This window comes from Noviherbaspirillum humi (assembly GCF_900188095.1).
GTDB lineage: Bacteria > Pseudomonadota > Gammaproteobacteria > Burkholderiales > Burkholderiaceae_D > Noviherbaspirillum > Noviherbaspirillum humi.
This window is the reverse complement of sequence record NZ_FZOT01000004.1, coordinates 168106-281532: the sequence shown is the minus strand read 5'-3', so window position 1 is coordinate 281532 and position 113427 is coordinate 168106. Positions and strand designations below refer to the sequence as shown.

General features: G+C 63.7%; 104 protein-coding genes, 3 tRNA genes and 1 pseudogene (2 of these 108 cut by a window edge). 57 read left to right on the top strand and 51 right to left on the bottom strand.

Annotation, left to right across the window (positions count from 1 at the left end; all coding sequences use genetic code 11):
- A protein-coding gene (locus CHB88_RS09675) for a flavin-containing monooxygenase (RefSeq protein ID WP_089399105.1) crosses the window boundary here: on the bottom strand, nt 1-391 show its beginning. Its footprint begins 1193 nt before the window's first position; the window shows 391 of its 1584 coding nt (coding positions 1-391); the start codon lies at nt 389-391; its stop codon lies off the left edge, out of view.
- Nucleotides 392-444: 53 nt separating this feature from the next.
- A complete protein-coding gene (locus CHB88_RS09670; protein WP_089399104.1) occupies nt 445-2229 on the bottom strand; it encodes an OPT family oligopeptide transporter in 1785 nt (594 codons plus the stop codon).
- Between the two features lie 216 nt (nt 2230-2445).
- On the opposite strand from CHB88_RS09670, the gene CHB88_RS09665 reads away from it, so the two are divergent.
- Nucleotides 2446-2946, top strand: a complete 501-nt coding sequence (locus CHB88_RS09665; RefSeq protein ID WP_176442394.1) for a hemerythrin domain-containing protein — start codon at nt 2446-2448, stop codon at nt 2944-2946.
- Nucleotides 2947-3008: 62 nt separating this feature from the next.
- On the opposite strand, the gene CHB88_RS09660 is transcribed toward CHB88_RS09665, so the two are convergent.
- Entirely contained in the window at nt 3009-3875 is an 867-nt protein-coding gene (locus CHB88_RS09660) for an alpha/beta fold hydrolase (RefSeq protein ID WP_089399103.1), read from the bottom strand.
- A gap of 111 nt (nt 3876-3986) precedes the next feature.
- Here CHB88_RS09660 and CHB88_RS09655 point away from each other — a divergent pair, with 111 nt between their 5' ends.
- The 5 genes from CHB88_RS09655 (at nt 3987) to CHB88_RS09635 (ending at nt 8909) form a co-directional block, all read left to right on the top strand.
- The gene (locus CHB88_RS09655; RefSeq protein ID WP_089399102.1) at nt 3987-4502 is read left to right on the top strand and encodes a DNA alkylation repair protein; all 516 of its coding nucleotides are present in this window, start codon (nt 3987-3989) and stop codon (nt 4500-4502) included.
- Nucleotides 4503-4669: 167 nt separating this feature from the next.
- Nucleotides 4670-5716 (top strand): aromatic ring-hydroxylating dioxygenase subunit alpha, encoded by a 1047-nt coding sequence (locus tag CHB88_RS09650; RefSeq protein ID WP_089399101.1) that lies wholly within the window; start codon nt 4670-4672, stop codon nt 5714-5716.
- A gap of 87 nt (nt 5717-5803) precedes the next feature.
- Complete coding sequence (locus CHB88_RS09645) at nt 5804-6820, top strand: Bug family tripartite tricarboxylate transporter substrate binding protein (protein ID WP_089399100.1); 1017 nt, start codon at nt 5804-5806, stop codon at nt 6818-6820.
- Nucleotides 6821-6855: 35 nt separating this feature from the next.
- Complete coding sequence (locus CHB88_RS09640; protein ID WP_089399099.1) at nt 6856-7923, top strand: amidohydrolase family protein; 1068 nt, start codon at nt 6856-6858, stop codon at nt 7921-7923.
- A gap of 38 nt (nt 7924-7961) precedes the next feature.
- On the top strand, nt 7962-8909 hold the full coding sequence (locus tag CHB88_RS09635; RefSeq protein ID WP_089399098.1) for a dioxygenase family protein: 948 nt from the start codon (nt 7962-7964) through the stop codon (nt 8907-8909).
- An 18-nt stretch (nt 8910-8927) separates the two neighbouring features.
- Here the strand turns inward: CHB88_RS09635 and CHB88_RS09630 are convergent, their stop codons facing one another.
- The gene (locus CHB88_RS09630; protein WP_089399097.1) at nt 8928-9473 is read right to left on the bottom strand and encodes a MarR family winged helix-turn-helix transcriptional regulator; all 546 of its coding nucleotides are present in this window, start codon (nt 9471-9473) and stop codon (nt 8928-8930) included.
- A 346-nt stretch (nt 9474-9819) separates the two neighbouring features.
- Between CHB88_RS09630 and hpaH the strand changes: the two genes are divergently transcribed.
- The 3 genes from hpaH to CHB88_RS09615 all read left to right on the top strand — a co-directional run bounded on the left by hpaH (nt 9820) and on the right by CHB88_RS09615 (nt 12704).
- Entirely contained in the window at nt 9820-10602 is a 783-nt protein-coding gene (gene hpaH / locus CHB88_RS09625) for a 2-oxo-hept-4-ene-1,7-dioate hydratase (protein ID WP_089399096.1), read from the top strand.
- Nucleotides 10603-10631: 29 nt separating this feature from the next.
- Nucleotides 10632-11393 (top strand): aldolase/citrate lyase family protein, encoded by a 762-nt coding sequence (locus CHB88_RS09620; RefSeq protein WP_089399095.1) that lies wholly within the window; start codon nt 10632-10634, stop codon nt 11391-11393.
- A 123-nt stretch (nt 11394-11516) separates the two neighbouring features.
- Nucleotides 11517-12704 (top strand): ABC transporter substrate-binding protein, encoded by a 1188-nt coding sequence (locus CHB88_RS09615; protein WP_089399094.1) that lies wholly within the window; start codon nt 11517-11519, stop codon nt 12702-12704.
- A gap of 289 nt (nt 12705-12993) precedes the next feature.
- Here the strand turns inward: CHB88_RS09615 and CHB88_RS09610 are convergent, their stop codons facing one another.
- Nucleotides 12994-13398, bottom strand: coding sequence for a nuclear transport factor 2 family protein (locus tag CHB88_RS09610; protein WP_089399093.1), 405 nt, complete (start codon nt 13396-13398; stop codon nt 12994-12996).
- A gap of 428 nt (nt 13399-13826) precedes the next feature.
- Between CHB88_RS09610 and CHB88_RS09605 the strand changes: the two genes are divergently transcribed.
- The 3 genes from CHB88_RS09605 (at nt 13827) to CHB88_RS09595 (ending at nt 17381) form a co-directional block, all read left to right on the top strand.
- Complete coding sequence (locus tag CHB88_RS09605; protein WP_089399092.1) at nt 13827-15518, top strand: S8 family serine peptidase; 1692 nt, start codon at nt 13827-13829, stop codon at nt 15516-15518.
- A gap of 12 nt (nt 15519-15530) precedes the next feature.
- Nucleotides 15531-16067: a hypothetical protein gene (locus CHB88_RS09600; RefSeq protein WP_089399091.1), complete on the top strand. Its 537-nt coding sequence runs from the start codon at nt 15531-15533 to the stop codon at nt 16065-16067.
- 234 nt (nt 16068-16301) lie between these two features.
- Complete coding sequence (locus CHB88_RS09595) at nt 16302-17381, top strand: hypothetical protein (RefSeq protein ID WP_176442393.1); 1080 nt, start codon at nt 16302-16304, stop codon at nt 17379-17381.
- 40 nt (nt 17382-17421) lie between these two features.
- On the opposite strand, the gene CHB88_RS09590 is transcribed toward CHB88_RS09595, so the two are convergent.
- A complete protein-coding gene (locus CHB88_RS09590; protein ID WP_089399089.1) occupies nt 17422-17721 on the bottom strand; it encodes a hypothetical protein in 300 nt (99 codons plus the stop codon).
- Between the two features lie 438 nt (nt 17722-18159).
- On the opposite strand from CHB88_RS09590, the gene CHB88_RS09585 reads away from it, so the two are divergent.
- On the top strand, nt 18160-18405 hold the full coding sequence (locus CHB88_RS09585) for a hypothetical protein (protein WP_143131200.1): 246 nt from the start codon (nt 18160-18162) through the stop codon (nt 18403-18405).
- 29 nt (nt 18406-18434) lie between these two features.
- Here the strand turns inward: CHB88_RS09585 and CHB88_RS09580 are convergent, their stop codons facing one another.
- Nucleotides 18435-18692: a hypothetical protein gene (locus tag CHB88_RS09580; RefSeq protein ID WP_089399087.1), complete on the bottom strand. Its 258-nt coding sequence runs from the start codon at nt 18690-18692 to the stop codon at nt 18435-18437.
- A 221-nt stretch (nt 18693-18913) separates the two neighbouring features.
- Nucleotides 18914-19369 (bottom strand): methyltransferase family protein, encoded by a 456-nt coding sequence (locus CHB88_RS09575; protein WP_089399086.1) that lies wholly within the window; start codon nt 19367-19369, stop codon nt 18914-18916.
- A 205-nt stretch (nt 19370-19574) separates the two neighbouring features.
- On the opposite strand from CHB88_RS09575, the gene CHB88_RS09570 reads away from it, so the two are divergent.
- Both CHB88_RS09570 and CHB88_RS09565 read left to right on the top strand, forming a co-directional pair.
- Entirely contained in the window at nt 19575-19754 is a 180-nt protein-coding gene (locus CHB88_RS09570; protein ID WP_143131199.1) for a hypothetical protein, read from the top strand.
- Between the two features lie 213 nt (nt 19755-19967).
- Nucleotides 19968-20171 (top strand): cold-shock protein, encoded by a 204-nt coding sequence (locus CHB88_RS09565; protein ID WP_089399084.1) that lies wholly within the window; start codon nt 19968-19970, stop codon nt 20169-20171.
- 188 nt (nt 20172-20359) lie between these two features.
- Here CHB88_RS09565 and CHB88_RS09560 read toward each other — a convergent pair whose 3' ends face one another.
- Complete coding sequence (locus CHB88_RS09560; RefSeq protein ID WP_143131198.1) at nt 20360-20878, bottom strand: hypothetical protein; 519 nt, start codon at nt 20876-20878, stop codon at nt 20360-20362.
- A gap of 93 nt (nt 20879-20971) precedes the next feature.
- Here CHB88_RS09560 and CHB88_RS24375 point away from each other — a divergent pair, with 93 nt between their 5' ends.
- Nucleotides 20972-21151, top strand: a complete 180-nt coding sequence (locus CHB88_RS24375) for a hypothetical protein (RefSeq protein ID WP_143131197.1) — start codon at nt 20972-20974, stop codon at nt 21149-21151.
- A gap of 20 nt (nt 21152-21171) precedes the next feature.
- Complete coding sequence (locus CHB88_RS25845) at nt 21172-21300, top strand: hypothetical protein (protein WP_281255005.1); 129 nt, start codon at nt 21172-21174, stop codon at nt 21298-21300.
- Here the strand turns inward: CHB88_RS25845 and CHB88_RS09555 are convergent.
- The gene (locus CHB88_RS09555) at nt 21297-23183 is read right to left on the bottom strand and encodes an ATP-binding cassette domain-containing protein (RefSeq protein WP_089399082.1); all 1887 of its coding nucleotides are present in this window, start codon (nt 23181-23183) and stop codon (nt 21297-21299) included. The two genes, CHB88_RS25845 and CHB88_RS09555, sit on opposite strands and share 4 nt — an antisense overlap.
- A gap of 547 nt (nt 23184-23730) precedes the next feature.
- Here CHB88_RS09555 and CHB88_RS09550 point away from each other — a divergent pair.
- The 3 genes from CHB88_RS09550 to CHB88_RS09540 all read left to right on the top strand — a co-directional run bounded on the left by CHB88_RS09550 (nt 23731) and on the right by CHB88_RS09540 (nt 24730).
- A complete protein-coding gene (locus CHB88_RS09550; protein ID WP_089399081.1) occupies nt 23731-24009 on the top strand; it encodes a hypothetical protein in 279 nt (92 codons plus the stop codon).
- Between the two features lie 52 nt (nt 24010-24061).
- The gene (locus tag CHB88_RS09545; protein WP_245844805.1) at nt 24062-24376 is read left to right on the top strand and encodes a hypothetical protein; all 315 of its coding nucleotides are present in this window, start codon (nt 24062-24064) and stop codon (nt 24374-24376) included.
- 72 nt (nt 24377-24448) lie between these two features.
- Nucleotides 24449-24730: a hypothetical protein gene (locus tag CHB88_RS09540; protein WP_089399165.1), complete on the top strand. Its 282-nt coding sequence runs from the start codon at nt 24449-24451 to the stop codon at nt 24728-24730.
- 59 nt (nt 24731-24789) lie between these two features.
- Here the strand turns inward: CHB88_RS09540 and CHB88_RS09535 are convergent, their stop codons facing one another.
- Both CHB88_RS09535 and CHB88_RS25125 read right to left on the bottom strand, forming a co-directional pair.
- Nucleotides 24790-25245, bottom strand: a complete 456-nt coding sequence (locus CHB88_RS09535) for a hypothetical protein (RefSeq protein ID WP_089399080.1) — start codon at nt 25243-25245, stop codon at nt 24790-24792.
- Nucleotides 25246-25359: 114 nt separating this feature from the next.
- Nucleotides 25360-25506, bottom strand: a complete 147-nt coding sequence (locus CHB88_RS25125) for a hypothetical protein (RefSeq protein WP_176442392.1) — start codon at nt 25504-25506, stop codon at nt 25360-25362.
- Between the two features lie 548 nt (nt 25507-26054).
- Between CHB88_RS25125 and ssuE the strand changes: the two genes are divergently transcribed.
- The 6 genes from ssuE (at nt 26055) to CHB88_RS09505 (ending at nt 30896) form a co-directional block, all read left to right on the top strand.
- A complete protein-coding gene (gene ssuE, locus CHB88_RS09530) occupies nt 26055-26645 on the top strand; it encodes an NADPH-dependent FMN reductase (protein WP_089399079.1) in 591 nt (196 codons plus the stop codon).
- 109 nt (nt 26646-26754) lie between these two features.
- Complete coding sequence (locus CHB88_RS09525; RefSeq protein WP_089399078.1) at nt 26755-27750, top strand: sulfonate ABC transporter substrate-binding protein; 996 nt, start codon at nt 26755-26757, stop codon at nt 27748-27750.
- A gap of 23 nt (nt 27751-27773) precedes the next feature.
- A complete protein-coding gene (gene ssuD / locus CHB88_RS09520) occupies nt 27774-28919 on the top strand; it encodes an FMNH2-dependent alkanesulfonate monooxygenase (protein ID WP_176442405.1) in 1146 nt (381 codons plus the stop codon).
- An 8-nt stretch (nt 28920-28927) separates the two neighbouring features.
- The gene (gene ssuC, locus CHB88_RS09515) at nt 28928-29758 is read left to right on the top strand and encodes an aliphatic sulfonate ABC transporter permease SsuC (protein WP_089399076.1); all 831 of its coding nucleotides are present in this window, start codon (nt 28928-28930) and stop codon (nt 29756-29758) included.
- Between the two features lie 13 nt (nt 29759-29771).
- Nucleotides 29772-30614 carry an ATP-binding cassette domain-containing protein gene (locus CHB88_RS09510; RefSeq protein ID WP_089399075.1) on the top strand — a complete coding sequence of 281 codons (843 nt, stop codon included), beginning with the start codon at nt 29772-29774 and terminating at the stop codon, nt 30612-30614.
- Nucleotides 30615-30680: 66 nt separating this feature from the next.
- Nucleotides 30681-30896 (top strand): TOBE domain-containing protein, encoded by a 216-nt coding sequence (locus CHB88_RS09505; RefSeq protein ID WP_089399074.1) that lies wholly within the window; start codon nt 30681-30683, stop codon nt 30894-30896.
- A gap of 170 nt (nt 30897-31066) precedes the next feature.
- On the opposite strand, the gene CHB88_RS09500 is transcribed toward CHB88_RS09505, so the two are convergent.
- Nucleotides 31067-31780, bottom strand: a complete 714-nt coding sequence (locus CHB88_RS09500) for a GNAT family N-acetyltransferase (RefSeq protein WP_089399073.1) — start codon at nt 31778-31780, stop codon at nt 31067-31069.
- A 122-nt stretch (nt 31781-31902) separates the two neighbouring features.
- Here CHB88_RS09500 and CHB88_RS09495 point away from each other — a divergent pair, with 122 nt between their 5' ends.
- The 5 genes from CHB88_RS09495 (at nt 31903) to CHB88_RS09475 (ending at nt 37859) form a co-directional block, all read left to right on the top strand.
- Nucleotides 31903-33552, top strand: a complete 1650-nt coding sequence (locus CHB88_RS09495; RefSeq protein WP_089399072.1) for an FAD-dependent oxidoreductase — start codon at nt 31903-31905, stop codon at nt 33550-33552.
- On the top strand, nt 33549-33878 hold the full coding sequence (locus tag CHB88_RS09490; RefSeq protein ID WP_089399071.1) for a 4Fe-4S dicluster domain-containing protein: 330 nt from the start codon (nt 33549-33551) through the stop codon (nt 33876-33878). The genes CHB88_RS09495 and CHB88_RS09490 overlap by 4 nt, the downstream gene beginning before the upstream one ends.
- Complete coding sequence (locus tag CHB88_RS09485; protein ID WP_089399070.1) at nt 33878-34897, top strand: ABC transporter substrate-binding protein; 1020 nt, start codon at nt 33878-33880, stop codon at nt 34895-34897. Before CHB88_RS09490 ends, CHB88_RS09485 begins: the two co-directional genes overlap by 1 nt.
- A gap of 45 nt (nt 34898-34942) precedes the next feature.
- On the top strand, nt 34943-35137 hold the full coding sequence (locus tag CHB88_RS09480; protein ID WP_089399069.1) for a hypothetical protein: 195 nt from the start codon (nt 34943-34945) through the stop codon (nt 35135-35137).
- Between the two features lie 214 nt (nt 35138-35351).
- Nucleotides 35352-37859 (top strand): sensor domain-containing protein, encoded by a 2508-nt coding sequence (locus tag CHB88_RS09475; protein ID WP_143131196.1) that lies wholly within the window; start codon nt 35352-35354, stop codon nt 37857-37859.
- 67 nt (nt 37860-37926) lie between these two features.
- On the opposite strand, the gene CHB88_RS09470 is transcribed toward CHB88_RS09475, so the two are convergent.
- From CHB88_RS09470 to CHB88_RS09455, 4 genes and pseudogenes are all read right to left on the bottom strand, one after another.
- Entirely contained in the window at nt 37927-39303 is a 1377-nt protein-coding gene (locus CHB88_RS09470) for an alpha/beta hydrolase (RefSeq protein ID WP_143131195.1), read from the bottom strand.
- Between the two features lie 508 nt (nt 39304-39811).
- Nucleotides 39812-41265, bottom strand: a pseudogene (locus CHB88_RS09465) (ISNCY family transposase).
- 292 nt (nt 41266-41557) lie between these two features.
- Nucleotides 41558-42883, bottom strand: coding sequence for an NAD(P)/FAD-dependent oxidoreductase (locus CHB88_RS09460; RefSeq protein ID WP_089399066.1), 1326 nt, complete (start codon nt 42881-42883; stop codon nt 41558-41560).
- Between the two features lie 157 nt (nt 42884-43040).
- Entirely contained in the window at nt 43041-43994 is a 954-nt protein-coding gene (locus CHB88_RS09455) for an AAA family ATPase (RefSeq protein WP_089399065.1), read from the bottom strand.
- 590 nt (nt 43995-44584) lie between these two features.
- Here CHB88_RS09455 and CHB88_RS09450 point away from each other — a divergent pair.
- From CHB88_RS09450 to CHB88_RS09440, 3 genes are all read left to right on the top strand, one after another.
- Nucleotides 44585-46528 carry a serine protein kinase gene (locus CHB88_RS09450; RefSeq protein ID WP_089399064.1) on the top strand — a complete coding sequence of 648 codons (1944 nt, stop codon included), beginning with the start codon at nt 44585-44587 and terminating at the stop codon, nt 46526-46528.
- Nucleotides 46529-46590: 62 nt separating this feature from the next.
- Complete coding sequence (locus CHB88_RS09445) at nt 46591-47730, top strand: DUF444 family protein (protein ID WP_176442391.1); 1140 nt, start codon at nt 46591-46593, stop codon at nt 47728-47730.
- A gap of 14 nt (nt 47731-47744) precedes the next feature.
- Nucleotides 47745-49124, top strand: a complete 1380-nt coding sequence (locus tag CHB88_RS09440) for a SpoVR family protein (protein ID WP_089399063.1) — start codon at nt 47745-47747, stop codon at nt 49122-49124.
- Between the two features lie 126 nt (nt 49125-49250).
- Here CHB88_RS09440 and CHB88_RS25840 read toward each other — a convergent pair whose 3' ends face one another.
- Together CHB88_RS25840 and serA are read right to left on the bottom strand one after the other, a co-directional pair.
- Nucleotides 49251-49379, bottom strand: coding sequence for a hypothetical protein (locus CHB88_RS25840; protein ID WP_281255004.1), 129 nt, complete (start codon nt 49377-49379; stop codon nt 49251-49253).
- Nucleotides 49380-49569: 190 nt separating this feature from the next.
- Nucleotides 49570-50769 (bottom strand): phosphoglycerate dehydrogenase, encoded by a 1200-nt coding sequence (serA, locus tag CHB88_RS09435; RefSeq protein WP_089399062.1) that lies wholly within the window; start codon nt 50767-50769, stop codon nt 49570-49572.
- Nucleotides 50770-50893: 124 nt separating this feature from the next.
- Between serA and CHB88_RS09430 the strand changes: the two genes are divergently transcribed.
- Entirely contained in the window at nt 50894-51676 is a 783-nt protein-coding gene (locus CHB88_RS09430) for a ferredoxin--NADP reductase (protein WP_089399061.1), read from the top strand.
- A gap of 261 nt (nt 51677-51937) precedes the next feature.
- Here CHB88_RS09430 and CHB88_RS09425 read toward each other — a convergent pair whose 3' ends face one another.
- The 10 genes from CHB88_RS09425 to CHB88_RS09380 form a co-directional block, all read right to left on the bottom strand.
- Nucleotides 51938-54022, bottom strand: coding sequence for a 3-hydroxyacyl-CoA dehydrogenase NAD-binding domain-containing protein (locus CHB88_RS09425; protein WP_089399060.1), 2085 nt, complete (start codon nt 54020-54022; stop codon nt 51938-51940).
- Nucleotides 54023-54242: 220 nt separating this feature from the next.
- Nucleotides 54243-54944, bottom strand: a complete 702-nt coding sequence (locus tag CHB88_RS09420) for an ABC transporter ATP-binding protein (protein ID WP_089399059.1) — start codon at nt 54942-54944, stop codon at nt 54243-54245.
- Entirely contained in the window at nt 54944-55705 is a 762-nt protein-coding gene (locus CHB88_RS09415; protein ID WP_089399058.1) for an ABC transporter ATP-binding protein, read from the bottom strand. The genes CHB88_RS09420 and CHB88_RS09415 overlap by 1 nt, the downstream gene beginning before the upstream one ends.
- Nucleotides 55702-57039: a branched-chain amino acid ABC transporter permease gene (locus CHB88_RS09410; RefSeq protein WP_089399057.1), complete on the bottom strand. Its 1338-nt coding sequence runs from the start codon at nt 57037-57039 to the stop codon at nt 55702-55704. Before CHB88_RS09410 ends, CHB88_RS09415 begins: the two co-directional genes overlap by 4 nt.
- A 2-nt stretch (nt 57040-57041) precedes the next feature.
- Nucleotides 57042-57989, bottom strand: a complete 948-nt coding sequence (locus CHB88_RS09405) for a branched-chain amino acid ABC transporter permease (RefSeq protein WP_089399056.1) — start codon at nt 57987-57989, stop codon at nt 57042-57044.
- 94 nt (nt 57990-58083) lie between these two features.
- Nucleotides 58084-59337 (bottom strand): branched-chain amino acid ABC transporter substrate-binding protein, encoded by a 1254-nt coding sequence (locus tag CHB88_RS09400; RefSeq protein ID WP_089399055.1) that lies wholly within the window; start codon nt 59335-59337, stop codon nt 58084-58086.
- 149 nt (nt 59338-59486) lie between these two features.
- The gene (locus tag CHB88_RS09395; protein ID WP_089399054.1) at nt 59487-60737 is read right to left on the bottom strand and encodes a branched-chain amino acid ABC transporter substrate-binding protein; all 1251 of its coding nucleotides are present in this window, start codon (nt 60735-60737) and stop codon (nt 59487-59489) included.
- Between the two features lie 72 nt (nt 60738-60809).
- On the bottom strand, nt 60810-62462 hold the full coding sequence (locus CHB88_RS09390; RefSeq protein WP_089399163.1) for a 3-(methylthio)propionyl-CoA ligase: 1653 nt from the start codon (nt 62460-62462) through the stop codon (nt 60810-60812).
- Nucleotides 62463-62564: 102 nt separating this feature from the next.
- Nucleotides 62565-63158 (bottom strand): HD domain-containing protein, encoded by a 594-nt coding sequence (locus CHB88_RS09385; RefSeq protein ID WP_089399053.1) that lies wholly within the window; start codon nt 63156-63158, stop codon nt 62565-62567.
- A 38-nt stretch (nt 63159-63196) separates the two neighbouring features.
- Complete coding sequence (locus CHB88_RS09380) at nt 63197-63973, bottom strand: class II aldolase/adducin family protein (RefSeq protein ID WP_176442390.1); 777 nt, start codon at nt 63971-63973, stop codon at nt 63197-63199.
- Nucleotides 63974-64101: 128 nt separating this feature from the next.
- On the opposite strand from CHB88_RS09380, the gene CHB88_RS09375 reads away from it, so the two are divergent.
- From CHB88_RS09375 to CHB88_RS09335, 9 genes are all read left to right on the top strand, one after another.
- Entirely contained in the window at nt 64102-64827 is a 726-nt protein-coding gene (locus tag CHB88_RS09375) for a Crp/Fnr family transcriptional regulator (protein ID WP_089399052.1), read from the top strand.
- Between the two features lie 216 nt (nt 64828-65043).
- A complete protein-coding gene (locus CHB88_RS09370; RefSeq protein ID WP_089399051.1) occupies nt 65044-66549 on the top strand; it encodes a protein adenylyltransferase SelO in 1506 nt (501 codons plus the stop codon).
- On the top strand, nt 66546-66950 hold the full coding sequence (gene msrB / locus CHB88_RS09365) for a peptide-methionine (R)-S-oxide reductase MsrB (protein ID WP_089399050.1): 405 nt from the start codon (nt 66546-66548) through the stop codon (nt 66948-66950). Before CHB88_RS09370 ends, msrB begins: the two co-directional genes overlap by 4 nt.
- Before the next feature lie 6 nt (nt 66951-66956).
- Entirely contained in the window at nt 66957-67580 is a 624-nt protein-coding gene (locus CHB88_RS09360) for a septation protein A (RefSeq protein ID WP_089399049.1), read from the top strand.
- Entirely contained in the window at nt 67577-67873 is a 297-nt protein-coding gene (locus CHB88_RS09355) for a BolA family protein (RefSeq protein ID WP_089399048.1), read from the top strand. Before CHB88_RS09360 ends, CHB88_RS09355 begins: the two co-directional genes overlap by 4 nt.
- 31 nt (nt 67874-67904) lie before the next feature.
- Entirely contained in the window at nt 67905-68681 is a 777-nt protein-coding gene (locus CHB88_RS09350; RefSeq protein WP_089399047.1) for a peptidylprolyl isomerase, read from the top strand.
- A 274-nt stretch (nt 68682-68955) separates the two neighbouring features.
- A complete protein-coding gene (locus tag CHB88_RS09345; protein ID WP_089399046.1) occupies nt 68956-69615 on the top strand; it encodes a DUF1345 domain-containing protein in 660 nt (219 codons plus the stop codon).
- Between the two features lies 1 nt (nt 69616).
- Nucleotides 69617-70375, top strand: a complete 759-nt coding sequence (locus CHB88_RS09340; protein WP_089399045.1) for a hypothetical protein — start codon at nt 69617-69619, stop codon at nt 70373-70375.
- A 281-nt stretch (nt 70376-70656) separates the two neighbouring features.
- Nucleotides 70657-72012 carry a hypothetical protein gene (locus CHB88_RS09335; protein ID WP_143131194.1) on the top strand — a complete coding sequence of 452 codons (1356 nt, stop codon included), beginning with the start codon at nt 70657-70659 and terminating at the stop codon, nt 72010-72012.
- Nucleotides 72013-72348: 336 nt separating this feature from the next.
- On the opposite strand, the gene purL is transcribed toward CHB88_RS09335, so the two are convergent.
- Nucleotides 72349-76365: a phosphoribosylformylglycinamidine synthase gene (gene purL / locus CHB88_RS09330; protein WP_089399161.1), complete on the bottom strand. Its 4017-nt coding sequence runs from the start codon at nt 76363-76365 to the stop codon at nt 72349-72351.
- 189 nt (nt 76366-76554) lie between these two features.
- A complete protein-coding gene (locus tag CHB88_RS09325) occupies nt 76555-78306 on the bottom strand; it encodes an ArnT family glycosyltransferase (RefSeq protein WP_089399043.1) in 1752 nt (583 codons plus the stop codon).
- A gap of 53 nt (nt 78307-78359) precedes the next feature.
- Between CHB88_RS09325 and CHB88_RS09320 the strand changes: the two genes are divergently transcribed.
- The 5 genes from CHB88_RS09320 to CHB88_RS09300 all read left to right on the top strand — a co-directional run bounded on the left by CHB88_RS09320 (nt 78360) and on the right by CHB88_RS09300 (nt 84612).
- Nucleotides 78360-79679, top strand: coding sequence for an amidase (locus CHB88_RS09320; protein ID WP_089399042.1), 1320 nt, complete (start codon nt 78360-78362; stop codon nt 79677-79679).
- A gap of 3 nt (nt 79680-79682) precedes the next feature.
- Nucleotides 79683-80387, top strand: a complete 705-nt coding sequence (locus CHB88_RS09315) for a ParB-like protein (protein WP_089399041.1) — start codon at nt 79683-79685, stop codon at nt 80385-80387.
- Between the two features lie 228 nt (nt 80388-80615).
- Nucleotides 80616-81875 (top strand): D-amino acid dehydrogenase, encoded by a 1260-nt coding sequence (locus CHB88_RS09310; protein WP_089399040.1) that lies wholly within the window; start codon nt 80616-80618, stop codon nt 81873-81875.
- Nucleotides 81862-82968, top strand: a complete 1107-nt coding sequence (locus CHB88_RS09305; RefSeq protein ID WP_089399039.1) for an NAD(P)/FAD-dependent oxidoreductase — start codon at nt 81862-81864, stop codon at nt 82966-82968. Before CHB88_RS09310 ends, CHB88_RS09305 begins: the two co-directional genes overlap by 14 nt.
- 168 nt (nt 82969-83136) lie before the next feature.
- The gene (locus CHB88_RS09300; RefSeq protein ID WP_245844862.1) at nt 83137-84612 is read left to right on the top strand and encodes an NAD(P)H-hydrate dehydratase; all 1476 of its coding nucleotides are present in this window, start codon (nt 83137-83139) and stop codon (nt 84610-84612) included.
- Nucleotides 84613-84637: 25 nt separating this feature from the next.
- Here the strand turns inward: CHB88_RS09300 and CHB88_RS09295 are convergent, their stop codons facing one another.
- A complete protein-coding gene (locus CHB88_RS09295; protein ID WP_089399037.1) occupies nt 84638-85324 on the bottom strand; it encodes an ABC transporter ATP-binding protein in 687 nt (228 codons plus the stop codon).
- A gap of 52 nt (nt 85325-85376) precedes the next feature.
- On the opposite strand from CHB88_RS09295, the gene CHB88_RS09290 reads away from it, so the two are divergent.
- Nucleotides 85377-86003, top strand: a complete 627-nt coding sequence (locus tag CHB88_RS09290; protein ID WP_089399160.1) for an arylesterase — start codon at nt 85377-85379, stop codon at nt 86001-86003.
- A 146-nt stretch (nt 86004-86149) separates the two neighbouring features.
- On the opposite strand, the gene CHB88_RS09285 is transcribed toward CHB88_RS09290, so the two are convergent.
- From CHB88_RS09285 to CHB88_RS09235, 11 genes are all read right to left on the bottom strand, one after another.
- Complete coding sequence (locus CHB88_RS09285; protein WP_089399036.1) at nt 86150-88078, bottom strand: SurA N-terminal domain-containing protein; 1929 nt, start codon at nt 88076-88078, stop codon at nt 86150-86152.
- A gap of 87 nt (nt 88079-88165) precedes the next feature.
- Nucleotides 88166-88242 (bottom strand) — tRNA-Asp (locus CHB88_RS09280).
- A 27-nt stretch (nt 88243-88269) separates the two neighbouring features.
- Nucleotides 88270-88345: transfer RNA gene (locus CHB88_RS09275), tRNA-Val, on the bottom strand.
- 93 nt (nt 88346-88438) lie between these two features.
- Nucleotides 88439-88711: an HU family DNA-binding protein gene (locus tag CHB88_RS09270; RefSeq protein ID WP_089399035.1), complete on the bottom strand. Its 273-nt coding sequence runs from the start codon at nt 88709-88711 to the stop codon at nt 88439-88441.
- A 229-nt stretch (nt 88712-88940) separates the two neighbouring features.
- Nucleotides 88941-91349 carry an endopeptidase La gene (lon, locus tag CHB88_RS09265; protein WP_089399034.1) on the bottom strand — a complete coding sequence of 803 codons (2409 nt, stop codon included), beginning with the start codon at nt 91347-91349 and terminating at the stop codon, nt 88941-88943.
- A gap of 239 nt (nt 91350-91588) precedes the next feature.
- A complete protein-coding gene (clpX, locus tag CHB88_RS09260; RefSeq protein ID WP_089399033.1) occupies nt 91589-92857 on the bottom strand; it encodes an ATP-dependent Clp protease ATP-binding subunit ClpX in 1269 nt (422 codons plus the stop codon).
- Between the two features lie 186 nt (nt 92858-93043).
- A complete protein-coding gene (clpP, locus tag CHB88_RS09255) occupies nt 93044-93670 on the bottom strand; it encodes an ATP-dependent Clp endopeptidase proteolytic subunit ClpP (RefSeq protein WP_089399032.1) in 627 nt (208 codons plus the stop codon).
- 30 nt (nt 93671-93700) lie between these two features.
- A complete protein-coding gene (gene tig / locus CHB88_RS09250) occupies nt 93701-95050 on the bottom strand; it encodes a trigger factor (protein WP_089399031.1) in 1350 nt (449 codons plus the stop codon).
- Nucleotides 95051-95079: 29 nt separating this feature from the next.
- Nucleotides 95080-95166 (bottom strand) — tRNA-Leu (locus CHB88_RS09245).
- 177 nt (nt 95167-95343) lie between these two features.
- The gene (locus CHB88_RS09240; RefSeq protein ID WP_089399030.1) at nt 95344-98439 is read right to left on the bottom strand and encodes an efflux RND transporter permease subunit; all 3096 of its coding nucleotides are present in this window, start codon (nt 98437-98439) and stop codon (nt 95344-95346) included.
- A complete protein-coding gene (locus CHB88_RS09235) occupies nt 98436-99584 on the bottom strand; it encodes an efflux RND transporter periplasmic adaptor subunit (RefSeq protein ID WP_245844861.1) in 1149 nt (382 codons plus the stop codon). Before CHB88_RS09235 ends, CHB88_RS09240 begins: the two co-directional genes overlap by 4 nt.
- A gap of 150 nt (nt 99585-99734) precedes the next feature.
- Between CHB88_RS09235 and hpnC the strand changes: the two genes are divergently transcribed.
- The 3 genes from hpnC to hpnE are packed head-to-tail and all read left to right on the top strand — an operon-like array spanning nt 99735 to nt 102761.
- Complete coding sequence (hpnC, locus tag CHB88_RS09230) at nt 99735-100565, top strand: squalene synthase HpnC (protein ID WP_089399028.1); 831 nt, start codon at nt 99735-99737, stop codon at nt 100563-100565.
- 30 nt (nt 100566-100595) lie between these two features.
- Nucleotides 100596-101429, top strand: coding sequence for a presqualene diphosphate synthase HpnD (hpnD, locus tag CHB88_RS09225; protein WP_089399027.1), 834 nt, complete (start codon nt 100596-100598; stop codon nt 101427-101429).
- Nucleotides 101430-101432: 3 nt separating this feature from the next.
- Nucleotides 101433-102761: a hydroxysqualene dehydroxylase HpnE gene (gene hpnE / locus CHB88_RS09220; RefSeq protein ID WP_245844860.1), complete on the top strand. Its 1329-nt coding sequence runs from the start codon at nt 101433-101435 to the stop codon at nt 102759-102761.
- Here hpnE and radA read toward each other — a convergent pair.
- The gene (gene radA / locus CHB88_RS09215; protein WP_089399026.1) at nt 102758-104128 is read right to left on the bottom strand and encodes a DNA repair protein RadA; all 1371 of its coding nucleotides are present in this window, start codon (nt 104126-104128) and stop codon (nt 102758-102760) included. The two genes, hpnE and radA, sit on opposite strands and share 4 nt — an antisense overlap.
- Nucleotides 104129-104198: 70 nt before the next feature.
- Entirely contained in the window at nt 104199-105290 is a 1092-nt protein-coding gene (gene alr / locus CHB88_RS09210; RefSeq protein WP_089399025.1) for an alanine racemase, read from the bottom strand.
- Nucleotides 105291-105447: 157 nt separating this feature from the next.
- On the opposite strand from alr, the gene lplT reads away from it, so the two are divergent.
- Nucleotides 105448-106710, top strand: a complete 1263-nt coding sequence (lplT, locus tag CHB88_RS09205; protein WP_089399024.1) for a lysophospholipid transporter LplT — start codon at nt 105448-105450, stop codon at nt 106708-106710.
- Nucleotides 106711-106731: 21 nt separating this feature from the next.
- On the opposite strand, the gene CHB88_RS09200 is transcribed toward lplT, so the two are convergent.
- The 4 genes from CHB88_RS09200 to tsaB are packed head-to-tail and all read right to left on the bottom strand — an operon-like array spanning nt 106732 to nt 109634.
- Nucleotides 106732-107706 (bottom strand): DUF1853 family protein, encoded by a 975-nt coding sequence (locus tag CHB88_RS09200; protein ID WP_089399023.1) that lies wholly within the window; start codon nt 107704-107706, stop codon nt 106732-106734.
- A complete protein-coding gene (locus CHB88_RS09195; RefSeq protein WP_089399022.1) occupies nt 107690-108466 on the bottom strand; it encodes a uracil-DNA glycosylase in 777 nt (258 codons plus the stop codon). The genes CHB88_RS09200 and CHB88_RS09195 overlap by 17 nt, the downstream gene beginning before the upstream one ends.
- On the bottom strand, nt 108463-108891 hold the full coding sequence (rimI, locus tag CHB88_RS09190; RefSeq protein ID WP_089399158.1) for a ribosomal protein S18-alanine N-acetyltransferase: 429 nt from the start codon (nt 108889-108891) through the stop codon (nt 108463-108465). The genes CHB88_RS09195 and rimI overlap by 4 nt, the downstream gene beginning before the upstream one ends.
- A 53-nt stretch (nt 108892-108944) precedes the next feature.
- Nucleotides 108945-109634, bottom strand: coding sequence for a tRNA (adenosine(37)-N6)-threonylcarbamoyltransferase complex dimerization subunit type 1 TsaB (gene tsaB, locus CHB88_RS09185; RefSeq protein ID WP_089399021.1), 690 nt, complete (start codon nt 109632-109634; stop codon nt 108945-108947).
- 151 nt (nt 109635-109785) lie between these two features.
- On the opposite strand from tsaB, the gene CHB88_RS09180 reads away from it, so the two are divergent.
- A complete protein-coding gene (locus CHB88_RS09180) occupies nt 109786-110184 on the top strand; it encodes a thioredoxin family protein (RefSeq protein ID WP_342745499.1) in 399 nt (132 codons plus the stop codon).
- A gap of 96 nt (nt 110185-110280) precedes the next feature.
- On the opposite strand, the gene CHB88_RS09175 is transcribed toward CHB88_RS09180, so the two are convergent.
- Both CHB88_RS09175 and CHB88_RS09170 read right to left on the bottom strand, forming a co-directional pair.
- Nucleotides 110281-111042 carry a sulfite exporter TauE/SafE family protein gene (locus CHB88_RS09175; RefSeq protein WP_089399019.1) on the bottom strand — a complete coding sequence of 254 codons (762 nt, stop codon included), beginning with the start codon at nt 111040-111042 and terminating at the stop codon, nt 110281-110283.
- Between the two features lie 15 nt (nt 111043-111057).
- Entirely contained in the window at nt 111058-111738 is a 681-nt protein-coding gene (locus tag CHB88_RS09170) for a haloacid dehalogenase type II (protein ID WP_089399018.1), read from the bottom strand.
- Between the two features lie 123 nt (nt 111739-111861).
- Between CHB88_RS09170 and CHB88_RS09165 the strand changes: the two genes are divergently transcribed.
- Together CHB88_RS09165 and CHB88_RS09160 are read left to right on the top strand one after the other, a co-directional pair.
- Nucleotides 111862-112767, top strand: a complete 906-nt coding sequence (locus tag CHB88_RS09165) for a LysR family transcriptional regulator (RefSeq protein WP_089399017.1) — start codon at nt 111862-111864, stop codon at nt 112765-112767.
- 292 nt (nt 112768-113059) lie between these two features.
- A protein-coding gene (locus tag CHB88_RS09160) for an L-lactate permease (protein WP_089399016.1) crosses the window boundary here: on the top strand, nt 113060-113427 show its 5' portion. 1297 nt of this gene lie beyond the right edge of the window; 368 of the gene's 1665 nt are visible here — the first part of the coding sequence; its start codon is at nt 113060-113062; the stop codon falls past the right edge of the window.

The window sequence follows — 113427 nt, the reverse complement described above, 5'->3', positions numbered from 1 at the left end:
CGGCCTCGGCGACGCGATGTCTGAAGCGTATCTTCGACCGGATGCCGTAGGCCTGCGCCGCATCCGCGATGTACTCCCGGATCAGGGCCCCGTCGGCGATGGCGCGGGAGTCGCGCCAGGCCCGGAAGCGGTATCCCAGGGTGTACATGTCGGAGTCGGAGCGCACGCCAGGATAGCGGAACAGGTCCCAGGTGCCGCCGATGGCATCGCGGGCTTCCAGGATCAAAAAGCGCTTGTGCGGCAATTTGGCTTGCAGATGGTAGGCGGCGCAGATGCCGGACAGGCCGGCGCCGACGATGACGACGTCGAAGTGCTCGATCGAACTGCGCACCGGCGCCGGGTTGGCGGCAGCGGCGCCGCGCGGGTCGCGTTGCTCGTTTCCCGTATCCATGACTGGACCTGTCTCCTCGTGTCTTTTTGCCTATCCTAACCGATAAGCCTTGCTCATGCGCCTCCGCGGGCGAGTTGCCAGATGGATGCGCCGATGCCGGTCATGCTCTCGCCAGCGACAAGGCCGGCGGCGAGGGTGACGGCATAGCGCTCCGTCAGGCCGGGCCAGCGCAGGCCGCACAGCCAGGTCACGATGGCGCCGAGCGCCATCATGAGCGATACCGACGCCGGCAGAATGAACGCCAGGCCGAGCGCGGCCGGGCTCGGCAGCAGTCGGGCGCGTGTTGACGGCAGCGCCGACTCAAGCAGGCCGAACAGCACGCCGGCGATGCCGCCCGCCAGGATGGCCAGGCGAATGTCCGCCGACAGCGAATCCAGGCCGAGCGCCAGCGTCTGCGCCACCGCCTTCCATGTGGCGGCGGCCGGGGCCGGCCATTGCTCGCTCAACAGCATTGCCTGTGGATCGGGGATCAATGCCCGGTAGACCAGCACGCCGACGATGCTGCCGACGGCGATGCCGAGGCATTGCGCCACGACTTGCTTGGCCGGCGTGGCGCCGATCAGCATGCCGACCTTGAAGTCGTTCATCAGGTCGGTGCACTGGCCGGCCGCGCCGCCGGCGGTATTGGCGCTCATCAGGTTGATCGCCACCTGGCCGGGTGCCACCACGCCGAAGCTGAGCTGCGAAAGCTGGCCGATGGCGCCGATGGGCGGGATGCCGGTGGCGCCGACCACCCGCGCCGCCACCGCCGCCAGGCACAGCGCCAGCGGAATGGTGAGCAGAGCCATGACGACGTCTATGCCGAACAGCGTCGCCTGCAGCGTCACCACCAGCGCGATGGAAAGCAGCAGCCCGATGGCAGGCGCCGGCTGCGGCCGGGGCAGGCGGAATGCGCGTCCGGCGTTACCGGATGCCCCATTGCCTTTCGTCTGGCGCAGCAGCCGCAGCGATAGTGACGACAAGGTGGCGCAGGCCATCAGGCTGACGCCCGGCCACAGCAGCCAGTTGACCAGGAGGGAGAACTGCGGTCCGGCGGCGTCTGCCGGTAGCGTCACGAGATGCCGCGCCAGCAGCCAGGGCGCAATGCCGCCCCAGGCCAGCGCCGCGCCGATCAGCAGCGACAGGCCGACGCGCAGCCCGATGATGCCGCCGAAGCCGAACAGCAGCAGCGACGGATCGAAGGTAAAGGTGAGCCGTTCCCAATGGGCATTCGGCGCCCAGCGCGGGAAGGCGGCAATGAAGGTGTCGGCCGCCTTCACCGACGCCGAAAACAGGCCGGCACCGAACAGCACCGACAGCCGCCGCGCAGATTCGGCGCCATGGCTGTAGACGTGGGTGAGGGTCTCCAGCGTGGCCATGCCCTCGGGAAAGGTGAGCCCGCTGTCGTTGATCAGCGATGGTCGCAGGTACCAGGCGATCCAGATGCCGAGAAAACTCACCGAAAACACCCAGGCCATCATCGGCAAGGGATCGAGCTGGTTGCCGGTCAGCAGGGTGTAGGCGGGAATGGGCGCAACCAGACCGCCCGAGATGATGGAAGCGGCCGCCGAGGCCACCGTCTGGTTGATGTTGCTTTCATGGAGCGTCCATTCCGGCCCATTCCACAGGCGGCGCGCCATGCCCTGCCAGAAGCTGAAGCCGATCAGCAGCGCGATGATGGCCATGTTGAACGACCAGCCGATCTTCAGGCCGGCATATACATTGGAAGGGGTGAGCAGGACGCCGAGCAGCATGCCGGTCAGCGTCGCGCGCAGGCTCAGCTCGCGTTCGATGACCGGTCCCGTCCTGCGATGGCTTACCGCGGCTTCTCCGTGGCCAATCTTCTCCTGCTGGAACATTGCCGTGCGCCTCCTCGTTCTGGTTGCCTGCGATCACGGAGGCGCGCGCCTCGTCTCCAGGTAGTGACCTCGAAAGCGCCGCCAAGCTCCCGGCAAGCCAGCCTTGCCGGGTTTGAACTCATGCCCCGGCCGCCCATCGAACATACCCGTCGCCGCCGTTCGCCCCTTGCGCGTAACGGCGGCCAGATGATCACCCCTCAGGATTGGAGCGAAACAATGGATGCCAACATGCATGAAAACCGCGGCGCATTTCCGGTGGACCGTCCGGTGGAAGCGCTGCTGCGCGACCACAACATGGTCCGCAAGCTGGTCGAGACTTATCGTAATTCCCAGAGCCTGGAAGTGAAGCAGGAAGCCGCGCCGCAGATCCTGATGCTGCTCGACATGCACTCCAAGCTGGAGGAAACCGTGTTTTATCCGGCGGTGCGCAAGCTCGATCCTTCCCTCATCGGCCACTTCGAGGAAGAGCACCACAAGGCGGACGATCTGGTTCAATCGCTGCAGAGCATGACGATGGACGACCCGCAGGCGGAGCAGATGTTTCAGCAGTTGATCGACATGACGATGCACCACATTCAGGAAGAGGAGAACGACTTCTTTCCGAAGCTGGAGCAGGCGAACCTCGACATGACGGAAATCGGCCTTCAGATGCAGGCGTTCGAAGCGAACCTGGTGCACATGCAGGCCAAGGCCAGCGACCAGAGCATGCGGCGCTGAATCAGCGCCACGATGGCGCCGGCGCGGCAGGATGCGCGCCGTGATTCTCGAGCAGCGGCACGTCAGTTACGCCGGAGGAAGGCAAGCAGATACCGGTTCACTTCCTCCGGCGCCTCGTTCTGCACCCAGTGCCCGGCGTCCGGTATGCGGTGTACCGTCAGCCGCGGGGCGAAGCGCTCGGTGCCGTCGATCAGGAAGCTGCCCAGCGCCGGGTCGCGCTCGCCCCAGATGATGGCCGTTGGCGCCGTCACGCGCGCCGAGGCCGCCAGGGCCATGCCGTCGGATCGGACATTCTCGCGGTAGTAATCGATAGCCGCCTTGAGCGCGCCGGGCCGGGACAGGCCGGCCACGTAGCGATCGATGTCCGCGCGCTGGAAAGCGCCCCGGCGCGCCGGCATGAGGCGGAACATTTCCCGCACGATGCGGAAATCGCCAGCCGCCAGCAGTTTCTCCGGCAGCAGCGGCAGCTGGAACAGGCCGACGTAGAGGCTGCGCAGCAACTGCGAGCTGCGCCAGACTTTTTCCCGATACACCTGCAGGTGGGGCGCGTTCAGGATGATCAGCTTGTCGAGCAGGGCAGGGTAGAGGCCGGCGAAGGTCCAGGCGATGATGCCGCCCCAGTCGTGGCCGACGATGGCGGCGCGTGCATGCCCGGTGGCGGCCACCGCGGCGGCAACGTCGTCCGCCAGGCGGCGCAGGTGGTAATCCGCTTGATGCGACGAGACCTCGGAAGGCGGATAGCCACGCAGGTTGAGCGCCCAGGCTGAAAAGCCGGCGGCCGCGATCGGGCCGGTCTGGTGGCGCCAGGAATGCGCGTTTTCCGGGAAGCCGTGCAGTAGGATCACCGGAGGGCCTTCGCCGGCAACCTCTGCCACCAGCGTCAGCCGACCGGACCGGATGGATTGCCGGCGCGCGAGCGGTGGCCTCATTGCCTTCTCCCGTCAACCGGAACGCGCCGGCTTTCCCGGCGGATGGAAAGGAACCATTTCCAACCGGATGCCCCTCCAAGCTTCATTACCGCTTTGCCGTATGGATCCATCATGTTTCCCCGTTTCATCCGCGCCGCTGCGTTCGCCGGCCTGGCCTGTGCCGGCATCCAGGCAAGCGGCGCCGATCAGCTTCCCGTGGTGCCGGTCGACACCGAAATCCGCGTGCGGCAATTCCTCGAGGCCTTCATCAATCCCGATCAGACCCCGGAACAGCAGGCGACGTTCTTCCGCGAGGACGTCCAATACTACGGATTGGGCAAGCCGGGGCGCAGGGAAATCGTGCGCGACATCCGGCACTACGCGAAGCGCTGGCCGGATCGCAGCTATCGGCTCGCCGACATCGAATTCATCCGACCCGATCCGGGAACGGATGATGTCTTCGTCAGCTATGTGGTCGATTTCCAGGTGGCCAGCCCGGAGAGGAGCATCGGCGGGCGGGCGCTTTACGGCGCGGTGATCACCGACCTGCATACCGACCCGCGCATCACCCTCATCATGGAAAAGGTGCCGCGGCGGCGCAGCGACCTGTCCGCCGGCACGGCGGCGCCAGCGACTTCCGGCAAATGATCCGCCCGAGCGGCTTTCCGCGCGGCATGACTTTCCACACAATTGCGCGGCCGGGTTGACAAGCGGGCCAGCGCCACTTAAATTAAGCACACTGATGCTTAGCATGCTAATCGTGACAAGGCGCCGGCAAGAGCGCTCACGACGAATTTCGATAAAGGAGACAAGCAGTGGATTCCCAGACATGGCCCAAGAACGCCTGGTATGTCGCGGCGTTTTCGCATGAAGTGCAAGGCAAGCTGCTCGCCCGCAAATTCCTCGGCAAGTCGGTGGTGATGTACCGCCGTACCGATGATTCGGTGGTGGCGCTGGAGGATCGCTGCGCCCACCGCCTGCTGCCGCTGTCCTTCGGCTTCGTCGAGAACGACAACGTCACCTGCGGCTACCACGGCATGACCTTCGATGCGAGCGGCAAGTGCGTGCGCATCCCGGGTCAGGACAAGATTCCGGCCAGCGCCTGCGTGCGTTCCTTCCCGCTGGTAGAGAAGGACAGGCTGGTATGGATCTGGATGGGCGACGCCAGCCAGGCCGACCCGGCGCTGATCCCCGACATGGGGCGCCTCGATCATCCGGAGTGGATCCCGGCCCAGGGCTATCATCACCTGAAGGCGGATTACCGCCTGCTCAACGACAACCTGCTCGACCTGTCGCACGTCGCCTTCGTGCATGGCCGCACCATCGGCAATGCCGCGGTCGCGAATTCGCCCATCACCGTCAGCCAGAACTGCAACGTGGTGAGCGTGCACCGCGACGTGATCGGCGCGCTGGCGCCGCCTTTCTTCGAATACCTCGGCAAGTTCACCAAGCCCATCCACCGCTGGCATACCGTCAATTATCATCCGCCCTCGATCTGCATGATCGAGGTGGGCTGCAAGCCGCTCGACGGCGAGGACGGCGTGGGCAAGATCGAAGGCGTGGTGTTCCACATGGCGACGCCCGAGACCGAAACCACCACCCATTATTTCTGGGCCTTCATCCGCCACTTCCGCCAGCAGGATCCGGCGCTGACCGAATACATCCGCCAGGCCATCACCGCCACCCACGGCGAGGACAAGGTGGTGCTGGAACTGCAGCAGACGGCGCTGACCGAGACCGAGCGCGACAATCCGGCCGTGGTGGCGATCGCCGTCGATGCCGGGCCGATCCGCGGCCGGCGCCTGCTGGAACAGATGATCGGCGCCGAGCGGCAGCAGAAGGAAACGGCGCTCGGCGCCTGAGGCAAGACGGACATCGGGCCGGCGCAGACCGGCGATGCACTTCGGTTAACGGCCGCCATCAGGGCGCGCCGATTGGAGGAGACGCGGATGAACGACAATTTCCAGAAGCCGGCGTCGCGCCGGCGCTTCCTGCTGGCCATGGCCGCATGCGCGGCGCCCGGCGCCGTGCTGGCCCAGGCCAATGGCAATGCCAATGCCAATGTGGGCGGCACCCTCGCCGGGCCGGTGCGCATGCTGGTTCCCTTCACGCCGGGCACTACGCCGGACAATGTGGCGCGACTCATCGGGCCGCGCCTCGCCAGGCGCCTCGGCCAGCCGGTGGTGGTGGACAACCGGCCCGGCGCCTCCGGCATCATCGGCATGGAAGCGACCGCCAAGGCCCCGCCGGACGGCCAGACGGTGATGGTCACCACCAACACCACCTTGACCCTGCCGTATTTCTACAAGAAGGTGCCGTTCGACGTCATCCAGAGCTTCCAGCCGCTGGCGATGATCGGCTCCAACAATTTCGCCCTGGTGGCCCATCCCTCGCTGCCCACCGGCAGCCTGCAGGAACTGGTCGGCTACCTGAAGGCCCATCCCGGCGAAGTCAACTATGCCTCGCCGGGCATGGGCACGCTGCACCATTTGGCGATGGAGAAGATCATCGCCAGCACCGGCGTCAAGATGAGCCATGTGCCTTACAAGGGCACCGCCGGCGCCATGACCGATCTCATCGGCGGCCATGTGAAGCTGATGATCATGCCGCTGCAGCTTGCCATGCCCCAGCAGATCGAGGGCAAGCTCAAGATCATCGGCGCCACTCGGGCCCAGCCCGATCCCTTGTATCCGAAAGTGGTGCCGCTGCAGGAAGCGGGCGTGCCGAACTTCGATGAAGACGCCTGGGTCGCCGTATGGGGGCCGAAGGGCATGGCGCCGGCCATGGTGGCGCTCTACAACGCCGCCATCCGCGAAGCGCTGGAAGACCCGGAAGTGAAGGCCGGCATGGTGCAGCAGGGCCTCACCCTGCGCCCGAGCACGCCGGAGGAATTGCGCCGCACCGCCGTCGCCGAATACGAGAAATGGGGCAGGGTGGTGCGGGAAGCGAAGATTCAGGCCGAATGACAGCAGCCAAGGACAAACCAAGGAAAGAAGAGACAATGAGCCAAGCCGATACCACAGCCGCAGCCCGACCCGCCAAGGTGGATTACAAGCGCATCGCCACCGAGGAAGCCTTCGCGCCGCCCGATCTGTTCGACATGTACCGCAAGCTGCTCGACGACGGCTTCGACGATCCCGGCTTCCGCAGCCTGTGGGGCTTTCACCTGAGCAGCGCCGCGCCGCGGGTTCAGCACATCATGAAATACAACCAGGACCTGGGCGAACTGCGCCTGCGCCACATGGACGAGGCCGGCATCGACATGCAGGTTTTGTCCCTGACCTCGCCCGGCGTGCAAGTGTTCGACGCGGCGACGGCGGTGTCCTACGCCCAATACGCCAACGACTATCTGGCGGAGGCGGTGCGCCGCCATCCGACCCGCTTCGCCGGCCTTACCGCCATCGCGCCGCAGGACCCTCAGGCGGCGGCGAAGGAGATCGAGCGCGGCGCCACCCGGCTCGGCATGAAGGGCATCATCGTCAACTCCCATACCAAGGGCGAGTATCTGTCCGACCAGAAGTACTGGGACATCTTCGCCGCCGCGGAAGCGCACGACATGCCGATCTACCTGCATCCGAGCAGCCCGCCGGCCAAGATGATCGAGCCGTTCATGGAAGTGGGTCTGGACGGGGCGGTGTACGGCTTCGGCGTCGAGACCGGCCTGAGCGCGCTGCGCATCATGACCTCCGGCGCGCTCGACCGCTTCCCCAAGGTGCAGATCATCCTCGGCCACATGGGCGAGGCGCTGCCGTACTGGGCTTACCGCCTGGACTACATGCACCGCGTCACCGTGGCGGCCAACCGCTACGACAACCTGAAGCCGACCAAGCGCAAGCCGAGCGAATACCTGAAGGAAAACTTCTACGTCACCAACAGCGGCGTGGCGTGGGAGCCGGCGATCAAGTTCGCGCAGGACTTCATGGGCGTGGACAGGGTGATGTACGCCATGGATTATCCCTACCAGCATGTGCTGGAGGAAGTCGTTACACTCGACAACATGGACATGAGCGCGGACGTCAAGAAGCGCTTCTTCCAGACCAATGCCGAACGCGTGTTCAAGCTGGCCTGAACGCTCGGCGCGAGCCATCGACCCATTTGAGGAAAAGCGTGATCATCGAAAACCAGCAGCAAGTGACCCAGGCGGTGCTCGAGGAACTGAGCCGGGCGGACAACCCGCGCTTTCGCGAGATCATGTCGGCGGCGGTGCGCCACCTGCATGACTTCGCGCGCGAGGCGCGGCTGACCGAGGTCGAGTTCCAGCAGGCCTGCGCCGTCATCGCCAGGCTCGGCCAGATGACCACCAAGTCGCACAATGAAGTCGTGCTCTGCGCGGGGTCTCTCGGCATGTCGGCCCTGGTCTGCCTGCTCAACAACGGCGACAGGGGCCAGACCGAAACCACCGCCAACCTGATGGGACCGTTCTGGCGCATGGAATCGCCGCGCACCGAGAATGGCGGGAGCATCGTGCGCTCGCCCACGCCCGGCGAGCCGATCTTCGTCGATGCCTGGGTGCGCGACCAAGCCGGGCGCCCGGTGGCGGGGGCCGAAGTGGATGTCTGGCATACCTCGGCCGAAGGCTTCTACGAGAACCAGGACCCGGAGCAGGCGGACATGAACCTGCGCGGCAAGTTCACCACCGACGCGCGCGGCCACATCGCCTTCCGCAGCGTCAAGCCGGCCGGGTATCCGATCCCGATTTCCGGCCCGGTGGGCGACCTGCTGCGCGCCCAGGGACGCCACAACATGCGCCCGGCCCACATCCATTTCATGATCTACAAGCCGGGCTACAAGACCCAGTTCTCGCAGGTGTATTCGAACGACGATCCGAACCTGGAGACCGACGTGCAGTTCGGCGTCACCCGCGCCCTGGTCGGCCAGTATGTGCTGCACGATGGCGAGCCGGCGCCCGATCCCCAGGTGCAGGGCCGCTGGTACTCGCTGCAGCACCATTTCGTGATCGAGCCCGGCGAAGCCCGGCTGCCGAATCCGCCCATCACCGGCAAGGCCGCCGGCGACCGGCCGGCGCTGGCCATCCTGGAGCGGACCGAGCGCTGACGCGGGGCAGACCGGATGTCACTCGTCCTTGCGGCGCGGCCCCGGTTTCCTGGCGACGGTGCCGGCGGTGCGCAGCGGCGCCCGGCTGCGCTCGTTGTTCGAGTCGACGAACTTGTGCATCAGGTTGATCAGCGCATCGCGCTCCTGGGGCTGGAAATCCCTGAACAGCTCCCCATGCATGCGGCGCACGCCTTCCACCAGCGAGGCGAGCAGGGCCTTGCCTTCATCGGTCAGGTACAGCTGCTTCTGGCGCCGGTTGGCCGGATCGACATGGCGCACGATCAGCTTCTTCGCCTCCAGGCGCTCGGCGGTGGTGGCGGTGGTGACGGTGTCGAGCGCCACCAGGCCCGCGAGGGTTTTCTGGTCGATGCCGGGCCGCTCGTACAGCATGCGCAGCAGGGCGTACTGGATGGGCGTGACGGCATCGCCGACGACGTCGTAAAACACCGAGACGGCGATCTGCTGGGCGCGGCGGAAGAGGTGGCCGGGCTGCGCGTACAAGTCCATGAACACGGATTCGAGTCCGGCCAATGGGAGATGTTCGGTATCGCGGGTCTTGGGCATGGTTGGGGATGTCGGTGGGGTAGCGGGGCAGGCGTTTTCTGCGATGGTTTTTCTGGCGATGTCCCGTGCCTGCCGGTCGAAGGGAAGTTGGATCGATTCTATCAGCAGCGTATCGGAAAAAACGAGATCTCCGTGATAGAGTACCCGACAGACCAAAAACAGAATCGAACCACCGGCAATGCCGGTTCGCGGAGACAGCATGTCCGGCCATCACGACCCCACCGCCCGTATCGCAAGCGCGTACGCCCCGTACGCGTTCACTCTGATCCACTGATCATCACGGCGCCTGGCGCGGCCCCGATCGCGTTTGGCGCCAGCCATTCAACCACACCGGAAGAGACCAACCATGATTTCTGAAAAAGAGCGCCAGCAGGCCGCCGATGCCCTGCTCGAAGCCGAGAAAAGCCGCAAGCCGATCCGCCAGGTGAGCCAGACCTGGCCGGCGATGGAGATCGAAGACGCCTATGCCATTCAGCAGCTGTGGGCCGAGAGCCGCGTGCGCAACGGCGCCCGCGTCGTCGGCCACAAGATAGGCCTGACCTCGCGCGCGATGCAGATGGCTTCCAAGATGACAGAGCCGGATTACGGCGTGCTGCTGGACGACATGCTGTATGCCGACGGCGCCAGCATTCCCGCGTCGCGCTTCCATGCGCCGCGGCTGGAGGTGGAACTGGCCTTCGTGCTCGGCAAGGACGTGGGCGGCAGGAACGTGACGCTGTTCGACGTGCTGGATGCCACCGCGTACGTGACGCCGGCGCTGGAGATCATCGATTACCGCACCGAGGTGCCGCGCGCCATCTGCGACACCATCGCCGACAATGCCGCCGCTGCCGCCATGGTGACCGGCGGCCGCGTGGTGCGGCCGATGGACGTGGACCTGCGCTGGATCGGCGCCACGCTTTCGAAGAACGGCGTGATCGAGGAGTCGGGCGTGTCGGCCGCCGTCATGGGCCATCCGGCCATGGGCATCGTCTGGCTGGCCAACAAGCTGGCGCGGCACGACATTACCCTCAAGGCGGGGCATATCGTTCTTGGCGGCTCCTTCACCCGGCCGACCTCGGTGCAGGCCGGCGACACCATCCATGCCGACTTCGGGCCGCTCGGCTCGATCGGCGTTTCCTTCACCTGACGCATCCGATACGCAAGCGAAAAACGACGATGGAATTGCCCAAGAACGGTTTCAAGCAGGCGCTGCAGGAAGGCCGGCAGCAGGTCGGCCTGTGGTGCACCCTGTCCCATCCCTACGGCCTGGAGCTGCTGGCCGGCTCCGGCTTCGACTGGCTGCTGATCGATACCGAGCATTCGCCGAGCGACCTGGCCAACGTGCTGGCGCAGCTGCAGGCGGTCGCCCCATATCCGGTGGCGCCGGTGGTGCGTCCCGCCTGGAACGACCCGGTGGTGATCAAGCGCTATCTCGATATCGGCGCGCAGACGCTGCTGATTCCCTATGTGCAGAACGCCGACGAGGCGCGCCAGGCGGTGCGCAGCGTGCGCTATGCGCCGGGCGGCATGCGCGGCGTTTCAGCGCTGACCCGCGCCAGCCGCTTCGGCCGCATCCCCGACTATGCCAAGGCCTGCGAACGCGAACTTTGCCTGCTGGTGCAGGTGGAAACGGTGGCCGCGGTGGATCGCATCGAGGAGATCGCCGAAGTCGAAGGGGTCGATGGCATCTTCATCGGGCCAGGCGACCTCGCGGCCGACATGGGCTTCGTCGGCGAGCAGGGCAACCCCGCCGTGAAGGCCAAGGTGGAAGAAGCGATCGCGCGCATTACCAAATGCGGCAAGCCGGCCGGCATCCTCACCGGCGATGAAGCCTTCGCCAAGCGCTGCATTGAACTCGGCACCTTGTTCACTGCGGTCGGCGTCGATGCCGGCATTCTCGCCAGGCAATCCATGGAACTGCGCAAGCGCTTCGATTAGCAAGGACGAACGAGGTGGAACAGGAAACGAACGGGAAGGCCACGGCCCGATAGCAGGAAGTTGCCGGGGCGGATTCGAAAGCAGCAAGACTTACGCGCCATCAACCTATAACAGGAGACACGCATGGAAAAAACGGTAAATGCTCAGCGACGCAACCTCATTCTCGGCGGCGCGGCCCTGGCCGCAACCGCCGGGCTGCCAAGGATCGCCCTGGCGGCCGACCCGATCAAGGTTGGCCTCATCGTGCCGATGTCGGGTCCCTTCGCTTCCACCGGCAAGGAAATCTGGGCGGCGGTCAAGCTGTACCAGCAGCTGCAGGGCGACACGGTGGCCGGCCGCAAGGTGGAAGTCATCCTGAAGGACGACGGCGGGGTGAACCCCGAGATCACCAAGCGCCAGGCCCAGGAGCTGGTTTCGCGCGACAAGGTGCAGGTGCTGGCCGGCTTCGGCCTCACGCCGCTCGCCTTCGCCGCCGCGCCGGTGGCGACCCAGGCCAAGACGCCGATGATCGTGATGGCCGCCGGCACCTCGGTCATCCCGCAGCGCTCGCCCTACATCGTGCGCACTGCCTTCACCCTGCCGCAGGCGACCGCGCCGATGGCGACTTGGGCGGCCCGCAACAAGATCCGGTCGGTGGTCACGCTGGTGGCGGATTTCGGGCCGGGCATCGACGCCGAGAAGACTTTCACCAAGTTCTTCACCGAGGCGGGCGGCAAGATCGTCGAGAACCTGCGGGTTCCGGTGCGCAATCCGGACTACTCCCCGTTCCTGCAGCGGGTGAAGGATGCCAAGCCGGAAGCGGTGTTCGTGTTCGTGCCTTCCGGCGAGGGCGCCGCGCTGATGAAGCAGTACAACGAGCGCGGACTGGCAGCCGCCGGCATCAAGATGATCGGCACCGGCGACGTGATGGATGACGAACTGCTGCCGGCCATGGGGCAGGCCGCCGTCGGCGTGATCAGTTCCCATCATTATTCCGCCGCCCATTCCTCCCCCGAGAACAAGGCTTATGTAGAAGCCTTCGCCAAGGCCAATCCCGACATGCGACCGAACTTCATGTCGGCCGGCGGCTATGACGGCATGCATCTGCTGTACGAAGCGCTGAAGAAGACCAATGGCGATGCCGACGGCGACAAGCTGCTGGCGGCGATGAAGGGCATGTCGTGGACCAGCATACGCGGCCCGGTGACGATCGATCCGAACACCCGCGACATCATCCAGGACATCTACATCCGCGAGGCGCGCATGGTGAACGGCCAGGTCTACAACGTCGAGATCGACAAGATCGAACAGGTGCGGGACCCGGGCGTATAAGGATGGTTCGGTAAAAAAAAGGACCCGCAGGGCATTGGAGGATCTGCGGGTCCAGGGCCGATCCATCAGGAGATCGGAGGAGACAGTTCCACTTTACTGCATCGCAGCAAAATAGCAATGCCGTAGAAATACGGTATGTCTGCGACCCTTGCCGCGATAAAGGATTGAAGCAGGATTGAAGCGGGTCATGACCTCAAAAAAGGCTTTCGCCGCCCCGGCAAGGGGTCGGATGCTGGCGCGGAGCCCCTTTGCGCTCGAACGAAACCCGTGTTTGAACCCGTGACGCGCTCTAGCCGAGCACCAGCGCCTCTGCCATGCCTTCGCGCCGGATATGCGCCACCAATTCGGTGGGATCGTAAATGAAGGTCACCTTCTGAAACTTGCGCTCGGCGTCGTCGATCTCGAAGATCGTCATTCCATCCAGTACGATGGTGTGGCCGCCGCTCAAAACCCAGGTATAGGTGAACTGGAGGGCGATGGAGCGGGTCTTCGTCATCCCGTCGAAGACGTTTTCCAGCCTAGCGATGGCGTAGCGGCCATGGGCGAACAGCCGTTCGTGAAACGGGATGACGCCCATGGTGCCGGAGAGCGGCGCCTTGATGAGGGCATCCGGCTTGAACAATGCGGCGATGGCCGGCAAATCCCTGAGATTGAGCGCCTCCTGGTACTTCCTGCACATCTCGTAAGCGTACATTGCCTGCCTTCATCCCTCTTTGTCTCCCAGGCATTATCCCCAGGGGCGGCGTCGACATACTTGATGCGGATCAATACATTCCCCGGCTGCCGGTTCGGCTTCCCGTTCCGTCAGCCTCCTCGTTTCCGCCTTCCTGCAGCAACCGCTGAGTCGGGCAAGCGCGCCGTCGCACCGGGGCACGAGCGGATTGCCGCCGCCGCGCCTTTCTGCCCAAGCTCAGACCGGTTTATCCATGACAGGCGCCCGCCCGCTCGAACCATAAAAAGCCTTGATCCATTCTGCAGTCCAGGAATCAACATCGTTTAGCCAGATCAAAGCCGGGGCCGAATCTTCTGTTAGCGCCGCCTGCAGCGCCTAGGATTTTTTCATTGTCCGCCGCCGGCGCTCGCCGGCGATGTCCGGCCGAATTCAAACCAAGGAGGAAGAACATGACGATACGCCGCGTCCCTCGCGCCGCATGGATTCCATGGATTCTGTTGCTGGCTTCGTGCGGTGGCGGCGGTGGCGGCAGCGGCGATACCAGCACCTCGTCACGGGCGGTCTCCTCCAGCGTCGCTGGCACGGCCGGGCCGGTGGTGCGCGCGCCCGGTGATGCCGGACCCGATCCCCTGTTTCCCCTGCAATGGTATTTGAAGAACACCGGCCAGCGCGGGGCGAACAATTATGTCGCCACCGCCGGCGAGGACATCAATGTCGAGCCGGTCTGGGCCGCATGCGCCGATGCGGCGACCTGCCGCGGCGAGGGCATTGCCATCGCCGTGGTGGACAGCGGGCTGGAGATTGCCCACAAGGACTTGCAGGCCAACATGTCCACCACGCTGAACCACCGCGTCTATGCACGCGGTGCGGCACCGGTCAACGGCGACCCGACACCGCCGCGCGGCAGCGGCAGCGAACCGAGCCTGGCGCACGGGACCATGGTGGCCGGCATCATCGCGGCGCGCGACGCCAATGGCATAGGCGGGCTCGGCGTGGCCCCGCGGGCCTCGCTGGTGGCCTACCGGCTGGCCGGGGTGGGCGCTTCCGCCGCCGATGCCGCCGAAGCCATGGCCTACCAGGCGCCGGCGATTGCCGTTTCCAACAACAGCTACGGCCCGCTGGACGACACCGGGCAGGCGGTCGGCGCGCCGACGCTGTGGCAGACGGCGGTGAACGAGGGCCTCGCCACCGGCCGCGGCGGCCGCGGCACGATCTATGTCTGGGCCAACGGCAACGGCGGGGAAACGGTGGACCTCTCCACCTACGACGGCAAGGCCAGCTACCGCGGCGTGATCGCGGTCGGCGCGGTGGATGCGCAGGGCAAGCGGGTCTCCTATTCGGAGCGCGGCGCCAACATGTGGGTCAGCGCGCCGGCGGGCCGGTTCTGTTCGCGCGACCTGACCATCGTCACCACAGACCTGAGCGGCGACCGCGGCGAGAATGCCGGCGGCGCGGCGAACGACCTGGCGGACGGCGACTTCACCCAATGCATGAACGGCACCTCGGCCGCCGCGCCGGTGGTCTCCGGCGTGGTGGCGCTGATGCTGCAGGCCAACCCCGCGCTGAGCTGGCGCGACGTGCGGGCCATCCTGGCCAATACCGCCCGCCAGAACGATCCCGCCAACGCCGGCTGGAAAAAGAACGCGGCCGGCCATGCCATCAACGATGCCTACGGCTTCGGCGTCGTGAATGCCGCTGCCGCCGTCACGGCGGCGCGCGGCTGGACCAGCCTGCCGCCGCAACTGCCTCCGGTGAGCGTGACGCAGCCAGTGAACCGACCCATCCCGGACAACAATACCGCCGGCATCGTCAGCGACATTCCGGTGGCCGGCAGCGGCATCCGCAGCATCGAGTGGGTGGATGTCAGCGTCAGCGCCGGCGACCATCCGTATTCCGCCGATCTCGAAATCGTGCTGACGGCACCGAGCGGCACCCAGAGCATCCTGGCGGAAACCCATGTCTGCTTCACCGAATATCCGACCCAGGCCCGCTCCTGCGCGCCCTACGACAACTGGCGCTTCGGCATTGCGCGCCACCTCGACGAGCCGGCCGACGGCGTCTGGCGCCTCGAAGTCCGGGACAAGGCCACCGGCGATGTCGGCACCTTCCAGTCGTGGCAGCTCACGATTTACGGTCATTGAAAGGGAAAGTCCATGATCAAGCATGTGCTGACCGCGGTGATCGCCGGCCTGCTCGCCGGATGCACCGCCTTCGCCCAGGAGAAGAACGGCAACAACGCCTATGTTTGGTACGAGAATGGTGTGCCGAAGAAGGCCTGGGTGGACCCGGAGGTGGTGGCCGAATTCGGGGACCGCGAAGAAAGCGTGTCCAGGCCGTACGCCAAGTACGACGGCGTGCGCATCTGGAAGAAGGAAGACCAGGCCGTCACCCGCGCCAAATCGGAAGGGCGGGTATCCCCGGTGCTGCGCGACAGCCCGGATGGCCCGATGCGGGCGCTGCCGGGCAATGTCGTCGTGCAGCTCGACCCGAAGTGGAGCGACGCCGACGTCAATGCCTGGCTGGCGCAGAACCGCCTGACCGAAGTGCGCCGGCTCGCCTTCGGCAAGAACATCCTCATCGTCGGCGCGCCGCCGGGTTTGGCGGCCCTCGATCTCGCCAACCGCCTGCAGCAATCCGGCACCGTGGTGTTCTCCGAGCCGGAATGGTGGATGCCGGTCCGGCAGCGCTGATTTCCGCGGCGGTTCCATGCCGCCGGGTGGCGGAAAAGTCACGGGCTCGATGGATTTGACAAATCTCATCCGGCGTCCGATAGCCCTGTTTTACAGTTGAACCACAAGAAGAGCATAAACAGGGAGCCGGATGACGGCGCATGGCGGGCGCGGGGCTGCGGCAGCCTCGAGCCATGCCATTGCCGGTAGAGACAAGGGCACACCATGAAGGGCAGGGGGCGCAGTCATCATGGCATGGCCGCACGCATGGGATGGGGCATCGTCGCGGCGCTGGCCTTGCCGCTGCTGCCGTCCTGCGGCGGAAGCGGTGACAGCGCAGCGGCCAGCCAAGCGGCGGTGCAGCCGGCGCGAACGCCTGCCGGCTGGCAAATCACCGACCTGGGCACGCTGAACGGGGCCGAGCTCGCCCTGGCAGCGTTCAACGATGCCGGCGACGTCGTCGGTTCGGTCCAGTTGCCGGGCGGCGTCACCCACGCCTTCCTGTACAAGAACGGCAGGACCACCGACCTCGGCACGCTCGGCGGCAGCTACAGCGCCGCCACAGGCGTGAACCGCGCGGGCCACATCTTCGGCAACAGCGCCGGCACGGATGGAGCGCGCCAGGCCTTCATCCTGAAGGAGCGGAACATGGAGCCGGTCGCGCTGCCGTTTCCGGTAGCGCTCAGTGTCGCGCGCGGCATCAATGATGACGGCGACCTGCTCATCGAATATGTGAAGCGCCCGAACGACGATCCGGAACGACGCTGCACCTCCATCCCCGGCTGCGTGCTCATCATCCGTCAGAATGAGACCATCGACCTCGGCAATACCTTCTACCAGGCGGTGGCGATGAACAACGCCGGACAGGTGGTCGGCACCCAATTCTCCCGCAATCAAAAGACCCTGATCTGGAACAAGGGCGCGGTGACCGACATCGGTCTCCTGCCCGGCCCGGCGGCGCCGTTTTCCACGGTGCCGCTGGCCATGAACAACAAGGGTGAGGTGGTCGGCTACAGCAGCAGCCCGCCGCGGCCCTACCTGTACAGCCAGGGCGCGATTGCCGACGCCGCCGCCAGGCTGGGGGCCGACATCGCCAGCCTGAACGGCATCAACGATGGCGGCGGACTGATCGGCGCCTACCGCAGCGGCGAAGGCGACAGCGCCTTCCTGTACAGAGATGGCAAGCTGATCGACCTGAATGGCCTGGCGGAAGTGAAGCAGGCCGGATGGAGCCGGCTGTCCGCCACCGCGATCAACAATGCGGGCCAGGTCATCGGCTACGGCATCAACCGGGACGGCATGCGCCGGGCCTTTCTCCTCACCCCGCCGAAGTAGGCCGGGCCTGGATCCGGCCTTGATCACATTCCGGCCTTGATCACATGCCTAGCACCAGCTGGCCGGCATGCGGCCGCTCCGCATCGTCGAGGTAGCGGCTGAAGGCGCGCTGGATGAGCGGGTCGCCGATATGCGCAAGCGCTGCGTCGACCGACTGGAAAATGGCGACCGGCCGGTCCATGCTGGTCAGCACGAAGGAGGCGCACTCCCGGCCTTCCTTGCCGACGGTCAGGCTGATTCTGCCCACGGCGTAGCAGGAGTGGATGTCCTTCAGAAAATCTCTCAAGCAGCTGAGCTTGGCAAGCTCCATGGCAAGCGATGCGTCGCCTTCCGATTTCATGCTTTCCCCGACAATGATGAGCGCCGCAGTCGCCGATCAGCCTGCTTCGTGGACGGGTCGCCTTGGCCGATCGGTGGCACTGGTGCGCGTATAGGTTTCGTTCGAAGCGCCAATATACATAGCCGACCAGCCTTCAAACATCCCACGGACATGGCATACCTGCCGGCGCCTTCACGACAGACGAGTTGTCGACGATGCCTTCCCTTGCCGGAGAGTCGAATTCCTTCCCACGCTTATGGCTTTTGGCCCTTCGATGCACGTTTTACGATACTTCTGCCAGCACGCCGATTGCGCGAGCACCGGCCGATGCGGGAGTGCTGACGGCGCTGGCCGGCGGCGACTCGGGTGACAGCGTGTTGGGCATCCCACCATTCGAGTTAAGGATCTTTACGATGAACGTCAACCGTTTGCGATACCGCCGGGCGTGAAGGAGGACAGGTGATTGCGATAAATGCCGATAGTCAAGCCAGATTGAAACATCTGGAAACGCTGATCGACTCGCTTTCCATGAACATACTGGAACAGGTTTCGGCCATCGAGGAAGCGCGTGCGACAGGGCGTTCGGCGCAACGCCATGAGCGCTTGCTGGCCGTGACGCTCGAGACGCTGAGATACATCGAGCAGCAATCCGACATGCTGAAGATTTATATTGCTGCGATCGAGAAGGCGAGCCGTCTTGATTAGCCGTCAACCTTCGTTGGTCAGCGGCCGGCTCAGCCGCGCTTGCCGACCGCTTTGCTTCGAAGCGCTTGCGCATCGGCCAACGCCAGCTTGAGGCGCGACAGCGCGTGCATCAGCGCAAATCCCATCACCGGCAGCAGCAGGCCCACGCCTGCCGCCGGTGCCAGCTGGATGGGCTCAGGCCAAAGCATCGCGTCGGCGCACATCGCCAGGGCCGGCACGCCGAGGAGGAAAATCACCAGCCACAAGGCGGATTCGAGGAAAAAATTGAGTCGCAGAAGGGCGGTCATGCTGAAGTCGTGGCTGAATCGGGGGAACGCTTGCCGGGCGCCTGCTCGGGCATGCTGCGGAAGGAAGATCAAGCGCTCGCTGCAAGGATTGAGTGAAATCAATGCTAGCACAAGGTGCCGGCCGCAACGCTGCCAATCAAGCGAGCGCAGAAGCTCATGCAACAGCCGTCACCGCCGTGCGTCGTCGTCGCCGAACGGTTTGAAAAACGGTCCTTGTCGATTCAATAAACCCAGGGCAGCAGCTTGCGGGTCTTTTCCCTGTACGCCGCATAGCCGCTGTACTGGCGCTCCAGCCATCGCTCCTCGGCGCGGGCCTTGAAATCGAAGAAAATCAGCAGCAACGCCGAACACGCCAGGCGCAGCCAATTTTCCGAGGCCAGTGCATAACCGAAGGTGCATAGCAGGACGCCCGCATAGATGGGATGGCGCACGAAGCGGTAGGGGCCGGTCGTCACCAGTTCGCCTTCCGGAAGCGGGCGCGGAAACGGCGTGAATGTCTTCCCGAGCCGGATCACGCTCCACAGGAAGATCACCGCGCCGCCGATTGCGATGAGCCCGCCGGCAATCCGGAAGATGGTGCCGCCTGGCCAGTCCGGCCAGAGGCGGGGGCAGAACAGATAGATGGCGAGCAGAAGCATCTGCACCGCGACCCACGCCTCACCGCGTTTTCCCGACATGCCAGCTGCCTTTCTCTGTGCGTAATCCGTGTGCGGGTAATCCGCTACGCAATCAGTGTAGCGAAATGGCGAGAACTGTTAAGCCGGCGCTCTCACAACGCCTGAGTTACTGGAGCCGTCAAGCCACTAGGCAAGCGCTTCCGCTTCCCCTATGCTGGCACCAGAAACCTGTGAGTTGACATCTGCGGCACACGCCTTACGCACCATGAGAATCCCGTTTCTTCCCCTGGCCAATTCGAAACAACCTGGCGGCAGCCTCATTAAAGGCGCGCTCAAGGCGGGATTCGGCGTCGGTTTGCTGGTGTTGGTGCTCGGGTCGCTGCCCACCTGGGCGTGGCCGCTGCTTCCCCTGGCCGCCTACCTCTGGGACTGGAGCGATGTCTGACTGGCGACAGCCACCCTGCTCGTTGCATATTCGCAACAATGCTTTCTGATAAAAATTAAAGCTCTTGCCTAGCCAAGCCAGTACCATTAATTTTTACTTGCTTAACTTTCAGCGATAACCGCGCTGCCAGTTAAGCCGACTTGGAGGTGGTCACCATTACGAATGGAGTTCTCTTCAGGTTCATACTTCTTAATTAAATTGGAGAGACACGCAATGGCATCCGGTATCGTCAAGTGGTTCAACGACGCAAAAGGTTTCGGCTTCATTACGCCCGATGAAGGCGGCGAAGACTTGTTCGCTCATTTTTCGGCGATTCAGGGCAAGGGCTTCAAATCCCTCAAGGAAGGCCAGCGCGTCACTTTCGAAGTGACCACCGGCCCGAAGGGCAAGCAGGCCACCAACATCCTTCCCCAGTAAGGCTGGTTCCGGTCTCCGGATAGGCGTCTGTCCGGAAAGGAGGGACGACAGGGATGCGTACGCCCTCGCGTGCGCGAAAGCCGCCTCAAGCAGAAGCGCAGACCGCGCGCATGCATGCATGCGGGCGGTCTGCGCGTTCTTTCCATCCGTGCCGCCGGCCAAGCGGCCGGAATCGCGGCTGCGGTCGCCTAGATGTCGTACTGGTCCAGTAGCGCCATCGGCGAAGGCTGGCTGCGCTTGGCGCTGGTAATGGTGATGGCGTCGTGCGTCGGCTTGCCGCCACGCTGCTCGGCCGCCCGAATCTGCTGCCGGATATAGCGCGACAGCGAAATCCGCTTGTGCGAGCGGGTCAGGCCGATGCTGCTGCGGCACTGCAGGCCATCTTCGAACACGATGCGAACGTCGCAGCGTGCTTCGCCTTCTTCCGGCGCCTCGGGCGCCCAGGCTTCCAGCACCGAATTGGCCGCGGCGATCGTCGAAACGCGCGCCCGGGCAAAGAAGCCATCCATGCGTTCGATCAAAATCCGCGCGATATCGATCTTGTCGGCGACGGCTGCCGTCATCTGAGCTCCTTCAAGGTTTAACGCTTTCATCATGGGAGGGAATGCGCTTTGGCGGCGCGCATCGCTAACGAAAAAAGCCCGCATGCCGATGCGGCGCGGGCAAATCCAATCGAGAATTGGAGGAGACGGGGTGATGGTATCCAAACAAGCGGACGCAGTCTGCTTTATTGATCGCATAACAGATATTCACCAAAGCAAGATCTCGCCTGGCGAGTGCCTCGCTTGGGCGGAGTCTGCTTGGCGCTGATGGCGGCCCGCGCCATGCCGGCATTACTCGAGCACCCCTCCCGGCCGCGCCGAAACGGCGACAACGCCCGGATTCAGCATACCGCACCGATCAGCGCAAGCCCTTCCGCCGCTGCGCTTGCCGACCATCAAGGAAATGCCATCAAGCGCGGCTACATTGCAGGAACATGAAGCAAAAACAAGGGGACCCCATGCAATTCATGACGCTGCTCGACTTGGCCGACGACTGGATCTTCCCGACGCTCATCCTGTTCTTCTTCATCGTCTGCGTGCGCGATGCCTACCAGATGACGCGGATCAGCCAGGACCCGCACGATTAAGCCGCGCTGAATTCACCATCCGACGCTTCGACGCCGCTGCCCAAGCCATGCGCCGGCGGGCGGGGAAAATCGCCGTGGCGCCGCATCATCTCCCGGAATGCCGGCTGCCGGGCCGCCAATTCCTCCACCGTTCCGGCGTCCTGGACTTCCCCGTTTGCCATCAGCACGATGGTGTTGAAATGGCGCAGAAGGTTCATGCGGTGCACCGATGAGACGATGCAGGCTTCTGGGAAGGCGGCGCCGATGCGCACGAGCACGTTCTCCTCGGTGACGGGATCGAGCGCGCTGGTGGGTTCATCCAGGAACAGGATGGAGGCGCCGCTTGCCGACAGCAGGCCGCGCGCCAGGCAAAGGCGCTGCCGCTGGCCGCCCGACAGATTGCAACCGCGTTCTCCCAGCTGCGTATCCAGGTCCAGGCCCATGTCGGCCATGACCGCATCGAAGGCGCTGGCATGCAGCGCGCCGGCGATGTCGCCGTCCGCATGCTCGCCGGAGAGCGATGCGTTCTCGCGTATCGTGCCTTCGAATACATCTGCCTCCTGCGGAACAAGGCTGGCAAGACTGCCCAGATGCCGGGTGTCCGGGAAGACCTCGCCATCCACCTCGATGACCGCATGGCGCGGATCATACAGCCCGGCCAGCACCCGCATCAGGGTGCTCTTGCCGGCGCCGCTCGGTCCTACCAGCGCCACCCGGTCGCCGCGCCGCAAAGCGAGGCTGACATGCCTCAGGCCGGCCGAAGCGGAGGCAGCGGATGTCGGCACCGCATCGGCGCTCCCCGTCGAGCGGGCGGGATGCTCGTAGCACAGGCCGGTGATCCGGATGCGCTGCCAGCGCGAGGGAAGGGCGGCGCCGCAGGGTGGCCGGTCTGCCGCGCGCCAGATCGCGTCGGCGCTGGCGAGGTCGGTTCTGGACCGCGCCACCGTCTGGAACTTGTCGGCCAGGGCCAGCACCACGCTCCGCGCCTGCTGCGCATACTGGTGCACCATGAACACGCCGCCGATGAGAATCGCGCCGTCGATCCGGCTGAGCCAGACCGCGGCCGCCACCAGCCCCCAGGTCAGCGCAATGCTGGCGAGATCGGCGATGCACCACTTCGCCTCCACCAGGGTGATGCTGCGCCTTGCCGGCACGAAGACTTCCTCGAGGCGTTCGCCGCTTTTTTGCCGGGTGCTGTCATGCAGGCGCAGCGTCATGATGGTGCCGACATTGCCGAGGAAGTCGAGCAGCTTGGACTGGAACCGGCGCTCGGCCGCGTTCTCTTCCGAGGCCAGGCGCATCAGGGCGATGTCGAAGCGCGTCATCATGAAGCCGATCAGCGCATAGCCGGCCAGCGCGATCAAGCCCAGCGACGGGGAGAACAGCATCAGCGCCCCGGCGGCGCCGATGAAGTGCACCACCGCCTTGATGTAGTGGAACTGGTTTTGGGTGAAGCTGTGCAGGGCAAGCGATGCCTGGCTGATGCGCTGCTGCACCTCGCCGGAATGGTGCCGGTCATGCCAGGCGAGCGGCAGCCGCATCAGCTTGGCATACAGCGCGTCGGTGAAGTTGCGGCGCACGTGGAGCGCAACGGTGCGTTCGCCGACCCGGCCCGGACCATGCAAGGCCCAGGCGAGCACGGCGGCGGCGATGATCGCCGCGCCGTAATACGCAGCGGTCGACAGCGCCTGCGCGCCATGCTGCTGCAGTTCATCCAGCGCGCGGGCACCGAGCCAGGGCGACACCAGTTCCAGCAGGGCCGCGCCGATCAGCATCACCCAGGACAGGCCCAGCCTGAAGCGCGCGCCATGGGCGTGCCGCCACATGTTGACATACAGGCCACCGGACGGCAGGGCAGCCGGGGGTGGTGAGGAAACGGCGGTAGAGGAAAACTGCGCAGGCATGAGGTTCGGCGGATCGGCGTCGGAAGGCGGACTCCAACATCCTGGAAAGTCCACCATAGCCGTGTTTATGGAAGGCAATACTAGCATGCCGATTTGCCTATCCCTAAGCGGTGAAACGCCCGTGTTGCGTTAAACCCTCGCCTGGCGGGCGAAGCGTTATCGGTTCAACACACCCCTTGTCCGGCTGACAAAGGCTAAGGGGATCGCGCTTTCTCTTCGCGCGGCGCTCCGCCGGAAATGACGGCCGTCGGGGATGGAATCAATGAAACCACGGTCACCAGTCCGCCTGCCTGGCGCGCGGCTTCGAGGCGACGGCATCGAGCCAACCATCTCGCTGCCGGCGTTCGGCCGGACCCAACAGCGGCTTTCGATCGAAGCGATGCCGGTCTTGTCCGTCTTGCATTCCATCCGCGCCATTTCTTCATGTTTTCAATGACTTGGATGTCTTTGGGCGCGGCAGGCGAGGGCTGGCACGGTCCTCGCGATATAGGGCTCGAGTGCGACAGATTTCACTCACCACACCAACCAGCCATCCAGGAGAATCGACATGAAAGCCATCATCATCCAAGACCTGCGCATCGAAACCGACCTCGACGGCGAAGCCTTGCGCGCCGTGCGCGGCGGCACCTATGCCTTCCGCATGCCGGCCTGGTCCGCCCCCAGCTTCGATCTGCACCTGTCCGACACCAAGTTCGACGCTTCCCAGCAGCTGCAGCAAAGCCAGGGCACCCTGGTCAACAACGGCAACAACGTCGCCTTTGCCTCCGGCATCACGGCCAACGTCACGCCGACCCAGAACGGCAGCAACAACATCAACTTCCATTGATCCACCCGCCACACCTTTAATCCCATTCACGAATCAGCCCAGGAGAACCATCATGAAAACCCTCATCCTCAAAGACCTGCCCGTTGCCACCACCGAACTCGGCGCCGACGCCCTGTCCGCCGTCGTCGGCGGCTGCGGCTGGAGCATGCCTTCCTGCCTGCCGGCCATGCCGTCCTACTGCGCCCCGTCCTACGGCGGCCCGAGCGTGTCGCTGGACAAGTCGGCCACCACCTTCAACGCCAGCCAGCAGCTCGGTCAGCAGCAGAACACCGTGGTCAACAACGGCAACAACGCCGCCTTCGTCTGCGGCACCACCGCCAACGTCGCCCCCAGCCAGTGCGGCCACAACAACATCAACTTCGGCTGATGAAACGCAGGCGGGGCGCATGCCGCTCCGCCTCGCATGGCCATCACTAATCACCGATTCAAGGAGAACGACATGACGCAATTGATGATCAAGGATATCCCGGCGGCCCGGGAGATGGAGCGCGGCGCGCTGGCGGCAGTACGCGGCGGCTATGCAGTGCCGGCGGCGCTGGGCGCGCTCGGCGGGCTGGGCAAGGTGGCGGATGTGAACATCAACATCAGCCAGAACATCCAGCAGCTGCAGAACGTGCAGGTGAATGCGCTGAACAACGTCGGCGTGATCGGCGCCGGCTTCGTGATGCCGAAGCTGGACGTCAGCCCCTCGCAGTGGGCCAATGCCGGCATCGCGCTATAAGTCGGACGCCGGCTCGCTCGAGGAGCCGGATCAGCCATCCAAGAAGATTGGCGGAACGCTCAGACCGGGATGCTCTGCTCGCTGCTTGCCGGCTCTTCCGTTTCAGGCACGTCGGCGCCATCGGCGCTGGCCAGCATGTCACGCACCCGCTTCAGCCACAGGCCCTTGTCCGACAGTCCGCCGTTTTCGGCTGCGCCTAACGCTTCGCGGCTGCCGAACAGGCGGCCTGCTTCTTCGAGCGAAAGATCCAGCGCGCCAGCCATCGGCAGCGCAGGCCCATGCGATGGCGATGCTTCGTCCTGGAACAGGATGGCGCCGTCATCGTCGGACAGGCGCAGACCACGCGAAATGAAATCCGGATGCTGGGCCAGCCAGCCTTCCGGCGAGCAGATGGTTCCCTCGGCGAGCGAGGGGCCGCGCCGGCTCACCGGCGGGCCGAACCGGATGGCGTCTTCGGGAATGCCATCGATGATGGCATAAGCGTCGCGCAGCAATGCTTGGGTTGCTTCGTTCATCGTTCTTCTCCCTGTTGTTGGAGAGTTGACGATATCGCAATCGCGGCCCGACTTCAATTGCCGGAAGCGAGATTGCTGAATTGGCCGGCCCCTGTCACCGCGCGGGGAGGGAAATCAGCAGCGGCCTTTCTTGGCCTGGCCCGGCGGGCAGTGAACCGGGCCGCCGTCCTGAACGACCACGCGGGTAACCGGCACGTCCGGAACGACGACGCAGCCAGCGAGGATAAACACGGAAAGCAGGGAAATCGAAATGAGCTTCATTGTTGAGGTGATGAGATTAGGATCTTGGTGGATTCGAGTGCCCGGAATGAACTGGGCGGTCGCATGTTACCTTAAGGAAATCTTTTCCTGTTTGCTTTCCCTCAATCTCGTCAATTAAATTGTGACGCTTCGTAACCGTACTTGGCGCGCGCCTCCAGGTACTTCTTCACCGCTGTCGCCATCTAACTTCGCACGATTCTTTACCTGCCTTAAATCAGATTGCCGGCCCCCTGCGCGGCTAGCAAAGACGGCCATCACTTCCCCTGGAAGCACGGCGACACGGCACGGAACCGGTCCGTATCGCTGCGCCGCGGACGCACGACTATCCGGCCTCACCCCTCCATTCGCGATTTGCCGCATATCCAAATCCGTTCCCGTTTTAAGGCGGAATGTGCATTAGCAAGCGCAAATTGATTCGTTCCCGGCGACATGGATCGTGCTTAAAGTGGCAAGCCATCGGTCCCGTCCTGATGCAAGCAGCCAATCGGCGCTTAGCCAGGGGGGGAGCCCATGTACAGCCCGAGTCACCTTCTTGCATTGGAACCGCCATGTCCATTCTTCTCATCGCCGGCAGCCCCTCATGGGCGTCGCGCTCCAGCCGCCTGCTCGCCCATCTCGGCACCGGGCTGGCTGAACTCGGCCATCGCATCGCGTCGGTGGAGGTTATCCGCCTGCCGGCCGAGGCGCTGCTGCATGCCCACTTCAAGCATCCTGAGATCCTGGCGGCTGGCGCACTGGTGGAGCAGGCACGGGCGGTGATCGTCGCCACGCCGGTGTACAAGGCAGCCTACAGCGGCGTGCTGAAGGCTTTTCTCGACCTGCTGCCGCAAGACGGCTTGCGCGGCAAGCTGGCGCTGCCGCTGGCCACCGGCGGCAGCCAGTCGCACATGCTGGCGCTCGACTATGCGTTGCGGCCGGTGCTGGCCGCGCTCGGCGCCCGGCACGTGCTGCCCAGCATTTATGCCACCGAGGACCAGGTGCGCTGGAGCGATGACGACGGCTTGACGCTCGACGCCGGCATTGCCCGCCGCCTCGACGAGGCCATCGATGCGCTCGATGCCGGCCTGCGCGCATCGGCTGGCCATCAAGCGGGGACAGCTTCCTTCGTCCCGTTCGCCGACATCCGATGTAGCGTCTAACGCCTCTTCCCTGCAACGTCGCTTGCTTTTTCAACCGCCTCCCGACACGCGGCGGACGGGCGACGCCATGCCGAAAATTTCGCTTTTAACCCAACGAACAAGGAAAAACATGAGCCTCATCGACCCTCAGCGCCGCGCCAGGCGGCGCACCCTCGGCCTGCTCGCCGCCACGGCCGCCGGCGCGATCGCAACGCCGTTCGGCGCCCTGGCCCAGGCCAGGGGCCAGCTGCGCATCGGCTATCAGAAATACGGCACCCTGACGCTGCTCAAGGCGCGCGGCACGCTGGACAAGCGCCTCGCGGCCCAGGGCGTGGAGGTGAAGTGGACCGAATTTCCGGCCGGTCCGGTGCTGCTCGAAGGGCTGAACGTCGGCAGCATCGACTTCGGCACCGTCGGCGAAGCGCCGCCCATCTTCGCGCAGGCCGCCGGCGCCAATCTGGTCTACGTCGCGAATGAACCGGCGGCCCCGCTGTCGGAAGCGATCGTCGTGCCGAAGGATTCGGCCCTGCGCCGCGTCGCCGACCTGAAAGGCAGGAAGGTGGCGCTGAACAAGGGCTCCAACGTCCACTACCTGCTGGTGCGGGCGCTGGAGCAAGCCGGCTTGAAGTACGGCGACATCCAGACGGTGTACCTGCCGCCGGCCGATGCCCGCGCCGCCTTCGAGCGCGGCAGCGTGGATGCCTGGGTGATCTGGGACCCGTTCCTCGCCGCCGCTGAAAAGCAGCTGGGGGCCCGCATCCTGGCGGACGGACGCGGCCTGGTGAGCAACCACCAGTTCTTCCTCGCCTCGCGCCCCTATGCCGAGCGCAATCCGGCGATCCTGAAAGTCATCCAGGAAGAGTTGCAGCAGGTGGACGACTGGGCCAAGGGCAATGTTCGCGAAGCCGCCGCCATCCTGGCGACCCAGATCGGACTGGAGACACCCGTCGTGGAGCTCGCCGCCAGCCGCTACAGCTACGGCATCGCCCCGGTCAGCGAGGCTGTCATCGCCGAGCAGCAGAAGATCGCCGATGCCTTTGCCAATCTCAAGCTGATCCCGAAACCGATCCGCGTGCGCGACGCGGTGTGGAACCCGGTGGCGGCGACCGCCCGGATAGGCGGCTGAACAGGAAAGGAAAAACCATGACCCTGAACGTATTCTGGTTCCTGCCGACGCATGGCGACAGCCGCTATCTCGGCACCACCCGCGGCGTGCGCGCCGTGACCCACGACTATCTGCAGCAAGTCGCCGTGGCCGCCGATACCAGCGGCTACGACGGCGTGCTGATCCCGACCGGGCGCTCCTGCGAAGATCCCTGGGTGGTCGCCTCCAGCCTGATCGGCGCCACCAGGCGGCTCAAGTTCCTGGTGGCGATCCGTCCCGGCTTGAGCACGCCGGGGCTGGCGGTGCGAACCGCCGCCACCTTCGACCGTCTTTCCGGCGGGCGCCTGCTGGTCAATGTCGTCACCGGCGGCGACCAGGCCGAACTGGAAGCCGATGGCCTGTTCGCCGACCATGCGACCCGCTATGAGATCTCCGACGAATTCCTGCGCATCTGGCGCGCAGCGCTGGCCGGAGAGGGCGGCGAGGCCGGCTTTGACTTCGAAGGGAAGCACCTGAAGGTAAAGGGTGCGAAGACGCTTTACCCGCCGGTGCAGAAACCCCATCCGCCGCTTTATTTCGGCGGATCCTCGCCGGCGGCGCATGAGCTGGCGGCGGAACAGGTGGATGTCTATCTCACCTGGGGCGAGCCGCCGGCCGCGGTCGCCGAGAAGATCGCCGACATTCGGGCGCGCGCCGCGCGCCACGGCCGGACGGTGCGCTTCGGCATCCGGCTGCACGTGATCGTGCGCGAGACCAGTGAAGCCGCCTGGGCGGCGGCGGAAGACTTGATCAGCCATCTCGACGACGAGGTGATCGCCCGGGCCCAGACCGCCTTCGCCAAGATGGATTCGGAAGGGCAGCGGCGCATGGCCGCGCTGCATGGCGGACGCCGCGACAAGCTGGAAGTGTCGCCGAACCTGTGGGCAGGCGTCGGCTTGGTGCGCGGCGGCGCCGGCACCGCGCTGGTGGGCGACCCGGAAACCGTGGCGGCGCGCATGAAGGAGTATGCCGACCTCGGCATCGAAACCTTCATCCTGTCCGGTTATCCGCATCTGGAAGAAGCCTATCGCTTCGCCGAACTGGTCTTTCCGTTGATCGGCAAGGGCAGGCAGGAGCCGCAGACCGCGCTGACCGGCCCCTTCGGCGAAGTGGTCGGCAACGGCTTCCTGCCCAAGGTCGCGCAGAGCTAGGAGCGGACATGCACATCACCACCACCGATATCGAAGCGCTGGCGCCTGCCGAGGCACGGCTCGACCGCTTCCGGTTGCTGCGGCGCCTGTTCTCCCGATTGACGCCCTGGATCGTGCCCTGCGCGCTGCTGCTCGGTTGGCAGGCAGCCGCGCAGATCGGCTGGCTGTCCAGCCGTATCCTGCCGGAGCCGCTCGCCGTGATCCAGTCGGCCTGGACCCTGGCGCTCTCCGGCGAACTGTGGCAGCACGTGCGCACCAGCGCATGGCGCGCGCTGTCCGCCTTCGCCGTGGGCGGCGGCCTCGGCCTGCTGCTCGGATTGCTGACCGGTTCCTTCCGCCAGGCCGAAACCCTGCTCGACACCACGATCCAGATGATCCGCAACATCCCGGCGCTGGCGCTGATCCCGCTGGTCATCCTCTGGTTCGGCATCGATGAAGCGGCCAAGCTGTTCCTGGTATCGGTCGGGGTGTTCTTTCCGATCTACCTCAATACCTTCCACGGCATCCGCTCGGTGGACCAGGGGTTGATCGAAATGGCGAAGAGCTATGGCTTGTCGGGCTGGCCGCTGTACCGGGATGTCATCCTGCCGGGCGCGCTGCCGTCCATCCTGGTCGGCGTGCGCTTCGCGCTCGGCCTGGTCTGGGTGCTGCTGATCGTATCGGAAACCATCTCGGCGCAGTCCGGCATCGGCTACATGACGATGAATGCCCGCGAATTCCTCCAGACCGACGTGGTGCTGGTCGGCATCCTGCTTTATGCGCTGCTGGGCAAGCTGGCGGACGTGCTGGCGCGCGCGCTCGAGCGGGCCGCGCTGCGCTGGCATCCAAGCTATCAATGAAAGGATCATTCGCATGACAACGACACTTTCCCGCCAAGCGGCGGCTCTGCAGGCGGTGCCTGCTCCGCCGGCGCGCGGGGTGCAGGTGGACCTGCGCGGCGTGCACAAGGCGTTTGGCGGCCGCGCGGTGCTGCAGGAGGTGGACCTTCGCATCGCGCCCGGCGAGTTCGTCGCCATCGTGGGCCGCAGCGGTTGCGGCAAAAGCACGCTGCTGCGCCTCGTCGCCGGATTGGAGAAAAGCGAGCGCGGCGCCATCCGTTTCACCGACGGGAGCGGCGGCAGCCGGCAGCCGCAGACGCGCATCATGTTTCAGGACTCGCGCCTGCTGCCCTGGAAGCGCGTGATCGACAACGTGTCTCTCGGCTTGCCGCGCTCCTCTGCGGCGCAGGAGGCATTGCATCAGGTGGGTCTGGCGGAACGCGCCCATGAATGGCCGGCTGTGCTGTCCGGCGGCCAGCGGCAGCGGGTGGCGCTGGCGCGCGCCCTGGTGCATGAACCGGATCTGCTGCTGCTGGACGAACCGCTCGGCGCCCTCGATGCATTGACCCGCATCGACATGCAGCAGCTCATCGAGCGTTTGTGGAAGCAGCGCGGCTTCACCGCGATCCTCGTCACGCATGACGTGCAGGAAGCGGTCGCGCTGGCGGATCGGGTGGTGCTGATCGAAGACGGCCGCATCACGCTCGACGAGCGCATCGCCTTGCCGCGGCCGCGCGCCCGCGGCGATGCTGCCTTCGCCAGGCTGGAGGAAAGCATTCTTTCGCGGGTGCTGCGCCAGCCGGCGCGGCATCCCGACAGTTCGCCCGGCGACGAACGCTGGCGAAAAAGCGTCGGCCAGGTCGCCTGGGCGATCTGATCCACCCCATTTCTCAACTCCGACCTGACACCCCTTTGATTTGAAACACCTTTGAAAGGATTTGCAATGACGATTCAAGCCATCAACGTGCGCAACCAGTTCCGCGGCAAGGTCAAGGCCATCATCGACGGACCCGTCGTGTCTGAAGTCGATGTCGAAACCCCCGCCGGCATCGTCACTTCGGTCATCACCACACGCTCCGTGCGCGACCTCGGTCTCGCACCCGGCGTCGAAGTGGTGGCCCTGGTGAAGGCAACCGAAGTTTCCATCGCCAAGCTCTGATGACTGCCAGCCGGCCTGACGCATGACGCCGGGCCGGCTGGCAAGCGATTCCTTCCCTCCTCATTGCGGCACACGCCGCGAACAAGCGATACCCGCAGGCATATGTAGATAAGTGCCTGCTGCCGAATGCGCTGTCCGCAGATGCATGCTTCGGCCCGCCACTGGATTCACTATCCGCATCGGCACGGCTTGGCGCCGGGATAAGTCTGCACGCCAAGCTTCTTCTGCATCACGATCATCGCGCCATGTGCCGCCGGACATTCCCCGACCGCCGAGAAGCCCTGTCGAGCGAAGAAACCCTGCGCGCTGAGGGTGCTGTGGACATGCAGCGTCCGTGGCCGCGAGGATGCCACCTGGCCGCACAGGCGCTGAAGCAGAAGCGCTCCCAACCCCTTGCGCTGCATCGCCGGCGCCACATACAGCAAGGCGAGCTTGCCCGGGCGCGCCAGCATCCCGATGCCGGCCATCTCGCCATCCAGCGTCGCCACAAGGGCGCGATGCGCCGGCCAGGCGAACCAGCTGCGCACCTGGTCGGGTGTGATCGGCTCCAGCCAACGTGAGAGGACCATGGCATCGGCGCCATGGTCCGCCCGGCAGCCGGCGATGATGGATTCATGGATCAACCGGCATGCGGCCTGCGCATCGGATTCCAATGCGCGTTTCAGCGTGGGGGACATGGGCATGGGGCAAGCAACATCGAGAAGTTGGACAACGGGGCCGAAGCCGGCCTTTCTGCATCGATAGCGTAAGACCCCGCCGCAGCGGCAGGAACGAATAAATCCGTTTATCCATATGCGAAACACGGTGTTCACAGGCCGTCGCTGCGAAGCCGCCACGCTCTTGCCGGCGCCCGGTTTGCACTGGCTGAAAAAGCGAATATCCATAGTAATAATCGTTCGTTCCCAGGCGCGCCGCGCAGCGCTAGCATCGATTCAGAGCATCCGTTTCGCTTTGCCTGCACAGGCTGAATCGGATCACGCCGTTTTTACTGAACGAACGAGGACATATGGAAAGCGAAAAGAACAAGGGTGAATGGGTTTCGGATGGCGCGACATCGAACAGCCATCACGTCGATGTGCTCGTGATCGGCGGCGGTCCGGCCGGCGCGTGGGCCGCCATCAGCGCAGCGGCGCGCGGCGCCAGCGTTTTGCTGGCCGACAAGGGTTTTTGCGGCACCTCCGGCGCCACCGCGCCTTCCGGCACCGGCGTCTGGCATGTGCCGCGCGACAAGGCATTGCGCGAGCAGGCCAAGGCGAGCCGCCTGCAACTGGGCGGCCATCTCGCGGAGGATGCCTGGATGGACCGCGTGCTCGAGCAAACCTGGCTCAATGTCGAGCGCCTGACGGAGTGGGGCTATCCGTTTCCCACCGACGCACAGGGGCAGCTGCGCCGGACGTCGCTGCAGGGCCCGGAGTACATGCGCCTGATGCGCAAGAAGGTGAAGGAGGCCGGCGTTCGCATCCTCGACCACAGCCCGGCGCTGGAGCTGCTCGTGGACGAGCAGGGCGCAGTATGCGGCGCCATCGGCGCCGACCGGCAGCGCGGCGAGAGCTGGGCCGCCCGCGCCGGCGCGGTCGTCATCGCCACCGGCGGCTGCGCTTTCCTCAGCCGGGCGCTCGGCTGCAACGTGCTGACAGGCGACGGCTTGCTGATGGCGGCCGAAGTCGGCGCCGAGTTTTCCGGCATGGAGTTTTCCAGCGCCTATGGCCTCAGCCCGGCCTTCTCCTCGGTGACGAAGTCGCTGTTCTACAACTGGGCGAGCTTCTATCGCGCCGATGGATCGGCGATCGAAGGCGCGGGCTCCGCGCGCGGGCGCGGCGTCATCGCAAGGACGCTCGAGACGGAACCGGTGTACGCCTGCCTCGATCGCGCCGACGCGGATATCCGGCGCTGGATGCAGACCGCGCAGCCGAACTTCTTCCTGCCATTCCAGCGCGCCGGCATTGACCCGTTCACGCAGCGCTTCCCGGTCACCCTGCGCCTGGAAGGCACGGTGCGCGGCACCGGCGGGCTGAACCTGGTCGACGACTCCTGCGCCACCACGGTGCCCGGCCTCTATGCCGCCGGCGACGCCGCCACCCGCGAACTGATCTGCGGCGGGTTCACCGGGGGCGGCAGCCACAATGCCGCCTGGGCGCTGTCCTCCGGTTTCTGGGCCGGCGCCGGCGCGGCGGACCATGCGCGCTCAGCGAGGTCATCGGCGCGGCGTGCCGCCCGCCGCGCCGGCGGCGTGGCGATCAGGGGCAAAGGTAGTGCGCAGCTCGACAGCGCCGCCCTGGTCAGGACGGTGCAGAACGAAGTCTTTCCCTATGCCTTCAACTGGACCCGGTCCGCCGATACGCTGCAGGCGTCGCTGGCGCGCCTGGATGCCGCCTGGCGGGAGGCGAGGGCGACTGCGCCCGCCGCATCGGTCAACGAGAGGGTGCGGGCGCGGGAAGCCACGGCGATGCTGGCCACGGCGCGATGGATGTATCGCAGCGCCTTGCAGCGGACGGAGACGCGCGGCATGCATCGCCGGCGCGATCACGCTTTGAGCGATCCGGCGCAGCGCCACCGGCTGATCAGCGGCGGCCTGGATGAAGTCTGGACCCGCACGCAAGCGGTGGCCTCCGGCTCGCCGCTCGCGCCGGCGCGGCTGGAAGGAGTGGCGGCATGATCGAGATCGTCAGCGCCGACCGCTGCACCGGATGCAATATCTGCGTTCGCGTCTGCCCCACCAACGTCTTCGAGGCGGTGGCGAACGCCGCCCCGCGCATCGCGCGTCAGTCGGATTGCCAGACGTGCTTCATGTGCGAGCTGTATTGTCCGGAAGACGCCCTGTTCGTCGCCGCCGAGGCCGACGGCCCGAGCGATATGACGGAGGCGGCGCCGGCCACCCAGGCGCTGCTGGGCAGCTACCGCAGCGCGATCGGCTGGAAGCGCGGCCAGCGTCCCACCGCCGGCCTCGATGGCAGTTTTGAACTTCTCGAGCGAGTTCACTGATGGCGACTTACCCGAAGCGTTTCATCCCCGGCACGGCAGCATCGCCGGCATCTCCCGCGCGCCGGCGCCTGCTGGGCGCGGCGCTGTCCGCCAGCGCCGTCCTGGCGGCCCCCGGCATCGCGCTTGGCCAACGCGCCGAAAAGGCAACGCTGCGGCTCGGCTATATCGGGCCGTCCCGGCAACCCGCCCTGGCGACCGGCTGGGCATTGAGGCAGGGCATCCTGCAGAAGGAACTGGCGCCGCTCGGCTTCGATGCCGTCACGACCCATGCGTTTGCGAACGGGCCGGACCTGAACGAGGCTTTCCTGTCCGGGGCGCTCGACGTCGGCATTTACGGCGACACGCCAGCCATCGTGGCGTACTCGCGCGGCTTGAACGGCCGCCTGATCGGCTTCGAGAACGTCGGCATGAATGCCTGGCTGCTGGCGCCGAAGGAGGGCGTGTCATCGGTGGCGGAACTGGCGGGGAAGGTGGTGGCGGTGCCGCTGGGGTCCTACATGCATCGCTATCTGCTGGGCACGCTGAAGGAGGCTGGCCTGGGCAGGAAGGTCAACATCGTCTACATGCTGCCGCGCGACGCGGAACCGGCGCTGGCGCGCGGCGCGATCGCGGCGTTCGCGGCGCCCATCGATACCGGCCCGCTGCTGGCGTCGCGCGGCTATCGCATCATCGACGAAGCGTCGCGCCATCCGGCGCTTCTCGGTACCTCGGTCATCGTCGCTTCGGAAAAGCTGCTGGCCAAGGCCCCGGGTGTACGGGATGCCTGGAGCCTTGCGCGGCAGGCTGCGCTTGCCGAGATGCGCAGCGATCCGGAGCGCTACTATGCCTTCCATGCCGAGGTGTCGGGCTTTCCGGTACCGATCGTCAAAGCTTCGCATGCCTTCAGCCAGATGCCGGAGGAACCTTACCCGCCCCGCGCGCTCGGCCTGCTCAACGAGACCAGGAAATTCCTCCTTGCCGAAAACCTGATGCGCAGGGATGTCGACCTGGGGCTCTGGAGCGGAAAAGGGGCTACCTAGCGCAAAGGCGGGTTCCGGCCTGCCGGAACGCCGCGGAGAAATCGCATGAACATCCTGTTGACCCCGCAATTCCATCGGCCGATCGCTAGGTCGGGCGATCGCCTGATCTGGGTGGCGTGCCCGCGGCCGCCCACCGTGGTGGCCGCCAAGGCCGCGCATTACCGCGCATGGCAGGCGGAAGAGCGCGAGCGCCTTCAGGCCGCCGGGGAAGCGGTCCTGCTCGTGCCGATCAGCCACTGATCTTGATGTCGCCTCATTTGGCGGGGCAGTGCAGACAGAAGATGCCCGTCATGCGCGCTCTTTACTCCGGAGAGATCGCTGCCGTTCTGCTGCGAAAAGAAAAGACACGAAATTTTTAAAATGATAAATTGCCCGACTTGGCTATTCGTGAATTCAAGTGGGGCAAGAAGTGCAATCCGGAACAGATGCAGGCCTCTCGAGCGCCGCACGCCAGTTGGCGAAAAAACAAGAACAGCTCAACCTGGTGTTTGACAATGTGGCGGATGTCATCTTTGTTCTGGACGTCGTCGATGACGCGAATTTCATATTTTCCGCGGTCAACCGGCGCTTCCTCGAGACCACCGGCTTGTCGCAGGAAGCCATTCTCGGGAAAAGCGTCTATGAAGTCATTCCGCCGCCGGCCCATGCGCTGGTGACCGGCAAATATCTCGAAGCCATCCGCGGACGCAAGACCGTATCCTGGGAAGAAACGTCCGACTATCCGGCCGGGACCAAGATCGGCCGGGTAAGCGTCTCCCCGATTTTCGACGGCAACGGGCGCTGCACGCAGCTGATCGGCACCGTGCATGACATCACGCAGTACCGCCGCATGCACGACCAGCTGCTCAAGGTCGAGGAACGCTGGCGCCTCGCGCTCGAGGGGTCCGGCGCCGGCGTGTGGGATTGGGACATCAAGGCCGATACGGTCAATCATTCCCAGCAGTGGAAGAAATTGCTCGGCCTCGATGACGAGGAGATCGGCCTGGGCCTGGGAGAATGGAAGGACCGGCTCCATCCCGACGATCAGCCGCGCGTCTGGGCGGAGACTCAGGAGGCATTCGCCCGGCGTCGCACCGCGATCCAGTCCGAGCACCGTCTGCTGCATCACCAGGGGTATTGGATCTGGGTGAGCGGCCACGGCATGATCACCTACGACGCGCAGGGCAATCCGGAGCGCATGATCGGCACGATCGTCGACATCACCCTGCAGAAGGAAGCGGAGCGGGCGATGCAGCTGGCGAGCATCGTTTACCGGCAAAGCAGCGAGGCAATGGCCATCACCAACGAGGCGGGTGTCGTGCTGACCGTCAACGATGCGTTCGCGCGCAGCCGCAAGCTCAACGCGGATGCGATCGTGGGCAGGCCGCTGATCGAATTCTTCGATGAGGAGCACGGTTCGGATGCCCATGAAAAGATCCAGCAAAGCCTGAGCCGCGAAGGGCACTGGCACGGCGAACTGTGGCACCGCGACCCGCAGCGCGGCGAGGTCGCCGAACTGTGCACCATCGATACCATACGCAATGCCGACGGTTCGGCCTTCAGCAGGATATATCTGTTTCTCGACATCACGGAACGAAAGCGCTCGGAGCAGGTGATCTGGCGGCAGGCCAACTTCGATGCCCTGACCGATCTGCCCAACCGCAACATGCTCGGCGATCGGCTGGTGCAGCTGATCGAGGCGGCAGGCGCGCGCGGCACGGCGGTGTCCCTGATGCTGATCGACCTCGATCGGTTCAAGGAAGTCAACGACGGCCTCGGCCATTCGGTCGGCGACCAGTTGCTGGTCCAGGCAACCCAGCGCCTGCGGTCGGCAGTGCGCGCCATCGATCTCACCGCCCGCCTCGGCGGCGATGAATTCGCCGTGGTCTTGAGCGACGGCAACGACAGCCGCACGGTGGAACGGATGGCTGAAGCCATCAACGATGCGCTTTCCATTCCTTATGATGTGGAAGGCAACCGCATCCACGTGTCCGGCAGTATTGGCATCGCCCAATATCCCGGCGACGCCAGCAGCGCGGAGGAATTGATCAAGCACGCCGACCAGGCGATGTACGCCGCCAAGTCGCTGGGCGGGAACCGCCATTGCCATTTCCTTCCGACCATGGAAGAGCGCATCGTGGCCCGGCGCCGCATGGTCAACGATCTGCATGCCGCGCTGTCCTCCGATCAGTTCTTCCTGAATTACCAGCCGATCGTCAACCTCAAGGACGGCACGGTTTCCAAGGTGGAGGCGCTGCTGCGGTGGAAGCATCCGGAACAGGGGCTGATCAGTCCGGCCCACTTCATCCCGCTGGCGGAAGACATCGGCGTCATCGGTCCGATCAGCAACTGGGTCGCCCGTGAAGCCATCAGCAGGTTCGCGCCGCGCTGCCGCGCCGAGCCGCAGCAATTCGAGGTCGCGATCAATGTCTCCCCGGTGCAGTTTCGCCGCGGAACCCGGGCGATCGGAACTCTGCTCGAAACCATCGAGGAGTTCGGCATACCCTATTCGTCGATCGTGGTGGAATTGACCGAGGGCATGCTGCTGAACCTCGACGACACGATGAAGAAGAAATTCGCGATGCTGCAGGAAAAGGGCGTCAAGCTGGCGCTCGACGATTTCGGCACCGGGTACTCGTCGCTGTCCTACATCACCAAGCTGCGCTTCGATTACCTGAAGATCGACCGGCTGTTCGTGCATGAACTCGGCACCGACCCGACCCGGCTCGCTCTGTGCGAAACGATGGTCTGGATGGCGCACAAGCTCGGCATGAAGGTGGTTGCCGAGGGCATCGAGAACGAGGTGCAGAGCCGGATCCTGACGGATCTCGGAGCCGACTTCGGCCAAGGCTTCCTGTTCGCCAGACCTATGTCATTCGACGACGCCAGCCAGCATATCGATGCCACCAACAAGAAGGCCGAGTGCAGGGCATCGCCCATCGCGCTGGCCGGTCAGCGCACAGCGAGCCGGTTCAGAACCTAGCTCGCCGGCTCCGCGCAAACGGGTGGCGGGTCGGCAGAAGTAGGGCGCCTGGCCGGGATCAAAACGATCAGCATGAGGGCAGAAGTCTGCGCACAAGCGCCACTTCGGGCGCATCATCCCGCCCGAACTCATTTTTCGTGAACGCGCATCCATACCGTGGCTGCGCGACGACGGCGGGAGACGCGACATCATCGCCCGCCGGCTTCGCGCCATGCTGCTCCCAGTTCACCAGCGCATCGAACGCTTCGACCAGTTCCGCCACCGTGAAGTCGCAGTGGCCGGGGGAGCGGATGCTGCGCTGTACCAGCCACCCGGCGCTGCCATTGTCGATGGCGCGCTGCCGGTAAATCTGCTGCATTCTGAAGGGCACGAACAGGTCGCCGAGCGTATGCAAGGACACCACCGGCACATCGAACTGCCCATTGACCTTGGGAATCCAGCGCAAGCCGTCGGTGCGCCGCCGGTTGGCATCCGGCGCGGCCGTGACGCGCAGGATCTGGCCGTTCATCGCCAGCTCCTCGGGAGAAAGCGACGGGTCGGCATCGAGCTGATAGACAAGGCCGGTGGTGTCCGAGGCGTTTCGGTTCAGGATCCCGCCTGCCGTGCCGTCGCTGCCAAACCATTCCCAGAGATGGTCCTGGACCGGCTCGAGGCCGAAACTGTCTTCGGCAATCGGCCTGGCGCCACCGGACAACTGCACCAGGGCAGCCCGCAACTTGCGGCCCGCCTCGGTCGGCTGCAGGGGGTAGACATTCCACAGCCGGTCCTTGAGTGCGCCCTCGATCGCGGCGAAATTGGATACCGGGTAGGCCGCCGCCGGCGCGCCGCCCAGGTATTGGGCCGCCATCTGATAGGCGGTGAAATACGAAAGCAGTTCCGTGTCCCCGACGACGCCGCATAGGCTCAGCGCGCCGTGGTAGCGGTATTTGTTGACCGCGGTTTCCTGCGTTTCACGTTCCACGGCCGCTGCGGCGACATGCCCGCCCATCGATCCGCCAACGATATAGGTGCGATTCGGCGCCGCAAGCGCGCGCCCATGGCCGGCCGCGATGGCAGTAAAGGCGGCGGCCAGGGCGTTGGTATCCTCGATGCCGGCGCGCACGTCGTAGTTGTTGCGGCTGAACGAGGACGCTGCCCAGGCATATCCCCGTTCGATGAGATGGCGGCGGATGGGCGGGTCGTTGACGACGAGCCTGGGATCTGCTTCCGCAAAGCCATGCGCATACATGACCAGCCTGCCGTTCCAGTTCTTCGGCACCTCGATCCGATAACCGGCACCGTTCAATATCCCGGTCCAGCGGTCGGTCTCTACGGATGAGCCCGGCAAGGACGAAAAGGGCAGCGCGGCTTCATCCACGGTAAATACGCGGCTGTCCTGGGCTCTGGCTTCTTCCTGCGGGGCTGGCTCGGCTTTTGCGGGTTCCGCGGCGAATGCCGCCGGCATGAATGCGGCGCCAAGCCAGGCCGGCAAGGCGGGGGCGAACAGTCCCGCTGATAAAGAGACGCAGAGTATGCTGAGAAATGGTAACGATCTGGAACGAAACATGGTTGGCAGGCAGCGCGCATGCGCGTGGACGGGGCGGATCAGAAGCGCAGGTCGGAGGGCTTGAAGGAAAGCATGGGTCGGCATCGGGCCCTAAGCGAATACGGTTAACCAGAGAGCACAGGCGGCATTAAGTTCACTACGACGCTGAAAGGCTGCCGTGCCGTGATCCGAGAAGGTTTCGGTGCAAGCAAGCCTTCAATATCGGTTTTCGATTCCGTTGGCAAAAGGAGTTTTCAGCCATTGCTGCATAAGGCTTGCCATGCGAAATCAAGCCCCGACAAACTAGACTGAAGCCGATAAGTTCTTGGAACCCCAATGAGAGGTTTGATGGGAAGAAAACGGATATCCGAAAATGGCTAGATATGGACCCTTTTGAATGGCTGCTGCGCTCATGTCGGTGCAAAGTTCAAATGTCCGCTGTGCTGCCAAGTTGAAATGTCCGGTCTTTTGCTGGACGAGGTTGTTTTTTTGGAGGCTTTCCAGAGGGTGCAACTTGGGCCACGGCTTGAGCGACATCCTCACTGCTGAGCTGCCGTTGCGTCTTCTTTCCAGGCATGGCCTGCTTCGGCACCGTTGGCACGCCCCGATTGGTACGTGATGGAAAGGTCTGCCCCCGTCGACTGTCACGCTGCTGCTGCACCAGTTGCGCAATCTGTAGTACATGTCCCAGCCTCTTGTTTTCCACGATGGCTGCCTGATCAATGTCCGGCAGGCGGTCATAAGCGACGCAGAGGAGGGCGCGACCGTCATGCCGCGGCTCGATTCTTCCATCCGGGTATTCATACACAGCGATGTATTTGCCAATGAGCCGGCGATTGGCTGCAATGTCGGCCAGCAGGTATAAGGTATGGTCGTACTGCAGGGTGAGCGCATGCGATACCTTGCGCTGCTCACGATACGTAAAAATTAACTCCAATTCCTCGTCCTGCCTGACTGCCCGATGTACATCCGCGTCGCTTCTGGGCGGCTTGGCAAACCGCCGGTTGTAGTCGGCTATGAACTGTGGCGCGAAGGCATTGGCATCTTCCATCGTCGAAATGCCTTGCAGCCGCAATTCCTTGACCAGGCGGTCCTGCAGTGTCAAGTTGGCCCGCTCCACACGTCCTTTGGCCTGGCTGCTGTTGGCGCAGATACTTTGAATATTGAGCTCATACAACGCTCGTCCGAATTGCATATAGCCTACGCCAGCCTGGGCCTGCTTGCGGGTGACACGAAACACGCTGTACTGGTCGCTGTAGAACGCCTGCGGCTTGCCGTGCAGTTCGATATACCGCCGCGTGGCTTCAAAGTAGCTGAGGTTGACTCCGTATGGGTGAAGTGCAGATGCATCAGCCGGCTAGTGGCGTCGTCGATAAACACCAGCAAAGTGCAAGCCGCAGCACGGTCTTCGAACCACCGATGGTCGCTGCCGTCGATTTGGATCAGCTCGCCAACACAATGCCGCCGGTTCCTAGGCTGGTACACCGAGCGATCCCGCAATCGCCTGGGAATCCATAATCCGGCTTCCATCATGAGTTGGCGAACCGTCTCGACACCCAGATAAAGTCCATGACACTCACGCAGCTTCTCGCAGGCCAGCGTAGGCCCGAAATCGGCATACCGCTGCCGGATCAGGGTTAATGCTGCGTCAGCCACACCATTAGACAATTGATGATTGCTGCGCCGGCCGCGCTTGCGCGACACCAGCCCAACAGCACCTTCGGCCCCATATCGCAGCACCAGGCGCCGAACCTGTCGCGTCGTCAATTCCAGTCGTTCGGCTGCCTGCAGCGGCTTCAGATTGCCATCGACGACCGCCGCGATGACTTTGAGCCGCTCCGCTTCCTGCATGCTCATTGTGATGGTCCCAGTCTTCGCCATGGCCAGCTCCCGTACTCAGAGCTCCATAGCTTGCATCTACTCTTGCTTTACTATCTTTCCAAATGACAAATACGGACATTTCTACTTGGGAGAAAACGGACATTTCTACTTGGGACCTACAGCTCATTCTTCCGATAATTTACCTTATGTAAAATAAGCCTTGTTCGAGTTTGCGGAAAACCGTTGTAACCGTTCTTCAGCCAATTGAGAACGCCGAACCTCCCTGCGTCTCCTGCCGTTCAAACCGGCCATCCGACCAACCCGGCGAACATGCGCGACCGCTCTGCCGTCATCAATGAAGCTTTACCCTCGGCGTCGTCCGCTGTCTCAGCCACTGCACCACCGTGTCCACCACCATGCGCATCGCGCCTCGCAGCGCCAGCACGTGCATGCGGTAAAGCGAGGCATACAGAACCCGGGCGATCAGGCCGTCGATCAACAGCGAGCCGCCGACCAGGTTTCCCATCAGGTTGCCGACGGCGCTGACCCGCCCCAGCGAAACCAGCGAACCGAGATCGCTGAACTTGAATTCCGGCAGCGGCTTGCCAGCCAGGTGCAGCTGCAGCGCCTTGAAGAGAAAAGCGGCTTGCTGGTGCGCCGCCTGGGCCCGCGGCGGCACCGGCTTGCCATCGTCGGGCGATGGGCAGCTGGCGCAGTCGCCGAAGGCGAAGATGCTCGAGTCGCTCGGCGTCTGCAGGGTTTGCTTTACTTCCACCTGGCCGAGTCGGCTGAGCGGCAAACCAAGCGTCGACAGCACCTCCGGCGCCTTGATGCCGGCCGCCCACACCACCAGGTCGGCCGGCACCCGCTTTCCGCTCTGGGTCAGCACCGCGTCTTCCCTCACTTCGGTCACCCGTTCCGACGTCATCACCCCGATATTCATGCTGTGCAGCAGCTCGGTGGTCGCCTTCGATACCCGCTCCGGCAAGGGACCCAGCAGGCGCGGACCCGCCTCAATCACCGTCAACTTTACGTCCTTGACCGGATCCAGCTGATGCAGCCCGTAGGCGCGCAGCACCTGGGCGGTGTTGCGCAGCTCCGCTGACAGCTCGACACCCGTGGCGCCGCCGCCGATGATCACCACATCGACCTGCGGATTGCTTTCGCCGGCATGCTCGCCGAGCCGGTTCTGCGCCCGCATGCAGGCGGCGATCAGGCGCCGCCGGAAGCGTTCCGCCTGAGGCACGGTATCGAGCGCGATCGCATGTTCCGCCGCACCCGTCGTGTTGAAGAAATTGGTGACGCTGCCGATTGCCAGCACCAGGGTGTCGTAGGCGATTTCGCGTTCCGGAAGAATCTCGATGCCGTCTTCGTCGAGGGATGCGGCGACGCGGAGCTGTTTTCGCTCCCGGTCCAGCCCGATGAGCGCACCTTGCTGGAACTCGAAATGGTGCCACCTGGCTTGCGCGATGTACTCCACCTGATGGGCATGAATGTCCAGGCTGCCGGCGGCCACCTCGTGCAGCAGCGGCTTCCACAGGTGGGTTGGGGAGCGATCCACCAGAACGATCTCCGCCCTGCCCTTGCGCCCGAGCTTGTCGCCGAGGCGGGTCGCCAATTCCAACCCGCCGGCGCCGCCGCCGACGATCACGATGCGATGCCCTGTGGAAGGATTCATCGGTTCTCCGAAGTTGAGGATATGGCGTGCGTCATCGGCCGCTGGCGAGCAGGCAAGCCCAGCCGACATGACACACTCTGGAGTGACAGGCAGCCGGCCCCGCCGTTCCTCGGCGGGATTGCGCGACCGGCCTTGCAGCCTGTTGAAACGATGCTGATCAGAAGCCGATGCGGCGCTTGGCCGGTTCGGACTTGAGGCGGATGTCTTCCGGCACGAGGGCGGAACGACCCGCGGCCACGGCGAAGCCGAGCGCATCGAGCAGCGTCTTGCGCATCTCGCGCGGCGAGACATCCGCCACCTTGGCCTGCACGTTCTCCGGCAGCTCAGCCTCCATGCTGGCCAGCTTCAGCTCCTTCAACAGCATGGCATAGATGCGCTGGGCAATGCCGGCCGCCTGTTCCGGCGTGGGGCTTGGCACATCATAGACCGCCATGCGGCTGAGCAAGGCTTCCGGAATGCCTTCAAGACTGTTCGCCGTCAATACCCAGAAAACCTGGCTGGCATCGAGATCGACGTCGATGAATTCATCGTGGAAAGCGCGCGAGGTCTCCGGTTCGAGCAATTGGTAGAGGGCCGCCATCGGGTCGGACTGGGTGGAGCCGGTCGCCTTTTCCACCTCGTCGAGCAGCACCACCGGATTGGCGAAGCGGCCGCGCACCAGCCGCTCCGCCACCTTGCCGCATTTGGCGCCGCGCCAGGTGGAGGAACTGCCGGTGATGACGAAGCCGGCGGAAAGCGCGTTCATGCTGATGAACTCGAATTCGGTGCCGAGGACGGAAGCGAGGCGCTTGCCGAAATGCGTCTTGCCGACGCCGGGCTCGCCCAGCAGCAGGACCGGCATGATGTTGAAGCTGGTGCCGCCGGCCAGCGCCAGGCCGAGGTAGCGGGAGAGATCGTCCAGCACCTCGCCGAAGTTGGGACAGTCCTCGTACAGCGGATCGAGCGCGGCGGCGGACGATGGCGTGGTGAGAAAGCGGTCGGCACCGAGCGCCAGCATGTTGTCGTAGAACGCTTCCAGTTCCACAGACTTGAGGGCGCGCGCCCTTTCCTGGGCGCTTTCGACTGCCTTTACGTCGTAGATGGTGTGAGAACGGGCGATTGTGAGGGTCATACACACTCCTATTCTGCGTGCCTGCCCGGCGAACCGCCGGCGCCGCGCACGTCGACTTGCCGAACCGGACCTTCCCTGCACCAACCGCGTGCCTGCCCGGCAGTCTTCATCCATTATTGCAATACTCGTTCCAGCATCACTCCAACGCGCGCCCTGCCCTTCAGGCTGACAACGCCGCGCAGCCGTTGGAATATTGTTCCAAGGGTACGGGAACAATTTACACGAAATAACTTCGTCGGGACGAAGCTCGCGCGTTTCCACAGTCGAGCCGTTGCAGCCCTTAAACGGCACTTTCCCGCTCTTTGAGATGCGTCAATCCCTGCAACGCATCATCCCTCGGGCTCCGACTCTCCATAGTTTATGAACGCGTTCGCAGCAGATGCGGAGGCCTTGCACGCATCTTGCTGCTCGAAGCCTGGCTCGCTGGGGAAGCGCCGACGACGCTCAGCACACTGCCCAGAATTTTGACGGGGCGCAGGAATCAGGCAGATAGGCGATGGGCCAACGCGCTCGCCTGGAACCTGAGAGAAACGCTCGGGGATTTCCAATGTCCATCAGTCGAATCCCCACAACCTAACGGGAGCACTAGCATGGCAACCCAAGCCGAGTTGAATCACAGCGAACGGCAAGAAAGTTTTCTGCAAAGCCTGGTGGCCTTCACCCAGAACCACCGGGCCGAGTACTGGTCGGGCTCGCTCGCCCAGTTTCTGAAAGATGTCGTGCCCGCCGATCCGCAGGGCGTAGCCCGCAGTTCGCATCAATACATGTGGGACATGATCCGCTGGATGGGCGAGGAAGACGAGAACGGCAATTTCCGCTGCAAGCTGTTCGACCAGGAATTGTTCGGGATCGACGAATCCATCGACCGCGTGGTGGATTACTTCAAGGCCGCCGCCGCCGGTTCGGAAGTCGGCCGGCGCCTGCTGCTCCTGCTCGGCCCGCCGTCCGGCGGCAAGTCGACGCTGGTGATTCTGCTCAAGCGCGGCCTGGAAGAGTACAGCATGACCAATTCCGGCGCGGTGTACGCCATCCAGGGCTGCCCGGTGCATGAATCGCCGCTGCACCTGGTGCCGCACTCCCTGCGCGCCAGCTTCCGCGACACATACGGCGTCGAGATCAAGGGCGAGATCTGCCCGCACTGCCGCTCGCGCCTGGAACACGAGCACGATGGCGATTTCATGAAGATGCCGGTGGAACGCATTTTCATTTCCGAGGCCGGCCGCGTCGGCATCGGCACCTACGCGCCGCACGATCCAACCACCGCCGACCTCGCGGACCTGGTCGGCTCGGTGGATTTGTCCAAGGTCGCGGAGTTTGGCGACGAGGGCGATCCCCGGGCCTGGTCCTGGTCGGGCGCGGTCTACGCGGCCAGCCGCGGCATGCTGGAAATGATCGAGATTCTGAAGGTCAAGCGTGAATTCCTCTACCTGCTGCTGACGCTGACCCAGGAGAAAAACGTCAAGGTGTCGCGTTTTCCGCTGATCTATCTCGACGAAACCATCCTCGCCCACACCAATCTGGCGGAGTTCCGACGCTTCATGCAGGAAAGCGAGAACGAGGCGCTGCTGGACCGGATGGTGATCATCCAGGTGCCCTACACGCTGAATTACCGTGACGAAGCGCGCATCTACCAGAAGCTGATTTCTTCCGCCGCGCCGGCCTTCCGGGAAGTGCATCTGGATCCGCATGCACTGCATGCGGCCGCCGTCTTCGCCATCATGACCCGCATGCACGAAGGCGACGACAAGGAAGCCGATATGTCGCGCAAGCTGCGCATCCACGCCCGCGAGGATGTCGAGGGGCATGTCGAACCGGAACGCAGCAGGCAGCGCGCCCCCGAGGAGGGGCTGGCCGGCATTTCCCCGCGCTTCGTCATCAACGCGCTGTCGAACGCAATCATTCAGTCGAATGTCAAAAGCTTGACGACCATGGATGTGCTCCTGGCGATCAAGGATGCGATCGAGAACGATGCGCGCATCGATCCCAAGAAGAAGCGCAAGTGGGTCGACTACCTGGTCCTGGCGCGCAAGGACTTCTACAACCGCTGGGTGAAGGAAGACGTCCACAAAGCGCTGTTCGTATCCTTCGAACAGGAGGCGCAGGACCTGCTCGACAAGTATCTCGACGAGGTGGAGGCCATGCTCGACAACCGCCACATCAACGATCCGATCACCAACGAGGAACGGCGTCCGGACGAGCGCTTCCTTCGTGCAGTGGAGGAAAAGATCCATATCTCCGAGTCGGGCAAGCAGTCATTCCGCCAGGAAGTGGTGCGCAAGGCGATGGGCGCCTTCAAGCGCGGCGAGAAGTTCACCCTCGACTCCCATGCCCAGCTGCACAACGCCATTCAGCAGTACCTGTTCGAACAGCGGCGCGACGTGCTGCGCCTGGTCAGCTCCAGCGCCCGGCCGGACGACGAGGCGCGGCAGAAGATATCGGTGGTGGAAAAGCGCCTGGTGGACGAGTACGGCTACGACAGCCACAGCGCACGCGAGGCATTGAACTATGTCACCACCCTGATGGCGCAGGAATGAGTGCCTGGATCGAAACGCACGTGACCGTGCACTAAGGTTGATTTATGGCGAACTTCATCACCATGTCTGCAGAAACACCGTGGTACGACCTGTTCTCGCGCGGGTCGCGGGACTGGCTGCGCCACAACCAGAAGGTACGCGATGCGGTGCAGCAGAACCTGCCGAACCTGGTGGCTGGGCCGGACGTCATGACCGGCGCCCAGGACCGCACGGTGCAGGTGCCGGTCCATCTCCTGGAGCATGCCCGCTTCCGCCTGGCCGATTCCTGGAACAAGCCGCAAAGCGCCGCCGGCCAGGGCAAGGGCAAGCCGGGCGACGTGCTGCGCCAGGCCGATCCGAGTCCCGGCGAGGAATCGGGCGGCGGCGGCAACAACGAGGGCGAAGTCAAGCTCATGCTTGAATTCAAGGTGGACGACATCATCGACTGGCTGTGGGAAGAGCTGCAATTGCCGGATTTGAAGCCGCGCCACAATACCGCCATCGAGGATGACAGCATGGTGCGCGAGGGCTGGGACAAGCATGGCGCCCGCGCCCGGCTCGACCGCCGCCGCACCGTGAAGGAAGCAGTGAAGCGCCGCGCCATCCAGGAAAACCCGGTGCCCTTCACCAACGAGGACCTGCGCTTTCGGCAGCTGGTGCAGCGGCGCAAACCTGCCACCAACGCGGTGGTGCTGTTCGCGCTCGACGTGTCGGCCAGCATGACCGAAGCGGAGCGCAAGCTGGCCAAGAGCTTTTTCTTCTTCGTGCTCCAGGGCATACGCCGCCGCTACGCCAAGGTGGAGACCCGCTTCATCGCGCATACGACCCAGGCATGGGAGTTTTCCGAAAGCGAGTTCTTCAACGTCAGCGGCACCGGCGGCACCGGCGCGTCCACCGCCTTCAAGCTGGCGCTGGAGATGATCGAGAAGGAGTACGATCCGGCGCGCTACAACGGCTACCTGTTCTACGCATCGGACGGCGAGAACTTCACCGAGGACCGTCCGGCGGCGACGGATTACCTGAACACGCTGGCGGGCCTGCTCAATTTCGTCGGCTATGTCGAAACGGTGCCCGGCACCCACCGCACCACCGAGACAGAGATGAAAGCCATCTGCCATGAAATCGAGCATGCCGGCGCGCCCATCAGCGCCTGCGACCTGACGCGGCACGACGATGTCTGGCAGGCCATCCGCAAGTTTTTCATCAAGCAGCAAGCTGAATAAGGAAACCGGCGTCCATGTGCACCTGTGGAGAAACCCTGAAGGAATACGCGGACAAGATCGAGGCGCTGGCCCGGGCCCAGGGGCTGGATTACTATCCGGTCGACTTCGAGATGGTTCCCAACAACTTCATGATGGAAATCGCCGTCTACGGACTGCCAGTGCGCATGCCGCACTGGTCCTTCGGCGTGCGCTACATCCATCAGCTGATCCGCCAGGGGATGGGCCACTCCCGCATTTTCGAGGTCATGTTCCCCGGCGACCCCTGCCGCGCCTACCTGGTGAACAACAACACCCTGCCGGAAAACACGCTGGTCACCGCCCATGTGCTCGGCCATGCGGACTTCGCCAAGAACAACCATCTGTTCGCCCGCTTCATGCAGATGGCCGGGGGCCATATCCTGGAAGAAGCGGCGGCGCGCGCCCACCGCATCGAGAGGGCCATCCAGGCGCATGGCGAGGATCGGGTGGAAGCGGTGCTGGACGCGGCGCTGGCCCTGGAACCGCATGTGGACATCACCCGCGAGCTGCATCGCGACCGATATGCGGAGACGGTGCGGGAAGAGAAAACGCCGGAGCCCACGGCCTTCCTGCAGAAATTCCGGCAGCTGCCGGGCGAGAAACCGCTTGCCAGGCAGGAACCGGGGACCCGGCGCGCCCCGATTCCGCCGCAGGCGGAATACGATCTGCTCTGGTTCATTGCCCAATACGGACCGGAGATGGAAGACTGGGAGCGCGACATCTTTCTCGCCGTGCGGGAGGAGTCCTTCTATTTTTACCCGGTGTTCGCCTGCCAGATCATGAACGAGGGCTGGGCTTCCTATTGGCATGCGCGGCTGCTGCGGGAAGCCGATTTCCTGCCGCAAGGACTTTACCTGTCAGCCATCAAGGCGCATTCCGACGTGGTGCGCCCCTATGCGGCAGAGCAGCAGCTGGCGCTCGCGGTGAATCCCTACCATCTCGGCTTCTCCATCTGGGAAGACATCGTGGAGAAGCATGGCCTCGAAGCGGCGCGCCGCATCTGCCGCGAGGAGGACGACTTCGGCTTCATCCGAAATTACCTCACCGCCGACCTGATCGAGAAGCTGGAGCTGTTCGTCTATGAATCGCGGGACGACGGGGACATCCGCATTACCGAGAAGGATGTCCATGCGGTGCATGAGGCCATCCTCTCGCCCAAGTTCAACTACGGCGCGCCGCGCATTGCGGTCAACCACATGCATGTGGACGGCAGCCTGCAACTGGTGCATGACCACAAGAGCGATGGCCGCGGGGTGGACCTCGGCCGCGCCGAGCGCGTGCTGGAATATCTGGGAAGGGTATGGCGGCGTCCGGTGACGCTGCATACCGTCGGCGAGCGCGGCGAGGCGCGGGTGGTGACAAGCAAGCGGGTATAGCAGCTCGGCAGTCGGTTCAACAAAAGCGGGTCAAACAAGAACGGCGCCTTCTTTCTTCCGGGAAGGCGCCGTTTTCGTGTTTCGCACCAATGGCTGCGTCAAGGACGCGGGTTGCCTGGATGCGGGTTACATCGCATGCCAGGTCATGGCAAAGAAAGGCAGGCTCCCCTCGGCCAGCAGCATGAGCAGCAGATAAGCACAAAGCGACGTGTAGGACAGCACCACCAGTGATGCCATCAGCGAGTGGTCTTTCATGGGTGTTACAGGCGCCCGCGCTGCACGCCCGCCTCTGTAACGGCAAACCGAAGCTCGTTTCCGAGCCCTGCTTCCAGCATATGACGCTGCACTACAATGTAAACCCGGTGCGCCCTGATCGCCCGATGAAATTTGCGAAACGGATACGGGGTATCCATAGCGGAAAAACACATCGTCCGTCCGGCTTCGATCAAATCAGTTCGCAGCGTATCGTTGCCGGTTCGCGGCAGATCTTCTGCATGACCGACGGCGGAATCACCGCGTCGACGTCGGTGATCACATAACCGATCGGACCCTTGGTCTCCAGATACTGGGCCACGATGTTCAACCCCGCTTCGGCGAAGTCGGCGTTCATGCGGGCGATCACGCCGGGCTCGTTCCGGTGGGTGTTCAGGATGCGGCTTCGCGCCTGCTTCTCGCGGTGCGGCACTTCGGGGAAGTTCACCGCCCAGCGGGTGGTCCCGGCTTTCAGAAAGCGCACCAGCTTGTCCGAGACTTCCTTGCCGATGTTTTCCTGAGCCTCCTCGGTGCTGCCGCCGATGTGCGGCGTGAGGATGACGTTGTCCAATCCGCGCAGCGGCGACACGAATTCTTCCTTCTCGTTTTTCGGCTCCACCGGAAACACGTCGATCGCAGCGCCGGCGACCTTCTTTTCCACCAGCGAGTCGCGCAGCGCATCGATTTCGACCACGCCGCCGCGGGATGCGTTGATCAGCACCGCCGATGGTTTCATCAAGCCAATGCGCTCGCGGGTGATCAGGTTCACGGTGCCGCTGCCGCCAGGCACATGGAGCGTCACCACATCGGCCTCGCGCATCAGGTCTTCCAGCGTCGGCGCGGCGCTCGCATTGCCGAGGGGCAGCTTGCTTTCGATGTCGTAGTAGCGCACCCTCATGCCGACGCTTTCCGCCAGGATGCCGACCTGGGCGCCGATATTGCCGTAGCCGACGATGCCGAGCGTCTTGCCGCGCATCTCGTAGGCGCCGGCGGCGCTCTTGTCCCATTGTCCGCGATGGGTCTTGGCGTTCTTTTCCGGGATGCGCCGCAGCAGCAGGATCGCCTGGGCGATCACCAGTTCGGCCACCGAGCGGGTGTTGGAAAAAGGCGCATTAAATACCGGGATGCCCTTCGCCGCGGCGGTGATCAGGTCCACCTGGTTGGTGCCGATGCAGAAGCAGCCGATGGCCCGCAATTTCGGGGCGGCTTTCAGCACTTCCGCCGTGATCTGGCTTTGCGACCGGATGCCGATCACGTCGGTGTCGGCGAGCGCCTCGATCAGCGCCTGTCCGGTCAGGGCCGTCGGCAGCTGCACGATATTGTCGAAGCCCGAGTTCTGGAAATGCGCCACGGCGCTCTGGTGGATCTTCTCAAGCAGCACGATCTTCGTCATTCGAAGTCCTTCTCCATTGGTTGAAGCAGGATGCCGCGCCATCATCCTCTGTTTGCGCAGAAATCCTGCGAATCGTGTAACGTTCGGCCTATTCTATAGAAAGCCAAGCAAGCCCATCGCCGCCATGAATTCCGTCCCGCCCGCCGCCAAAGCCACCGTCGAAATGGTGACCAGCATGCATCGCTGGACCGACAGCCTGTTCAGCTTTAAGACCACGAAACCGGCCGACTATTCCTTCGTTGCCGGCCAGTACGCCCGCCTCGGCCTGGAACACGAGGGCGCAATGATATGGCGGCCCTACTCCATGGTGTCGGCGCCGCAGGAGAAGGAACTGGAGTTCTACAGCATCCTGGTGCCGGGCGGCAGCTTCACCACCCTGCTCAACAGGATCGAGCCCGGCATGCCGATCCACCTCGAGAAGCAGCCCTACGGCTTCATGACGGCGGACCGCTTCACCGACGGCACCGAGCTGTGGATGCTGTCCACCGGCACCGGCATCGGCCCGTTCATCTCCATACTGCGCGATCCCTTCGTCTGGACCCGCTACGGCCGCATCATCCTGGTCCACTGCGTGCGCCACGCCGGCGAACTGGCGTATGGCGAGGAATTGATGCGCATCGCTGCACGCGCGCCGCAGGGCAACCATGCCCGCTTCCAGCTGATTCAGTGCGTCACCCGGGAAGCCGCTGCCCCGGCGGGCGTGCTCAATGGCCGCATCACCAGCCTGGTTCAGAATGGCCTGCTGGAACAGGCCGCCGGCCTGCCGCTGACGGTGGATGATTCCCGCGTCATGTTGTGCGGCAATCCGCAGATGATCGACGAGATGCGCGAGATCCTCAAAGCCCGCGGCATGCGGCCGGCGCGGCGCGCCGTCCCCGGGCAGTACGTTACCGAAAATTACTGGTAAACGGTCTTGATCGGCGGTCGCAGTCCGGCTCGCGACCTACCTGCTCTTTCTGCCCAAAATGCAGCCTCGCGACCCGAGCGCTGCGTCATGCCGCCTGCTCTGGCCGCCGGCCTGCATCCGGCGATACGCCAATGCCCTTGCCATGCTGGTGCCCGTCGAAGTAGGACGCAGCCGTCGGCAACCCGGATCTTCCCTTCAAATAAAAAAGCCCGGCATCGCTGCCGGGCTTGGAAGGAGAGAGAAAGTTTCTCGTTTTTATTGTTACTTGTCGTTGAAGCCCTTGCCCTCGGCGGCGAGCTTCGCCAGCAGGGGCGCCGGCTTCCAGGCGTCGCCGTGGCGACCCTTGGCATATTTTTCGATGGCCATCAGCACGTTCGGCAGACCGACGGTGTCGGCATAGAACATCGGGCCGCCGCGGAACAGCGGGAAGCCGTAGCCGGTGAGGTAGACCATGTCGATGTCGGAGGCGCGCATGGCGATGCCTTCTTCCAGGATATGGGCGCCCTCGTTCACCAGCGCATACACCAGGCGCTCGACGATTTCCTGGTCGCTGATCTTGCGGCGCTCGACGCCGAGGTCGGCCGAGTGCTTGACGATCATGTCGTTCACCAGCTGCGACGGATACGGCTTGCGGTCGCCCGGCTTATAGTCGTACCAGCCGGCGCTGGTCTTCTGGCCGAAGCGGCCCATCTCGCACAGCAGGTCGGCAGTCTTGGAGTAGGTGATGTTGGGCTTCTCGACGTAGCGGCGCTTGCGGATGTACCAGCCCACGTCGTTGCCGGCCAGATCGCCCATGCGGAACGGCCCCATGGCGAAGCCGAACTTCTCCACCGCCTTGTCGACCTGCTCCGGCAGGCAGCCTTCCTCCAGCAGGAAGCCGGCCTGCCGGCTGTACTGCTCGATCATGCGGTTGCCGATGAAGCCGTCGCACACGCCGGAGACGACGCCGGTCTTCTTGATCTTCTTCGACAGCTTCATGACGGTGGCGAGCACGTCCTTGGCGGTCTTGTCGCCGCGCACGATCTCCAGCAGCTTCATCACGTTGGCCGGGCTGAAGAAGTGGGTGCCGATCACGTCCTGCGGGCGCTTGGTGAAGCTGGCGATCTTGTTGACGTCCAGCGTGGAGGTATTGGAAGCCAGGATGGCGCCCGGCTTCATCACCTCGTCCAGCTTCTTGAACACCTGCTCCTTGACCGCCATATCTTCGAACACCGCTTCGATCACGATGTCGGCCTGGCCGATGTCTTCATAGGACAGGGTGCCCTTCAGCAGGCCCATGCGCTGGTCCAGCTTTTCCTGGGTCAGCTTGCCCTTCTTCATCGAGTTTTCGTAGTTCTTGCGGATGGTGGCCATGCCCTTGTCGAGCGCTTCCTGCTTCATCTCCAGGATGGTCACCGGAATGCCGGCATTGAGGAAGTTCATCGAAATGCCGCCGCCCATGGTGCCGGCGCCGATGACGGCAACCGACTTGATCTCGCGGGCCGGGGTATCTTCCGGCACGTCGGGAATCTTGCTGGCGGCGCGCTCGCCGAAGAATGCATGGCGCAGGGCCTTGGATTCCGGCGTCTGCACGAGATCGATGAACAGCTCGCGCTCGTACTTCAGGCCATCGTCGAACTTCTTGGTGACCGAGGCTTCGACCGCGTCGATGCACTTGAGCGGCGCCGGGAACGGGCCCGCCATCGCCTTCACGGTATTGCGCGAGAACTGCAGGAAGGCTTCATGGTTCGGATAGTCGACCTTCAGGTCGCGCACCTTGGGCAGCGGGCGCTGGTCTGCCACCTTGGCGGCGAATTCCAGCGCATCCTGCGCCAGATCGCCCTTGACGATCTCGCTGAACAGCTTCGTGCCTGCCAGCTTCTCGGACGGCACCGGGTTGCCTGAGACGATCATGTTCAGCGCCAGCTCAAGGCCCACCACGCGCGGCAGGCGCTGCGTGCCGCCGGCGCCGGGGAGGATGCCGAGCTTGACTTCAGGCAGCGCGATCTGCGCGCCCGGCGCGGCGATGCGGTAGTGGCAGCCGAGCGCCAGCTCCAGGCCCCCGCCCATGCAGACGCTGTGGATGGCGGCAATCACCGGCTTTTCCGAATTCTCGACCACGTTGATCACGGTATGCAGCGTCGGCTCGGCGAGCGCCTTGGGCGTGTTGAATTCGCGGATGTCGGCGCCGCCGGAAAACGCCTTGCCGGCGCCGGTGATGACGATGGCCTTCACCGCGCCGTCTTCATTGGCCTGCTTGATGCCTTGCACGATGGCGCTGCGGGTGGCATGGCCGAGTCCGTTGACGGGAGGGTTGTTCAGCGTGATGACGGCGACGCTGCCGTTGACCTTGTATTCCGCAGTCATGTCTTTTCCTTTGATGGGATGGATGTCTCGTTGCCTCTGGTTCTTATGCCGGACGGCCGCCGTGCGGCATGGCGTCCCGCTGGTGGGCATGATGCCCTGCGTCCAGAACTATAACGCAAAAAGAACGGTCGTATTATTTTATTTGTTGATCGAATTCCCGAACGCGCCGGGCGGAAGAAGCACCGAATGCGAAGCGCCTCATCGTTGTCGAAAAAGCGCCTCAGACCTCCAGCCACTCCTTGCGCACCGCCGCGTTGCCGCGCAGGGCGGCCGGCGTGCCCTCGAAGACGATGGAGCCGTGGCCCATGACGTAGACCCGCTGCGAGATCTCCAGCGCGATCGCCAGCTTCTGCTCCACCAGCAGGACCGAGATGCCGCGGTTTTTCAGCTCCTTCAGGTACTCCGCCACCAGTTCGACGATCTTCGGCGCCAGGCCTTCGGTCGGCTCGTCGATCATGATCAGGTCGGGATCGCCCATCAGGGTGCGGCACAGCGTCAGCATCTGCTGCTCGCCGCCGGACAGCACGCCCGCCGGCGTATGCTGGCGCTCCTTCAGGCGCGGGAACATGCGATACATGTCGCCGAGCGACCAGCGCGACTTGCGCCCCTTCTTTTCGCCGAGAATTAGGTTCTGCTCCACCGACAGCGTCGGAAAGATGTCCCGGTTCTCCGGCACGTAGCCCAGCCCCTTGTAAGCGATCTCGAAGGCTTTCAGGCCGACCAGCTGCTCGCCCTTGAAGCGGATCGAGCCGGTGACGTTCACCTGTCCCATGGTCGACTTCACCGTGGTGGAGCGGCCGACGCCGTTGCGGCCCAGCAGGCTGACGATCTCGCCCTCGCCCACCGTCATGTCCACGCCATGCAGCACATGGCTCTTGCCGTAATAGGCGTGCAGATCCTTGATTTCGAGTAAAGCCGTCATTAAGCCTCCACCGGTGCATGGCCGCCGAGATAGGCTTCCTGCACTTTCTGATTGGCGCGGATGTTGGTCGGCGTATCGCAGGCGATCACCTCGCCGTACACCACCACCGCGATCTTGTCTGCCAGGCCGAACACCACGCTCATGTCGTGCTCCACCATGAGCAGGGTTTTTCCCACCGTGACCTTGCGGATCAGCTCCACCGCCGCATCCGATTCCGATCGGCTCATGCCGGCGGTGGGCTCGTCGAGTAGGATCACGTCGGCGCCGCCGGCAATGGTGATGCCGATCTCCAGCGCCCGCTGCTCGGCATAGGTGAGCAGTCCGGCGGACACGTCGCGCCGGCGCTTCAGGCCGATCTGCTCCAGCACCGCCTCGGCACGCTCGGCGGCATCCTTCAGGCCGCCGAGCCGGTGCCAGAAGGAGTATTTGTAGCCGAGCGACCACAGCACCGCGCAGCGCAGGTTCTCGTACACCGACAGGCGGTGGAAGATGTTGGTGATCTGGAAGCTGCGCGACAGCCCGCGCCGGTTGATTTCGAACGGCCGCAGGCCGAGAGTGCTTTCGCCATTGAGCAGCACGTCGCCCGACGTGAGCGGGAAGCGGCCGGAGATCAGGTTGAACAGCGTCGACTTGCCGGCGCCGTTCGGGCCGATGATGGCGAAGCGTTCGCCCTTCGGCACCTGGAGATTGGCGCCGCGTATGATTTCGGACCGGCCGAAGCTCTTGCGGACATCCCTGAGTTCGAGTGCGAGTTCGGTCATGCCTGTGCCTTCCTGATGGTTTCTTCAATTTCGGTATTGGCCTCGCCCCATGCTTTCTGGAAGGCAGGCAGGCTGCGCCAGAACAGCAGCGCGGCAACGGCAATCAAGCCGAGCGTCACGATCCACGGCAGCGCCGCGGCGGTATCGACCTTGACGCCGAACAGCATGCGCTCGGTGCCGTTGACCGATTCCAGCGTCAGGTGATACAGCATCTCGATCGCGAGGATGGCGCCGAAGCAGCCGATCAGGGCGGCGATCAGGAGCGGCAGCATCTTCGGCCACACCCGGCCGAACTTGCCGAACTTCACCAGTCTCAGGTTGAGCATCATGATGCTGGCGATGCCACCCGGCGCATACATCACGATCAGGATGAAGAAGATGCCGAGGTAGAGCTGCCAGGCCTTGGTGTAGTCGGACAGCATCACCGTCAGGAACACGCCGATGATGGCGCCGATCATCGGGCCGAAGAAGAAGCCGACGCCGCCGATGAAGGTGAACAGCAGCACCGCGCCGGAGCGGATTGCGCTGACGTTTTCGGCAGTGACGATCTCGAAGTTGATCGCCGACAGGCCGCCGGAGATGCCGGCGAAAAAGGCGGAAAGGATCAGCGTCAGATAGCGCGCCCATTGCGTGTCGTAGCCGATGAATTCCACCCGCTCCGGGTTGTCGCGCACCGCATTGATGATGCGGCCCAGCGGCGTCTGCGTGAAGGCGTACATGCCGACGGTGCTGACGAACAGCCAGAAGGCGATCAGGTAGTACACCTGGATCTGCGGCCCGTAGGTGATGCCCATGAAGGCCTCGCCGATGACGCGGTTGGTGGAGATGCCGCCCTCGCCGCCGAAGAACTCCGGGAACATCAGCGAACAGGCGAATACCAGTTCGACGATGCCCAGCGTGATCATGGCGAAGGTCGTGCCGGACTTCTTGGTGGTGACGTAGCCGAACAGGATGCCGAACAGCATGCCGGCGAAGCCGCCCACCAGCGGAATCAGGCTGACAGGTATCCACAACTTGCCCCCGGCAGCCAGGTTCATCGCATGGATGGCGAGGTAGGCGCCGAGGCCGGAGTACACCGCATGGCCGAAGGACAGCATGCCGCCCTGGCCGAGCAGCATGTTGTACGACAGGCTGAAGATGATCAGCGTGCCCATCAGCGACAGGATGGAGAGCGAGGCGCCCTTGCTGAACACCAGGGGCGCGACGATCAGGGCCAGCGCGTACAGGCTCCAGACGATCCAGCGGCCGAGGTTCATCGGCTTGTAGGTCAGGCGTCTGCTGCGCGTATTGATGGCGGGGGTTTGCATGGATTGAGTGGATTGTGTGGTTTGCATGCTCAGCCCTCCCGCGTGCCCAGCAGGCCGCGCGGCCTGAAGATCAGAATGAGTACCAGCAGCACATACGGCAGGATCGGCGCCACCTGGGAAATCGTCAGCTTGAGCACCGGGTAGCCGAAGGTTTCCGGTCCGAGATTGGCCCCGAACAGCGAGAACACGTTCAGGAAGGAGTAATCCAGCGCGACGGCGAAGGTCTGGACGATGCCGATCAGCAGCGAGGCGATCAGCGCCCCGGCGAGCGAGCCCATGCCGCCGACCACCACCACCACGAAGATGATGCTGCCGACGGTGGCAGCCATCCCCGGCTCGGTGACGAAGGCATTGCCGCCGATGACGCCGGCCAGGCCGGCCAGCGCGCAGCCGCCGCCGAAGACCAGCATGAACACCCGCGGCACGTTGTGGCCGAGCGCCTCCACCATGTCGGGATGGGTCAGGGCCGCCTGGATCACCAGGCCGATGCGGGTGCGGGTCAGCACCAGGTAGATCGAGATGAGCATCAGCACCGCGATCAGCATCATGAAGCCGCGGTACATCGGGAAGGTGGTTGTGTACAGGGTGAACAGCGGGCCATCCAGCGAGGGCGGGATCGGATACGGCACCGCCGCCCTGCCCCAGACCAGCTGCACCAGTTCGACCAGCACGTAGGACAGGCCGAATGTAAACAGCAACTCCGGCACATGGCCGTACTTGTGCACCGAGCGCAGGCCGTAGCGCTCGACCAGCGCGCCGATGGCGCCCACCAGGAGCGGCGCGACGATCAGCGCCGGCCAGAAGCCTATCTTCATGCTCACCGTGTAGGCGAAATAGGCGCCGAGCATGTAGAAGCTCGCATGGGCGAAGTTCAGCACGCCCATCATGCTGAAGATCAGGGTCAGGCCGGAGGACAGCATGAAGAGCAGCAGTCCATAGCTCAGACCGTTGAGCAGCGTTATTAAGGTAAATTCCACCTGGGGTACCCCTGATTCAAGTTTCTTGTACGACCGTACTATTTTTCAAGCCATAAAAAGGCGTACCGCCGCGACGGCACGCCCTGCGAGCGGGTTACTTCGCCGAAGGACGCTTCATCTCGCACGACGTCGGCTGGGATGCGACGTAGGTGTCGAGCTTCTGGTCGGTCTTCCAGCCATAGCCGGTGTTTTCCTGGTCGTAGCGAACGTCCTTGCCGTTCACCTTGGTCCAGGTGGCGATGTACAGCGGCTGCTGCAGCTGGTGATCCGACTTGCGCATCTCGACCTCGCCGTTCAGGCTTTCCGCCTTCATGCCCTCCAGCGAGAAGGCCACCTTCATCGGGTCGGTGGACTTGGCTTCCTTGAAAGCCTTGGACAGCATCAGGATGCCGGTATAGGTCGCCATCGCGTAGTAATCGTCGTTGTATTTCTTCTTGAAGCCCTCGACGATTTCCTTGCCGACGAATTTCTCGTTGTTGGCATTCCAGTAGCCGACATATTTCACCCGGTCGGCGCCGGCGGCGCCCATCGCTGTCGGCACGCCCGTCGTGCTGCCGTAGTAGGTGTAGAAGTTGGCGGTCAGGCCGGCATCCTTCGCCGCCTTGATCAGCAGCGCCAGGTCGGCACCCCAGTTGCCGGTGATGACGGTGTCGGCGCCGGAAGCCTTGATCTTGGCCACATAGGGCGAGAAATCCTTCACCTGGCCGATCGGGTGCAGGTCGTCGCCGACGATCTGCACATCCGGGCGCTTGCGCTTCAGGTACTCCTTGGCGGCGCGCGTCACCTGGTGGCCGAAGGAGTAGTTCTGCCCGATGATGTAGACCTTCTTGATGTTCTGGTCCTTGGCCATGAAGGTGGTCATCGCCTCCATCTTCTGGTCGGAGTTGGCGTCGAAGCGGAAGTGCCAGAAGCTGCACTTGCTGTTGGTGAGGTCCGGGTCCACCGCCGCGTAATTGACGAAAAGCACTTCCTTGCCCGGGTTGCGCTCGTTGTGCTTGTTGATCGCATCCACCAGCGCCAGCGCCACGGCCGAGCCGTTGCCCTGGATGACGTAGCGATAGCCTTGGTCGATGGCCGCCTTCAACTGAGTCAGCGACTCCTGCGGGCTGGCCTTGTTGTCGAAGCCGACGATCTCGAAGGTGTTGCCGGGGCCGGCCCACTTCTCCTTGTTGGCGATCTCGGCGACGTACTGCCAGCTGTGCATGATGCCCTGCCCGACCGGCGCGAACGGACCCGAGAGCGGATCGATGAAAGCCATCTTGACGTTCTCCGCCGACGCGCTCAGCGGCGCGGCGAAGGCAGCGGCAAGCGACAGGCCGATGATGAGGGATTTCGATTGGATAGCCATTTGTCTCCTCCTTGTAAATGCGTGTCTACAGGATGTGGGTGCTTCCATCTTTGGGCGCGCCATGAACGGGCGCGTTCCGGCAGGAGCATGCTGCCCGCGGCGCGGCGGCTCGCTGCCAGGCCGCCGCGCCGGATTGCTTCGATTCCGTCCTACGACTTGGAAGGACGCTTCATCTGGCAGGAAGTCGGCTGCGCGGCGACGTAGGGATCGATCTTGACGTCGTTGCTCCAGCCATAGCCCGTGTTCTCCTGGTCGTACTTGATCTTCTTGCCGTCGACCTTGGTCCAGGTGGAGATGTAGAGCGGCTGCTGCAGCTGGTGGTCGGCGGCGCGCATCTCGACATCGCCGTTGATCGCCTTGGCCTTCATGCCTTCCAGCGCGAACGCCACCTTGACCGGGTCGGCCGACTTGGTGGTCTTCACCGCCTGGGACAGCATGGTGACGATGGTGTAGATGTCGCTGACGTAGAAGTCGTCGTTGTACTTCTTCTTGAAGGCTTCCACGATTTCCTTGCCGGCGAAGGTCTCGTTGTTCGGGATCCAGTAGGCAACTTGCTTGATTTGCCCCTCGGCCGATGCGCCCATGGCGGTCGGCACGCCGGAGGTGCCGGCGTAGTAGGTGTAGAACTTGGCGGTCAGGCCGGCATCCTTGGCGGCCTTCACCAGCAGCGCCAGGTCGGCGCCCCAGTTGCCGGTGATGACGGTGTCGGCGCCGGAAGCCTTGATCTTGGCCACATAGGGCGCGAAATCCTTGACGGTGGCGATCGGGTGCAGGTCGTCGCCGACGATCTGCACATCCGGGCGCTTGCGCTTCAGGTACTCCTTGGCGGCGCGGGTGACCTGGTGTCCGTGCGCATAGTTCTGGCCGATGATGTAGACCTTCTTGACGTTCTGGTCCTTGGCCATGTACGTGGTCAGGGCTTCCATCTTCATGTCCGAGTTGGCGTCGAAGCGGAAGTGCCAGAAGCTGCACTTGCTGTTGGTCAGGTCGGGGTCGATGGCGGAGTAGTTCAGGAAGACGATTTCCTTGCCCGGGTTGCGCTCATTGTGCTTGTTGACGGCGTCGACGAGGGCCAGGGCCACGCCGGAGCCGTTGCCCTGGGCGATGTAGCGGTAGCCCTGGTCGATCACCGTCTTGAGCTGGTTCAGCGATTCCTGCGGGCTGCCCTTGCCGTCGAAGGCGGCCACTTCCAGGGTATTGCCGGGGCCGGCCCAGCCTTCCTTGTTCGCCATCTCGGTGAACATCTGGAAGCTGCGCAGCTGGTTCTGGCCGATCGGTGCGAAGGCGCCGGACAAGGTCTCGATCATCGCGATCTTGATGTTTTCGGCCTGGGAAGCCGGCGCGGCGAACGCGGCGGCAACGGAAAGCGCAAGGACCAGCGTGCGAATCGTCTTCTTCATCTGTCTCTCATCCTCTTTGGTTTTATGGTCCGACTCGTCGAATCGGCATTGCTTGGGTACTGCGGTCGGGCTTCACGCTGTGGGCAGCTGATAGCCCTTGAACTGCTCGCGTATCTTGTTCTTCAGGACCTTGCCGGTGGCGCCGATCGGCAGCGCGTCGACAAAGGCGACGTCATCCGGCGTCCACCATTTGGCGATCTTGCCGTCGTAGAAGCGCACCAGCTCCTCCTTGGTGACCTCGGCGCCGAGGCGCTTCACCACCACCAGCAGCGGCCGTTCGTCCCACTTCGGATGGAACACGCCGATGCAGGCCGCCTGTTGCACTGCCGGGTGCGCCATGGCGATGTTTTCCAGGTCGATCGAGCCGATCCACTCGCCGCCGGACTTGATGACGTCCTTGCTGCGGTCGGTGACCTGCATGTAGCCGTCGGGACTGATGGTGGCGACGTCGCCGGTTGGAAACCAGCCATCCTCCAGCACGTCGCCGCCCTCGTCCTTGAAGTAGCTGCTGATGATCCACGGTCCCTTCACCAGCAGGTTGCCGTAGGTCTTGCCATCCCAGGGCAGTTCGTTGCCGGCATCGTCGACGATCTTCATGTCGACGCCATAGATGACATGGCCCTGCTTTTCCAGGATCGCGTTCCGCTCCTCCTTGGGCAGCGCCATATGGTGCGACTGCAGGGTGCAGGCGGTGCCGAGCGGCGACATCTCGGTCATGCCCCAGGCATGCACCACCTCGACGCCATACTTGTCCTGGAAGGCATGCATCATCGCCGGCGGACAGGCGGAACCGCCGATGACCGTGCGCCGGAAGGTCGAGAACGTCAGTTCGTTCTGGCCGACATGGTTGAGCAGGCCGAGCCAGACGGTCGGCACACCGGCGGAGAAAGTCACCTTCTCCGCCTCGAACAGTTCGTACAGCGACTTGCCATCCAGTGCCGGCCCCGGGAACACCAGCTTGGCGCCGGTCAGGGGAACGGAATAAGGCAGGCCCCAGGCATTGACGTGGAACATGGGCACTACCGGCAGCACCGTGTCGCGCGCGGAGACGTTCAATGCGTCCGGCATGGTGGACGCATAGGAGTGCAGGATGGTGGAGCGGTGCGAGTACAGCGCGCCTTTCGGATTGCCGGTGGTGCCGGAGGTGTAGCACAGGCTGGAGGCGGAATTCTCGTCGAACACCGGCCAGACGTAGTCCGGCGAGTGCTTCTCGATGAGGTCTTCGTAGCACATCAGGTTCGGCACCTTGCTCTCGGCGGGCAGGCGCTCGCGGTCGCACATCATCACGAAGCCGCGCACCGTCTTGCAGTGGGCGGCGAAGGCTTCCACCAGCGGCAGGAAATTGATCTCGAAGAACAGGTACTGGTCTTCGGCGTGGTTGACGATGTAGGCGATCTGCTCCGGATGCAGGCGCGGATTGATGGTATGCATGACCGCGCCCGAACCGGAGATGGCGTAATACAGTTCGAGGTGGCGGTAGCCGTTCCACGCCAGGGTCGCGACCCGGTCGCCGATCGTCACATCGAGCGACTTCAGGGCGTTGGCCATCTGCTTTGCGCGCCGATGGCAATCTCGGTAGGTGTAGCGGTGGAGGTCGCCTTCCACGCGGCGGGAAACGATCTCGTTGCTGCCGAAGTGGCGATCCGCATGCTGGATGATGCTGGAGATGAGCAGGGGCTGGCTCATCATCTGGCCCATCAATGGGCTCTTCATGTACTCCGCCATCATGTCTCCTCATATTCTGCGATGGGTAAGGCGTTTTCGTTCATGATTTTTGAACGACCGTGCTAAACCGTCAATCACTTTCGATGATGCGGCGCACCATCGTCAAGCCGCCTTTTCATTTTCCTCGACGACGCTGCGATAAATCGTATTTTTCGGCTTGGCCATTACGCGCCGCAGCATGGGCTCGAAAAAGCTGAGCGGCAGGCTTTCATATGACGCGTCGAAGGCAGGCGCGTCGTACTTCTCGCAGAATTCCAGCGTGCGGTCGTAGATCGGCCGCCCCTTGTACTGATCGCGCAGGTTACGGTCCATGCCGAGGTGGTGGAAGAAATAGTGGCTCTGGAAAATGCCGTGCAGCGCCACCATCTGCAGGTTCTCCTCGCTGACGAAAGGCTTGAGGATGGCGGCGGCAATGTCCGGATGGTTGAAGCTGCCGAGGGTATCGCCGATGTCATGCAGCAGCGCGCAGACGACATATTCCTCATCCTTGCCGTCGCGCCAGGCCCGGGTCGCGGTCTGCAGGCTGTGCTCCAGCCGGTCGACCGGATAGCCGCCGAAATCGCCGTTGAGCAGCTTGAGGTGGTCCAACACCCGATCGGGAAGCGCCGCTGCAAACGGCCGGAATTCGTTGCCGATGATCTTCCAGTCCTCGGCGGTGCTGTCCTGCATGTCGCTGAACGCGGCGCGTGCTGTCATGCTGTCTCCTTTTGTAATTCTTTATTGCGCGATGCCGACTACTGGCGAAAGCTCGGATCCTTCCGGTCCAGCCGGCGCAGCAGCCCCGGCCACGCTAGCATTCCGCCTTGAGCCTTGGTAACGGTTTTTGCCTGCTGTTGAGCGCCGTCAATGATGGCTTGCGGGATGCGCGTCAATTCTCCACCGCCCGCCTGAGCGCGGATCTGGATGTTGCAGGCCGCTTCGAAGATATACATATTGAGGAAGGCGTCGGCAATGGTGCGGCCGACCGTCAGCAGGCCGTGATTGCGCAGCATGAGGTAGGTCTTCCTGCCGAAGTGATCCACCAGGCGCGGCTTCTCTTCCTCATTCAGCGCCACGCCCTCGTAGTCGTGATAGGCCAGGCTGGAGAGGACGAAGATCGACTGCTGGGACAACGGCAGCACGCCTTCCTTTTGCGCCGAGACCGCCACGCCGTTCAGGCTGTGGGTATGCAGTACGCATTGCGCATCATGGCGCACTGCATGGATGGCGGAATGGATGGTGAAGCCGGCGGGGTTAACCGGGAACGGGGAGTCTTCGATCTTGTTGCCATGGAGGTCGATCTTCACCAGCGAAGAGGCGGTGATTTCATCGAACATCATGCCGTAGGGATTGATCAGGAACTGGTCCTCGGTGCCCGGCACGCGCGCGGTGATATGGGTGAAGATCAGGTCGCTCCACCCGAATTCGGCCACCAAGCGGTAGCAGGCGGCGAGATCGACTCGGGTCTGCCACTCTTCGGCGGAGACGCGATGTTGCATCGAGGGAATCGCCAGGCTCTCGGGCGCGTTCATAGGGTGTCTCCTCTTCTCTGTCAAAATAGCGAAGTTCTCTCCAGCTTATGGCCCCTTGAGGCTCGCTGCAAGCGAAGCAGTATTGGCGCATTCTAACCGCCAAGACTGTCAACTTTTTAACATTTGACATGCCTGCGCAAAAAAATCCTGACATCGATCGGGCCGCCGCCTTGCGTGCCTCCTGGCTATCGCGCATGCCGGAGGCGGCGGTGACGGAAGCGGCCGCCTGCGCCAAGGTCAGGCTGGTGGAGGATGGCATGCTGATCTACGCCCATGGCGCCGCCTGCGATGGGTTGTACACCCTGGTGCGCGGCGCGGTCCGGTTTTCCCGCACCACTGCCGACGGCCAGGCCAGCACCATCGCCGTGCTGGATGCGCCCACCTGGTTCGGCGATCTCTCCATCTTCGACGGCCGGCCGCGCAGCTACGATGGCTACGCCTACGGCGAGACTGTCCTCCTGCATCACAGCAAAGCCGACTTCAAGCGCCTGCTGGCGCGCCACCCGCAAATCTACGAGCGCTTCCTGCGTTCGCTCAGCCTGCGCCTGCGGGCCACCTTCGACATGGTGGAGGAAGCGGTGATCGCGCCGTTGCCGCAGCGCCTGGCGCGGCGCCTGCTGGAACTGGCGAAGCTGAAGCCATCGGCGATGAATTCGGCCGTCATGCCGAGCGGTCGCGAAGTGCCGCTGACGCAGGAAGAACTCGGCAATCTGCTCGGCAAATCGCGGCAAAGCATCGCCAAACTGCTGCGGCTCTGGGAAGAAGACGGCATGGTCGAGACTCGCTACGGCCGCGTCTCCATCGCCGATCCGCAGAAGCTGATGCGGGTGGCGTATCCGGAACGGATCGGGTGAAGGGAGTTCAAAATGGGAACGAGAGCACTCCCCGGGCGAGTGAATAGCCAGTGCTCAGTTCCTCCTTTCAAGGGGAGGGTTAGGGGCGCAGCAAAAGTTCCGCGGAGCAGCACTCCGCCCGACCCTTGCTTCCCTCTCCTCCCGAGGAAGAAGGAGTTCCTTATACATTCGCGCAAACTATCTAGTCCCGGCAGCAGTGCCGACCCAAGGAAACCAATGACTTCACCTGACCCGCAACAAACGCAGTACCGCATCGACACCCTCCCCTTCGAGAACTCCTTCGCCTCCCTGCCGCCGGCCTTCTACACCCGGCTGATGCCGACGCCGGTGCCGGCGCCCTACCTCGTCGGCGCCAGCGAGTCGGTGGCGGCGATGATCGGCCTCGACAGCGCCGAATTGGGGCGGCCCGAATTCACCGATACCTTCGCCGGCAACCGCGTGCCGAAAGGCGCGCTGCCGCTGGCCGCGGTCTACTCCGGTCACCAGTTCGGCGTCTGGGCCGGACAGCTGGGCGACGGCCGGGCCATCCTGCTGGGCGACGTGCCCGCCGCGATTTCCGACAAGCCGGGCCGGATGGAACTGCAATTGAAGGGATCCGGCCTGACGCCCTACTCGCGCATGGGCGATGGCCGCGCGGTGCTGCGCTCCTCGATCCGGGAATTCCTTTGCTCGGAAGCCATGGCGGCGCTCGGCATACCGACCTCGCGCGCCCTATGCGTGACCGGGTCCGACATGCTGGTCATGCGCGAAACGCCCGAGACCAGCGCGGTCGTCACCCGGCTGGCGCCGACTTTCGTGCGCTTCGGTTCCTTCGAACACTGGTACTACAACGAGAAGCACGACGAACTGAAGCTGCTGGCCGACTACGTCATCGATCGCTTTTATCCCGAACTGCGCGAGGCGGACAACCCCTACCGCGCATTCCTGTCCGAAGTCACCCGCCGCACCGCCCGGCTGATGGCGCAATGGCAGGCAGTCGGCTTCATGCATGGGGTAATGAACACCGACAACATGTCGATTCTCGGCATCACGATCGACTACGGCCCCTACGGATTCATGGAAGCCTTCGACGCCAACCACATCTGCAACCACACCGACCGCCAAGGGCGTTATTCGTACCAGATGCAGCCCGGCATCGGCCAGTGGAACTGTTATGCGCTCGGCCAGGCGCTGCTGCCGCTGATCGGCGAAGTGGAAACGACACAGGCCGCGCTCGAAGTCTACAAGGGTGAATACCAGCAGGAAATGGACCGGCTTCTGCATGCCAAACTCGGACTGACCACCCTGCAGTCTCAGGATAAGGCCCTGATCGACGAGATGTTCGCGCTGATGCAGGCCAATCACATCGACTTCACCCTGTTCTTCCGGCGCCTCGGCGGCCTCAAGCTGGACGATCCGGGCAGCGACGAACCGGTGCGCGACCTCATCATCGACCGGCCGGCCTTCGACGCCTGGGCGGCCAAGTACCGGGAGCGGCTGCGCGCCGAAAACAGCGTCGATGCCCAGCGCCAGGCGGCGATGAATGCCGTCAATCCGAAGTATGTCCTGCGCAATTACCAGGCGCAGATTGCCATCGAGAAGGCCCAGTCCAAGGATTTTTCCGAAGTGCAGCGGCTCCTGAAAATATTGGAAAAACCGTTTGACGAACAGCCGGAAAACGAGAAATATGCCGAACTGCCGCCCGATTGGGCCAAGGAACTGGAGGTAAGCTGCTCATCATGACCGACAAAGTGACCAAGACCGACGCCGAATGGCGCGCCCAGCTCGACCCGATGCAATACCAGGTGACCCGCCATGCGGCCACCGAGCGCGCCTTCTCCGGCAAATACTGGGATCACCATGAACATGGGATCTATACCTGCGTCTGCTGCGGCACGCCGCTGTTCGAATCGGACGCCAAATTCGAATCCGGCTGCGGCTGGCCGAGTTACTTCCGGGCGCTCGATCCGTCCAAAGTGACCGAGCGCGTCGACCGCAGCCATGGCATGATACGCACCGAAATTCTTTGCAACGTCTGCGATGCGCATCTCGGCCATGTCTTCCCCGATGGCCCGCCGCCGACCGGACTGCGCTATTGCATCAACTCGGCCGCGCTGGCGTTTCAGCCGGCCCCGGAGAAATAACCGCACATGAAGTTTCTTTTCGATCTGTTCCCGGTCATCCTGTTCTTTGGCGTCTTCAAATGGGGCGAAGGCCACCGGGAGCAGGCGCTGGCGCTGGTGCAGCAATACCTCTCCGGCATCGTGTCCGGCGGCACCGGCTCCCTGGCGGAGCAGGCGCCGATCATGCTTGCCACCGCCGTGGCCATCGTTGCCACCCTGGCGCAAATCCTTTATCTGCTGCTGCGCGGCCGCCGAGTCGATCCGATGCTGTGGGTATCGCTGGTGATCATCACCGTGTTCGGCGGCGCCACCATCTACTTCCACAATGAAACCTTCATCAAGTGGAAGCCGACGGTGCTGTACTGGTGCTTCGGCGTGGCGCTGCTGGTGTCGCAGGCGCTGATGGGCAAGAACCTGATCCGCCTGATGATGCAGAAGCAGGTCAGCCTGCCGAATGCCGTATGGCAAAAGCTCAACGTCGCCTGGGCGGCCTTCTTCGGCTTCATGGGCCTTGTGAATCTCTACGTGGCCTATAACTACACCACGGCGGCCTGGGTGAACTTCAAGCTGTTCGGATTCACCGGCTTGATGTTCGCCTTCGTCATCGGCCAGAGCCTGTTCCTGTCGAAGTACCTGAAGGACACCCGATGAGCGACCGCATGGAGCGCATCCGCGCCAGACTCGAACAAGCCTTCGCGCCGAGCCGCTGCGAACTCGTCGACGACTCGCATCTGCATGCCGGCCATGCCGGCGCAGCAGGCGGCGCCGGCCACTACCGGGTGACTCTGGTCTCTGCCGCTTTCGAGGGCAGGAACCGCGTCAGCCGGCATCGGCTGGTGTATGATTGCCTGCGCGACATGATGCAGGCTGAAATACATGCGCTCGTGATAAACGCGATCGCACCCTCGGAGCTGGCGAGCCAGCCCTCGGCGCCAACTGCCTGAAGCTATTTTTCAACCCGAATTAGGAATTGCAATGACTTCAACACCCGCTCGTCTGCTGATGACGCTCCTCGCTGCTGTCACCCTTCCGGCATTCGCCCAGAACCTCGCTGTCGTCAACGGCAAGCCGGTACCGTCTTCGCGCGCCGACGCCATGATCAAGCAACTTACCTCCCAGGGCCAGCCCGACTCCCCGCAGTTGCGCAACATGGTCAAGGAAGAGCTGATCAACCGCGAGATCCTGATGCAGGAAGCCGACAAGCAGGGCCTGTCCAATTCGCCCGAGGTGAAGAATCAGGTTGAGATCGCCCGCCAATCCATCGTGATCCGCTCGCTGGTCTCCGATTACCTGAAGAAGAACCCGGTCAGCGACGCCGACATCAAGGCCGAGTACGACAAGTTCAAGGCCCAGGCCGGCGACAAGGAATACCATGCCCGCCACATCCTGGTCGAGAAGGAAGAAGACGCCAAGGCCATCATCACCAAGCTGAAAGGCGGCGCCAAGTTCGAGGACCTCGCCAAGCAATCCAAGGATCCGGGTTCCGCCAACAACGGCGGCGACCTCGACTGGGCTTCCCCGGCTTCCTTCGTCAAGCCCTTCTCCGACGCCATGACCGGCCTGCAGAAAGGCCAGATCACCGAAGCACCGGTCAAGACCCAGTTCGGCTATCACGTGATCAAGCTGGAGGACGTGCGCGCCGCCAAGGTGCCGTCGCTGGAAGAAGTGAAGCCGCAGATCGCCGAAGCGCTGCAGCAGAAGAAACTGCAGGCCTTCCAGCAGAACCTGCGCGAAAAGGCGAAAGTGCAGTAAAGCCGCCTGATTCTGTCGTGCGCCCATCCGCTTTGGATGGCGCATGAGAGAACGCTTCCGGCTCAAGAGGCCGCTTATCGTCCCGGTAAGCGGCCTTTTCCATTATTGGCGCAAATGGCCGAAGATGCCCCTTTTCGATCGAAGCGATGGGCCATCGTCCCTCTGTTGAAATCCAATGCTTCGCCACGCGAAACCGGAGAAAGGGATCAATCCAGCAGTCTAAGCTGCCCCGCTCGACTAGAATGCGCTGACGCACCCAACACGGACGTTCCGCATGACCAGTCACCGCCGCCAGCTGCTGCGTTCCCATCCCCGCCTGATGACTTCCCTCATGGCCGGTACGCTAGTGGGTGTGGCCCTGCCCGGGCCGGCGAGCGCCATCGTGCGGATACTGGCCGGCTGGAATGTGGCGATCTGGGCTTATCTGGCGTTGATGAGCTTGCTGGTTGCACGCGGCAATGAGGAGCGCATCTACCGCCTGGCCCGGCAGGAAGACCGGAATGCGGTTTTCGTGCTGGCGGTGATGTCGCTTGGCGCGATGCTGAGCCTGGCGGCGATCGTGGTCGAACTGGCGTCGGTGAAGAATGTGGCCGGCGGCGCGCGCCTGATGCATTACGGGCTCACCGCCGCCACCGTGATCGGCTCCTGGCTGCTGCTCGGCACTGTCTACATGTTCCACTACGCCCATCTGTATTACCGTGCGCCCGAAGGCGACCGGCCCCTGCGTTTTCCGGACGAATCGCTGCGGCCGGGCTACTGGGATTTTCTCTATTTTTCCTTCACCATCGCCGTCGCTGCCCAGACATCCGATATCAGCATTGCGTCGACGGCGATGCGAAAGGCGGTGCTGGCGCAATCGGTGTTGAGCTTCTTCTTCAACGCCGCCATCATCGGCATGTCAATCAACATCGCCGCCGGCGTGGTCGGGAGCTGATATGCATGCCTTTCGACGCATGTTGAAAACGAGCGGCGCGCTTCTGATCGTGCTGCATGCCGGCACCGCACCGGCCCAGGAAAGCGGCAAGCGACCGCCGCCGAGCATCGATCCCAATCCGGTGAACCTGAAATTCACGCCCTCCTTCTACCAGTCATCCGATGGCAACCATGCGTTCGACGCCAACCTGCGCGGCAACCATGGTCCGCATGCGCTCTGGCTGGGCTGGTATCGGGACAGGGAAGACTTCCGCCAGCTTCGGGGCGGATATGAATACACCCAGGACTTCAGCTATGGACGCACGGTCTGGTCGGTGCAGGCCGCGAGTGGCGGCTTCCTCGGCGGCTCCGCCAACATGCAGGTCGGCGACCCGGTTTATGCCTTGCTGGGCTTCGGACGGACCAACCTGCGCAGTTACGTGAATCTGAATTTCGATCCGAACGATGCGATCACTGTCGGGCTGGGCGCCCGCTTTCGCAGCGGCACCGAGGTGCTGGCTTATCACCTGTGGGATGACCGCCTCGGTACGAACCAGCGCGTGACGCATGCCTACATGCACCAGAACCTGTCCGCCACCGAACGGTTCTCAATCGACTTTTCGGTCAAGCACGGAACTTCGAGCAGCGGCGACTATGTGCGGGGCCGGGCGCTGACGCTGACCTATGCCTGGGGCCGCACCTTCATCCGCTATGCGCATGACGAGTACGCCAACTTCGGAATGGCGACGCAGAACCGGTTTTCGATCGGGCTGGCGTATTGAGGCCGAATGGTGCTTCCGGCCGGTCGTTTAGCCCGCCATACGGTTTGGCTGTAAGTCCCCGGTCAAACCACCTTGTACGGCGGTAGGCGGTTGAAATACTTATGACGTCCGTGATCGGACTGGCGATCCCGGTTTCCACTCTGGCCGACTGAGTTGGCGCCTATGCCATGCAGTTGCAGTATGCGATTGCATTGATCGATAGCCACCGGCTCTGTTATTGATCAGGCATTTAAATTGCTCACAATAAAAGCGTGTCTGTAATCAAACTGGGAGCAGTATTCATGACAAAGGTGGACCGAACCAATAGCCAGCAGTCCCTTTCAGGCGACCCTTCGTATCCAGTTGGTCCATTTACCCAAGCGTTTGCGCAAGCATCCAGCACCAGCAGCTTTGTCCGTAATCCGCGCCAAGTAGCGGAAACATTTGTCAATCGACAAGGCTATAAAATGGAAGACACGCAACGCCCTCAAGTGATCAAATACATCGAGCGCCGCTTTCTGCAGGTATCCGACCAGCGCATGGACGGTGTCTTGAAGTATTTAGCGACGGCGTTGCGCGACAATAAGGGTAGACCCCTGGCCGGCGATGCATTACTCAAACGCTTGCACGATATCGACCAAACCGATGGCAACAACGCGCAAGCCCTAAGTAATATTGGCGGTGCAGTAGTGTCCGCTCTCGCGCAACCTATGGCCGATATTTCCGGGTTCTTGGGCAAGATGCTAATTGCGCCGCCACTTGGAGCAATGGTTGACCCGAGTGCGATGGAGCGCTTTCGCCGACAATCAGCAGCGCTGGACGAATTTTTCTCTCAGGCCGGCGACAAGGCGGCAAGGATTGTCGGCGCCGATCCCAACTCCCCACTGTATCGCGAGGGCAAATCAGCTGCTGAGCTTGCCTTGGTAATAGCCGGTGTGCTGCATCTTGCGCCGGATGCGCTTCAGCTGGCGCGCATGGGAAAAGAAGTGGTGTTAGTTTTCAAGGACGCCAGGACCTTTCAACGCGCAATCAACGACCCCGAACTACAGAAGAAACTGGCGATAGTGATCTCCAATCGGAATCCTAGAGCGATTGCCCTGCTGCCAAAGGGGCTGAAGATCAAAGTGCGCAAGATTCTGAAAGAGTGGCCCGAAGATCCGAGCGCTGTAAACGCTTTGGGTAAAATACCAACCACGCCGCGGAGCGATGCGATTGTGGATCGCATCGCGCAGAAGTTAACCGTCGTAACTGACAGACATAGGGAAGCGTCATTCGAATACAAAGTTGGCAACGGCCAGAATCACTTCATTGATGGCCGAGTAATACGCAGAAATGGGCATTACGAATTAAATTTTTCCTTTCGTTCAGACCCTAGATTCGTGGGTAAGAGCGGAGGGGGCACTGACATGTTCAACGCAGTGATGAAGAGGCTGAAAAAAGAGGGTATCGAGGTTGATGTTGTTATTGGCAACTGGAGCGGCGAAAACCCCTATCTTAATGATAACTACGAAGCTTTTAAGCGTCTTCAGTCCATGGGTAAGTCACGCGAGGAAGCAGCTCTGCTTACCCCAACCGGACGGCTTGCTGAGGCCCATGGCTATAAAAATGTCAACATAGTTAAGGATGGTGAGTTTGTCATAGTTCATTTTACTAAGTAACGATCCAAGTAGGCCTATGATGCGCCAAGTGATCATGCCGCAAGTCAGATAAACTACCTTAGGTTTTATAGAGGCTCGTTGGTGTGAGCTAAAGCGCGACGGCGTGCTGCTCACTACACTCCGCAATAACTTGGGCCTTGAACCGTCACCATAAAAACGGACGTGTTTGCTGTCTTGCGGAACCTTACAGGTAAAGTTGAACGGACATCATTTTCGCTCAAGCAGCGACTCGTACAAGGTAGTTCCGCCGGGACCTTACTTTCGGCTAGTACGCCGGACCAGTACACGGAGCGCGCAGCAGTGCTGCGCGAATTTCCGCTCTCATCTTCACGAGTCTTACGCAACCCAGTTCCGCGCATTCTGGAACATCCGCATCCAGGGCGAGAACTCGCCCCAAGTGTCCGGCGCCCAGGAATGCTGCACGCTGCGGAACACCCGCTCCGCATGCGGCATCAGCACGGTGAAGCGGCCGTCCGGCGTGGTGACGGAGGCGATGCCTTGCGGCGAGCCGTTCGGGTTGAACGGGTAGCGCTCCGTCGGCGCGCCGGTGTTGTCGATGTAGCGCAGCGCGGTGATGGCCTTGCTCATGTCACCCGTGAGCGAGAAGTCGGCATAGCCTTCGCCATGGGCGATGGCGATCGGCGACCGGGTGCCGGCCATGCCGTCGAAGAAGATGGATGGCGACTCGGCGACTTCCACCATGCCGAAGCGGGCCTCGAACTGCTCCGACTTGTTGCGGGTGAACTTGGGCCAATCGTGGGCGCCGGGGATGATGGATTTCAGGTTGCTCATCATCTGGCAGCCATTGCAGATGCCGAGGCCGAAGGTGTCGCCGCGGTTGAAGAAAATGGAGAAGGCTTCGGCCAGCTTGGCGTTGTAGAGAATGGTCTTGGCCCAGCCCTCGCCGGCGCCGAGCACGTCGCCGTAGGAGAAACCGCCGACGGCGATCAGGCCCTTGAAGTCATCCAGGCGGGCGCGGCCGGAGATCAGGTCGCTCATGTGAACGTCGACGGCGGTGAAGCCGGAACGATGCATCACATAGGCTGTCTCGACATGCGAGTTGACGCCCTGCTCGCGCAGGATGGCAACCTTCGGACGCGCACCGCTGGCGATGAAGGGCGCGGCGATGTCCTGCTGCGCGTCAAACGTCAGCTTCGGCGTCATGCCGGGGTCGTTCGCATCCAGGATGCGGTCGTACTCCTGGTCGGCGCAGGCCGGGTTGTCGCGCAGGCGGGCGATGCGCCAGCTGGTCTCGCTCCACAGGCGCTGCAGCTCGGTGCGCGGCTGGCTGTAGATGACCTTGGCATCGCGGGTGAACTCGATCACGTCGCGATCGTTGAGCTTGCCGATGATGTGGCTGCAGGCGCCGAGGTTGAAGGAACGCAGCACGTTCATCACATCGGAGCGCTCGTCGGCACGCACCTGGATCACCGCGCCCAGCTCCTCGTTGAACAGGGCGCGCAGGGTTTGCTCGTTGCGGCGCTCGGCAACCTGGGTAGCCCAGTTCTTGGAGTCGCCCCAGTCCGCCGCATGCTCGCTGTCCATGGTCAGGATGTCGAGATTGACCGATACGCCGGCGCGGCCGGCGAAGGCCATTTCGCACAGGGTGGCGAACAGGCCGCCGTCGGAGCGGTCGTGATAGGCGAGCAGGCGCTTTTCGAGGTTGAGCTGCTGGATGGCGTTGAAGAAAGCCTTCAGGTCCTCGGCGCTGTCCACGTCCGGCGCCTCGTTGCCGATCTGCTGCATCACCTGGGTCAGCGCCGAGCCGCCCATGCGGTTCTTGCTGCGGCCGAGGTCGATGGCGATGAGCACGGTGCTGCCGGCATCCTTGCGCAGCTGCGGCGTGAGCGACAGGCGCACGTCATGCACCGGCCCGAAGGCGGAGACGATGAGCGACACCGGCGCCACCACCGACTTGGCTTCGCCGTCGTTCCAGGTGGTGCGCATGGAGAGGGAATCCTTGCCCACCGGGATGCTGATGCCGAGCGCCGGGCACAGTTCCATGCCCACCGCCTTCACCGTGTCGAACAGCGCCGCGTCCTGGCCCGGCTGGCCGCAGGCAGCCATCCAGTTGGCGGACAGCTTGACGTCGGACAGGTTGCGGATCGGCGCGGCGGCGATGTTGGTGATGGCTTCGCCGACCGCCATGCGGCCGGAAGCCGGGGCATCGATCACCGCCAGCGGGGTGCGCTCGCCCATGGCCATGGCTTCGCCGAGATAGCCCTCGAAGGACATCGCGGTGACGGCGCAGTCGGCCACCGGCACCTGCCACGGGCCGACCATCTGGTCGCGCACGGTGGTGGCGCCGACGGTGCGGTCGCCGATGGTGATCAGGAAGGACTTGTCGGCCACCGTCGGCAGGCGCAGCACGCGCTGGGCGGCGTCTTCCAGCGAGATGCCGGTCAGGTCCACCGGCGGCAGCTGCGGCTGCGCCCGCTGCACGTCGCGGTGCATCTTGGGCGGCTTGCCGAGCAAAACATCCATCGGCATGTCGACCGGCGAGTTGTCGTGCGCGGGATCGATCACCTTCAGCTGGCGCTCCTCGGTGGCGGTGCCGACCACCGCGAAGATGCAGCGCTCGCGCTCGCACAGGTATTGGAACAGCGGCAGGCTCTCCGGCAAAATCGCCAGCACGTAGCGCTCCTGCGATTCATTGCTCCAGATTTCCTTCGGTGACAGGCCGCTCTCTTCCAGCGGCACCTTGCGCAGGTCGAAGATGGCGCCGCGCCGGGCGTCGTTGGTGATCTCGGGGAAGGCGTTGGACAGGCCGCCGGCGCCGACGTCGTGGATGGACAGGATGGGGTTGTCGTCGCCCATCGCCCAGCAGGCGTTGATGACTTCCTGCGCCCGGCGCTCCATCTCCGGATTGCCGCGCTGGACCGAGTCGAAGTCGAGGTCGGCGGTGTTGGTGCCGGTGGCCATGGAGGAAGCGGCGCCGCCGCCCATGCCGATGCGCATGCCGGGGCCGCCGAGCTGGATCAGCAGGCTGCCTACCGGCAGGTCGTTCTTCCTGGTGTGCCTGGCCGAAATGTTGCCGAGGCCGCCGGCGATCATGATCGGCTTGTGGTAGCCGTAGACGGTGCCGTTGACCTTCTGCTCGTAGGAACGGAAGTAGCCGGCGAGGTTGGGACGGCCGAATTCATTGTTGAAGGCGGCGCCGCCGAGCGGGCCGTCGATCATGATCTGCAGGGCGGAGGCGATGCGGTCCGGCTTGCCATAGATGCCCGACTGCGCATGGGCCTGGCGCTGCGACGGCGGCACCGCGGCGTCGGCGGCGTTCTCCCAGGGCTGCACCGCATGGGTGATCATCAGGTTGGAGACGGTGAAGCCGGTCAGGCCGGCCTTCGGCTTGGCGCCGCGGCCGGTGGCGCCCTCGTCGCGGATCTCGCCGCCGGCGCCGGTGGAGGCGCCCGGGAAGGGCGAGATGGCGGTCGGGTGGTTGTGCGTCTCCACCTTCATCATGATGTGGATCAGCTCGCTGCTGCTGTCGTACACATTGCCGGCGGCCGCGCCGCGGGCATAGAAGCGCGGCACCTCGGCGCCCTCGATGACGGAGGAATTGTCGCTGTACGCCACCACCGTGCCCTGCGGGTTCAGCTGGTGGGTATTGCGGATCATGGCGAACAGGGAGCGCTCCTGCTTCTCGCCATCGATGGTCCAGTCGGCGTTGAAGATCTTGTGGCGGCAATGCTCGCTGTTGGCCTGGGCGAACATCATCAGCTCGACGTCGGTCGGGTTGCGGCCGGCCTGGGTGAAGGCGTTCACCAGGTAATCGATCTCGTCCTCGGACAGTGCCAGGCCGAGTTCGGTGTTGGCCGCCACCAGCGCCGCGCGGCCGCCGCCGATCACGTCGACATGGGCCAGCGGCTGCGGTTCCAGTTCCCGGAACAGGCCTGCTGCATCGCCGGCATCGCGCAGCACGGTCTCGGTCATGCGGTCATGCAGCAACGCCGCCACCTCCGCCCAGGCGCCCTCGGGCAGCTTCTTCGCGCCGCCGAGCAGGCCGCTCTTCATTTGCAGGCGATAGGAGACGCCGCGCTCGATGCGGTGGATATGCGCCATGCCGCAGTTGCGGGCGATGTCGGTCGCCTTGCTCGCCCAGGGCGAAATGGTGCCGAAGCGCGGGATGACCACGAACGCTTCCCCGTCCGCCGCCTTCTGGAACGGCTCGCCGTAGGTCAGCATGCCGTCGAGGCGCCGCTGGTCATCGTCCGACAGCGGCGCGCTGCTGTCGATGAAATGCAGATAGCGGCCGGTGATGCCGCTGATATTGGGGTCGACGGTTTGCAGCTGGGCGAGGAGGCGTTGGGTACGGAAGGCAGACAGGGCGTTCGAGCCTGGCAGAATCAGCATGGCGGAAAGAGGATAAGGACCGGGCATGACCGGGATGCCCGCTCGAGGGTTGGATCGGAGATGAAACGGAAGCCGGGATTATACCCTGTCGCCGCTTGATGGCTGGATGGCAAGCAGTCCCCGGAAACGGGAAAACGCCCGCATTCCGGGTGGTTTCCGGCTGAAAATCCTATGCCGGCGCACGGCTTGTCAATTGATATACAGCGTCGAGTTGCCGACGCGGTGAACCCGCTGAAGGCCGGCCGCTGCCGGCGAGGCCTCGAATTCGGCGCGCTGCCTGTCCATGACGACAAGCGCCAGCTTGGCCGACTTGGCGGCGTTGAACTTCTCGATGGAAACGCTGATCGAGTTGCCCGGCCGCAGCCTGTTTCCCCAGAACAAGTCGTTGCTCTGCATGTCTACCACCGGCAACGGCTTCTTCAAGTAGAACGGCAGCGAGGACTGTTCCTCGAATTTGCGGTACAGGTATATCTGCCGGTCCGGATGGGCCAGCTTCAGGTAGTTCGCCATCTGCCGGGTGGACACGGCGGGTTCCATGGCAGCCAGCGTCTGCAGCAGGATGATTGAAAGCCAGGCCGGAATCAGGCCATAGCCATACAGTCCCATGCCGCCCTGTCCGGCCAGCCAGGCAGCCAGCAACGCCAATGCCAGAAGAATGCCGACCGCAAGCAGTGCAAATTCCCGCTGCTGCAGTCCCATGATGATCAATGATTCGCCGCTCTCCGGTGCGCGCTTAAGCAACGCCACCAGGCCGATCAGGCACAACGCGGCGATCAGCAGTCCCGGCAGCATCCGCCGCATCGGCGACAGATAAGCGCGCCGCGCCAACGCCAGCGCGAGATGCAGCGCGGCGAACGGCATCACCGCCACCAGGTAGTAATTCGCCTTGGCGCTCGAGACGGAAAAGAAAGCCAGCGGCATGATCCAGGCGCAGGCGAGGAAGCGGTTCAGGCGAAGGGCGGAATCGCCTTGCGCGGCTTCAGGTTTTGCTGCCCGCAGCAAAAACGGCAGCAGGAAAGACCACGGAAAGAGATAGATCGCCATGCGCGGCAGGTAGTACCACCAGGCGCCGGAGTAGTAGTCATGTGGCTCGCGCCTGCCGAGAAAGCGCAGCACGTGCTCGTTGATGAAGTAGAACCAGGCGAAGATCGGCTCCGTCAGGCTGGCGGCGATGTGCCAGGGCGCCGCGATGGCCAGCAGCAGCAGCAGCGCCAGCGGATCGAGCCAGCGGCGCAGCGCGCGCAGGAAGGCTCGCGCAGAACCGGCGGTGACGGCGAGATAGGCGAACAGCACCAGGCCGAACAGGATCAGCGCCACGAAGCCTTTCGCCAGCAGGGCCAGCGCCAGACATGCATGGGAAGCGCGCAGGCGCGAAGCACGGCCGGTGGCGTCGAAGCGGTAGGCGAGCGCCAGCGCCGCCGTCAGCAGCGCCGTGAGCAGCATGTCGAACATCAACACGTGTGACATGGCCATGACGCCGAGGCCGCTGATGAACATCAGTGCCGCCAGCCGGGCTGCCTGCGCCTGTCCGGCGGCCTTGCCGAAACCGAGGACGATGCCGACGCAGGCCAGCGCCGACAGCGCGGGGGCCAAGCGCGCCGCCCATTCCGCTTCGCCGAAGAGGCCGAAGGACAGCGCCGTCAGCCAGTACAGCAGCGGCGGCTTTTCCATGTAGGGCAAGCCGTTGAGATGCGGGATCACCCAGGCTTGCCAGGTTCCCGCCTGCAGCATCTCGCGCGGTATCTCCGCATACAGGCCCTCGTTGTTGTCGAGAATGCCGAAGCTGCCGAGGCCGGCGAAGACGAAGCAGGCAGCGGTCAGCCATACGAGCCAGGCGGGAATCGTCGGCAGCATGCCGGACGTGCTGGCTGCTTCCGAAGCGCCGCCGGACGGCGGTTGACGGCCGTCGCCATCGCGGTAGGTTTGACGCGCTTCTTGCATTGCTGCCCTGTATGATATTGGCTTCAGCCATTCGAACGGACCCGCATTCTCGCATGAACCCTCCCATTTCCCAATCCATCGCGCACCTGGCGCAGCTGTCGCGCCGGGAACTGGTCGAGCGCTGCCTGGCAGACGCCGGGAAGGCGCAGTCAGTCTTCACCCGCCTCTATCCGGAAGCCGCCCGCGCCGCAGCCGACCAGGCGGATGCAATGCGGGCGGCAAGGGTGGAAACCCATGCGCTGGCCGGCCTGCCGGTGTCGATCAAGGATTTGTTCGATGTGGCGGGCGAAACGACGCTTGCCGGTTCCATCGTGCTCAAGGATGCGCCGCCTGCCGCCGCCGATGCCGAAGCGGTCCGCCGCCTGCGCCGGGCTGGCGCGGCCATCATCGGCAAGACGAACATGACGGAGTTCGCGTTTTCCGGCGTCGGCCTCAATCCGCATTACGGCACGCCGGCCAATCCGCGCGACGCCGCGGTGGCGCGCATTCCCGGCGGCTCCTCGTCGGGCGCCGCCGTCTCGGTCGCCGCCGGCCTGTGCGTGGCCGGCCTCGGCTCCGACACCGGCGGATCGATCCGCATCCCCGCCGCGCTCTGCGGCCTGGTGGGTTTCAAGCCGACCAAGCGCCGCGTTTCCGATGCCGGCGCCCTGCCGCTCTCCACCACGCTCGACACCGTGTGCGCCATGACGCGCTCGGTGCAGGACTGTCTGCTGGTCGACGGCGTGATCGCCGACCAACCGCTGTCGCCGCCCGCGCTTTCCGTCAATCGCCTGCGCTTCGCGGTGCCGCAAAGCGTGGTGCTGGACGGCATGGATGAGCAGGTGGCGGCAAGCTTCCAGCGGGCGCTCTCTCGCCTGTCCGCCGCCGGCGCGGAGATCGTCGATATGCCGCTGACGCCGCTGCGGGAAGCGCCGGAGATCAACCGCTTTTCCGGGCCGGAGTCGCTCGCCTGGCATCGCCATCTGCTGGCCGAGCATGAAGCCATGTACGACGCCCGCGTCGCCAAGCGCATCAAACTCGGGGCGACCCTGAGCGCGGCGGACTATGTCGACCTGCATCGCCGCCGCGCCGATTGGATCCGGCGCATGGAAGCCGAGCTCGCCGGCTTCGACGCCATGCTCATGCCGACGGTGCCGACGGTGGCGCCGCCGATCGCCGAGCTGGAGGCGTCCGAAGACGAGTTTTTCCGCGTCAACGGCCTGATGCTGCGCAACCCGTCGACCATCAACCTGCTCGACGGCTGTGCCGTTTCCCTGCCGTGTCACGCGCCGGGCGACTTGCCCGCCGGATTAATGATCGCCGGCCCGGCGATGAGCGACGCGCGCGTCATGGGCGTTGCTCTCTCGGTGGAACGGCTGCTTGCGGGGAACTGAGCGATGCGCAATCCTATCCGGGGCCGCCTGCTGAGCCTGGCACTGTCGTTCGGACTGCTGGCCGGCGTCGCGCATGCCGAGCCGCCCTGCGCCGACAACACCGCCCTCAATGCCAGCTGCGAGATCGCGCTCGACGCCGTGCGGCCGACCCAGCCGGCGGTCGGCATGATCCAGGTCGAGGAACGGGTGCGCCGCATGAAGGGCGAGACCGACACGCTGAAATTCACGCGCAGCCGGCCGTTGCCGGTGGTGCGCGGGCCGGACGGCAATTTTTATCTCACCGACGGCCATCATCTCGCCAGCGTGCTGTCGCGCATCGGCGCCGAGCGCATGGTGGTGCAAGTGATCGGCCGTCTTGACGACTCCGCCAGCTTCTGGCGCGAAATGCAGGCACGGCACTGGGTTTACCTGTTCGATCCGCAGGGCCGGCCGCTGCCGCCGGAGCGCCTGCCGCGCCGTATCGCCGACCTGTGGGACGATCCCTACCGCGCCCTCGCCGCCTATGCGGAGAGCGCCGGCTATTTCCACAAGACCGACGCCTATTTCATGGAGTTCGAGTGGGCGCGCTATTTCGGCGAGCGCATGGGCTGGAAGCCGGTCGACAGGCTGAACCTGCTGCCGGCGCTGCAGGAAGCGGAAAAGCTCGCCTGCCAGCCGCAGGCGAGCGCCCTGCCGGGCTACGCCGGCCCCTGCAAGACGCCGCAATGAGCAAAATCCGCCAGACCGGCAGTTCATCGCGCAGCCGCCCACATTTTGCTGTTTCGGCCTGCCTTTTGCGGACCGGTGTCGCGGATTAGTCTCAACCGGCACGGTCAGCATGACAATCTGATCTGGCATTGGTTCAAGACCATCCAGTCCGCATAGAATCACGGGCGGGTCAGCAGCCTGGCGGCATCCGGCGCCGGACGGGCATTCACAAGGCATACAGGGATTCAAGTGGCAGCGAAGCAGATTGCGGTGATCGGCGGCGGCGTAGTGGGCGTCTGTACCGCCTATTTTCTCGCCGAGGCGGGGCATCAAGTGGTCGTTCTGGAACGCCAGCAAAGCGTGGCGCAGGAAGCCAGCCTCGCCAATTCCGGCGTCACCGCGCCCGGCTATGGGGTACCGATGGCGGCGCCCGGCATGCCGCGCAAGATCCTGTCCCATCTGTTCAAATCCGAGGCGGCGGTCGTGGTCAAGCCGACGCTGGAGCGGGCGCTGTGGCGCTGGGCCCGGCGATGGCTGAATGAATGCGAGGTCGACCGCTACCGCGTCAACCGCGAGCGCATGCAGCGCGTCGCCATCTACAGCCATGCGGTGCTGCAGCACCTGCGCGAACACTATCGCATCGACTACGAACGCACTCAGGGCGTGCTGCAGCTGTTCCGCGCGCCGGACGACATCGCGGCCGCCGAGACGGCGGCCGGCCTGCTCGCCGACGGCGGCATTCCCTATCGCATGGTAAGCGCCGAAGAGGCACGGGAAATCGAACCGGCGCTGGCGCCCTCCACCACTCTCGCCGGCGGCCTTTACCTGCCGGACGACGAATCCGGCAACTGCCCGTTGTTCACCAAGCGCATGAAGCAGATCGCCGAGGACATCGGTGTTCGCTTCCTGTTCGCCACCCAGGTGGATCGCATCGCGCCCGGCGGCCATGGCGTAACGCTGCACATCGGCGCTCGGGAATTCCCTGCCGATGCGGTGGTGCTCGCCGCCGGCGCCGACAGCGTCAAGCTGCTGGAGCCGCTCGGCGTACAAGTGCCGCTGTATCCGGTGAAAGGCTACTCTGCCACCGCAACCATCAAGAATTTCGACGAGGCGCCGGTGGCCGCGGTGAGTGACGAGCATTACAAGGTTTCGATCTCGCGCATGGGCATGCGCATCCGCATCGCCGGCACCGCCGAAGTGGGCTCGCGCTCGCTGGACATGCACGAGGCGGCGCTGCGCATGCTGGCGAAAGTGGGCGACGACTGGTTCCCCGGCGCCGCCAACTACCACGCCGCTTCCTTCTGGAGCGGCGCCCATCCGATGCTGCCGGACGGCCCGCCCATCCTCGGCGCCACCCCGCTGCGCAATGTCTACGCCAACATCGGCCACGGCTCGCTCGGCTGGGCCATGGCCGCCGGCTCGGGCAAGATCGTGGCCGACATTGTTTCGGGGCATAATCCGGACATCGACATGCATGGATTAACCCTTTCCCGTTATGGATCACATTGAATGCGTCGTCGCCGGCGCCGGCGTGGTCGGGCTGGCCGTGGCGCGCGCGCTGGCCCTGTCAGGCCGCGACGTCATCGTCATCGAAGCCAATCCCGCCATCGGCATGGAAACCAGCTCGCGCAACAGCGAAGTCATCCACGCCGGCATCTACTACCCGACCGGCAGTTTGAAGGCCAGGCTGTGCGTAGAAGGCCGCGACCAGCTGTACGCGTATTGCGCGGAGCGCGCCATTCCGCATCAGCGCTGCGGCAAGCTGATCGTATCCACCAGCGCCGAGCAGAACGGCAAGCTGCAAACCATCCGGGCCCAGGCGCATGCCAACGGCTGCACGGAAGTGACGCTGCTGTCGGCGGCGCAAGCGCAGGAACTCGAACCTTCCCTTTCCTGCACCGCCGCCCTGCACTCTCCGAATACCGGCATCATCGACAGCCATGCGCTGATGCTGGCACTGCAGGGTGACGCGGAAAACGCCGGCGCGGTATTCGCCTTCGACAGCCGGGTGGTTGCCGGCCGCTGCGACGGCAATGCTATCGAACTCGAAGTGCAGACCGGGACCGGGGACGCGTTCTCGCTGCGCACCGATCTGCTGGTGAACTGCGCCGGCCTGTGGGCGCCGAAGCTGGCGCGGAGCATCGCCGGTCTCGACGACGGCACCGTGCCGCCCGCCTACTTCGCCAAGGGCAATTACTATTCGCTCGCCGGCCGTGCGCCCTTTTCGCGCCTGATCTATCCGGTGCCGGAGCCGGGCGGCCTCGGCGTGCACCTGACGCTCGACCTCGGCGGCCAGGCCCGCTTCGGTCCCGACGTGGAATGGCTGGAAGGCGAATCCCTGGATTACCAGGTCGATCCGCGCCGCGCCGACAAGTTCTATCGTGAGATCCGCGCCTACTGGCCGAACCTGCCGGATGACGCGCTGCAGCCTGCCTACGCCGGCATTCGCCCGAAGATTTCCGGGCCCGGCGAGCCTGCGGCCGACTTCGTGTTCGCCACGCATGGCAAGCCGTCCTATCTCGGCCTGTACGGCATCGAGTCCCCCGGCCTGACCGCATCGCTGGCGATCGCCACCCATGTGCTCGGGCTGACGGCCGCTTAGTCTGATGGCTGCTTAGTCTGATGGTCGCCTGGTGACGCAAGGTTCAAACCAATCGTCGGGCATAGAATAGGCGGATTGCCCTTTCCTGCCCCAGCCATGACGACAAGCGCGCTCCCTTCGAACGCCCTGTACACGATCGCCCGGATACGCCAGATCGAACAGGCGGCCATGAGTCATCTCCCTCCCGGCAGCCTGATGCAGCGCGCCGGCGCCGCGGCGGCACGCGAGGTGCGCGACATCTGCCGGCGGGCCGGCCGCCGCGTCGATGTGCTGCTGCTTGCCGGTTCCGGCAACAATGGCGGCGATGCGCTGGAGGCGGCGGCGGTGCTCAGGCGCGGCGGCATGCGTGTTCGGGTGCTGCTGCATGGCGATCCTGCCCGGCAGCCGCGGGATGCCGCCGCCGCCCATGCACGCGCGCTGGCCGCTGGCGTCGAGATACACCCGTTCAGCGATTGGCAGGCGCAGCTGGAGCGTCCCTGCAATCTCGTCGTCGACGGCCTGTTCGGCATAGGCCTGCAGCGGCCCTTGACGGGCGAGATCGCGGAAGCGGTTCAGACGATAAACGAAATCGGCGCCGCGCGGCTGCCGGTGCTGGCGCTCGACGTCCCCAGCGGCATCGATGCGGACACCGGCACCGTGGTCGGCGGTGCCGTCGCCGTCCGGGCCAGCCATACGATTACCTTCATCGGCGACAAGCCGGGCCTGCACACCGCAGACGGTTGCGACCATGCTGGCGAAGTGCGGGTCGCCGGTCTCGACATCGCCTCCGGTCTGCCGCCGCCGGACGGCATGCTCAACCACCCCGGACTGTTCGCCGCCTGCCTGCGCCCGCGCGCCAGGAATACCCACAAGGGCAGCTTTGGCGACGTGGTGCTGCTCGGCGGCGCATCCGGCATGGCAGGCGCCGTCGTGCTGGCGGCACGCGCCGCGCTCCATGCCGGCGCCGGCCGCACCTATGCCGCCTTCATCGGCCCGGTGCCTGTTTATGACGATGCACATCCGGAGTTGATGTGCCGTGCTGCGCATGAGATCGATCTGGCGCGCAAGGTCGTCGTCGCCGGTCCCGGCATGGGCAGCGGCGAGGCAGCGCGGGCGGCACTGACAGCGGCGCTGAAGTCGCCTATGCCGGCGGTATTCGATGCGGATGCGCTCAACCTGCTTGCTTCCGATCGAAGCCTGATGCAAGCGCTCGCGGATCGCGGCAATCTGCAGCAGCCATCCTTGCTCACGCCCCATCCGCTGGAAGCGGCGCGCCTGCTGGGCATGAAGGTCGCGGAAGTCCAGTCGGACCGGCTCGCCGCCGCCCGTGCGTTGGCGGAAAGCGCCAACGCGGTTGTCATCTTGAAAGGCGCAGGAAGCATCATCGCCGCACCGGACCGGCCCTTCGTCATCAATCCCACGGGCAATCCGGCCTTGGCAACGGGCGGCACGGGCGACGTGCTCGCAGGCCTGTGCGGCGCTCTACTGGCTCAAGGCTGGCCGGCGCACGAGGCGGCGCTCGGCGCAGCGTGGATGCATGGCCATGCCGCCGACGAACTGGTACGGAAAGGCGTGGGCCCGATAGGCCTGACGGCGAGCGAGCTGATACCGGCGCTGCGGCTATGCCTGAACCAGCTGGTCGCGGAACGAAGCGTCCGCCCGTGAGCCTGCGCGAATCCGCGTGAAGCGGTCAACCTTGCACTTGGCCGGCCGCGAGCGTGATGATGCGGCCGCATCGGGCCGCGATGGAAGTATCGTGGGTCACCAGCACCAGGGTAGAGCCGCGTTCCCGGTTCAACTCGAACATGAGGCGGATCACCGCTTCGCCGGTGGCCGCATCGAGACTGCCGGTGGGCTCGTCGGCCAGCAGCAACGACGGCTCGGTGACGAAGGCGCGCGCCAGCGCCACCCGCTGCTGCTCGCCGCCGGACATGGTCCTGGGGTAATGGCGCAGGCGGCTGGAGAGTCCCACCCGGTCGAGCATCTCTTCCGCCTTGCGGCGAGCCTCGGTATCGCGCGCGAGTTCCAGCGGCAGCATCACGTTCTCCAGCGCGGTAAGATGGGCCAGCAGTTGGAAGGACTGGAACACGAAGCCCAGTTTTTGCTGCCGCAGCGCGGCCCGGCCATCCTCGTCGAGCTGGAAGATGTCGATGCCATCCAGCTTCACCGTGCCGGAAGAGGGATGGTCCAGCCCGGCGAGCAGGCCGAGCAGCGTCGATTTGCCCGACCCGGACGCACCGACGATCGCCAGGGTCTCGCCTGCCAGCACGCTAAAATTAATTTCGCGCAGAATGGTCAATTCACCAGTGGCGTCGGCGACGCGCTTTCCGAGGCCGACGACTTCGATCGCATGGACAACGTGGGAAGGATCTCGCATGCAGTTTCGTAACAGGAGTGGAAGGATGTTCGGCAAGCTCGCCGGCGGATCGATGCGCATCCGGCGGCTGTTGGCGTTGCTGCTGATGATGACGCTGGCGGCCTGGATGCCGCTTGCCTATTCTGCATCAAAAACCGTGCTCGTGCTCGGCGACAGCCTTTCGGCCGAGTATGGCATTGCCCGCGGTTCCGGCTGGGTCTCGCTGCTGGAGAAGCGGCTGCAGTCGGAAAAAGTCGATGCCCGCATCGTCAACGCCAGCGTCAGCGGGGAGACCACCAGCGGCGGCCGCACCCGGCTGCCTGCGCTGCTCGGCGAGCACCGTCCCGACACGGTGGTGATCGAACTCGGCGGCAACGATGGCTTGCGCGGCCTGCCGGTGCCGCAGACGCAATCCAACCTCGATGCCATGATCGACGCTGCGAAGAAAGCCGGCGCCAAGGTGCTGCTGGTCGGCATGCAGATTCCACCCAACTACGGCCGCGACTATACCGAGCGCTTCGCGCGCATGTTCAGCAAGACGTCGAAGGAAAAGGATGTGGCGCTGGTGCCTTTCCTGCTGCGCGGGCTGGAAGACCGACCGGACCTGTTCCAGGCCGACCGCATCCATCCGACGGCGGAAGCGCAGCGCATCATGCTGGAAAACGTCTGGCCGCACCTGAAGGCGCTGCTCAGGAAGTAGCGGCGCGCTTTTCTTGCCGCTGCATGCGGCGGCCTTGTTCAGTCTTTACCCGTTGGTCGCTCGACCGTCAGCCCGCCCGACCAAAACATGGATGCCCACAATGAAAAAGCCGCCCGAAGGCGGCTCTTTCATGGGTCAGGCGACGCTCATTTCGCCGGCTGTTCCTCGCCCGGCTTTGCGCCGACCGGATGCAGGATCTGCACCTTGGCCTTGGCCTTAAGCGATTCGAGGTACGCCGCCATTTCCTCCTGGGCCATAGCGCCGGCAATCTGCTGGCGTTCGGTCTGGCGCCGGGCGGCATCGACGGTTGCCGGCTGCATTACCTTGTTGATGCGGTACAGCGCATAACCGCCGTTTTGGAGATCGACGCCGACATAAGCCGGCAGCTTGCTGGCGTCGGCCTTCATCACCTCCGGCAATGCGCCCTGGGAGACTGCATTCGGCTTGGCGCGCGACACCACCTTGGCTTCGCCGAAGCCGCCCAGCTTGCCTTCCGACTTCGCCGCAGCCAGCTTGGCTTCGCCATCCTTTTTGGCCAGCGCCGCCGCTTCCGTCTGAACCACCCGCTCCCGGATCGCCGCCTGCACTTCCTCCAGCGGCTTGCGGGTCACCGGCTTGTAGTCGATGATGCGGCCGGCCACCAGGGTGCTCGGCGCGACTTCCACCGCGTCGGTATTGCGCTTGTTCTTGATGACCTCGTCGGAGAAGAGCGCCTTCAGGAACTTCGGCTGGTTGAACGGCGCTGTCGCCGGCAGCTTCGGATTCGGGTTGCGGGTCAGGTCGGACACCGTCTCGATCTTCAGCTTCAGCTTGTCGGCCACCGGCTTCAGGCTGTCCGACTGCTCGTACACCGTATTGGTAAAAGTCTCGGCCGCCTCGGCAAACTTCTTGGCCGCCTGCTGCTTCCGGATGTCAGCCACTACTTCCGGCTTCACCTCGTCGAAGGACTTGGTCGTCGCCGGCTTGATGCCGGTGAGCTGGATGATGTGGTAACCGAACTCGGACTGCACCACGTCGCTGATGTCGCCCTGCTTGAGCTTGAAGGCCGCATCCTCGAATGGTTTCACCATCATGCCCTTGCCGAAGAAGTCGAGGTCGCCGCCGCGCTCGGCGGAGCCGGGATCCTGGGAATTTTCCTTTGCCAGCTTGGCGAAATCGCCGGGGTTCTTGCGCAGCTGGGCCAGCAGCTTCTCCGCCTTGTCCTTGGCGGCAGCCTTGTCGGCATCGCTCGCATTCTGCTTCACCCCGATCAGGATGTGGCTGGCGCGGCGCTGCTCCTCGGTGCCGAAGCGCTTGGCATTCTGCTCGTAGTAGGCACGTGCATCGGCGTCGCTGACTTCGATCTGGGCAGCCAGCGCGGCCTGGTCGAGCACCACGTACTCGGCCTTGGCGCTTTCCGGCACTTCGAACTGGGCGGCGTTGCTCTCGTAGTAGCGCTTGACCATGTCGTCCGTCACCTTGACTTGCGACGCATAGTCGGAGGGCTTGAGCAGCAGTTCCTGGACCTCACGCTCTTGATCGTTCAGGTCCGACAGCTTGTCGGCCACGGTCTTGGGCGCAAACGCAGTGGATTGAATCGCATTGCTGACCTGTTGCAGCACCAGATCGCGGCGCAGGCGCGCTTCATAGCCTGCCGGCGTCAGGCCCTGCGCAGCGAGCAGGGTCTTGTAGCGCTCCACATCGAACTTGCCTTCCGGCGTGGTCAGCCCCGGAATGCCGAGGATGGTTTGCTGCAGCGCCTGGTCCGACACGGCGAGATTGTTGTTGGCAGCTTCTGCAGCGAGCACGCGCTGGGTGATCAAGCCATCCAGCACATTGCGCTTGGCTTCCGGCGTATCGAACATCTTCGGGTCGAACTGCTGGCCGAACATCTGGCGCAGGCGCTCCATCTGCTCGCGGTGAGCGGCATCGAGCTCCTGCTCGGAGATGGTTTGTCCCGCGACTTTCGCCACCGCGTTGTCCCTATCGCGGAAGCGGGTATAGCTTTCGAGTCCGAAGAAGGCAAAGGAAGGGAAAATGAAGAGCAGCAGCAGGAACTGCATTAGGCGCTGGTGCGTGCGAATGAATTCAAACATGGTCAGCCGATCACTTGATCATGGATAGAGAGCGAAATTCTATCCCATAAGAAAAAAGGCGAACTTACGTTCGCCTTTTCTCGGTTTTGGCGGAGTGGACGGGACTCGAACCCGCGACCCCCGGCGTGACAGGCCGGTATTCTAACCGACTGAACTACCACTCCTGAAACTGGCACTGCATGCAAGCTGACTGGTGGGTGCTGAGAGGCTCGAACTCCCGACCTACGCCTTGTAAGGGCGCCGCTCTACCAACTGAGCTAAGCACCCAAACGAGACTTAGCCACGCAAATCAGACTGCACTTACGGCTGTTGTCACCTCGCCGTAAAGACCGCTATTCTACAACAACTTTTGGCGACAGGCTAGTTGATCGCTTCCTTCAAGCCTTTGCCAGGCCGGAATTTCGGCACGCGCGCCGCACCGATTTCGATCACGCTCCCAGTGCGCGGGTCGCGGCCGCGGCGCGCTTCCCGCTTGCCGACGGAAAAGGTGCCGAACCCGACCAGGGTCACGCTGCCGTCTTCCTTCAAGGTAGTGGTGACTGCGCCCATCATGGCATCGACTGCCCGTGCCGCCGCCGTTTTCGAGATGTCGGCCGTCTTCGCCACATGCTCGATCAATTCGTTCTTGTTCAACTATGCCTCCTCACTAAATTGTTTTTTCCTGACTTCTCACTGCGAGCCTACTGACTCGCGGTCAAAACCAGGGTTGCAATTTAACTAGGGGCTCTTGATGCTGTCAAGGAATACGACTGTGCACAGCGATGACACAACACTTCTGTCGAGAACCGATCGGCCAATAAAAAAGCGACCCGAAGGTCGCTTTTTGCAAGCGGGGATGAAGCCCCGTCGATCAATCGCTTGATCAGTGCTTGATGACGCCCGTCTCGGCGGCATCGGTGCTCTTGGCAACCGCCTCGACCGGCACTTCTTCTTTCATTGGCGAAGGCTGCCGCTCCAAAGCGACTTCCAGCACCTTGTCGATCCAGCGCACCGGAATGATTTCCAGCTTGTTCTTGACGTTGTCAGGAATGTCCGCCAGATCCTTGACGTTCTGCTCGGGGATGAGCACCGTCTTGATGTCGCCGCGATGCGCCGCCAGCAGCTTCTCCTTCAAGCCGCCGATAGGCAGCACTTCGCCGCGCAGGGTGATCTCGCCCGTCATCGCCACGTCGGCGCGCACCGGAATGCCGGTCAGCACCGACACCATGGCAGTGGTCATGGCGATGCCGGCGGAAGGACCATCCTTCGGCGTTGCGCCTTCCGGCACATGGATGTGGATGTCGTTCTTCTCGAACAGCTCTTCCTTGATGCCGAGACGCTTGGAGCGGCTGCGCACCACGGTGCGGGCGGCTTCGATCGACTCCTTCATCACGTCGCCCAGCGTACCGGTACGGATGATGTTGCCCTTGCCTGGCATGTTCACCGCCTCGATCGTCAGCAGGTCGCCGCCAACCTCGGTCCAGGCTAGGCCAACCACCTGGCCGACTTGGTTCTCTTTTTCGGCGACGCCGAAATCGTAGCGCCGCACACCCAGGAATTTATCCAGGTTCTTCGGCGTCACGGCTACCTTGCGATCCTGCTTCTTCAGCAGCAGCATCTTGACCACCTTGCGGCAGATCTTGGAGATTTCACGCTCCAGCGAACGCACGCCGGCTTCGCGGGTGTAGTAGCGGATGATGTCGCGGATCGCAGCTTCGGAGACGTTGATCTCGTCTTCCTTGAGCCCGTTGTTCGTCACCTGCTTGGGCAGCAGATAGCGCATCGCGATGTTGGCTTTTTCATCCTCGGTGTAACCCGACAGGCGAATCACTTCCATCCGGTCCAGCAGCGCCGGCGGAATGTTGTAGGAGTTCGACGTCGCCACGAACATCACATCCGACAGGTCGAAGTCGACTTCGATGTAATGGTCGGAGAAGGTGTGGTTCTGCTCCGGGTCGAGCACCTCCAGCAGCGCCGAAGCCGGATCGCCGCGGAAGTCCATGCCGAGCTTGTCCACCTCGTCCAGCAGGAACAGCGGATTGCGCACACCGACCTTGGCCAGGCTCTGCAGAATCTTTCCCGGCATGGAGCCGATGTAGGTACGACGGTGGCCGCGGATCTCGGCTTCGTCACGCACGCCGCCCAGCGCCATGCGCACGAACTTGCGGTTCGTTGCGCGGGCGATCGACTGGCCGAGCGAGGTCTTGCCCACCCCAGGAGGGCCCACCAGGCACAGAATCGGCGCCTTCACCTTATCGACGCGCTGCTGCACGGCGAGATATTCAAGGATGCGCTCCTTGACCTTTTCCAGGCCGTAGTGCTCGCCCTCGAGCACCTGTTCGGCATTGGCCAGATCGTTGTTGACCTTGGACTTCTTCTTCCAGGGCAGGCCAACCACGGTATCGATGTAGTTGCGCACCACGGTGGCTTCAGCCGACATCGGAGACATCAGCTTCAGCTTCTTCAGTTCGGCCTGCGCCTTCTCGCGGGCTTCCTTCGGCATCTTGGCGGCAATGATCTTCTTCTCGAGTTCCTCGAGATCGGCACCCTCTTCGCCCTCGCCCAGTTCCTTCTGGATGGCCTTGACCTGCTCGTTCAGGTAGTACTCGCGCTGCGATTTTTCCATCTGGCGCTTGACGCGGCCGCGGATGCGCTTCTCCACCTGGAGGATGTCGAGTTCGCCTTCGAGCTGGCCGAGCAAATGCTCATGGCGCTTGGCGACGTTGAAGATTTCGAGGATGACCTGCTTCTGCTCGAGCTTGAGCGGAAGATGCGCGGCGATGGTGTCGGCCAGGCGGCCGGCGTCGTCGATGCCCGCAAGCGAGGTGAGGATCTCGGGCGGAATCTTCTTGTTCAGCTTCACGTACTGGTCGAACTGCTGCACGATGGCGCGGCGCATCGCTTCGACTTCCGCCTCGTCGCCCGGCTCCGACTCCACCGGGGTCAGGTCGGCGACGAAATGGGTATCGCTCTCGTCGATGCGGTGGATACGGGCACGCTGCGCGCCCTCCACCAGTACCTTGACGGTGCCGTCCGGCAGCTTGAGCATCTGCAGGATGTTGGCAACGCAGCCGATGTCATAAATATCGTTGGGAGAAGGCTCATCCTTGGCAGCCGCCTTTTGGGCGGCGAGCATGATGCTCTTGCCTTGCTCCATCGCGGCCTCAAGCGCCTTGATGGATTTGGGACGACCGACGAACAGCGGAATCACCATATGCGGGAACACAACCACGTCCCGCAGCGGCAATAACGGCAATTGAGTATGTTCAGAGAATGTTGGTGTAGTCGTCATGGCGAACCTTATTTAAGAGCTTGTTGATGATGTGGGCCCAAGCAGCCAAATCTCAAGTCCATGCAGCAACAATCCAGATATTACTCCAGGTTAAGCAGCCAAAGAAAAAAGCCACACGCGAAGTTGCCCTCGGGTGGCTTTTCGATGGAAGCCTGAAGATTGATGTGCGATCAAATTTCAGCGAGTTTCAGCAAAGTGGGCACAATCATGCTTGACTGACCAGCCTGACGAGCGCCGGCTTACTTGGCGCCAGACACCTTAGGCTGCTCATGATAGATCAGCAAGGGCTTGGCTCCATTCACGATCGTGTTCTCGTCGATCACGACCTTGGCAACGTTCTGCTGGCTCGGAAGTTCAAACATCACGTCCAGCAGAGCATGTTCGAGAATGGAACGCAGTCCGCGCGCACCCGTCTTGCGTTCCAGTGCCTTTCTCGCAATGGCGTGCAGCGCTGCCGGCCGAACCTCAAGTTCCGCTCCTTCCATCTGGAGCAGCTTCGCATATTGTTTTATCAATGCATTCTTGGGCTCAAGCAAGATTTGGATTAGCGCGTCCTCGTTTAGTTCACTCAGGGTCGCGACCACCGGCAGACGTCCGACCAGTTCCGGAATCAGGCCGAACTTGATCAGATCCTCGGGTTCGGCGCTCATCAGCTTTTCGCTGGCGTTGCGCTCGTCCTGGCTCTTTACGCTGGCGGAGAAACCGATGCCGCTCTTTTCCGAGCGATTGGAAATGATCTTGGCCAGACCGTCGAAGGCGCCGCCGCAGATGAACATGATGTTGGTCGTGTCGATCTGGACGAAATCCTGGTTCGGATGCTTGCGCCCGCCCTGAGGCGGCACCGAGGCCATGGTGCCCTCGATCAGCTTCAGCAGCGCCTGCTGCACGCCTTCGCCGGACACGTCGCGAGTGATGGAAGGGTTGTCCGACTTGCGCGAGATCTTGTCGATCTCGTCGATGTAGACGATGCCCTTCTGCGCCTTTTCGACCTCGTAATTGCAGTTCTGCAGGAGCTTCTGGATGATGTTCTCGACGTCCTCGCCGACATAGCCCGCTTCGGTGAGCGTGGTGGCATCGGCGATGACGAAAGGCACATTGAGCATGCGGGCCAGCGTCTGCGCCAGCAAGGTCTTGCCGGAACCGGTCGGGCCGATCAGCAGGATGTTGCTCTTGGCGAGTTCGACATCGTCCTTCTTGCCGAGATGCTTGAGACGCTTGTAGTGGTTGTAGACGGCCACCGAAAGGATGCGCTTGGCAGTTTCCTGGCCGATCACGTACTGACCCAGCAAGTCGCAGATTTCTTGCGGCGTGGGCAGATCGGATTTCGGACCGGAAACCGACTCGATGCTGGAAGCCTCGTCCCTGATGATGTCGTTGCACAGGTCGATACACTCGTCGCAAATGAATACCGAGGGACCCGCGATCAGCTTCTTCACCTCATGCTGGCTTTTGCCGCAGAAGGAGCAGTAAAGCAGTTTCTCACCGCTGGAGGATTTTTTGTCTGACATGGGGACAAAGTTTAAGACTAAGAAGTGAAAGTTTTGGGACGATATTACCCGCGAAATCGCGATTCGTCACGACACCGCTCAAAGGATACCGGACAAAGCGCAACAGCGCAGAAGCGCCCCGAATAAGACAAATGCCCGGAGGACAAGCCATCCGGGCATCATTGCAATCGGTTACCGATTCAGGGATCAAGCCCTGTTGGTCAGCACCTTGTCAATCAGGCCATATTCGGCCGCCTCGACAGCGGACATGAAGTTATCTCTGTCCGTATCCTTGCTGATTTGTTCCACCGACCGACCGGTCTTTTCAGCCAGGATGTTGTTCAAGCGGTCGCGCAGGTACAGGATTTCCCGTGCCTGGATCTCGATGTCCGATGCCTGGCCCTGAGCGCCGCCCAGCGGCTGGTGAATCATGATGCGCGAGTTGGGGAGCGAGAAACGCTTGCCCTTCGCACCCGCCGCCAGCAGGAAAGCACCCATCGATGCAGCCAAGCCGGTGCAGAGGGTGGAGACATCCGGCTTGATGAATTGCATGGTGTCGAAAATCGCCATGCCGGCAGACACCGAGCCGCCCGGAGAGTTGATGTACAGCGAAATGTCCTTGTCCGGATTTTCGCTTTCCAGGAACAGCATCTGGGCGACGATCAGGTTGGCGGTGTGATCATTCACCGGGCCGACCAGGAAGATCACCCGTTCCTTCAGCAGGCGCGAGTAGATATCGTAGGCGCGCTCGCCGCGGCCGCTCTGCTCAATTACCATCGGCACCATACCGAGCATTTCGGTATCGAGCGCAGAATTTCGGTTCATGCCTGTCATGTGCTTTCCTTAAGGAGTGCGCACAAACGTTTAAGCCTGTGCGTTGTTGCCCATCAATTCATCGAAAGAAACCGCCTTGTCGGTCACCTTCGCCTTGCCAAGGACATAGTTAACGACGTTTTCTTCCAAAACAAGGGCCTCGACTTCAGCCAGGCGGCGACGGTCGCTGTAGTAGTACTTCAGGACCTGTTGCGGATCTTCGTAACTTTGCGCGAAATCCTCGATCTGCGCTTTGACCTGCTCCGGAGTCGCATCCAGTTTGTTTTCCTTCACGACTTCGGCAAGGATCAGACCGAGGCGGACGCGGCGCTCGGCCTGGGCGGTGAACAGCTCCGGCGGGAACGGCATGTCCTTGACGTTCATGCCGCGCTGGGCCATGTCTTCGCGGGTCATTTGCACCAGGCGCTCCACGTCCTGCTGCACCAGCGCGTTCGGCACGTCCAGCTCGGCAACCTTGATCAGCGCGTTCATCACGCTGTCCTTGGTGCCGGCCTTGGCGCGGTTCTTCACTTCGCGCTCCAGGTTGGCCTTGATGTCTTCGCGCATTTTGGCGAGATCGCCGTCCTCGATGCCGAGCGACTTGGCGAAGTCGCTGTCGACTTCCGGCATGTGCGCCCACTCGATGCGCTTGACGGTGATGGTGAATTCGGCAGTCTTGCCAGCGACATCCTTGCCGTGGTAGTCGGCCGGGAAAGTGAGCGGAAAGGTCTTGGACTCACCAACCTTCAGGCCGATGGTTGCAGCCTCGAACTCGGGCAGCATGCGGCCTTCGCCCAGCACATAGGTGAAGTCTTCCGCCTTGCCGCCGGCAAATTCGACGCCGTCGATCTTGCCCACGAAGTCGATGGTAACGCGATCGCCGTTCTGGGCCGACTGGTCGGCGCCGCCATCGCCGTGCGCACCCTGCTCGCCCTTGACGTGGTAGTGCACGCGCTGCTTGCGCAGGATGTCGATGGTCTTGTCGATTTCGGCGTCCGTGACTTCACTGACGACCTTTTCCACTTCAACCTGGGACAGGTCGCCGATCTTCACTTCCGGATAGACTTCGAAGGTGGCATCGAACGCGACGGAATCCTCGGCCACGCCTTCGCCGGACTTCGGTTCGATCTTCGGCAGGCCGGCGACGCGCAGGTTGTTTTCGGTGGCGGCGTCGTTGAACGCACGGCCGACCTTGTCATTGAGCACTTCGGTTTCGACCTGGAAACCGTACTGTGCGGCGACCATCTTCATCGGCACTTTGCCCGGACGGAAACCGGGTGCCTTCGCTGTGCGGGCACGAACCTTCAAGCGTTTTTCAACTTCCGCCCTCACATCTGCCAGCGGCAGGGTGATCGTCATGCGGCGCTCGAGTTTTTCCAGGGTTTCGACTGCAGTTGCCATGTGAATCGTCCAAAAAATGAAATGATCTGTGGTGCGAGGAGGGGGACTCGAACCCCCACACCATTGCTGGCGTCAGGACCTAAACCTGGTGCGTCTACCAATTTCGCCATCCTCGCAGGATTTCGCGCCGGCCGCCCTTGAAAACTCGGCAACCGGGGTATAAAAGCAAAGGGCGACCTGAAGTGTCAACCGGTCGCCCTGGAAAGCCTGTTAATAGCTTCTTAACTTCAATCCGGCATTTTACTGGATTTTTTTGCGAAACGCCTCTCCTTTTGATGACGGGGGGCGGCCTGTCATGCCGGTTTTGCCGGGTTTCGCCTGACACGGAACCAGGCCGCATACAAGGCCGGCAGGAACAGCAGCGTCAATCCCGTGGCGATGACGAGGCCGCCCATGATGGCTACCGCCATCGGCCCCCAGAACACCGAACGCGACAGCGGAATCATGGCCAGCACCGCTGCCGCCGCAGTCAGGATGATGGGCCGGAAGCGGCGTACCGCCGAGCCGACGATCGCATCCCAGGCCGGCACGCCCTCGGCAATGTCGTGCTCGATCTGGTCGATCAGGATCACCGAATTGCGGATGATCATGCCGAACAAGGCGATCACGCCAAGCTGGGCGACGAAGCCGAACGGCCGCTGCAGCAGCAGGAGTGCGAGCGCAGCGCCGGCCACGCCGAGCGGCCCGGTGAGGAACACCAGCACCGCACGCGAGAAGCTGTGCAGCTGAAGCATGAGCAGCGTGAAGATGATGAAGATCACCAGCGGCACATTGGCGGCAATCGAGGCCTGGGCCTTGCCGCTGTCGGCGGCGGCGCCGGCGAGTTCGATGCCGTATCCGGGCGGCAGTTCGGCGCGCAGCGCCGCCAGCCTGGGTTCGATCTGCGACGACACCGTCGGGCCCTGGATGCCTTCGACGATGTCCGACTGCACGGTAATGGCCCATTCACGCCCTTCGCGCCAGACCACGCCCGGCTCCCACACCAGGCTCACGCGCGCCACCTGGGACAAGGTGATCGGGCGCCCGGCAGGCGTCTGCAGAGTCGTCTCCGACAGCGCCTGCACCGTCGAGCGTTCATCCTGCGGCTGGCGCACCACGATGTCGATGAGCCGATTCTTTTCCCGGAATTGTCCGACCACGCTGCCGCTTAGCACCGTGTTCGCCGCCCGCATCACCGCCTGCGAGGTGATGCCGAGGGCGCGCAGCTTGTCCTGGTCGAGCTCGAGCCGGATCGATTTCACCGATTCGTTCCAGTTGTCATTCACGCCCAGGGTATTGGGATTGGCACGCATGATCTCCTTCACCTTGTCGGCGATCTCGCGCACCTTGGAGACGTCGGTGCCGGTGACGCGGAACTGCACCGGATATGGCACCGGCGGACCGTTCGGCAGCAGCTTCACCCGGCCGCGCACCTCCGGGAAATCGGTCTTGAAGACGTCGATGATCTTCGCCCGCAGCGCCTCGCGCGACTTCAGGTCGCGCGGCAGCACCACGATCTGCGACACATTGGTTTGCGGGAAGATCTGATCCAGCGGCAGATAGAAGCGCGGACTGCCGGTGCCGACGTAACTGGTCACGCTCTCCACGCCCTCCTGCTTGCGGATGAAGGCTTCGAATTTCTTCGCCTGCGCTTCGGTCGCGGCGAAGGAAGAACCCTCGGGCAGCCAGAGTTCCACCATCAATTCCGGCCGGCTCGAATCGGGGAAGAACTGCTGCTCGATGACGCGGAAGCCGAGCACGCCGAGGGCGAACACGCCCAAGGTCAGCAGGATGGTGGTCTTGCGCCATTCCACGCACCAGTTCACCAGGGCGCGGAAGCGGCGGTAGAACGGCGTATCGAACAGCTCATGGTGGCCATCCGCGCCTGCCGCGGGCTTCACCTTCAGCAGCAGGTAACCGATATAGGGCGTGAACAGCACCGCGGCGAACCAGGAAATCAGCAGGGCCAGCGCATTCACCGAAAACATGGAGAAGGTGTATTCGCCCGCGGCGGATTTCGCCAGGCCGATGGGCAGGAAGCCGGCGGCGGTGATCAGGGTGCCGGTCAGCATCGGCATCGCGGTCGAGGTGTAGGCGAAAGTGGCGGCCTCGAAGCGCGACAATCCTTCCTCCATCTTCCGCACCATCATTTCCACTGCGATGATGGCGTCGTCCACCAGCAGGCCGAGCGCGATGATCAGCGCGCCGAGCGAAATCTTGTGCAGGTCGATGCTGAAGATGCTCATGAACAGGAAGGTCACTGCCAGCACCAGCGGGATGGTGAGCGCCACCACCAGGCCGGGACGGGCGTCGAGGCGAAACGGCTTGGTGTGAAGGCCCAGCGAAATAAAGCTGACGCCGAGCACGATCAGCACGGCCTCGGTCAGGGTGCGTAGGAACTCGTTCACCGAGGACGAGACCGCCTTCGGCTGGTCGGACACCCGCTCCAGCTCGATGCCCACCGGCAGCTTCGCCTTGAGGTCGGTGACGGCGGCTTCGAGATGCTTGCCGAGTTCGATGATGTCCCCGCCTTTTTCCATTGAAATGCCAAGGCCGATCACTTCCTTGCCGTTGAAGCGCATCTTGTCCTGAGGCGGATCCTTGTAGCCCCGGTGGATGGTGGCAAAGTCGCCGAGCCGGAAGTTGGTGGCGCCGGCGCGCAGCTGGAGGCTTTCCAGGTCGGCCATGTTGGCGACTGCGCCGGTGACGCGGATCTGCAGGTTGTCGGTGGGTGTGGCAAGGATGCCCGCGGCTTCCACCGCGTTCTGCGCATTCAACTGCGCCACCACGCTGTCGAGCGAAATGCCGAGCTGGGAAAACTTCTTGCTGGAGAATTCGATGTAGACCTTCTCATCCTGCACGCCGAACAGCTCGACCTTGGCGACCGACGGCACGGACAGGAACTGCTGGCGAATGAAGTCGGCGTAGTCCTTGACTTCGGCATAGCTGAAACCGTCGCCCGACACGGCGAAGATGGAACCATAGGTATCGCCGAATTCGTCATTGAAGAACGGTCCCTGCACGCCGGCGGGCAGCGTGCCGCGGATGTCGCCTATCTTCTTGCGCACCTGGTACCAGGCGCCGGGCACATCCTTGGGCGGCGTCGATTCCCGCAGCTGCAGGATGATCAGCGTCTCTCCCGGCTTGGAGTAGCTGCGTATGGTGTCGATATAGGGCGTTTCCTGCAGCTTGCGCTCCAGCTTGTCGGTCACCTGCTCCGCCATCTGCAGCGAGGTGGCGCCCGGCCAGATGGCGCGAACCACCATGGCGCGGAAAGTGAACGGGGGATCTTCATCCTGCCCGAGCCTGCCATAGCTCAGGATGCCGCCGATCAGCAACACTACCATCAGGTAGCGCGTGAGCGGGATATGCTCCAGCGCCCAGCGCGAAAGATTGAAGCCGCCCTTCATTTCGCCGCTCCGGCGTCGGAGCGGTCGGCCGGGTCAGCCTTGGGGTCGAGCAGTTTCACTTTCTGTCCAGGCTTCAGCAGATTGACGCCGGCGGTCACCACGGTCTGGCCCGGCGCCAATCCGCCAGCCACCAGCACGTCGTTGCCGTCCAGGCCGGCCACCTTTACCGGCGCCTGGCGCACCGCGCCGTTCTCGACCAGCCAGACGGCATTGGCCTCCTTGTCGCGCACCAGCGCCGCCAACGGCAGGCGGATCACGTTGCCCGCCGCCTTCTGCACGAAGCCGACATAGGCCGTCATGCCCAGCTTGACCTCGGCCGGCGCATTGGGAATCGAAATCTTGGCGGTATAGGTTCGGGAAGCCGGATCGGCCACGGGTGACACTTCCCGCACCTTGCCGGGAAATACCTGTTCCGCATTGGCCCAGGTGCGTATGCGGACGTCGGTCACGCCCCGCAGCGCATCGACCTTGTCTTCCGGGAGACCGATCACAACTTCCTTCTCCGACAGCTGCGCCACTCGCACCACCGGCGTGCCGGCGCTGACCACCTGGCCGACCTCGGCATCGATGGCGGTGACGACGCCGTCCGCATCCGACACCAGCGTGGCATAGCCGACCTGGTTGGCCTGGTTGCGCAGCGCGGCGACCGCTTGGTCATAGCTTGCCTGCGCCGCCTGATAGGCGCCTTCCTTGCTCTCCAATACCGCCTGGCTGACGAAGTTCTTGGCGCGCAGGTCGCGGTAGCGTTCAAGCTCGGATTTGGCCAGATCACGGTTGGTCTGCGCCGCCTTCAGCGCCGCCTGGGCCTGGGTCTGCGCCAGGCGCAGATCCTGTGGATCGAGCTCCATCAGCACCTGGCCGCGCTTCACCGTCGCACCGACATCGATCTTGCGCGATACGATCTTGCCGCCGACGCGAAAGCCCAGCCGCGATTCGATGCGCGCCCTCACCTCGCCGGCAAACTCGCTGCTGGCATCGACGCTGCCGGCCGCGATCTTCATCACCCGCACCGGGCGCACGTCTTCCGTCTTTTCCACCGGCTTGGAACAGGCCAGCAGCAGACAGGCGGCGAGCACCGGCATTGCCGTGCGGATGAATGGAAAGCGGTCCAAGGCGGGACGGCGCAACGATTTGCGGGAAGACATGGTATTTCCTTTATGATTCGGCATCTAATTTTCGACGAACCGGCATCGACATCCCGCGAGGGAGTTAATGACCGCAAGGTTAGTAATTATAAACTTGAAGATTTGCAATCGCATTCGATTTGATTCGATTTCTCCCGCTACCCTCTGGCAATGTCGGTCGAACACTACGAAAACTTTCCCGTCGCTTCCCTGCTGCTGCCGGCGCACTTGCGGCCGGCGGTGACGGCGGTCTATGCCTTTGCCCGCAGCGCCGACGACATTGCCGACGAAGGCACGGCCAGCAATGCCGAGCGGCTGGCCGCGCTGGCAGACTATGAAGCGCAGTTGCGGCGCATCGAATGCGGCGAAACGCCGGAGTCGCCGATGTTCGCCCGCCTCGCCGCCGTGGTGCGGGACTACCGCCTGCCGCTGCAGCCGCTGCGCGACCTGCTATCGGCCTTCGCGCAGGATGTGCAAATCAAGCGCTACGCGGATTTCGCCGGCCTGCTGGATTACTGCCGGCGTTCGGCCAACCCGGTGGGCCGGATCATGCTGCATCTGTATGGCGCGACGGCGCCCGCCGGGTTGAGCCAGTCGGACGCCATCTGCTCCGCGCTGCAGATCATCAATTTCCTGCAGGATGTGGCGATCGATTGGGACAAGGAACGGGTCTACCTGCCGCAGGAAGATTTGCGCCGTTTCGGCGTCAGCGAAGCGTCGATCGCTGCCGGCAAGGCCGATGACGCCTGGCGCCGACTGATGGCCTTCGAAATCGAGCGGGCGCGCAGCATGATGCTTTCCGGCGCGCCGCTGGCGCTCGCCCTGCCGGGACGCGTCGGCTGGGAATTGAGGCTGGTGGTCCAGGGCGGGCTGCGCATCCTCGAGCGCATCGAGATGGCCAACCATGACGTTTTCCGGCACCGCCCCAAGCTCGGGCGCAAGGACTGGCTGATCATGGCCTGGCGCGCGCTAGGCATGACTGCCGACAACAAAGTCGGCTAGCATAGCGGATTGACTCATTTCCAACGATACATGTCTCCCGACGATTACTGCCAGCAGAAAGCCGTGCAAAGCGGCTCCAGCTTCTACTACAGCTTCCTGTTCCTCCCGCCCGAACGGCGCCGCGCCATCACTGCGCTCTATGCCTTTTGCCGGGAAGTCGACGACACCGTCGACGAAACCTCGGATCCCTCGGTGGCGCGGACCAAGCTGGCCTGGTGGCGCAGGGAAATCGGCCTCATGCTGGAAGGCCACCCGACGCATCCGGTCACGCGCGCATTGCAGCCGCACATGGCGACCTACGGACTGGAGGGAAGGCACCTGCTGGCGATCATCGATGGCATGGAAATGGACCTCGACCAGACCCGCTATCTCGATTTCGCCGGTCTGCAGCGCTACTGCTGGCACGTGGCGAGCGTGGTCGGCATCCTTTCGGCGCGCATTTTCGGCGCCACCCATCCGGACACCCTGAAATACGCCGAAAAGCTGGGACTGGCCTTTCAGCTCACCAACATCATCCGCGACGTCGGCGAGGACGCGCGCAAGGGCCGCATTTACCTGCCGGTGGATGAACTGCAACGCTTCAGCGTCACCGCCGCCGACATCCTGAATGCCCGCCACAGCGAGAAATTCGAGCAGCTGATGCGCTTCCAGGCCGAGCGTGCGCGCACGCTCTACGACGAAGCCTTTACCCTGTTGCCGGCCCGGGACCGCAAGGCCCAGCGTCCCGGCCTCATCATGGCCGCCATCTACCATGCCCTGCTGGATGAAATCGAGCGGGACGGCTTCCATGTGCTGCAGCAGAAAATATCGCTGACGCCGATCCGCAAGCTGTGGCTGGCGTGGAAGACCTATGTGCGGGGATGAGGCGTGAGCCCACCCTTGCGGGTGGCAGTCGTCGGCGCCGGCTGGAGCGGCTGCGCGGCGGCGGTGGCGCTGGCCGAAGCCGGCCAGCGCGTCACCCTCTTTGAATCGGCACGCAGTCTAGGCGGCCGGGCGCGCGCCGTGCCCTTCGACGGTTATATCCTGGACAACGGCCAGCACATCCTGCTCGGCGCCTATGCACGGACGCTGGATGTCATGCGCAGGGTCGGGATTGCGCCCGATCAGGTCCTGCTGCGCCTGCCGCTGCAGATGCCCTACCCTACCGGCTGCGACGGCATGAACCTGCAGGCACCGCGCTTGCCGGCGCCGCTGCATGTAGTCATCGGACTGCTGCGGGCTACCGGCCTGAGGCGGGCAGACAAGATGTCGCTGCTGCGCTTTTCCAGCGCCGCCCGCTGGATGGGATGGCATCTGCATCAGGATTGCAGCGTTGCTGAATTGCTCGAACGCTTCGACCAGACCGAACGCCTGACCCGCCTGATGTGGCGGCCGCTCTGCATTGCCGCGCTGAACACGCCGCCGGACCGGGCCTCGGCCAATGTTTTTCTGGCGGTGCTGCGCGACAGCCTCGGCGCCGGCCGCAAGGCATCCGACATGCTGCTGCCGCGGGTGGACCTGAGCGCCCTTTTTCCTGCGAAGGCGGCGGAAGTCGTCACACGCCGCGGCGGCGAGGTGCGCATGGGCGTTCGGATCAACGCTATCGAGACTTGCCGTCACGGCTGGAACCTGTTCACTTCGGCTGCGGAGGTCGCCGAAGCCTACGATGCGGTGGTTCTGGCGACGCCGGTGCTGCAGTCCGCCGAACTGCTACGGGGCCATGTCGACACATCCCTGTTGGAAAACCTGGGCCATGAACCGATCACCACCTGCTATCTGCGCTATGCGGCTTCGCTGCGGCTAGCGCGACCGTTCTACGCGCTGGCGGATGATGCGGAACGCAGCGACTGGGGCCAGTTCGTGTTCGATCGCGGGCAGTTGAATGCGGCGGATGCGGGCTGGCTGGCTGTCGTGATCAGCGCCTCGTCCGACGCGATTGCGCAGGGACGAGAAGCCCTGGGCGCTGCGGTGGCGCAGCAGCTGGCAGAGGCGCTGCAAATGCCGGCGCTCGCGGCGCCGCAGGAGATTCAGGTTGTTACCGAAAAGCGCGCCACGTTTTCCTGCACGCCCGGACTGGTCAGGCCGGATAACGACGTCGGCCTGCCGCGGTTGGCGCTGGCCGGTGACTACACCGCCAGCGACTATCCGGCGACGCTGGAATCGGCCGTGCGCAGCGGCCTGCAGGCGGCGCGGCTCGTGATGGAAACAGCGCCTTAATCCTGCTCGCGCAGCCGCGAGAACGCTTCGTCGATGCGTTCCACCGCGATGATGTTCAAGCCTTCTATCTTTTGCTTGGGCGCATTGGCCTTCGGGATCACGGCCAGCGAAAAACCGAGCTTCGCCGCTTCCCGCAAGCGTTCCTGGCCGCGCGGCGCGGGACGGATTTCGCCGGTCAGGCCCACTTCGCCGAACACCACGAGGCCGCGCGGCAGCGGCTTGTTGCGCATCGAGGAATTGATGGCCAGCAGCACTGCCAGGTCGGCTGCCGGCTCGGTGATCTTGACCCCGCCGACGGCATTGACGAACACGTCCTGGTCGAAGGCAGCGATGGATGCATGACGATGCAGCACCGCCAGCAGCATGGCCAGACGGTTCTGCTCCAGGCCAACTGAAAGGCGGCGCGCATTCGGCACGTGGGACGTATCGACCAGCGCCTGAATTTCCACCAGCAGGGGCCGCGTGCCTTCCTGCGTTACCATCACGCAGGAACCAGGCACCGGGTTGTCATGCTGGGACAGGAACAGCGCCGAGGGATTGGAAACGCCCCGCAAGCCCTTTTCCGTCATCGCGAACACGCCGAGCTCGTTCACCGCGCCGAAGCGGTTCTTGAAGGCCCGCACCAGGCGGAAGCTGGAGTGGGTATCGCCTTCGAAATAGAGCACGGTATCGACGATGTGCTCCAGCACGCGCGGACCGGCGAGCGCGCCTTCCTTGGTCACGTGGCCGACCATGATGATGGTGGTGCCGGACTGCTTTGCGACGCGGGTGAGCTGGGCCGCGCACTCGCGCACTTGGGCCACCGATCCCGGCGCGGAGGTCAGCGCATCGGAGTAGACGGTCTGGATGGAGTCCACGACCGCCACCTCCGGCTTGTGCTCGGCGAGGGTATTCAGGATTTTTTCCAGCTGGATCTCGGCCTGCAGCTTCAAATCCTTGGCATCGACCGCGAGGCGCTTGGCGCGCAGCGCAATCTGCGAGCCGGACTCCTCGCCGCTCACGTACAGCACCTTTTTCAGCCTGGCCATATTGGCCAGCGCCTGCAGCAGCAAGGTCGATTTGCCGATGCCGGGATCGCCGCCGATCAACACCACGCCGCCCGGCACCAGGCCGCCGCCCAGGACCCGGTCGAACTCGTCGATGCCGGTGCCGAAGCGCGGCACGTCGATCGCTTCGATGTCGGCCAGGCTCAGCACGGGCGCAGTTTGCGCCAGGCTCTGGTGCTGGGAAGAGAAACGGTTGCCGGCGGTTTCCACCACGGTTTCGACCAGCGTGTTCCATTGGCCGCAGGCCGGGCATTGTCCGGCCCACTTGGCGGAGACGCCGCCACATTCGGTACAGGTGTAATTGGTTTTCTGCTTTGCCATGGGTACGCGCTGACGAGAAAGAGCAGGAAGGGAAACGCCGGCAGCCATCGATCCGCCGGCGGCAAGCTTGTTAAATGGGGGCGTTTCCGGTTTCCACAACCCGGACGCGCGGCGCGAGCGCGCACATCAGCTCATAGCCGATGGTTCCGGCGGCAGCGGCCACTTCATCGATCGGGAGTCCGTCGCCCCACAGCACCACCTCGCTGCCCATGCCGGCATCCGGCAGGCGGGTGAGGTCGACCATCAGCATGTCCATCGACACCCGGCCGACGATGCCGGTGCGCGCACCGTTCACCAGCACCGGCGTGCCATCCGGCGCGTGGCGCGGATAGCCGTCCGCATAGCCGCAGGCAACCACGCCGATGCGCATGGTCTCCTTCGCCACAAAGCGGCTGCCGTAGCCGACGGCGCCGCCCGGCGCCACCGTTTGCACTGAGATGATTTGGCTGCGCAGCGTCATCGCCGGTCGCAGGCCGAAGTACTCGGCGCTGTGCATGCCGGGCGTGCCGCCGTAGAGCATGATGCCGGGCCGCACCCAGTCGGCGCAGGCCTGCGGATGCAGCAGATCCGCTGCTGAATTGGCAAGATTGCGTGCGCCGGGCAGGCCATCGGTGGCGTCGAGGAAGTTTCGCAGCTGGTGCGCGAACGGCATGCCGGGATTGGCAGGATCGTCGGCATTGGCAAAATGCGTCATCAGCGCGATGCTGCGCACCTTGGCGCAAGCCTGCAACCGAGCATGCGCCTGGCGGTATTCCGCCGGCACGAAACCGAGCCGGTTCATGCCGCTGTTCATCTTGAGGTGCACGTCGAGCGGCTCGGCGAGCGGACTGCGCTCGATCATTTCGATCTGTTCGCGGCAATGCACCGCGACCTGAATATTCCGGGTTTGCGCCAGCACGACGTCATCCATGTCGAAACAGCCTTCGAGCAGCAGGATGGGCTTAACCCAGCCAAGCTCGCGCAATTGCTGCGCCGCTTCCGGCTCGATCAGCGCCAAGCCGTCCGACTGATCGAAGGCCCGCAAAGCCCGGACCAGGCTGTGGCCATAGGCATTGGCCTTGACCACGCACCACGTGCGAGAACGCGGCGCATGAGCGCGCGCGACCTCGAGGTTATGGCGCATGGCGGAAAGATCGATTTCAGCGAAAAGCGGTCGGGACATGGATTGTCGATTGTTTTATGTGCATTGCAGCACGAACAAAGAGGTCTTTCATTCTACCGGAGGCCACTTCCATAGAGCATGTTTTGCCTTGAGGGATAACCAAATCATGGTATAAAGCTGGGCAATACAAGGCTCCAAAGCTATCAACCACATGCGGATGAATCGCGGGTTTTACACCATCATGGCGGCGCAGTTTTTTTCATCGCTCGCCGACAATGCCTTGCTCATCGCAGCAATTGCGCTTCTGACACAGATGAACGCCCCGGCGTGGATGACGCCGCTGCTCAAGCTTTTCTTCGTGCTGTCCTACGTGCTGCTGGCCGCCTTCGTCGGCGCCTTTGCCGATGCGCTGCCCAAGGGGCGCGTCATGCTGATCACCAATCTGATCAAGATCGCCGGCTGCAGCCTGATGTTCTTCAACGTGCATCCGCTGCTGGCTTACGCGGTGGTGGGTTTCGGCGCGGCGGCCTACTCGCCGGCCAAGTACGGCATTCTGACCGAGCTGCTGCCGCCGGAAAAGCTGGTCGCCGCCAATGGCTGGATCGAAGGGCTGACGGTGGTCTCCATCATCCTCGGCACGGTCATGGGCGGCGCGCTCGTCAATCCCAAGGTGGCGATGACGCTGCTCAACTTCGATTTTCCGGTTATCGAATTGGGCGTCGATACCGCCGGCGAGGCGGCGCTTTCGGTGATCATGGGGACCTACGTGGTGGCCTCGCTTTTCAACCTGAAGATTCCCGACACCGGGGCCCACTATCCGCACCAGGAACGCAACCCGATCAAGCTGATCCTCGATTTCTCCGGTTGCTTCGGCACGCTCTGGAAAGACAAGCTGGGACAGATATCCCTTGCGGTCACGACGCTGTTCTGGGGCGCCGGCGCGACGCTGCAGTTCATCGTGCTGAAATGGGCAGAGAAATCCCTGCGCATGCCGCTCGACCAGGCAGCGATCCTGCAGGGCGTGTTCGCCATCGGCGTGGCGCTGGGGGCCATGGGCGCCGCCCGCTTCGTGCCCTTGCGGAAGTCGCTCAGCGTGATGCCGCTGGGCATTGGCATGGGTTTGATCGTCATGACGATGACGCTGGTGCACAGCGTCTGGCTGGCTTACGCGCTGCTGGTGCTGGTGGGCGCGCTGTCCGGCTATTTCGTGGTGCCGATGAATGCGCTGCTGCAGCACCGCGGCCATGTGCTGATGAGCGCCGGCCATTCGATCGCGGTGCAGAACTTCAACGAGAACCTGTCGGTGCTCACCATGCTGGTGCTGTATGCGCTCATGGTCAAGCTCAATCTGGACATTAATATCGTCATCATCCTGTTTGGCATGTTCGTTTCAGGCACCATGCTGCTGGCGATGAAGCGCCATGCCTACAATCAGCGCCAGCATGATTCGCTCGCGCTGATCGGCGAACACAAGCACTGATTCAACACAAGCGCTTAATCCTTACCCTGCCGCGATCATGCGGCTGACGCGTTCGCCCGCCTGGTCGCGCCAGCCATCGGGGACGATGAAGCCGCGGTCAACTTCCAGCAGCGCGTTTTCAGGGTCATCGCCTTCGCCCATCTTCGCCACCAGCACGGGGGTGTGCATCGTCTCGAAATGCGCTCGCAGCGCCTCTTGCAGGGCTTGAATTCCCATGCAGGCCTCCGGCGTCGCCCGGGCCGGCGCCAGCCAGCGCAGGCGCGGCAGCATCAGGTAGCGCGCTTGCCCATCTGCTTCCAGTTCAGCCGCTTCGCACCAGAAGCCGCGACAGTGCGGCGGCGAAATGCCGAGATTACCGGGCGGCGGCGTTCGGTGCCGGTAGAACAGCCACCCCTTCACCAGCGCCTGCGAGGCTTCCACACTGCCGGGCAGATAAGGCTGAGCGGAAGGATGGCGGGCCAGCGCGAGCTGCCGCTCCATGATCTTGCGCATCTTGGCGCCAAGGCTGTCGGCGAGGTTGGGGCCGACGAAGCTGTCGGCATGGACGGCATTCCCCTCGTCCTGCAGCAGGTAGAGCTTGGTGGCGAATTCCCAGTGCAGCAAGCGCCCGCCGGCATCGCGGATGAGGAAATCGAGTTCGCCGATGGTGGCGCCGGTTTCGGTGCGCACCTGCGTTCCGTGCGCCACCAGCACGCCGCGATGGCGAAAGTAGAACGCCATCAGCTTTTCGGCGTAACGGCCGAGGCGGGTGAAGCGCTGCACGTCCAGCCACGCCTCAAGCGCCTCGGGCGCCTGGTCGAGCTGTGCCAGCCAGGCGGCGGCAGCATCATCCACCTCCCCGAGGGTGGCCACCCGGCCCTGCCACGCAACCGCATCGGCGTCGAGCAAGCCGGGCGAATCCAGCAGCCAGGCCAGGGCACGCACATCGGCATGGCGCAAGCGGCCCCAGCGGCGGTGGAACCGGCTCTGGAAGCTTTCGCTATTCGCGGCTGGCATAGGTCGACATGGCGAGGCAGAGGTCGGCCCAGACCTTTTTCTTGTCCGCCATGTTCCTGAGCAGATAGGCGGGATGGTAAGTCACGACCAGAGGCAGGTCGCGATAGCGGTGCACGCTGCCGCGCAGCTTGGAAACCGGCGTGTCGGCGCCGAGCTGCAGCAGCGCCAGCGCCGCAGTCTTGCCGAGGGCAACGATGACCGATGGCTTGATCAGCTCAATCTGCCGCTCGAGGTAGGGCAGGCAGGCGGCCGTCTCGGCCGCGTCGGGCGGCCGGTCGCGTCCATTGGCATCTGTGGGCCGGCATTTGACGATATTGGCGATGTAGGCATTCTCGCCGCGGCGCAGATCCATCGCCAGCAGCATGTTGTCGAGCAGCTTGCCGGCCTGTCCGACGAAAGGCTCGCCGCGCTGATCCTCGTTGCGGCCCGGTCCTTCGCCGACGAAGAGCCACTTGGCGTGGATGTCGCCGACGCCGAACACCGTCCGGGTACGGCTTCGGCACAAGTCGCAGCGCACGCAGCCGGCCACCGCTTCCTCCAGCTGAGGCCAATCCATGCGCATGATTTCCTGCTCCGGCGCGGCGCTTGGCGGCGCTTCCAGCGCGATGCCTGGCAATTCACCGGTTGCCCGCGCGGATTGTTCTGCCGCGGGCGCCGGCTCCCCCGCACCGGGGAAGCTGACGTCGTCGCGCCGCGTCCAGAGGGGGCCGAGGCCCATTTCCGCCGCCAGCCGGGCGCGCCTGTCCTGGGAAGATGTCATAAGGGCAGCCTCATCACGATCGCATCCTCGCGGCGGTTGCCCGCCGCCGGGTAATATCCCTTGCGCAAACCGATACGGGAAAAGCCGTAGCGCTCGTATACCGCCAGCGCGCGCAGGTTCGACGGCCGCACTTCCAGCAGCACCGACCCCATGCCCCGCTCCCGCGCCAGCGCCGCCACCCGGTCGAGCTGGAGCTTGCCCAGTCCCCTGCCCTGCAGTTCGGGGCGCACGGTGATGTTGAGCAGGTGGACCTCGTCCACCGCCAGCATGACCAGGAAATATCCGGCCAGCCGCGTCGTTCCATGGCGCAGCACCCAGGCTTCGTAACCGGAATAGAGCGAATCGAGGAAATTGCCCTTGGTCCACGGATGGGGATAAGCGGCGAGTTCGATCCGCATCACTTCGTCGATGTCGTCCACCTGCATGCGATCGAAGATGTACACGTCATCGGGACGGAATTCGGACTGCGGCGCCGCGCTCACGATGCCACCTTCGCCATTCTTTCCTCGGTGGTGAGGGCGACCTTGTTGCGCAGGTAGAGCGGCTGGGCCTCGGCCGCGGTGACGATCCGGCCGGCGGCGAAATCGATTGCAGCCAGCATGGCCACCGACGCCGCATGCGGCATGATGTCCGGCCGGGCTCCGGCATTGAAGCCGGCGTCGCCGAAGGCAGCGGCATAGGCGTTCAAGCCGTTGCCGCAAGCCGTTGGAGCGCCCTGTGCCCGCACCGCCGAGGCAGCAGTCAGTGCCGGTTCCGTCACGACTTGCCAGGTGCCGTCGAAACGGTACTGCGCCCAGTAGACTTCTTCCATGCGGGCGTCGAGCACCGCCAGCACATCGTCGGCGCCGGTCTGTTCACGGCAGGCCTGGGCCATGGCCAGCAAGGTCACCACCGGGACCACCGGCAGGTCGGCGCCGAAGGCGAGGCCTTGCGCCACGCCGCAGGCGGTACGCACGCCGGTGAATGAACCGGGTCCGGCGCCGAAGGCGATGGCATCGCAGCGCGACAATGCCAGACCGCTCTCGGCCAGCAGTTGCTGCGCCATCGGCAGCACGGTTTGGGAATGCGTCTGCACGCCGCTGGTTTGACGGCTGGTCAATCTGCCGTCATGCAGCAGGGCGACGGAGGCTTCTTCGGTGGACGTTTCGATGGCAAGTAGGATAGGCATGGATGCTATTTTACCGTTCCATCCGCAGGCATACCGCACTCCGGCGCGGTATGCCTGCGCATTTCCTGCCCGCACCGGCTCGGCAAGGCGCCCGGGCATCCTTTACAATGAACGCCGGTCTTTCCCGCTTTCACTGCCCGCCATGTCCAGCATGACCCTTACTCCGGCTTCCCGTCACCAACTCAGCGAATGGCTGACGCAAGGCGATTGGGTGGTTGCCTGCCTGTGCGCGGCCTGGTGCGACACCTGCCGCGCTTACCGCACCGGCTTCGATGCCTTGGCGGCGCAGCATCCCGGCAGGCATTTCGTCTGGATCGACATCGAGGACGAGGCGGACGTGGTGGGGGACTTCGACGTCGAAAATTTCCCCACGCTGCTGATCCAGCAAGGCGACCAGGTCAGCTTCTACGGCACCGTCCTGCCGGACCACAAGCTGGCACAGCGCCTGATCGATGCGCAGCTGGCCATGTCGGCGGCGGAACTGGCCCGGGCCGCGAGTACGCTTGATCCCGAGGTCAATCTGCTCACGCGCTTGAACGATCTGGCCTGATTCGCAAGAACTCGGCCGCTTCGGCTGGCGCCTTCGTCGTTCGCTTTTTTGCCGGCGCAATGGCTTCGCTCAGGCAGCCGGCGTGGCGCCGCGCCTTTAGAGCGTCTTGTAAAAATAGAAGATCGTCAGCAGGAAGCCGACGGCGATGATGAAGCGCCGCAGCCACACCGCCGGAATCTTTCGCGCCACCGTCGCGCCCCAGTAGCCGCCCAGGGTGGCGGTGATCAGCATGACGACGGTATACGGCCAGTCGACCGCGCCGGCGATGACGAAAGTGATGACGGTGACGCTGTAGATGATGGCCGAGAGCAGGTTCTTGATGGCGTTGATCTCGTGCACGTCGTCATGGCCGGCCATCGCCAGGCTGGCGAGCATCAGGATGCCCATGCCGGCGCCGAAGAAGCCGCCGTAAATCGACACCACGATCTGCCCCAGCAACGACGCCGGACTGTTTCCGGGCTTGGCTTCATGCTTGCCGTTGCGAAGAAAGGCCGAGATCCTGCCTGAGAACGCGAACAGCAGCGTCGCGAAAAGCAGCAGCCACGGGATCAGCTTGGAAAAAGTGGCGTCCTTGGTGGAGAGCAGGATCAGCCCGCCGGCCACGCCGCCGGCGAAGGAAGCAATGCCCATCGGCACCAGATAGCGCCGGTAGCGCGCCAGCTCGGTTCGGTAAGCCCAGGCACCCGAAATGCTGGCCGGCCACAGCGCCACTGAATTGCTGGCATTGGCGATGACCGGCGGCACGCCTACGCTGAGCAGCGCGGGAAAGGAAAAGAAGGTGCCGCCGCCCGCAACCGAGTTCATCGCCCCGGCGCAGAAGGCGGCCACGCCGACCAGAAGAATTTGCCAGATTTCCATGCTTGGATCGCTTTCTTATGTCTTGAGTTGTCTGACGTGGCTGAGCAGGTCGTTCATGTCGCGGCCGCTGGCATCCGGCAGTACGCCGAGTTCCTCCAGCGGCGCACCGGCGCGGTTGACCCAGAAAGTGGTGTAACCGAACCAGGAGGCGCCGCACACATCCCAGCAATTGCTGGAGACAAAAAGGATGTGCTTCGCCGACAGACCGAAGACGTCCGGGCCGAGCTGATAAGCCTCGGGCGCCGTCTTGTATTTCTTCACTGCATCCACCGACAGCACATGGCTGAAGAGGCCCTGCATGCCGGCGGCCTGCACCGCCGCCTCCAGCATCTGCGGGTTGCCGTTGGACAGGATCGCGAGCTTGAACCCGTCCTGCTTGAGCTGCTGCAGCACGGCCAGGTTCTCGGGAAAGGCCTGAAGCCTAGCGTACTCGCCCATCAGCTGGCTCTGCGCTTCCAGTCCCATGTCCAGTCCCAACTTGCGGCAGCTGAACACCAGCGCATCCTGCGTCACTTCCCAGAACGGCTTGTAGGTGCTGCACAAGGTGCGCAGCCGGGTGTACTCGATCTGCTTGTCGCGCCACAGCTCGCTCAACGCCGCGCCTTTGCCGGGGAAAAGCTTTTCCGCCAGCGCGCCGATGGCGTAGACGTCGAACAGCGTGCCGTAGGCGTCGAAGATGATGGCTTGCAGGGTCATGACGGACGTGGCAATGCCTCGAATGGATGATGCAGAAAGTATATTCAAAACCGAATCGTCATTAAGCGCTGCTTTGATCACTTGATTATTGCGATTAAGTCACAAATCCTCTATGTTTCCGGCATGGACCATTTCAAGCAGATCTCCACCTTCGTCGATGTCGCCGCCAAGAGCAGCCTCACCGCCGCGGCCCGCGCCGAAGGCATTGCCCCCGCCGTCATTGGCCGCCGCCTTGACGCGCTGGAAGAACGGCTGGGCATCAAGCTGCTGCAGCGGAGCACGCGCCGCATCGCCCTCACCGACGAAGGCCTGACGTTTCTTGAAGACTGCCAGCGCATCCTGGCCGACCTAGAGAGCGCCGAAGCGGCGGTGGCGGAACGCAGTGCCCGCGCCCGCGGCCATCTGCTGGTATCCGCTCCTGCCGGCTTCGGCCGCCAGCACGTGGCGCCGCTGATTCCCTCCTTTCTCGCCGAGCACCGCGACCTGTCGGTCACGCTCAACCTGAACGACCGCATTGTCGACCTGATCGGCGAAGGCATCGACGTCGCCATCCGCATTGCCAGTTTGACCGACTCCAGCCTCGTCGGCGTCAAGCTGGCGACCAACAAGCGGGTAGTGGTGGCGTCCCCGGACTACCTCAGGCGCCATGGCACGCCGGCCTCGCTCGACGATCTCGCCAAGCACAATTGCCTGGCCATCAGCAGCGCCGGCAGCCAGCCCGGCTGGACCTTCCGCCAGAACGGCAAGAACGTCACCCTGAAAATCTCGGGCAACATGGTCTGCAACGACGGCGCCGTGCTGCATGAATGGGCGCTCGCCGGCAAGGGCCTGGCCTGGCGCTCGATGTGGGAAGTCGGCGCCGCCATCGAGGCCGGCCGCCTCATCACCGTGCTCGACGACTTCGCCGCCCCGGGCAACGACATCTACGCCGTCTTCGCCCAGCGCCGCCATCTGCCGCTGCGCATCCGGGTCTTCATCGACTTCCTGCGCTCCGCCTATGCCGATCCGCATTACTGGCGCAAGGATTGAAGACACCCTGCTTCGACCACGATAGCCCACAGCCGTTGAGGCATGAAGACGGATGGTTTGTTATGGGAAGCAAGGGAGCGATGATGAAAAGGCTTGCATTGCACATTTGTTGTGCAATCGCATGACGATATACACCCTCGCCTGCTATTGATAACGGCGGACCGGAGCATCGTCGGATGCTCAGGAATGCGCATTGCGGCAATTCGCATTCCTGAGGGTTTGCCCGCCCAGCAGCGCGGCGGCGTGCGCACGATGAATGCCCGGATAAGAAAACCAACTTCAAGGAGCATTCATGTGGTCGCAAGTCTATGATCCACTCAACAATGCCGTGCTATCGACGCTGATGGCGGGCATACCGGTCGTCGTGATGCTGGCGGCGCTGGCCTTCTTCCATATCAAGGCGCATATCGCCGCCCTGCTAGGCCTGCTGTCGGCGCTGGCGGTCGCCATCATCGGGTACAGCATGCCTGCGTCCACCGCCGTCGCATCCGCCCTGCTGGGCGCGGCGAACGGCCTTCTGCCCATCGGCTGGATCATTCTCAACGTCATCTTCCTGTACCAGCTGACCGAGCGCAAAGGCTACTTCAAGGTCATGCAGGACAGCATCACCGGCATCACCGTCGACCGAAGGCTGCAGCTGCTGCTGGTCGCGTTTTCCTA

Coding starts and splice junctions, on each gene's coding strand:
- CHB88_RS09325 (WP_089399043.1), bottom strand. CDS start 78,306: ATGCAAGAAGCGCGTCAAACCTACCGCGATGGCGACGGCCGTCAACCG.
- CHB88_RS25125 (WP_176442392.1), bottom strand. CDS start 25,506: ATGAAGCTCATTTCGATTTCCCTGCTTTCCGTGTTTATCCTCGCTGGC.
- CHB88_RS09580 (WP_089399087.1), bottom strand. CDS start 18,692: ATGACCGCCCTTCTGCGACTCAATTTTTTCCTCGAATCCGCCTTGTGG.
- CHB88_RS09640 (WP_089399099.1), top strand. CDS start 6,856: ATGAGCCAAGCCGATACCACAGCCGCAGCCCGACCCGCCAAGGTGGAT.
- CHB88_RS09525 (WP_089399078.1), top strand. CDS start 26,755: ATGAGCCTCATCGACCCTCAGCGCCGCGCCAGGCGGCGCACCCTCGGC.
- CHB88_RS09645 (WP_089399100.1), top strand. CDS start 5,804: ATGAACGACAATTTCCAGAAGCCGGCGTCGCGCCGGCGCTTCCTGCTG.
- CHB88_RS09175 (WP_089399019.1), bottom strand. CDS start 111,042: ATGGAAATCTGGCAAATTCTTCTGGTCGGCGTGGCCGCCTTCTGCGCC.
- CHB88_RS09555 (WP_089399082.1), bottom strand. CDS start 23,183: ATGCCTGCGCAGTTTTCCTCTACCGCCGTTTCCTCACCACCCCCGGCT.
- CHB88_RS09400 (WP_089399055.1), bottom strand. CDS start 59,337: ATGGCTATCCAATCGAAATCCCTCATCATCGGCCTGTCGCTTGCCGCT.
- tig (WP_089399031.1), bottom strand. CDS start 95,050: ATGGCAACTGCAGTCGAAACCCTGGAAAAACTCGAGCGCCGCATGACG.
- CHB88_RS09375 (WP_089399052.1), top strand. CDS start 64,102: ATGCCTGCGCAAAAAAATCCTGACATCGATCGGGCCGCCGCCTTGCGT.
- CHB88_RS09480 (WP_089399069.1), top strand. CDS start 34,943: ATGAACATCCTGTTGACCCCGCAATTCCATCGGCCGATCGCTAGGTCG.
- CHB88_RS09295 (WP_089399037.1), bottom strand. CDS start 85,324: ATGCGAGATCCTTCCCACGTTGTCCATGCGATCGAAGTCGTCGGCCTC.
- clpP (WP_089399032.1), bottom strand. CDS start 93,670: ATGACAGGCATGAACCGAAATTCTGCGCTCGATACCGAAATGCTCGGT.
- CHB88_RS09470 (WP_143131195.1), bottom strand. CDS start 39,303: ATGCCGGCGGCATTCGCCGCGGAACCCGCAAAAGCCGAGCCAGCCCCG.
- serA (WP_089399062.1), bottom strand. CDS start 50,769: ATGACGAAGATCGTGCTGCTTGAGAAGATCCACCAGAGCGCCGTGGCG.
- CHB88_RS09180 (WP_342745499.1), top strand. CDS start 109,786: ATGACCCTTACTCCGGCTTCCCGTCACCAACTCAGCGAATGGCTGACG.
- CHB88_RS09285 (WP_089399036.1), bottom strand. CDS start 88,078: ATGTTTGAATTCATTCGCACGCACCAGCGCCTAATGCAGTTCCTGCTG.
- CHB88_RS09445 (WP_176442391.1), top strand. CDS start 46,591: ATGTCTGCAGAAACACCGTGGTACGACCTGTTCTCGCGCGGGTCGCGG.
- CHB88_RS09655 (WP_089399102.1), top strand. CDS start 3,987: ATGTTTCCCCGTTTCATCCGCGCCGCTGCGTTCGCCGGCCTGGCCTGT.
- CHB88_RS25845 (WP_281255005.1), top strand. CDS start 21,172: ATGCAATTCATGACGCTGCTCGACTTGGCCGACGACTGGATCTTCCCG.
- CHB88_RS09460 (WP_089399066.1), bottom strand. CDS start 42,883: ATGAATCCTTCCACAGGGCATCGCATCGTGATCGTCGGCGGCGGCGCC.
- CHB88_RS09660 (WP_089399103.1), bottom strand. CDS start 3,875: ATGAGGCCACCGCTCGCGCGCCGGCAATCCATCCGGTCCGGTCGGCTG.
- CHB88_RS09165 (WP_089399017.1), top strand. CDS start 111,862: ATGGACCATTTCAAGCAGATCTCCACCTTCGTCGATGTCGCCGCCAAG.
- CHB88_RS09615 (WP_089399094.1), top strand. CDS start 11,517: ATGGAAAAAACGGTAAATGCTCAGCGACGCAACCTCATTCTCGGCGGC.
- CHB88_RS09430 (WP_089399061.1), top strand. CDS start 50,894: ATGAATTCCGTCCCGCCCGCCGCCAAAGCCACCGTCGAAATGGTGACC.
- CHB88_RS09490 (WP_089399071.1), top strand. CDS start 33,549: ATGATCGAGATCGTCAGCGCCGACCGCTGCACCGGATGCAATATCTGC.
- radA (WP_089399026.1), bottom strand. CDS start 104,128: ATGGCAAAGCAGAAAACCAATTACACCTGTACCGAATGTGGCGGCGTC.
- CHB88_RS09550 (WP_089399081.1), top strand. CDS start 23,731: ATGAAAGCCATCATCATCCAAGACCTGCGCATCGAAACCGACCTCGAC.
- CHB88_RS09395 (WP_089399054.1), bottom strand. CDS start 60,737: ATGAAGAAGACGATTCGCACGCTGGTCCTTGCGCTTTCCGTTGCCGCC.
- CHB88_RS09495 (WP_089399072.1), top strand. CDS start 31,903: ATGGAAAGCGAAAAGAACAAGGGTGAATGGGTTTCGGATGGCGCGACA.
- CHB88_RS09620 (WP_089399095.1), top strand. CDS start 10,632: ATGGAATTGCCCAAGAACGGTTTCAAGCAGGCGCTGCAGGAAGGCCGG.
- CHB88_RS09235 (WP_245844861.1), bottom strand. CDS start 99,584: ATGTCTTCCCGCAAATCGTTGCGCCGTCCCGCCTTGGACCGCTTTCCA.
- CHB88_RS09610 (WP_089399093.1), bottom strand. CDS start 13,398: ATGTACGCTTACGAGATGTGCAGGAAGTACCAGGAGGCGCTCAATCTC.
- CHB88_RS09605 (WP_089399092.1), top strand. CDS start 13,827: ATGACGATACGCCGCGTCCCTCGCGCCGCATGGATTCCATGGATTCTG.
- msrB (WP_089399050.1), top strand. CDS start 66,546: ATGACCGACAAAGTGACCAAGACCGACGCCGAATGGCGCGCCCAGCTC.
- CHB88_RS09565 (WP_089399084.1), top strand. CDS start 19,968: ATGGCATCCGGTATCGTCAAGTGGTTCAACGACGCAAAAGGTTTCGGC.
- CHB88_RS09410 (WP_089399057.1), bottom strand. CDS start 57,039: ATGCAAACCACACAATCCACTCAATCCATGCAAACCCCCGCCATCAAT.
- CHB88_RS09505 (WP_089399074.1), top strand. CDS start 30,681: ATGACGATTCAAGCCATCAACGTGCGCAACCAGTTCCGCGGCAAGGTC.
- CHB88_RS09315 (WP_089399041.1), top strand. CDS start 79,683: ATGCGCAATCCTATCCGGGGCCGCCTGCTGAGCCTGGCACTGTCGTTC.
- CHB88_RS09390 (WP_089399163.1), bottom strand. CDS start 62,462: ATGGCGGAGTACATGAAGAGCCCATTGATGGGCCAGATGATGAGCCAG.
- purL (WP_089399161.1), bottom strand. CDS start 76,365: ATGCTGATTCTGCCAGGCTCGAACGCCCTGTCTGCCTTCCGTACCCAA.
- lon (WP_089399034.1), bottom strand. CDS start 91,349: ATGACGACTACACCAACATTCTCTGAACATACTCAATTGCCGTTATTG.
- CHB88_RS09420 (WP_089399059.1), bottom strand. CDS start 54,944: ATGACGGCTTTACTCGAAATCAAGGATCTGCACGCCTATTACGGCAAG.
- CHB88_RS09360 (WP_089399049.1), top strand. CDS start 66,957: ATGAAGTTTCTTTTCGATCTGTTCCCGGTCATCCTGTTCTTTGGCGTC.
- CHB88_RS09535 (WP_089399080.1), bottom strand. CDS start 25,245: ATGAACGAAGCAACCCAAGCATTGCTGCGCGACGCTTATGCCATCATC.
- CHB88_RS09485 (WP_089399070.1), top strand. CDS start 33,878: ATGGCGACTTACCCGAAGCGTTTCATCCCCGGCACGGCAGCATCGCCG.
- CHB88_RS09455 (WP_089399065.1), bottom strand. CDS start 43,994: ATGACCCTCACAATCGCCCGTTCTCACACCATCTACGACGTAAAGGCA.
- CHB88_RS09595 (WP_176442393.1), top strand. CDS start 16,302: ATGGCCGCACGCATGGGATGGGGCATCGTCGCGGCGCTGGCCTTGCCG.
- tsaB (WP_089399021.1), bottom strand. CDS start 109,634: ATGCCTATCCTACTTGCCATCGAAACGTCCACCGAAGAAGCCTCCGTC.
- CHB88_RS09200 (WP_089399023.1), bottom strand. CDS start 107,706: ATGCCAGCCGCGAATAGCGAAAGCTTCCAGAGCCGGTTCCACCGCCGC.
- CHB88_RS09450 (WP_089399064.1), top strand. CDS start 44,585: ATGGCAACCCAAGCCGAGTTGAATCACAGCGAACGGCAAGAAAGTTTT.
- CHB88_RS09350 (WP_089399047.1), top strand. CDS start 67,905: ATGACTTCAACACCCGCTCGTCTGCTGATGACGCTCCTCGCTGCTGTC.
- CHB88_RS09540 (WP_089399165.1), top strand. CDS start 24,449: ATGACGCAATTGATGATCAAGGATATCCCGGCGGCCCGGGAGATGGAG.
- lplT (WP_089399024.1), top strand. CDS start 105,448: ATGAATCGCGGGTTTTACACCATCATGGCGGCGCAGTTTTTTTCATCG.
- CHB88_RS09320 (WP_089399042.1), top strand. CDS start 78,360: ATGAACCCTCCCATTTCCCAATCCATCGCGCACCTGGCGCAGCTGTCG.
- CHB88_RS09440 (WP_089399063.1), top strand. CDS start 47,745: ATGTGCACCTGTGGAGAAACCCTGAAGGAATACGCGGACAAGATCGAG.
- CHB88_RS09305 (WP_089399039.1), top strand. CDS start 81,862: ATGGATCACATTGAATGCGTCGTCGCCGGCGCCGGCGTGGTCGGGCTG.
- CHB88_RS09590 (WP_089399089.1), bottom strand. CDS start 17,721: ATGAAATCGGAAGGCGACGCATCGCTTGCCATGGAGCTTGCCAAGCTC.
- CHB88_RS09500 (WP_089399073.1), bottom strand. CDS start 31,780: ATGGATATTCGCTTTTTCAGCCAGTGCAAACCGGGCGCCGGCAAGAGC.
- CHB88_RS09300 (WP_245844862.1), top strand. CDS start 83,137: ATGAGTCATCTCCCTCCCGGCAGCCTGATGCAGCGCGCCGGCGCCGCG.
- CHB88_RS09670 (WP_089399104.1), bottom strand. CDS start 2,229: ATGTTCCAGCAGGAGAAGATTGGCCACGGAGAAGCCGCGGTAAGCCAT.
- clpX (WP_089399033.1), bottom strand. CDS start 92,857: ATGTCAGACAAAAAATCCTCCAGCGGTGAGAAACTGCTTTACTGCTCC.
- CHB88_RS09665 (WP_176442394.1), top strand. CDS start 2,446: ATGGATGCCAACATGCATGAAAACCGCGGCGCATTTCCGGTGGACCGT.
- CHB88_RS09630 (WP_089399097.1), bottom strand. CDS start 9,473: ATGCCCAAGACCCGCGATACCGAACATCTCCCATTGGCCGGACTCGAA.
- CHB88_RS09345 (WP_089399046.1), top strand. CDS start 68,956: ATGACCAGTCACCGCCGCCAGCTGCTGCGTTCCCATCCCCGCCTGATG.
- CHB88_RS09570 (WP_143131199.1), top strand. CDS start 19,575: ATGAGAATCCCGTTTCTTCCCCTGGCCAATTCGAAACAACCTGGCGGC.
- CHB88_RS09355 (WP_089399048.1), top strand. CDS start 67,577: ATGAGCGACCGCATGGAGCGCATCCGCGCCAGACTCGAACAAGCCTTC.
- CHB88_RS09195 (WP_089399022.1), bottom strand. CDS start 108,466: ATGACATCTTCCCAGGACAGGCGCGCCCGGCTGGCGGCGGAAATGGGC.
- hpnD (WP_089399027.1), top strand. CDS start 100,596: ATGTCTCCCGACGATTACTGCCAGCAGAAAGCCGTGCAAAGCGGCTCC.
- CHB88_RS09385 (WP_089399053.1), bottom strand. CDS start 63,158: ATGACAGCACGCGCCGCGTTCAGCGACATGCAGGACAGCACCGCCGAG.
- ssuC (WP_089399076.1), top strand. CDS start 28,928: ATGCACATCACCACCACCGATATCGAAGCGCTGGCGCCTGCCGAGGCA.
- rimI (WP_089399158.1), bottom strand. CDS start 108,891: ATGCAGGTGGACGACATCGACGAAGTGATGCGGATCGAACTCGCCGCT.
- CHB88_RS09380 (WP_176442390.1), bottom strand. CDS start 63,973: ATGAACGCGCCCGAGAGCCTGGCGATTCCCTCGATGCAACATCGCGTC.
- CHB88_RS09415 (WP_089399058.1), bottom strand. CDS start 55,705: ATGACCGAACTCGCACTCGAACTCAGGGATGTCCGCAAGAGCTTCGGC.
- CHB88_RS09290 (WP_089399160.1), top strand. CDS start 85,377: ATGCGCATCCGGCGGCTGTTGGCGTTGCTGCTGATGATGACGCTGGCG.
- CHB88_RS09600 (WP_089399091.1), top strand. CDS start 15,531: ATGATCAAGCATGTGCTGACCGCGGTGATCGCCGGCCTGCTCGCCGGA.
- CHB88_RS09240 (WP_089399030.1), bottom strand. CDS start 98,439: ATGAAGGGCGGCTTCAATCTTTCGCGCTGGGCGCTGGAGCATATCCCG.
- hpaH (WP_089399096.1), top strand. CDS start 9,820: ATGATTTCTGAAAAAGAGCGCCAGCAGGCCGCCGATGCCCTGCTCGAA.
- CHB88_RS09370 (WP_089399051.1), top strand. CDS start 65,044: ATGACTTCACCTGACCCGCAACAAACGCAGTACCGCATCGACACCCTC.
- CHB88_RS09545 (WP_245844805.1), top strand. CDS start 24,062: ATGAAAACCCTCATCCTCAAAGACCTGCCCGTTGCCACCACCGAACTC.
- CHB88_RS09170 (WP_089399018.1), bottom strand. CDS start 111,738: ATGACCCTGCAAGCCATCATCTTCGACGCCTACGGCACGCTGTTCGAC.
- CHB88_RS09425 (WP_089399060.1), bottom strand. CDS start 54,022: ATGACTGCGGAATACAAGGTCAACGGCAGCGTCGCCGTCATCACGCTG.
- CHB88_RS09335 (WP_143131194.1), top strand. CDS start 70,657: ATGACAAAGGTGGACCGAACCAATAGCCAGCAGTCCCTTTCAGGCGAC.
- ssuE (WP_089399079.1), top strand. CDS start 26,055: ATGTCCATTCTTCTCATCGCCGGCAGCCCCTCATGGGCGTCGCGCTCC.
- CHB88_RS25840 (WP_281255004.1), bottom strand. CDS start 49,379: ATGAAAGACCACTCGCTGATGGCATCACTGGTGGTGCTGTCCTACACG.
- CHB88_RS09340 (WP_089399045.1), top strand. CDS start 69,617: ATGCATGCCTTTCGACGCATGTTGAAAACGAGCGGCGCGCTTCTGATC.
- alr (WP_089399025.1), bottom strand. CDS start 105,290: ATGTCCCGACCGCTTTTCGCTGAAATCGATCTTTCCGCCATGCGCCAT.
- hpnC (WP_089399028.1), top strand. CDS start 99,735: ATGTCGGTCGAACACTACGAAAACTTTCCCGTCGCTTCCCTGCTGCTG.
- CHB88_RS09510 (WP_089399075.1), top strand. CDS start 29,772: ATGACAACGACACTTTCCCGCCAAGCGGCGGCTCTGCAGGCGGTGCCT.
- CHB88_RS09575 (WP_089399086.1), bottom strand. CDS start 19,369: ATGTCGGGAAAACGCGGTGAGGCGTGGGTCGCGGTGCAGATGCTTCTG.